The sequence below is a fragment of the Herbaspirillum sp. WKF16 genome, from assembly GCF_028993615.1.
Classification (GTDB): domain Bacteria; phylum Pseudomonadota; class Gammaproteobacteria; order Burkholderiales; family Burkholderiaceae_D; genus Herbaspirillum.
This window is the reverse complement of record NZ_CP118632.1, coordinates 4478195-4593537: the sequence shown is the minus strand read 5'-3', so window position 1 is coordinate 4593537 and position 115343 is coordinate 4478195. Positions and strand designations below refer to the sequence as shown.

92 protein-coding genes (2 of these 92 running past the window's edge) are annotated in these 115343 nt (G+C 63.5%); 48 read left to right on the top strand and 44 right to left on the bottom strand.

The window, feature by feature from the left end; genetic code table 11:
- Positions 1–127 carry the 3' end of a bifunctional diguanylate cyclase/phosphodiesterase gene (locus tag Herbaro_RS20710; RefSeq protein WP_275011487.1) on the top strand. It extends 2630 nt beyond the left edge of the window, so the window shows 127 of its 2757 coding nt (coding positions 2631–2757); the start codon falls outside the window, past its left edge; its stop codon occupies positions 125–127.
- On the opposite strand, the gene Herbaro_RS20705 is transcribed toward Herbaro_RS20710, so the two are convergent.
- Positions 91–1620: an aminotransferase-like domain-containing protein gene (locus Herbaro_RS20705; RefSeq protein ID WP_275011486.1), complete on the bottom strand. Its 1530-nt coding sequence runs from the start codon at positions 1618–1620 to the stop codon at positions 91–93. The genes Herbaro_RS20710 and Herbaro_RS20705 overlap by 37 nt on opposite strands.
- Positions 1621–2049: 429 nt before the next feature.
- On the opposite strand from Herbaro_RS20705, the gene Herbaro_RS20700 reads away from it, so the two are divergent.
- From Herbaro_RS20700 to Herbaro_RS20670, 7 genes are all read left to right on the top strand, one after another.
- The gene (locus Herbaro_RS20700) at positions 2050–3135 is read left to right on the top strand and encodes a sensor histidine kinase (protein ID WP_275011485.1); all 1086 of its coding nucleotides are present in this window, start codon (positions 2050–2052) and stop codon (positions 3133–3135) included.
- Entirely contained in the window at positions 3132–3776 is a 645-nt protein-coding gene (locus Herbaro_RS20695; RefSeq protein WP_275011484.1) for a response regulator transcription factor, read from the top strand. The genes Herbaro_RS20700 and Herbaro_RS20695 overlap by 4 nt, the downstream gene beginning before the upstream one ends.
- 227 nt (positions 3777–4003) lie before the next feature.
- On the top strand, positions 4004–4375 hold the full coding sequence (locus tag Herbaro_RS20690) for a response regulator transcription factor (RefSeq protein ID WP_275011483.1): 372 nt from the start codon (positions 4004–4006) through the stop codon (positions 4373–4375).
- A gap of 21 nt (positions 4376–4396) precedes the next feature.
- The gene (locus tag Herbaro_RS20685; protein WP_275011482.1) at positions 4397–6094 is read left to right on the top strand and encodes a putative bifunctional diguanylate cyclase/phosphodiesterase; all 1698 of its coding nucleotides are present in this window, start codon (positions 4397–4399) and stop codon (positions 6092–6094) included.
- A 95-nt stretch (positions 6095–6189) separates the two neighbouring features.
- Positions 6190–6996 (top strand): helix-turn-helix transcriptional regulator, encoded by an 807-nt coding sequence (locus Herbaro_RS20680; RefSeq protein WP_275011481.1) that lies wholly within the window; start codon positions 6190–6192, stop codon positions 6994–6996.
- A gap of 93 nt (positions 6997–7089) precedes the next feature.
- Entirely contained in the window at positions 7090–8481 is a 1392-nt protein-coding gene (locus Herbaro_RS20675) for an NAD-dependent succinate-semialdehyde dehydrogenase (RefSeq protein ID WP_275011480.1), read from the top strand.
- Positions 8482–8510: 29 nt separating this feature from the next.
- A complete protein-coding gene (locus tag Herbaro_RS20670; protein WP_275011479.1) occupies positions 8511–8882 on the top strand; it encodes a VOC family protein in 372 nt (123 codons plus the stop codon).
- A gap of 77 nt (positions 8883–8959) precedes the next feature.
- Here the strand turns inward: Herbaro_RS20670 and Herbaro_RS20665 are convergent, their stop codons facing one another.
- From Herbaro_RS20665 to Herbaro_RS20645, 5 genes are all read right to left on the bottom strand, one after another.
- Positions 8960–9589 (bottom strand): cysteine hydrolase family protein, encoded by a 630-nt coding sequence (locus Herbaro_RS20665; protein WP_275011478.1) that lies wholly within the window; start codon positions 9587–9589, stop codon positions 8960–8962.
- Positions 9590–9693: 104 nt separating this feature from the next.
- Positions 9694–10350: an HAD family hydrolase gene (locus Herbaro_RS20660; protein ID WP_275011477.1), complete on the bottom strand. Its 657-nt coding sequence runs from the start codon at positions 10348–10350 to the stop codon at positions 9694–9696.
- 91 nt (positions 10351–10441) lie between these two features.
- Positions 10442–11077, bottom strand: a complete 636-nt coding sequence (gene maiA / locus Herbaro_RS20655; protein ID WP_275011476.1) for a maleylacetoacetate isomerase — start codon at positions 11075–11077, stop codon at positions 10442–10444.
- 11 nt (positions 11078–11088) lie between these two features.
- Positions 11089–11268 (bottom strand): hypothetical protein, encoded by a 180-nt coding sequence (locus tag Herbaro_RS20650; RefSeq protein WP_275011475.1) that lies wholly within the window; start codon positions 11266–11268, stop codon positions 11089–11091.
- Between the two features lie 23 nt (positions 11269–11291).
- The gene (locus tag Herbaro_RS20645) at positions 11292–13064 is read right to left on the bottom strand and encodes a cytochrome c biogenesis protein DipZ (RefSeq protein WP_275011474.1); all 1773 of its coding nucleotides are present in this window, start codon (positions 13062–13064) and stop codon (positions 11292–11294) included.
- Between the two features lie 349 nt (positions 13065–13413).
- Here Herbaro_RS20645 and Herbaro_RS20640 point away from each other — a divergent pair, with 349 nt between their 5' ends.
- The 5 genes from Herbaro_RS20640 (at position 13414) to Herbaro_RS20620 (ending at position 21208) form a co-directional block, all read left to right on the top strand.
- Positions 13414–14154 carry a response regulator gene (locus Herbaro_RS20640; protein ID WP_275011473.1) on the top strand — a complete coding sequence of 247 codons (741 nt, stop codon included), beginning with the start codon at positions 13414–13416 and terminating at the stop codon, positions 14152–14154.
- Positions 14151–15494 (top strand): ATP-binding protein, encoded by a 1344-nt coding sequence (locus Herbaro_RS20635; RefSeq protein WP_275011472.1) that lies wholly within the window; start codon positions 14151–14153, stop codon positions 15492–15494. Before Herbaro_RS20640 ends, Herbaro_RS20635 begins: the two co-directional genes overlap by 4 nt.
- 2806 nt (positions 15495–18300) lie before the next feature.
- A complete protein-coding gene (locus Herbaro_RS20630) occupies positions 18301–19341 on the top strand; it encodes an alpha/beta fold hydrolase (RefSeq protein WP_275011471.1) in 1041 nt (346 codons plus the stop codon).
- Between the two features lie 248 nt (positions 19342–19589).
- The gene (locus Herbaro_RS20625) at positions 19590–20660 is read left to right on the top strand and encodes a hypothetical protein (protein ID WP_275011470.1); all 1071 of its coding nucleotides are present in this window, start codon (positions 19590–19592) and stop codon (positions 20658–20660) included.
- Positions 20661–20893: 233 nt separating this feature from the next.
- On the top strand, positions 20894–21208 hold the full coding sequence (locus Herbaro_RS20620; RefSeq protein ID WP_275011469.1) for a DoxX family protein: 315 nt from the start codon (positions 20894–20896) through the stop codon (positions 21206–21208).
- A 4-nt stretch (positions 21209–21212) separates the two neighbouring features.
- On the opposite strand, the gene Herbaro_RS20615 is transcribed toward Herbaro_RS20620, so the two are convergent.
- The 3 genes from Herbaro_RS20615 to Herbaro_RS20605 form a co-directional block, all read right to left on the bottom strand.
- Entirely contained in the window at positions 21213–22091 is an 879-nt protein-coding gene (locus tag Herbaro_RS20615; RefSeq protein WP_275011468.1) for a TonB family protein, read from the bottom strand.
- Between the two features lie 43 nt (positions 22092–22134).
- The gene (locus tag Herbaro_RS20610) at positions 22135–24021 is read right to left on the bottom strand and encodes an AI-2E family transporter (protein WP_275011467.1); all 1887 of its coding nucleotides are present in this window, start codon (positions 24019–24021) and stop codon (positions 22135–22137) included.
- A gap of 88 nt (positions 24022–24109) precedes the next feature.
- Positions 24110–24502, bottom strand: coding sequence for a MarR family winged helix-turn-helix transcriptional regulator (locus Herbaro_RS20605; protein ID WP_275011466.1), 393 nt, complete (start codon positions 24500–24502; stop codon positions 24110–24112).
- 109 nt (positions 24503–24611) lie between these two features.
- On the opposite strand from Herbaro_RS20605, the gene Herbaro_RS20600 reads away from it, so the two are divergent.
- Entirely contained in the window at positions 24612–25349 is a 738-nt protein-coding gene (locus Herbaro_RS20600; RefSeq protein ID WP_275011465.1) for a siderophore-interacting protein, read from the top strand.
- Positions 25350–25385: 36 nt separating this feature from the next.
- Here Herbaro_RS20600 and Herbaro_RS20595 read toward each other — a convergent pair whose 3' ends face one another.
- From Herbaro_RS20595 to Herbaro_RS20585, 3 genes are all read right to left on the bottom strand, one after another.
- Positions 25386–25937, bottom strand: coding sequence for a DUF2271 domain-containing protein (locus tag Herbaro_RS20595; protein WP_275011464.1), 552 nt, complete (start codon positions 25935–25937; stop codon positions 25386–25388).
- Positions 25938–25951: 14 nt separating this feature from the next.
- Positions 25952–26476: an EF-hand domain-containing protein gene (locus Herbaro_RS20590; protein ID WP_275011463.1), complete on the bottom strand. Its 525-nt coding sequence runs from the start codon at positions 26474–26476 to the stop codon at positions 25952–25954.
- A gap of 79 nt (positions 26477–26555) precedes the next feature.
- Positions 26556–28946, bottom strand: a complete 2391-nt coding sequence (locus Herbaro_RS20585) for a TonB-dependent hemoglobin/transferrin/lactoferrin family receptor (protein WP_275011462.1) — start codon at positions 28944–28946, stop codon at positions 26556–26558.
- A 288-nt stretch (positions 28947–29234) separates the two neighbouring features.
- Here Herbaro_RS20585 and yddG point away from each other — a divergent pair, with 288 nt between their 5' ends.
- On the top strand, positions 29235–30161 hold the full coding sequence (gene yddG / locus Herbaro_RS20580) for an aromatic amino acid DMT transporter YddG (RefSeq protein WP_275011461.1): 927 nt from the start codon (positions 29235–29237) through the stop codon (positions 30159–30161).
- Here yddG and Herbaro_RS20575 read toward each other — a convergent pair.
- Positions 30158–32167, bottom strand: coding sequence for a putative bifunctional diguanylate cyclase/phosphodiesterase (locus Herbaro_RS20575; protein ID WP_275011460.1), 2010 nt, complete (start codon positions 32165–32167; stop codon positions 30158–30160). The two genes, yddG and Herbaro_RS20575, sit on opposite strands and share 4 nt — an antisense overlap.
- 410 nt (positions 32168–32577) lie before the next feature.
- Between Herbaro_RS20575 and Herbaro_RS20570 the strand changes: the two genes are divergently transcribed.
- On the top strand, positions 32578–33075 hold the full coding sequence (locus Herbaro_RS20570; protein WP_275009969.1) for a Csu type fimbrial protein: 498 nt from the start codon (positions 32578–32580) through the stop codon (positions 33073–33075).
- Between the two features lie 179 nt (positions 33076–33254).
- Here the strand turns inward: Herbaro_RS20570 and Herbaro_RS20565 are convergent, their stop codons facing one another.
- Positions 33255–34319, bottom strand: a complete 1065-nt coding sequence (locus Herbaro_RS20565) for an aldose epimerase family protein (protein ID WP_275011459.1) — start codon at positions 34317–34319, stop codon at positions 33255–33257.
- Positions 34320–34368: 49 nt separating this feature from the next.
- A complete protein-coding gene (locus tag Herbaro_RS20560) occupies positions 34369–35634 on the bottom strand; it encodes a XylR family transcriptional regulator (protein ID WP_275011458.1) in 1266 nt (421 codons plus the stop codon).
- A gap of 426 nt (positions 35635–36060) precedes the next feature.
- Between Herbaro_RS20560 and xylF the strand changes: the two genes are divergently transcribed.
- The 6 genes from xylF to Herbaro_RS20530 all read left to right on the top strand — a co-directional run bounded on the left by xylF (position 36061) and on the right by Herbaro_RS20530 (position 43481).
- The gene (xylF, locus tag Herbaro_RS20555; RefSeq protein WP_275011457.1) at positions 36061–37077 is read left to right on the top strand and encodes a D-xylose ABC transporter substrate-binding protein; all 1017 of its coding nucleotides are present in this window, start codon (positions 36061–36063) and stop codon (positions 37075–37077) included.
- A gap of 102 nt (positions 37078–37179) precedes the next feature.
- A complete protein-coding gene (gene xylG / locus Herbaro_RS20550) occupies positions 37180–38745 on the top strand; it encodes a D-xylose ABC transporter ATP-binding protein (RefSeq protein WP_275011456.1) in 1566 nt (521 codons plus the stop codon).
- A 22-nt stretch (positions 38746–38767) separates the two neighbouring features.
- Positions 38768–39907: a sugar ABC transporter permease gene (locus Herbaro_RS20545; protein ID WP_275011455.1), complete on the top strand. Its 1140-nt coding sequence runs from the start codon at positions 38768–38770 to the stop codon at positions 39905–39907.
- Between the two features lie 49 nt (positions 39908–39956).
- Entirely contained in the window at positions 39957–40748 is a 792-nt protein-coding gene (locus Herbaro_RS20540; RefSeq protein ID WP_275011454.1) for a D-xylose 1-dehydrogenase, read from the top strand.
- A 36-nt stretch (positions 40749–40784) separates the two neighbouring features.
- On the top strand, positions 40785–42569 hold the full coding sequence (locus tag Herbaro_RS20535; RefSeq protein ID WP_275011453.1) for an IlvD/Edd family dehydratase: 1785 nt from the start codon (positions 40785–40787) through the stop codon (positions 42567–42569).
- A gap of 30 nt (positions 42570–42599) precedes the next feature.
- Complete coding sequence (locus Herbaro_RS20530; RefSeq protein ID WP_275011452.1) at positions 42600–43481, top strand: L-fucono-1,5-lactonase; 882 nt, start codon at positions 42600–42602, stop codon at positions 43479–43481.
- A gap of 47 nt (positions 43482–43528) precedes the next feature.
- Here the strand turns inward: Herbaro_RS20530 and Herbaro_RS20525 are convergent, their stop codons facing one another.
- Positions 43529–44425 (bottom strand): LysR family transcriptional regulator, encoded by an 897-nt coding sequence (locus Herbaro_RS20525; RefSeq protein ID WP_275011451.1) that lies wholly within the window; start codon positions 44423–44425, stop codon positions 43529–43531.
- Positions 44426–44539: 114 nt separating this feature from the next.
- Here Herbaro_RS20525 and leuC point away from each other — a divergent pair, with 114 nt between their 5' ends.
- The 3 genes from leuC to Herbaro_RS20510 are packed head-to-tail and all read left to right on the top strand — an operon-like array spanning position 44540 to position 47939.
- Positions 44540–45943 (top strand): 3-isopropylmalate dehydratase large subunit, encoded by a 1404-nt coding sequence (gene leuC, locus Herbaro_RS20520; RefSeq protein ID WP_275011450.1) that lies wholly within the window; start codon positions 44540–44542, stop codon positions 45941–45943.
- Positions 45943–46587: a 3-isopropylmalate dehydratase small subunit gene (leuD, locus tag Herbaro_RS20515; RefSeq protein ID WP_275011449.1), complete on the top strand. Its 645-nt coding sequence runs from the start codon at positions 45943–45945 to the stop codon at positions 46585–46587. Before leuC ends, leuD begins: the two co-directional genes overlap by 1 nt.
- Positions 46588–46613: 26 nt before the next feature.
- Entirely contained in the window at positions 46614–47939 is a 1326-nt protein-coding gene (locus Herbaro_RS20510; protein WP_275011448.1) for an MFS transporter, read from the top strand.
- 88 nt (positions 47940–48027) lie between these two features.
- On the opposite strand, the gene Herbaro_RS20505 is transcribed toward Herbaro_RS20510, so the two are convergent.
- From Herbaro_RS20505 to Herbaro_RS20495, 3 genes are all read right to left on the bottom strand, one after another.
- Entirely contained in the window at positions 48028–48216 is a 189-nt protein-coding gene (locus Herbaro_RS20505; protein ID WP_275011447.1) for a DUF1289 domain-containing protein, read from the bottom strand.
- 245 nt (positions 48217–48461) lie between these two features.
- Positions 48462–49508 (bottom strand): response regulator, encoded by a 1047-nt coding sequence (locus tag Herbaro_RS20500; RefSeq protein ID WP_275011446.1) that lies wholly within the window; start codon positions 49506–49508, stop codon positions 48462–48464.
- A complete protein-coding gene (locus Herbaro_RS20495; RefSeq protein ID WP_275011445.1) occupies positions 49505–52450 on the bottom strand; it encodes an MHYT domain-containing protein in 2946 nt (981 codons plus the stop codon). The genes Herbaro_RS20500 and Herbaro_RS20495 overlap by 4 nt, the downstream gene beginning before the upstream one ends.
- A 293-nt stretch (positions 52451–52743) precedes the next feature.
- Between Herbaro_RS20495 and Herbaro_RS20490 the strand changes: the two genes are divergently transcribed.
- Positions 52744–53646, top strand: a complete 903-nt coding sequence (locus Herbaro_RS20490; RefSeq protein WP_275011444.1) for an SGNH/GDSL hydrolase family protein — start codon at positions 52744–52746, stop codon at positions 53644–53646.
- Between the two features lie 41 nt (positions 53647–53687).
- On the opposite strand, the gene Herbaro_RS20485 is transcribed toward Herbaro_RS20490, so the two are convergent.
- The 3 genes from Herbaro_RS20485 to Herbaro_RS20475 form a co-directional block, all read right to left on the bottom strand.
- Entirely contained in the window at positions 53688–54209 is a 522-nt protein-coding gene (locus Herbaro_RS20485) for a helix-turn-helix transcriptional regulator (RefSeq protein ID WP_275011443.1), read from the bottom strand.
- Positions 54210–54316: 107 nt separating this feature from the next.
- Complete coding sequence (locus Herbaro_RS20480; RefSeq protein ID WP_275011442.1) at positions 54317–55087, bottom strand: isochorismatase family protein; 771 nt, start codon at positions 55085–55087, stop codon at positions 54317–54319.
- Positions 55088–55154: 67 nt separating this feature from the next.
- On the bottom strand, positions 55155–55481 hold the full coding sequence (locus Herbaro_RS20475; RefSeq protein ID WP_275011441.1) for a winged helix-turn-helix transcriptional regulator: 327 nt from the start codon (positions 55479–55481) through the stop codon (positions 55155–55157).
- Between the two features lie 398 nt (positions 55482–55879).
- Here Herbaro_RS20475 and Herbaro_RS20470 point away from each other — a divergent pair, with 398 nt between their 5' ends.
- A complete protein-coding gene (locus tag Herbaro_RS20470) occupies positions 55880–56494 on the top strand; it encodes a TetR/AcrR family transcriptional regulator (RefSeq protein ID WP_275011440.1) in 615 nt (204 codons plus the stop codon).
- 609 nt (positions 56495–57103) lie between these two features.
- Positions 57104–57388: a hypothetical protein gene (locus Herbaro_RS20465; protein ID WP_446719286.1), complete on the top strand. Its 285-nt coding sequence runs from the start codon at positions 57104–57106 to the stop codon at positions 57386–57388.
- 102 nt (positions 57389–57490) lie between these two features.
- Here the strand turns inward: Herbaro_RS20465 and Herbaro_RS20460 are convergent, their stop codons facing one another.
- Both Herbaro_RS20460 and Herbaro_RS20455 read right to left on the bottom strand, forming a co-directional pair.
- Positions 57491–59863: a TonB-dependent siderophore receptor gene (locus Herbaro_RS20460; RefSeq protein WP_275011439.1), complete on the bottom strand. Its 2373-nt coding sequence runs from the start codon at positions 59861–59863 to the stop codon at positions 57491–57493.
- 76 nt (positions 59864–59939) lie between these two features.
- The gene (locus Herbaro_RS20455) at positions 59940–61226 is read right to left on the bottom strand and encodes a sigma-70 family RNA polymerase sigma factor (protein WP_275011438.1); all 1287 of its coding nucleotides are present in this window, start codon (positions 61224–61226) and stop codon (positions 59940–59942) included.
- Between the two features lie 348 nt (positions 61227–61574).
- Here Herbaro_RS20455 and Herbaro_RS20450 point away from each other — a divergent pair, with 348 nt between their 5' ends.
- Positions 61575–63680 carry a TonB-dependent siderophore receptor gene (locus tag Herbaro_RS20450; protein ID WP_275011437.1) on the top strand — a complete coding sequence of 702 codons (2106 nt, stop codon included), beginning with the start codon at positions 61575–61577 and terminating at the stop codon, positions 63678–63680.
- 68 nt (positions 63681–63748) lie between these two features.
- Here the strand turns inward: Herbaro_RS20450 and Herbaro_RS20445 are convergent, their stop codons facing one another.
- The 10 genes from Herbaro_RS20445 to Herbaro_RS20400 form a co-directional block, all read right to left on the bottom strand.
- Complete coding sequence (locus Herbaro_RS20445; RefSeq protein ID WP_275011436.1) at positions 63749–64504, bottom strand: COG4705 family protein; 756 nt, start codon at positions 64502–64504, stop codon at positions 63749–63751.
- Between the two features lie 144 nt (positions 64505–64648).
- On the bottom strand, positions 64649–65086 hold the full coding sequence (locus tag Herbaro_RS20440; protein WP_275011435.1) for a DUF4148 domain-containing protein: 438 nt from the start codon (positions 65084–65086) through the stop codon (positions 64649–64651).
- Between the two features lie 105 nt (positions 65087–65191).
- Complete coding sequence (locus tag Herbaro_RS20435; protein ID WP_275011434.1) at positions 65192–66568, bottom strand: sensor histidine kinase; 1377 nt, start codon at positions 66566–66568, stop codon at positions 65192–65194.
- Complete coding sequence (locus Herbaro_RS20430; protein ID WP_275011433.1) at positions 66561–67241, bottom strand: response regulator transcription factor; 681 nt, start codon at positions 67239–67241, stop codon at positions 66561–66563. Before Herbaro_RS20430 ends, Herbaro_RS20435 begins: the two co-directional genes overlap by 8 nt.
- Before the next feature lie 10 nt (positions 67242–67251).
- A complete protein-coding gene (locus Herbaro_RS20425) occupies positions 67252–68679 on the bottom strand; it encodes an efflux transporter outer membrane subunit (protein ID WP_446719285.1) in 1428 nt (475 codons plus the stop codon).
- A 1-nt stretch (position 68680) separates the two neighbouring features.
- A complete protein-coding gene (locus tag Herbaro_RS20420) occupies positions 68681–71842 on the bottom strand; it encodes an efflux RND transporter permease subunit (RefSeq protein WP_275011431.1) in 3162 nt (1053 codons plus the stop codon).
- A 7-nt stretch (positions 71843–71849) separates the two neighbouring features.
- Positions 71850–72893 (bottom strand): efflux RND transporter periplasmic adaptor subunit, encoded by a 1044-nt coding sequence (locus Herbaro_RS20415; protein ID WP_446719341.1) that lies wholly within the window; start codon positions 72891–72893, stop codon positions 71850–71852.
- Positions 72894–73274: 381 nt separating this feature from the next.
- The gene (locus tag Herbaro_RS20410; protein ID WP_275011429.1) at positions 73275–74624 is read right to left on the bottom strand and encodes a sensor histidine kinase; all 1350 of its coding nucleotides are present in this window, start codon (positions 74622–74624) and stop codon (positions 73275–73277) included.
- Positions 74600–75262, bottom strand: a complete 663-nt coding sequence (locus Herbaro_RS20405; protein ID WP_275014065.1) for a response regulator — start codon at positions 75260–75262, stop codon at positions 74600–74602. Before Herbaro_RS20405 ends, Herbaro_RS20410 begins: the two co-directional genes overlap by 25 nt.
- A 34-nt stretch (positions 75263–75296) precedes the next feature.
- Positions 75297–75881 (bottom strand): undecaprenyl-diphosphatase, encoded by a 585-nt coding sequence (locus Herbaro_RS20400; protein WP_275011428.1) that lies wholly within the window; start codon positions 75879–75881, stop codon positions 75297–75299.
- A gap of 180 nt (positions 75882–76061) precedes the next feature.
- On the opposite strand from Herbaro_RS20400, the gene Herbaro_RS20395 reads away from it, so the two are divergent.
- The 6 genes from Herbaro_RS20395 to Herbaro_RS20370 are packed head-to-tail and all read left to right on the top strand — an operon-like array spanning position 76062 to position 82035.
- On the top strand, positions 76062–77537 hold the full coding sequence (locus tag Herbaro_RS20395; RefSeq protein WP_275011427.1) for a pyridoxal phosphate-dependent decarboxylase family protein: 1476 nt from the start codon (positions 76062–76064) through the stop codon (positions 77535–77537).
- 13 nt (positions 77538–77550) lie between these two features.
- Positions 77551–78789 (top strand): ATP-grasp domain-containing protein, encoded by a 1239-nt coding sequence (locus tag Herbaro_RS20390; protein ID WP_275011426.1) that lies wholly within the window; start codon positions 77551–77553, stop codon positions 78787–78789.
- Positions 78737–80149, top strand: a complete 1413-nt coding sequence (locus tag Herbaro_RS20385; protein WP_275011425.1) for a hypothetical protein — start codon at positions 78737–78739, stop codon at positions 80147–80149. The genes Herbaro_RS20390 and Herbaro_RS20385 overlap by 53 nt, the downstream gene beginning before the upstream one ends.
- Complete coding sequence (locus tag Herbaro_RS20380; protein WP_275011424.1) at positions 80146–80772, top strand: ABC transporter ATP-binding protein; 627 nt, start codon at positions 80146–80148, stop codon at positions 80770–80772. Before Herbaro_RS20385 ends, Herbaro_RS20380 begins: the two co-directional genes overlap by 4 nt.
- 5 nt (positions 80773–80777) lie before the next feature.
- A complete protein-coding gene (locus Herbaro_RS20375; RefSeq protein ID WP_275011423.1) occupies positions 80778–81584 on the top strand; it encodes an ABC transporter permease in 807 nt (268 codons plus the stop codon).
- Positions 81585–81597: 13 nt separating this feature from the next.
- Positions 81598–82035: a Fur family transcriptional regulator gene (locus Herbaro_RS20370; protein WP_275011422.1), complete on the top strand. Its 438-nt coding sequence runs from the start codon at positions 81598–81600 to the stop codon at positions 82033–82035.
- A gap of 102 nt (positions 82036–82137) precedes the next feature.
- Here the strand turns inward: Herbaro_RS20370 and Herbaro_RS20365 are convergent, their stop codons facing one another.
- The gene (locus Herbaro_RS20365; protein WP_275011421.1) at positions 82138–83298 is read right to left on the bottom strand and encodes a porin; all 1161 of its coding nucleotides are present in this window, start codon (positions 83296–83298) and stop codon (positions 82138–82140) included.
- 184 nt (positions 83299–83482) lie between these two features.
- Positions 83483–85042, bottom strand: coding sequence for a tetratricopeptide repeat protein (locus Herbaro_RS20360; protein ID WP_275011420.1), 1560 nt, complete (start codon positions 85040–85042; stop codon positions 83483–83485).
- A gap of 716 nt (positions 85043–85758) precedes the next feature.
- On the opposite strand from Herbaro_RS20360, the gene Herbaro_RS20355 reads away from it, so the two are divergent.
- The 4 genes from Herbaro_RS20355 to Herbaro_RS20340 all read left to right on the top strand — a co-directional run bounded on the left by Herbaro_RS20355 (position 85759) and on the right by Herbaro_RS20340 (position 92109).
- On the top strand, positions 85759–86286 hold the full coding sequence (locus Herbaro_RS20355) for a phosphatase PAP2 family protein (RefSeq protein WP_275011419.1): 528 nt from the start codon (positions 85759–85761) through the stop codon (positions 86284–86286).
- Between the two features lie 63 nt (positions 86287–86349).
- On the top strand, positions 86350–87222 hold the full coding sequence (locus tag Herbaro_RS20350; RefSeq protein ID WP_275011418.1) for an FTR1 family iron permease: 873 nt from the start codon (positions 86350–86352) through the stop codon (positions 87220–87222).
- A 293-nt stretch (positions 87223–87515) separates the two neighbouring features.
- Positions 87516–89213 (top strand): ShlB/FhaC/HecB family hemolysin secretion/activation protein, encoded by a 1698-nt coding sequence (locus tag Herbaro_RS20345; RefSeq protein ID WP_275011417.1) that lies wholly within the window; start codon positions 87516–87518, stop codon positions 89211–89213.
- 22 nt (positions 89214–89235) lie between these two features.
- The gene (locus Herbaro_RS20340; RefSeq protein ID WP_275011416.1) at positions 89236–92109 is read left to right on the top strand and encodes a two-partner secretion domain-containing protein; all 2874 of its coding nucleotides are present in this window, start codon (positions 89236–89238) and stop codon (positions 92107–92109) included.
- Positions 92110–92124: 15 nt separating this feature from the next.
- On the opposite strand, the gene Herbaro_RS20335 is transcribed toward Herbaro_RS20340, so the two are convergent.
- On the bottom strand, positions 92125–92751 hold the full coding sequence (locus Herbaro_RS20335; protein ID WP_275011415.1) for a response regulator: 627 nt from the start codon (positions 92749–92751) through the stop codon (positions 92125–92127).
- 174 nt (positions 92752–92925) lie between these two features.
- Between Herbaro_RS20335 and Herbaro_RS20330 the strand changes: the two genes are divergently transcribed.
- Positions 92926–94722: a hybrid sensor histidine kinase/response regulator gene (locus Herbaro_RS20330; RefSeq protein ID WP_275011414.1), complete on the top strand. Its 1797-nt coding sequence runs from the start codon at positions 92926–92928 to the stop codon at positions 94720–94722.
- Here Herbaro_RS20330 and Herbaro_RS20325 read toward each other — a convergent pair.
- Positions 94719–95339: a TetR/AcrR family transcriptional regulator gene (locus tag Herbaro_RS20325; RefSeq protein ID WP_275011413.1), complete on the bottom strand. Its 621-nt coding sequence runs from the start codon at positions 95337–95339 to the stop codon at positions 94719–94721. The genes Herbaro_RS20330 and Herbaro_RS20325 overlap by 4 nt on opposite strands.
- Before the next feature lie 145 nt (positions 95340–95484).
- Here Herbaro_RS20325 and Herbaro_RS20320 point away from each other — a divergent pair, with 145 nt between their 5' ends.
- Positions 95485–95880: a RidA family protein gene (locus tag Herbaro_RS20320; protein ID WP_275011412.1), complete on the top strand. Its 396-nt coding sequence runs from the start codon at positions 95485–95487 to the stop codon at positions 95878–95880.
- A 59-nt stretch (positions 95881–95939) separates the two neighbouring features.
- On the opposite strand, the gene Herbaro_RS20315 is transcribed toward Herbaro_RS20320, so the two are convergent.
- Positions 95940–96932, bottom strand: coding sequence for an SDR family NAD(P)-dependent oxidoreductase (locus Herbaro_RS20315; protein ID WP_275011411.1), 993 nt, complete (start codon positions 96930–96932; stop codon positions 95940–95942).
- Between the two features lie 154 nt (positions 96933–97086).
- Between Herbaro_RS20315 and Herbaro_RS20310 the strand changes: the two genes are divergently transcribed.
- Together Herbaro_RS20310 and Herbaro_RS20305 are read left to right on the top strand one after the other, a co-directional pair.
- Positions 97087–97983, top strand: coding sequence for an AraC family transcriptional regulator (locus tag Herbaro_RS20310; RefSeq protein ID WP_275011410.1), 897 nt, complete (start codon positions 97087–97089; stop codon positions 97981–97983).
- Between the two features lie 120 nt (positions 97984–98103).
- Positions 98104–100341, top strand: coding sequence for a hybrid sensor histidine kinase/response regulator (locus Herbaro_RS20305; protein WP_275011409.1), 2238 nt, complete (start codon positions 98104–98106; stop codon positions 100339–100341).
- A 79-nt stretch (positions 100342–100420) separates the two neighbouring features.
- Here the strand turns inward: Herbaro_RS20305 and Herbaro_RS20300 are convergent, their stop codons facing one another.
- The 4 genes from Herbaro_RS20300 to Herbaro_RS20285 all read right to left on the bottom strand — a co-directional run bounded on the left by Herbaro_RS20300 (position 100421) and on the right by Herbaro_RS20285 (position 108321).
- Positions 100421–101488, bottom strand: a complete 1068-nt coding sequence (locus Herbaro_RS20300) for an AraC family transcriptional regulator (protein ID WP_275011408.1) — start codon at positions 101486–101488, stop codon at positions 100421–100423.
- A gap of 142 nt (positions 101489–101630) precedes the next feature.
- The gene (locus Herbaro_RS20295) at positions 101631–105236 is read right to left on the bottom strand and encodes an autotransporter domain-containing protein (protein WP_275011407.1); all 3606 of its coding nucleotides are present in this window, start codon (positions 105234–105236) and stop codon (positions 101631–101633) included.
- Between the two features lie 298 nt (positions 105237–105534).
- The gene (locus tag Herbaro_RS20290; protein WP_275011406.1) at positions 105535–107118 is read right to left on the bottom strand and encodes an inverse autotransporter beta domain-containing protein; all 1584 of its coding nucleotides are present in this window, start codon (positions 107116–107118) and stop codon (positions 105535–105537) included.
- Between the two features lie 366 nt (positions 107119–107484).
- Entirely contained in the window at positions 107485–108321 is an 837-nt protein-coding gene (locus tag Herbaro_RS20285; protein WP_275011405.1) for an alpha/beta hydrolase, read from the bottom strand.
- Positions 108322–109008: 687 nt separating this feature from the next.
- Here Herbaro_RS20285 and Herbaro_RS20280 point away from each other — a divergent pair.
- Positions 109009–111048 carry an autotransporter family protein gene (locus Herbaro_RS20280; RefSeq protein WP_275011404.1) on the top strand — a complete coding sequence of 680 codons (2040 nt, stop codon included), beginning with the start codon at positions 109009–109011 and terminating at the stop codon, positions 111046–111048.
- Positions 111049–111219: 171 nt separating this feature from the next.
- On the opposite strand, the gene Herbaro_RS20275 is transcribed toward Herbaro_RS20280, so the two are convergent.
- The gene (locus tag Herbaro_RS20275) at positions 111220–112167 is read right to left on the bottom strand and encodes a GlxA family transcriptional regulator (RefSeq protein WP_275011403.1); all 948 of its coding nucleotides are present in this window, start codon (positions 112165–112167) and stop codon (positions 111220–111222) included.
- Between the two features lie 110 nt (positions 112168–112277).
- Here Herbaro_RS20275 and Herbaro_RS20270 point away from each other — a divergent pair, with 110 nt between their 5' ends.
- From Herbaro_RS20270 to Herbaro_RS20255, 4 genes are all read left to right on the top strand, one after another.
- Complete coding sequence (locus tag Herbaro_RS20270; RefSeq protein ID WP_275011402.1) at positions 112278–113078, top strand: SDR family NAD(P)-dependent oxidoreductase; 801 nt, start codon at positions 112278–112280, stop codon at positions 113076–113078.
- A 75-nt stretch (positions 113079–113153) separates the two neighbouring features.
- Positions 113154–113912 (top strand): SDR family oxidoreductase, encoded by a 759-nt coding sequence (locus Herbaro_RS20265; RefSeq protein WP_275011401.1) that lies wholly within the window; start codon positions 113154–113156, stop codon positions 113910–113912.
- A 66-nt stretch (positions 113913–113978) separates the two neighbouring features.
- The gene (locus Herbaro_RS20260) at positions 113979–115217 is read left to right on the top strand and encodes an MFS transporter (protein ID WP_275011400.1); all 1239 of its coding nucleotides are present in this window, start codon (positions 113979–113981) and stop codon (positions 115215–115217) included.
- Between the two features lie 52 nt (positions 115218–115269).
- Positions 115270–115343, top strand: the 5' end (the start) of a protein-coding gene (locus tag Herbaro_RS20255) for an N-acyl homoserine lactonase family protein (protein WP_275011399.1). 781 nt of this gene lie beyond the right edge of the window; the window shows 74 of its 855 coding nt (coding positions 1–74); the start codon lies at positions 115270–115272; its stop codon lies beyond the right edge, outside the window.

Here is a 115343-nt window from a genome sequence, read left to right as displayed (position 1 = left end):
CTACCTGTTCGGCAAGCCGGCGCCGCTGGACGACATCGCCGCGCAGTTCATCCGGTACGGCGAACAGCGCGACCGGCAGGTGCGCCAGCCTCAGCTGGCCTTGGTCAGCCCGCTGGCGGGGATCTGAGCCGGCAGCGGCGCGCCTTTCAGGGGCGCCGCCATTGGAGCGGGCTGTTGCGCGGCGCGCGCGGCCAGTTCATGGGCGATCTCGCCCAGGAGGCGCACCGCCTGTTCGATCTCGCGATCCCAGCTGAAGCTGTAGTTCAGGCGGATGCAGTTGCCGAAAGCATCGTCGGTGCTGAACATGTTGCCCGGCGCCACGCTGATGCCGGCGGCCTGCGCCCGCACGTGCAGGTCCATCGCCTGTACGCCGCGCGGCAGCCGCACCCACAGCAGGTAGCCGCCGGCCGGCTCCGAGCATTGCGTGCCCGGCGGGAAGAAGCGCAGCACCGTGGCGCGCATGATGCGCTCCTGCTGCGACAGCGTCTTGCGCAGGCGGCGCAGGTGGAAATCGTAGCCTTCGTTCTGCAGGTATTCGGCGATGGCGCGCTGCGGGTGCGACGGGGTGGACACGGTGTTGAGGAACTTCAGGCGTTCCACCGCCTGCCGGTAGCGGCCGGGCAGCGTCCAGCCGATGCGGTGCTCAGGCGAGAGGCTCTTGGAGAAGGAGCTGCAATACAGCACCAGGCCGTTGCGGTCGAAGGTCTTGAGCGGGCGCGGGCGCTGTTCGCTGTAGTGCAGCTCGCCGTAGACGTCGTTCTCGATCATGGGCAACTGGTGCGAGGCCATCAGGTCGACCAATGCGCGCTTGCGCTCCTCGGGCATCTCGAAGCCCATCGGATTCTGGAAGTTGGGCATGATGATGGCGCCGGCCACCTGGCCCGCTTCGATGACCGCGTTCAGCGAGGGCAGGTCGATGCCGTTCTTGCCGTCGGTGGCTACCGGCACGGCGCGCATGCCGATGCGTTCGATCGCATGCAGCAGCGCGTAATAGGTGGGCGACTCCACGGCGATGCCGTCGCCCGGGCGCGAGATGGCCTGCAGGCAAAGATTGATGGCCTCGGTCGCGCCTTCGGTGATGACGATCTCGGCGGCGTTCACCGCCAGCCCGGTTTCAAGATGGCGGCGCGCCACCTGGCGGATCAGTTCGGGATTGCCCGGCGGCAGCGAACCCATCAGCTCGTGGCGGTCGCGCCGCTTGTACAGGCCGTGCGCCAGCTGGCTGATGCGCGCCGAGGGGAACAGCGCCGGATCGGGATAGGGTGAACCCAGCGGAATGCGGTCTTCGCTGTTGATCGAGCGCATGTTGGAGAGCACCAGCGCCGCCGGCGCCATGTCGGGGCCGGCCTGCACCGCCTCGGCGGCGTGCGGGTTACCTTGCGGCGCAGGCGCCAGGGGCGCCGCTCCTTGCTGGTGCACGCGCACGAAGTAGCCCGATTGCGGACGGCTTTCGATCAGGCCGCGGCTCTCCAGCAACAGGTAGGCGCGGATCACGGTGGAAATGCTCAGCTGGTATTGCTGGCTGGTGCGCCGCACCGAGGGGATCTTCTCGCCCGCAAGCATGATGCCGTCCTCGATCTGGCTGCGGATCGTATCGGCGAGTTGTTCATAGAGCTTCACTGTGCCTCCCTCGGGCGCGAAATCTGGATGAACGCATCGTAGGACCGGCGCTGCGGGCGCGCCAATCATACGAGAGTATGACGTTGATTTTCCGTATGGAAATCCGGCGGCCCGGGAACGGCGGTCGATGCTCCCGCATCATGGGAGCGGCGTGCGATTCGCCTTCGGCCGGCTTCCCCGCAAGCGGCCGGGCTTACCTATACTTTGGTGTAATACGTGTATCCAACCAATTGTCGGACATTTATACTCGTGTTCGGAAAAAAGGGGAACCGTCCGCAGGAACGGTTTTCCGACAAACACAAGGGGTGACCGGTGCGGCGCGCGAGGGGCGCGCAGGACGTAACCGGTCAAGCACAAGTTACGTACAAGTTCGGCACAAGCCTGGTGCGAAATCCGCCAGGCGGAGCATGGGGCCGGACAGGAGAATGCATGTTCATTTCCGCTCGTTCGCCGTTGGTGCCCATGGTGGGCCTGGCGCTCACCGCCGCGATCTTCGCCGTCGACGCGCTCACGCCGCTGGACGTCGCCATCGCCGTGCTCTATGTCGCAGTGGTGCTGCTGGCGGCGATCGTGTGGCCGCGCCGCGGCGTGATGGCGGTCACCGCGATGTGCATCGCGCTGACCCTGATCGCCTACGGCGCCGCGCACGGTTTCGACCAGAGCGACGCCGCCCTGGCGCGCTGCATGGTAAGCCTGGCAGCGATCGCCATCACCGCCTTCCTGGCGCTCAAGGCGCAGGCCGCCACGCTGGCCCTGCTGCAGCGGGAGGAGGCGCTCAACGTGGCGCGCGGCCAGCTGGCGCACGCCAGCCGCGTCAGCACGCTGGGCGAACTGGCTGCCTCCATCGCGCATGAAGTGAACCAGCCGCTGGCCGCCATCGAGACCCACGGCGAAGCCTGCCTGCGCTGGATGAACCGTCCCGAGCCCGACATGGGCGAAGCGCGCGCCGCCGTGCAAGCCATGCAGCGCGACGCCCGCCGCGCCAGCGAAGTGATCCGCCGCATCCGCGCCATGGCCAGCCAGGCCGGCCCCTCGTTCGCGCCGCAAGACGTCAACGAAGTGGTGGCCGAGAGCTGCGACCTGCTCGGGCGCGAGTTGCAGCGCCACGGCGCCGCGCTCAGGCTGGACCTGCAATCCGGCTTGCCGGCGGTGAAGGCCGACAAGGTGCAGCTGCAGCAGGTGCTGATCAACCTGGTGATGAACGCGGCCCAGGCCATGTCCGGCGCCGGCGCGCGCGAGCGCCGCATCGAGGTGCGCACCGCCGCCGAGACCTGCGAGGACGGCCGCCCGGCGGTGGCCGTGGAGATTACGGATACCGGGCCGGGCTTCCCGCCCGACCACCTGAAGCGCCTGTTCGACGCCTTCTTCACCACCAAGAAGGACGGCATGGGCATGGGCCTGCCGATCTGCCGCTCCATCATCGAGGCGCACGGCGGCGTCATCCGCGCCTGGAACCCCGAGCAGGGCGGCGCGGCCATGGCCTTCCGCATCCCGGTCGCGGGAGCGCCCGCATGAGCGCGGCGCCCGCCACCCTCGATCCGGTCGTCCACATCGTCGACGACGACGACTCCCTGCGCGCCGCGCTCGACAGCCTGCTGCGCTCGGTCGGCCTGCAGGTGCGCGGCTATTCCAGCGCCGCCGCCTTCCTGCAGCGCCCGGCTTCCGACGCGCCCAGCTGCCTGCTGCTGGACGTGCGCCTGCACGGCATCAGCGGGCTGGATTTCCAGGCCGAGCTGGCCAGGTCGGGCGTCACCATGCCGGTGATCCTGATGACCGGCCACGGCGACATCCCCATGAGCGTGCGCGCCATGAAGGCCGGCGCCATCGATTTCCTCACCAAGCCCTTCCGCGACCAGGACCTGCTGGACGCGGTGGCCGCCGCCCACGAGCGCGACCGGCGCCAGATCGGCCAGCGCCAGGCCAGTTCCGGCCTGCAGGCGCGCTACGCCAGCCTGACCCCGCGCGAGACCGAGGTCATGTGGCTGGCCGCCAGCGGCCTGCTCAACAAGCAGATCGCCGGCGAGCTCGGCACCAGCGAAGTCACCGTCAAGATCCACCGCGGCAACGCGATGAAGAAGATGCAGGCCAAGACCTTCGCCGATCTGGTGCGCATGACCCAGGCGCTGGAGCAAGCCGGTTCCAAGCCGCGCGCCTGAGTTGTCGGGCGGCAACAGGGCGGTCTGCATCGCCCCGTCCTGCCGCCCCGATTCTCGCCATTCCTCCCTTATTTCTTCCTTATTTCCCCCCATTTCAGGCGCTTTTCGCGGCGCTATCTTTGCCCTCATACCAACGTATGATTCCCGGCCCGCGCGCCGATTGCTAACCTGCAAGCCAGAATAGTCGACCGGGACCACGCCCGGCCGGCATCGCCAAAGGAAACGCAGTGACAAAGACAAGCAAGATCGCAGTAGTGGATGACGACGGTTCGATGCGGGATGCCCTCTCGGCGCTGGTGCGCTCGATCGGCATCGCGGTGGAGAGCTACGCGTCGGCCGATGAGTTCGTCGCCGCGCAGGGTTTCGACGGCGCCGACTGCATCATCACCGACGTCCAGATGCCGGGCATGAGCGGCATCGAGCTGCTGGAATACCTGCGCCGCCGGCGCCTGGCCACGCCGGTGATCGTGGTCACGGCCTACCCGTCGGCGGCGCTGCAGGGACGCGCCATGGCCGCTGGCAACGCCAGCTTCATGGGCAAGCCCTTCGACGGCAATGAGATGGTCAACCGGATCGAGCAGGTGCTGGCACAGCCCTGACAAGCCATGGGGAAATGCGCGATGGAAAACCTTTTGCAACGGCCCGCGCAGCGCGGCTGGAAACACAGCGTGCGTTCGCGCCTGCCGCAGGACTGGGACGAGCGGGTGCGGCAGATGCTGGTGCGGCACACGCGCTGGCCGATCTACCTGTTGCTCACGGTGGTCATCGCCTGCGGCATCGGCCTGTCCATCTTCATGCAGCAGACGGTGGAAAACATCCGCAGCGCCGCCGAGCCGCTGGTGCATTGGGGCCTGTCGGCGGAGAACATGCGCGACGTCACCGAGCTGCTGCGCGAAGGCGGCATGGTGGACGTCAACATCAACCGCATCGCCCGCCTGGTGCACTGGTTCAACCTGCTGGCGCTGATGACGGCGCTGTTCATGATGTACCACATCTGGGCGCGCTTCCGCTCCGAGGACGCGCTGGCGCACCAGGCCGCGCACGATCCGCTGACCGGGCTGGGCCATCGCCGCTCCCTGGAGCATCGCCTGCAGCGCCTGCGCGGCCGCGGCCACGTCGTGGTGCTGGGCAGCGTCGACCGCTTCGAGCGCGTCATCGGCGCCTACGGCCACGAGTTCGCCGACCAGATGATGATCGACATCGCCGGCCGCCTGCGCACGCTGGCCGCGGCGCACCAGGGGGAAGTGTTCCGCCTGGACGGCGCCAACTTCGTGATCCTGTACCGCCACACCGTGCATTCGCCGGCCTTCGCGCGCGCCCTGATGGCGCTGCAGGCCGAGATGCAACGTCCTTTCAGCGGCCGCACGCATGAAGTGTTCTCCAACCTGAGCCTGGGCGCGGCCGAGTATCCGCGCCACGGCAGCGAACCGGCCGCGCTGTTGCGCAACGCCGACGCCGCGCTGCAATCGGCGCGCGCGCTGGGCGGCAACACGCTGGTGGCGTATTCGGAGGAACTCAACGCCGAGACCGAACGGCGCGTCGACCTCGAGGCGCAACTGATGTACGCGGTGGAGCGCGACGAGCTGGAGCTGCACTTCCAGCCGCAGCAGCGCCTGGCCGACGGCGAGCTGGTCGGCTTCGAGGCGCTGGTGCGCTGGCGCCGCGACGGCGCGCTGGTGTCGCCGGGCGAGTTCATCCCCATCGCCGAGGAGTCGGGGCTGGTGATCGCCATCGGCGAATGGGTGCTGGAGCGCGCCTGCGCCCAGATCATCGCGCTGCGCGAAGTGACCGGACGCGACTTCGTTGTGGCCGTCAACATCTCGGCGCGCCAGTTCCGCCATCCGGAGTTCTACCGCAAGATCGAGGCGCTGCTGCGCCGCACCGGCATCAACCCCGCCAGCCTGGAGCTGGAGATCACCGAAGGCGCCGTGATGGAGCAGACCGAGGCCGCCATCGAGCTGCTGCACAAGCTGCGCGCGCTGGGCGTGAAGCTGTCCATCGACGACTTCGGCACCGGCTACTCCAGCCTGTCCTACCTGAAGCGCTTCCCGATCGACAAGCTCAAGATCGACCAGTCCTTCGTACGCCAGCTCAAGCCCAATTCGCACGACGCCGCCATCGTCCAGGCCGTGATCGGCCTGGGCCACACGATGGGCATCAACGTCATCGCCGAGGGCGTGGAAACCTTCGACCAGCGCGAGTGGCTCAAGCGCCTGGACTGCGACGAGATCCAGGGCTACTACTACAGCCGGCCGCTGGCCGAGCCGCAGCTCTACGGCTTTGTCGTCAGGCAATTCCATGAGGCGGTCGCGGCCTGAAGCGCGCGGGCGCCGCAGGCCGCGGGCGGTTTGACAAGGCCGGGACTTTGGCCGACGATGGCGCGGTTTGCCACCCACCGGCGCCTGCCGCTGCCATGCCAAGAAGACCGACCACCGAAGAACGGCGCGAACTGGGCGCCTTCCTTTCCGGCCAGCGCGCCAAGCTGCGCCCGGCCGATTTCAACCTGCCGCAGGGCCCGCGCCGTACGCCGGGATTGCGACGCGAGGAAGTCGCGCTGCTGGCCGGCGTCAGCGTCAGCTGGTACACCTGGCTGGAGCAGGGCCGCGACATCCAGCCCTCGGCCGACGCCCTGCGCCGCATCGCCGGCGTGTTCCGGCTCAACCAGGTCGAGTCCGACCACCTGTTCGCCCTGTCCTCGCGCGAGGCGGCCACGGTGGCCGCCGGCGGCGAGGTCAGCGAAGGGCTGGACATGCTGGTGCGCGCCATCTCCATGCCGGCCTACATCCGCAACACCCGGCTCGACATCCTGGCCTGGAACGACCCGATCTGCGAGCTCTTCGTCGACTACGGCGCGCTGCAGCCGCACGAGCGCAACACGCTGCGCCTGCTGTTCCTCTACCAGCCCTATCGCACCCTGATCCTGGATTGGGAGCAGATGGCGCGCGGCACCATCTCGATGTTTCGCGCCGCCCGCGCCCAGGCCCGCGACAAGCAACCCTTCGACGACCTGGTGGCCGAGCTGGCGCGGCTCAGTCCCGAGTTCGCCGGCTGGTGGCAGGAAACCCATGTCAAGGGCTTCGACGAAGGCGAGAAGCGCCTGCGCCACCCCGCCGGCGGCCACATCGAATTTCACTACGTGGCCTTGACGCCGGCCGGCAGGCCCGACCTGTCGCTGGTCACCTACATTCCCAGGCCGGCTGCCGGGGACTCGCAGTCATAGGATAACAAGACGCCTTATTGACCCCAGCCGATTTGCCTACAGTGACACCAGTGCAATTCATTTCCACTGTCATTCACCGTCCTGGAGGCAAGCATGTCCACTCTCAATACCGCAGTTTCGCGCAATCCCGCCACCGGCGAATTCATCGCCGAGTACCCTTTCCAAACGCCGGCTGAAGTCGAGCACATGCTGCGCGACAATGCCGCGGCCCAGCGACTGTGGCGCGCCACGCCCATGATCCAGCGCGTGGCCGCCTACCGTCGCCTCTCGGCCACGCTGCGCGAGCGCGCCGGCGAGCTGGCCGCGCTGATCACCGCTGAGATGGGCAAGACCTTGGGCGCGGCCCGCGGCGAGGTCGAGAAGTGCGCCGCCACGCTGGACTGGATCGCCGACAACGGCCCCGCCATCCTGGCCGACGAGCCGGTGGCCATCGAGGGCAGCGCCGACCGCGTGCACGTGTCCTACCTGCCGATCGGCTCCATCCTCGGCGTGATGCCCTGGAACTTCCCGCTGTGGCAGGTGATCCGCGCCTCGGGGCCGATCATGTTGTCGGGCAACGGCTTCATCCTCAAGCACGCGCCCAACGTCATGGGCTCGGCCTTCGCGCTGCAGCGCGCCTATGAGGACGCCGGTTTCCCCAAGGGCCTGTTCGCCAACCTGAACGCCGGCAACGACACCGTGGCCGGCGTCATCGACGATCCGCGCGTGGCCGCCGTGACCCTGACCGGCAGCATGCGCGCCGGCGCCGCCGTGGCCGCGCTGGCCGGCCGCGCGCTCAAGAAGAGCCTGCTGGAACTGGGCGGGGCCGACGCCTTCGTGGTGCTGGCCGACGCCAACATCGAGCTGGCGGTGGCGGCCGCCATCGAGGCGCGCTTCCAGAATGCCGGGCAGGTCTGCCTGGCGGCCAAGCGCTTCATCCTGGAACGCCCCATCGCCGAGGAATTCACCCGCAGGTTCGTCGAGGCCGCGCGCCGCGTGCGGGCCGGCGACCCGCTGGACGCCGCCAGCACCATCGGCCCCATGGCGCGCGCCGACCTGCGCGACGAGCTGCACGGACAGGTGGAGCGCACCGTCGCCGCCGGCGCCACGCTGCTGCTGGGCGGCCACAAGGTGGACGGCCCCGGCAACTACTACGCGCCCACCGTGCTGGCCGATGTTGCGCCCGGCATGGCCGCCTTCGACGAGGAAACCTTCGGCCCGGTTGCCGCCATCACGGTCGCCGACAACGCCGAGCACGCCATCGCGCTGGCCAACGCCAGCGACTACGGCCTGGGCGGCAGCCTGTGGACCTCGGACCTGGCGCGCGCCCAAAGCATCGCGCGCCGGCTCGACACCGGCGGCGTCTTCATCAACGGCTATCCGGCCAGCAACGCGCGCATCCCGGTGGGCGGCGTGAAGAAGAGCGGCTACGGCCGCGAGCTGTCGCACTTCGGCCTGCGCGAATTCACCAATGCCCAGGCGGTGTGGGCCAAGACCGTGGGCTGAGCGCAGCCCACCCACCTTCGGAGAACGACGTGAAGACATTGCATGTGGAAGATCCGGCCCGGGCCGTGCTGGCGAAGTCGGCGGACTTCTATCGCCAGGCGCTGGGCGTGCAGGTGGTGCGGCATGTGGAGCTGGCGCAGGGCCTGTGCGCGATGAGCGACCTGGCCGGGCCCGGCGGGGGCGCCACCCTGGTCGAGGTGATCCGCGGGCGCGGGCGCAACGGCTGCAAGCTGGCCTACGTGGTGCCGGACGTACCGCTGGCCTGCCGCCGGCTGCAGGCCAGCGGCGCCGTCATCTGCCGCGCGCCGCGCGACGGCGGCACGGCCATGGTGTGCTCGCCCGGCGGAATCGCGGCCGAGCTGATCCCGGACAGCACCCGCGTGCTGGCGCTGCCGGCCTGAGCGCGACCGCGCCCGGCCAGGAACGAAAAACGCCCGCAGTTGCGGGCGTTTTTCTGGGGCAAGGCGAGACAGGCGGCTCAGTTCAGCCAGTCCAGCCGCGTCAGCTTGATGCGCTCGCCCAGGCGCGGCGCGTTGACCAGGTGCCAGGCGGTGTACTGCTCGGCATAGGCGGTGTCGGACGCCATCAGGTCCACCGGCACCAGCACGTCGAAGCCGCGAAACGCCGCGCTGGCGGCGGTATGCAGCACCGCGCCGTGGGCCGCCGCGCCGATGCAGATCACGGTCTTGATGCCCTTCTCGCGCAGCATCTTTTCCAGGTCGGTGTTGACGAACTTGTCCGGGCCGGCGGTGACCAGCGGCTCGTCGCCGCGCATCGCCGCTTCCGGCCAGATGTCGGCCGGCTTGCTGGCCGCGCCCAGGGTGTAGATCACCGGCACGCCCTTGGCGCGCGCGAAGGCCAGCACCTTGGCCACGCGCGGCAGCATGGCGATGCAGCGCGGGCGGCTCTCGGCGTTGCAGGTCTGCCTGGCGATGTCCAGCACCAGCAGCGCGGTAGTGGCCGGGTCGACCGTGACCTTGGCCAGCGGCGGCGGCGCGGGCGCCTTTACGGACGACCAGTCGTCGTAGACGCCTTGCGCCGAGGCGGCGCCGGAACAGGCGAGCAGCGCCAGGGCGCCGCCGATGAGCCAACGGGAGATGCGATGCATGGAATTTCCTTTCAGCTGAACGTGTGTGGGGATGGCGATTGTTTATTCTGGTGGAGGTGATGCGGGCACCATCATAAGTCAACGCCGCCGCGCCTGCTGCCGCCTCAGCCGGCGCCGATGCGCTCCCACAGCGCCGGCGCGGTGAAGTCGCGGATCGCCGCGCTGGCGCCGGCGGCCTTGAGCCGCTCTTCATCCAGTCCGCCCAGCATGCCGAAGGTGAACAGCCCGGCCGCGCTGGCGGCCTTCACGCCGGAGGATGAGTCTTCGAAGGCGACCGCCTCCAGCGGGTTCGATCCCAGCAGCTCCAGCGCCGTCAGGTAGGGCAGCGGATCGGGCTTGCCGCGCGCCAGTTCGTCGCCAATCACCAGCGCATCGAAACGTCCCTCCAGGCGCAGCGCCTTGAGCATCAGCTCGGCATTGGCGCGCGGCGCATTGGTGACCACCGCGCTGCGCCCGCCGATGCGCGCGATGTGCGCCAGCAGCGCCTCGATGCCGGGCGTGGGCGGGATCTCGGCGTCGAGCTGGGCGCGGAACAGGCGCTCCTTCTCGTCGGCCAGCGGCAGGTATTCCTCGGGCGGCATGCCGGGGAACAGGTGGTCGAAGATCAGGTTGTTGGGAAAGCCCATGATATGGGTCTTGTAGTAGTCGATATCGATGCTGCGGCCCCAGCGCGCGACGATGGTGTTGAAGGCCTTGTGGTGCAGCGGGTCGGTATCGGTCAGGGTGCCGTCGAGGTCGAACAGGAAGGTGGTGATGGGCATGTGCGCTTGTGCTTGCCTGGTGGATGATCCCGCGATTTTATAAGACAACCGGGGACGACGCGAACGCGCCGTCCCCGGATGAAGGCGCGCCTTACTTGCGCGGCGCCGGGGCGTTGTCGGCGAAGGCCGGGATGGTTTTCAGGCGGGCATGGATCGCCGCCAGCGCCGGCCATTGCGCCAGATCGATGCCCATGCGCTCGGCGTTGACCGCTTGCGGGAACAGCAGGATGTCGCCCAGCGAGGGCTGCTCGCCGCCCACGAAGGGGCCGGCGCGGTGCGACTCCAGCAGGCGGTTGACGGCGTGCAGGCCTTCCACGGTCCAGTGATTGTTCCAGTCGGCGATGCCGGCGGCGCTCATGCCGGGGATCGAGGACAGGCGGCGCGCGATGCGCGGCGGCACCAGCGCGTGGATCTCGGCGGCGATGGCGATGGCCACCGAGCGCGACAGCGCGCGCTGTTCCAGGCCTTGCGGCAGCAGCGGCGGATGGGGCTGCAGCTCGTCCAGGTATTCGATGATGGCGATCGACTGCGTGATCAGCGTGCCGTTATCGGTCACCAGCGCCGGCACCAGGCCTTGCGGGTTCACGCGCAGGTAGTCGTCGCCGCGGTTCTCGGGGTTCTCGCCGAGGATGGCGACGGGCAGCGTTTCCACGCTGATGTTCTTCAGCGCCAGGGCGATGCGCACGCGCGACGTGGCCGAGGAGATTTCATTCAGATACAGTTTCATGGTGTTTCCTTTCAGTGAGTGGGGGTCGGGTCCTGCGGGGTTGAGGGATTGACTGCGTGCGCCGCCGGCGCGGCCTGCGACAGCAGCGCGGTCGGGTTCATGCGTTCGTTGAGCTCGCGCTGGCTGGTGTCCCAGGCGCACGGGCTGGCCGAGATGGCGGCGGCGGTGAGCCAGCCGATCATGGATTTCATGGAGGTCTCCTTTCAGGAAAAAGTCAGCCGAAGGTAAAGGCGTAGGCCATCGCGCCGGGATCGAGGAAGCGCACCTCGAAGGTCCGCGGTCGCACCTCGCCGCGCTGGCGCACCAGCTGGAACAGGCGCGTGCGGTCGACCGCGCCGTTGCCGGCGGCGTCGATGTCGGCGCCGTGCAGCTCGCCCGGCGCCTTGCCGTCCACCGTCACCTGGAAGCGCACCGGGCGGCCGTCCTCGTCCGGACCCAGCACCAGGTGCAGGTCGCGCGCCGAGAAGCGGTAGGCGATGCTGCCGCCGGCGCGCAGCACCGTGATCGCCTCGGGGCCGGCGCGCCAGTTGCCGGCCAGGCTCCATTGGTTCAGGCCCAGCGGCGCGGCGCTGTAGTCGGCGGCCAGGTCGGGCAACAGCCGCTCACGCGAACTGAAGCCGGTGGCCTGGCGATAGCCCAGGTAGGTCTCGTCCGAGCCCAGCTGCGCCAGGTCGGGCGCGGCCTGGACGCCGGGCGCCTGGGGCGTTACCGCGGCCTGGTCGCGCTGCGTGGCGCCGGCCTCCTTCAGCAATTCCTGGATGGCCTTCTCCGAGGTCTCGTAGCGGCCTTCGCCGAAGTGGTGGTAGCGCAGCTTGCCTTGCGCATCGGCCAGGTAGATCGCCGGCCAGTAGTTGTTGTTGAAGGCGCGCCAGATGCGGAAGTTGCTGTCCACCGCGACCGGGAAACCGAGCTTGAATTCGCCCAGCGCCTTCTTCACGTTATCGACCTTCTTCTCGAAGGCGAACTCGGGCGTATGCACGCCGATCACCACCAGGCCCTGGTCCTTGTACTTCTCGGCCCAGGCGCGCACGTAGGGCAGGGTGCGGATGCAGTTGATGCAGGAGTAGGTCCAGAAATCCACCAGGACCACCTTGCCGCGCAACTGCTCGGCCGACAGCGGCGCCGAATTCAGCCATTCGACCGCGCCGTCCAGCGAGGGCAGGGCGCCCTCCACCGGCAACAGGCTGCGGTAGGGGCGCGCCGCCGGCTGGGGCTGCGGCAGGGCGCCGGCCACAGCGCCCGCGCCGGCCATCAGCGTGCGTTCAGGCGCCAGGATGTCGAGCAGGATGTTTTCCAGCTTCTCGGTGGCGCGCAGCGAGCCCAGGGGATTGAGGTCGGCGCCCACCGCGACGCTGGCCACGCCGGCCAGCACCGCCACGCCCAGCATCCGGCGCAGCCATTCGCCGATGCGCAGGCGGCGCTTGGCCGCGGCCATCAGGCGGCCGCCGGCGGCCAGGCCCAGGCCCAGCGCGCTGGCCGCGCCGGCGGCGTAGGCCAGCAGCAGGCCGGCGGTTTGCACGCTGGGTCCTTGCCAGGCCGCGCCCGACAGCACCAGGCCGAGGATGGGGCCGGCGCAGGGCGTCCACAGCAGGCCGGTGGCCGCGCCCAGCAGCAGCGAGCCGGACACCGTCGGGCCGCGCTGGCGGGAGTAGTCGGCCAGTACGTTGCCCAGCGCCACGCCGGGCCGCGCCAGCAGGCCTGCCAGCGTGGGCGAGACCAGTGCCAGGCCGAACAGCGCCAGCACCAGCATGGCGCCGATGCGGCCGATTTCATTGAGGTGCACCGCCCAGCCGGCGCCGACCGCGGCCAGCGTGGCGACGGCGGCGAACACCAGCGCCATGCCGGCCAGCATCGGCAGGCGCGCCTTGAGGAAGGGCTGGTCGGCCCGGGCGAACAGGAAGGGCAGGACCGGCAGGATGCAGGGACTCAGCAGCGTGAGCGCCCCGCCCAGGAACGCGGCGAAGTATGTGGCGAGATGGAGGATCATGATGGTTCCTTGCAAAAGGGTGATGCGCGATGTGTTGCGACCCCTGCATGAAACCGCTCCGGTGTATCCGCCATGTGTAGGCCGGGCCGGGTTTGTGTATCGCCAGGTGTCCGGCGGCGGCGCTTGTACATTGGCGTACAAATCCGGCGACAATGGCGGCGGCGGGGGGCGCATCCATTCTTGCCCCGCCGCGATGTCATCCAGGCAATTTTCCGGCGCGTTTGTCGTCTGCTGTATCGCCGCGCGGGCCGGATACATTGAGGTACAAATCTCCCGTCGCCGCCGCTTGCGCGGCGCCGGGACAGAACGTAAAAGACAGGATTGGGAAAATCCGGAGAAAGGCTGGCAGGTGGAACACATCGATCACATCCTGATCGTCGACGACGACAGGGAAATCCGCGAACTGGTGGCGGACTATCTGAAAAAGAACGGGCTGCGCGTGGACGTCGCCGCCGACGGCCGCCAGATGCGCGCCTTCGTCGCCGCCAACGCGGTGGACCTGATCGTGCTCGACATCATGATGCCCGGCGACGACGGCCTGGTGCTGTGCCGCGAGCTGCGCGCCGGCAAGCACCGCGCCACGCCCATCATCATGCTGACGGCGCGCTCGGAAGAGACCGACCGCGTGATCGGCCTGGAGATGGGCGCCGATGACTACCTCGCCAAGCCCTTCGCCGCGCGCGAGCTGCTGGCGCGCATCAAGTCGGTGCTGCGCCGCACGCGCATGCTGCCGCCCAACCTGCAGGTCAGCGAGGCCGGCAAGATGCTCAGGTTCGGTCCCTGGCGGCTGGACACCAGCGAGCGCCACCTGCTGGCGCCGGACGGCATGGTGGTGACGCTTTCCGGCGCCGAGTACCGCCTGCTGCGCGTGTTCGTCGACCATCCGCAGCGCGTGCTCAACCGCGACCAGCTGCTCAGCCTGACCCAGGGGCGCGAGGCCGAGATCTTCGACCGCTCGATCGACCTGCTGGTGAGCCGCGTGCGCCAGCGCCTGGAAGACGATGCGCGCGAGCCGCGCTACATCAAGACCATCCGCAACGAGGGCTATGTGTTCTCGATGCCGGTGGAAATCGAGGAGGCGCGCTCATGAGCGACGCCGTCGCTGCCGCGCCGCGCCGCCTGCTGCGCGTGCCGCGCACGCTGGGTTCGCGCCTGTTCCTGATCCTCTTGGCCGGGCTGGCGCTGGCGCACGTGCTGTCCTTCGGCGTGCTGTTCCTGGAGCGCTACATGGCCGCGCGCGCAGTCATGCTCGATACGCTGGAGAACGACGTCGCCACCTCGGTGGCCATCCTCGACCGCCTGCCGGCCGCGGAGCGTCCCGAATGGATAGGCCCGCTGCAGCGCGGCACCTACGGCTACGTGATCGGCGAGGGCATGGCCGGCGTGCCCGAACTCTCGCCGCGCGCCGAGGCCATCGCCGGCAAGATCCGCGACGCGCTGGGCGCGCGCTATCCCTTCCGCATGGAGACCGTGCCCGGGCCGCGCGAGCACTTGCAGGCGCATCTTCAACTCTCGGACGGCAGCGCGCTGGCGGTCGACATCAAGCCGGCCATGAAGCCGCTCACGCAGTGGCTGCCCTATGTGCTGGCGGCGCAGCTGCTGGTGCTGGTGCTGTGCAGCTGGTTCGCGGTGCGGCTGGCGCTGCGGCCGCTGGCCGACCTGGCCGACGCCGCCGACCGGCTCGACATGAGCAAGAACGCGCCGCCGCTGCGCGAGGACGGACCGGTGGAGGTAGCGCATGCGGCGACCGCCTTCAACGCCATGCGCGAGCGCATTTCGGATTACCTGCAGGAGCGGGTGCAGATCCTGGCGGCGGTGTCGCATGATCTGCAGACGCCGCTGACGCGCATGAAGCTGCGGGCGGAGATGGCAGAGGAGAGCGTCGAGCGCGACAAGCTGATGAGCGACCTGGCCGAGATCGGCCGGCTGGTGCAGGAGGGCATCGCCTATGCGCGCAGCGCGCACGGCAGCACCGAGGCGCCGGTGCGCATCGACCTGGCGTCCTTCCTGGAGAGCATGGTGTTCGACTACCAGGACACGGGGCGCGACGTGTCCATGCCGGTGGGGGTGTCGGCCTTGGCCCTGGTGACGCGCACCCAGGCCTTGCGGCGAATCCTTACCAACCTGATCGACAACGCCCTGAAGTTCGGCGGCGCGGCCGAGGTGGAGGCGCGCCTGCTGGAGGGCGGCAAGGTGGCGATCTTTGTCCGCGACCGCGGGCCGGGGATTCCGGCCGGGCAGCTGGAGGCGGTGTTCCAGCCATTCTTCCGCCTGGAGTCTTCGCGCAATCGCGGTACGGGAGGGACGGGGTTGGGGCTGGCGATTGCGCAGCAACTGGCGCTGGCCTTGAACGGTTCGCTGGTGTTGCGCAATCGGGGGGATGGGTTGGGCGGCCTGGAGGCGGAGCTGGTGGTGTCTTCGCTGGGGTGATCCGGTCTCGCGTTTCTATGCGCAGGCTTATCGTTCCACTTAATCCGTCGTCCCCGCGAAAGCGGGGATCCAGCGACTTTCGTTGCGCTCCTTGGATTCCGTTCGGGCTGAGTAGCCGCTTTGGCGGCGTATCGAAGTCAGCGTGGATGCCGTCGTTGTTTGGGTAGTCTGGTCTTGCTGCCTGCAGATGTACCGGCTTTAGATTTATCTTTCTCCGGTCGGAAGGGAGCGCCGGGGGCGGCCCGGCAGCCGCTCACTTTTCTTGCTCCGCCAAGAAAAGTAAGCAAAAGAAGGCGGCCCCTAAGTGCCAGCCCCTTCGGGGTACCCGTCGGAGCGTCGCAAAAAGCGGGGTCGTCAGAGTCGCTGCGCTCCGACTGACGCCCTGATCCACTTTTTGCGCCGCTCCGACGGCTGGCCCACAAGGGGAAAGCATATCCGGCTCGCCTGCGGCATCGCGTGGTCTCTTACTCGCCTGCGGCTTTGTCTTGCTTGTTGCTCGTTGGTGGTTCCTTGTGCGACTCACTATCTCATTTAATCCGTCGTCCCCGCGAAGGCGGGGATCCAGCGACTTTCGTTGCGCTCCTTGGACTCCGTTCGGGCTGAGTAGCCGCTTTGGCGGCGTATCGAAGTCGGCGTGGGTGCCGTCGTTGTTGTTTGGGTAGTCAGGTTTTGCTGCATGCAGATGTACCGGCTTGATACTTATCTTTCTCCGGTAGGAAGGGAGCGCCGGGGGCGGCCCGGCAGCCGCTCACTTTCTTTGGCCCGCCAAAGAAAGTAAGCAAAGAAACCGGCCCCTAAGTGCCAGCCCCTTCGGGGTACCCGTCGGAGCGTCGCAAAAAGTGGGGTCGTCAGAGTCGCTGCGCTCCGACTGACGCCCTGATCCACTTTTTGCGCCGCTCCGACGGCTGGCCCACAAGGGGAAAGCATATCCGGCTCGCCTGCGGCATCGCGTGGTCTCCGACTCGCCTGCGGCATCGATTCCTTGGCTTGCTATCTCAATTAATCCGTCGTCCCCGCGAAAGCGGGGATCCAGCGCCGTTCGTTGCGCTCCTTGGATTCCGTTCGGACTGAGTAGCCGCTTTGGCGGCGTATCGAAGTCAGCGTGGATGCCGTCGTTGTTTGGGTAGTCAGGTCTTGCTGCATGCAGATGTACCGGCTTTAGACTTATCTTTCTCCGGTCGGAAGGGAGCGCCGGGGGCGGCCCGGCAGCCGCTCACTTTCTTTGGCCCGCCAAAGAAAGTAAGCAAAGAAACCGGCCCCTAAGTGCCAGCCCCTTCGGGGTACCCGTCGGAGCGTCGCAAAAAGTGGGGTCGTCAGAGTCGCTGCGCTCCGACTGACGCCCTGATCCACTTTTTGCGCCGCTCCGACGGCTGGCCCACAAGGGGAAAGCGTGTCCGGCTCGCCTGCGGCCTCGCGTGGTCTCTTACTCGCCTGCGGCTTTGTCTTGCTTGTTGCTCGTTGGTGGTTCCTTGGGCGACTCACTATCTCATTTAATCCGTCGTCCCCGCGAAAGCGGGGATCCAGCGACTTTCGTTGCGCCTCAGCAGACTCCGTTCGGACTGAGTAGCCGCTTTGGCGGCGTATCGAAGTCGGCGTGGGTGCCGTCGTTGTTGTTTGGGTAGTCAGGTTTTGCTGCATGCAGATGTACCGGCTCAAGACTTATCTTTCTCCGGTCGTGGCGGAGCGCCGGGGGCGGCCCGGCAGCCGCTCACTTTTCTTGCTCCGCCAAGAAAAGTAAGCAAAAGAAGGCGGCCCCTAAGTGCCAGCCCCTTCGGGGTACCCGTCGGAGCGTCGCAAAAAGTGGGGTCGTCAGAGTCGCTGCGCTCCGACTGACGCCCTGATCCACTTTTTGCGCCGCTCCGACGGCTGGCCCACAAGGAGAAAGCGTGTCCGGCTCGCCTGCGGCCTCGCGCTGTTTCTTACTCGCCTGCGGCATCGATTCCCTGGCTCGCTATCTCAATTAATCCGTCGTCCCCGCGAAAGCGGGGATCCAGCGACTTTCGTTGCGCCTCAGCAGACTCCGTTCGGACTGAGTAGCCGCTTTGGCGGCGTATCGAAGTCGGCGTGGGTGCCGTCGTTGTTGTTTGGGTAGTCAGGTTTTGCTGCATGCAGATGTACCGGCTCAAGACTTATCTTTCTCCGGTCGTGGCGGAGCGCCGGGGGCGGCCCGGCAGCCGCTCACTTTTCTTGCTCCGCCAAGAAAAGTAAGCAAAAGAAGGCGGCCCCTAAGTGCCAGCCCCTTCGGGGTACCCGTCGGAGCGTCGCAAAAAGTGGGGTCGTCAGAGTCGCTGCGCTCCGACTGACGCCCTGATCCACTTTTTGCGCCGCTCCGACGGCTGGCCCACAAGGAGAAAGCGTGTCCGGCTCGCCTGCGGCCTCGCGCTGTTTCTTACTCGCCTGCGGCATCGATTCCCTGGCTCGCTATCTCAATTAATCCGTCGTCCCCGCGAAAGCGGGGATCCAGCGACTTTCGTTACGCTCCTTGCATTCCGTTCGGGCTGAGTAGCCGCGCAGCGGCGTATCGAAGCCGGCGTAGATGCAATCCTTGTGTGAGTGGTTCAAGCGCATATGCACTGACTTCGATACGCCGTTTCACGGCTACTCAGTCCGAACGGGCTCTGGCGAGGTGCAACGAACGATGCCTGGATTCCCGCCTGCACCGGAACGACAGCCGGTATTCGTATCCCAATGTATCTGCCCCCGCCGCAGGTACAAAGCCTTGCAAACCAGCCCGTTTGCGTACACAAGCGCGATACATCCCGGGCTCATTCTCCGTCATGCCCCATCCACACAAACGGAGAACAAGATGTCCAACGAAATCAATCTTCAACGCCGTCGCCTGTTCGGCGTCGCCGCCGCCACCGCCGTTGCCGCGCAGTTCGGGCTGTCCGGTAGCGCCCATGCGCAGGCCGCCGGGCCGATTGGCGCGGTTGCCGCCGGCGGGCATACGTCCTTCCGCGAGATCAAGCAGGTCAATGCCGGCCTGCTCAACGTCGGCTACGCTGAGGACGGTCCGGCCGATGGTCCGGTGGTGATCCTGCTGCATGGCTGGCCGTACGATATCTACAGCTTCGTCGATGTCGCGCCGGCGCTGGCCGCCGCCGGCTATCGCGTGCTGGTGCCTTACCTGCGGGGCTACGGCAGCACCCGCTTCCTGTCGGACTCGACCGTGCGCAACGGCCAACAGGCGGTGGTGGCGCTGGACATCATCGCCTTCATGGATGCGCTCAAGATCCGCCGCGCCGTGTTCGGTGCCTTCGACTGGGGTGCGCGCACCGCCTGCATCATCGCCGCGCAATGGCCCGAGCGCGTCAAGGCGCTGGTGTCGGTCAGCGGCTACCTGATGACCAACGTCGATGCCGGCCGCGCGCCGTTGCCGCCGCAGGCCGAGCTCGACTGGTGGTACCAGTTCTACCTCGCCACCGACCGCGGCGTGGCAGGTTACGACAAGTACCGCAAGGACTTCAACCGCCTGATCTGGAAGACCGCTTCGCCCAAGTGGAACTTCGACGAGGCGACCTATGCCCGCAGCGCGGCCTCGTTCGACAATCCCGACCACGTCGCCATCGTGGTCCACAACTACCGCTGGCGCCTGGGCCTGGCGCCGGGCCAGACGCAGTACGATGCGCTGGAACAGCGCCTGGGCGCCTTCCCGGTCATCACGGTGCCGACGGTGACGCTGGAGGGCGATGCCAACGGCGCGCCGCACCTGGATCCGGCGGCTTACCGCAAGCGCTTCTCCGGCCCGTACGCGCACCACACGCTGGCCGGCGGCATCGGCCACAACCTGCCGCAGGAAGCGCCTCGCGAGTTCGCCCAGGCAATCGTCGAGGCCGACCGCATGTAACGCTAGTAACGCAAGCGACGCAAGGATGAGCTCGCCGCAGCGCCGCATTCCCGGGGATGCGGCGCTGCGGCGTTTCTCGTTTCGCACCTCCCGTCTGCCGACTCTCCTACGGCATTTCGCGTTTTCTTCCTATGCCGCGGCCGGCCCCGCCTCGCTACAGTCACGCTGTCTTACCGTCTTAATACGATGCGCCGCATGCTCAACCTTGGCGGCGCCTGTGCCAGCTCAACAAGAAAGCGAGGAGACAAATGGCAATACCATCCATCCATGCCGGCGAAGTCGCCGCCGAGGCAGGTTCTGCCTCAGGCGTTTCGTGGCCGGCGATCTTCGCGGGGGCCTTCGCTGCCGCCGCGCTGTCCTTCATCCTGGTAATGCTCGGCTCCGGCCTGGGTTTTTCCTCCATCTCGCCGTGGTCGGGCGAAGGCCTCTCGGCCAAGGCGATCGGTTACTCGACCGCCGGCTGGCTGGTGTTTACGCAGATCGCCGCCTCGGCCATCGGCGGCTTCCTGGCCGGACGCCTGCGGGTGAAGTGGGCCGGGGTGCATACCCGCGAAGTCTATTTCCGCGATACTGCGCACGGTTTCCTGGCGTGGGCGGTCGCCTCGCTGGCCACGGCCGCGCTGTTGAGCGCCGCGATCGGCACGGTGATCTCAGGCGGCGCGCGCACCGTGGGCGCGGCCGGTTCGGCGCTGGGCATGACCGCAGCTGCGGCCGGCGCCGGCGCTGCGCAAGGCGCCGCGCAGAACCCGGGTGAGGCAGCCAACCTGGCTGACCGCATGTCGGGCTACTTCGTCGACAACCTGTTCCGCGCCAACACCGGCGCTCCAGCCAATACGGGAGCGCCCGCCGCGCCTGCCCCAGGCGCTGAGGTTGCACCTCTGGCCGCTCCGGCTGCCGCGCCAGGTCCGGGCAACGGCGGCGAGATCGCTCCGGCCCAGCGCATGGAAGTGACCCGCATCTTCGCCTACGGCCTGCGTAACGGCAGCCTGTCGGGCGCCGACAAGACCTACGTCGCCCAGGTCGTGGCCCGCCGCACGGGCCTGAGCCAAGCTGAGGCCGAGAAGCGCGTGTCCGACACCTTCGCTTCCTACCAGCGCGCGCTGGACGACGCCGCCGCCAAGGCCAAGGAGGCTGCCGACGCTGCACGCAAGGCAGCGGCCTACGCCTCGATGTGGATGTTCCTCGCCCTGCTGTGCGGCGCCTTCGTCGCCAGCCTGTTCGCCACCATCGGCGGCCGCATGCGTGATTCGGTCGAGCTGTTCGGCGACGGTCCGGTGCGCCGCCGCGAGAACCTCGCCGATGCCAACATCAATTCATAGGAGACCATCATGGGTGCAATATTGCTCTGGCTGCTGGGTATTCCGATTCCCGTCATCCTTCTGCTGATCCTGCTCACCTGAGGCCGGATCGCTCCAAAGAAATGGCCGCCTGCCCGCGGCCATTTTTTTTGCCTCAGCGATGCAGATGCAGCGAAGGATGCGCGGCGAACACGCCGCCGGCCCACGAAATGAAGGCGCGCACCTTGGGCGAGAGGTGTCGCCGCGCCGGATAGATGGCCGAGATCGGCGTGGCCGGGGTGGTCCATTCCGGCCTGCCGCTGCCGGGCCTGGCGGCGCCGCTGGTGATCGCCATCGAGATCGTGCTGCCGCTGTTGTTCATCGCCGGTTGGCGGCTGCGTGAAGTGGGCTTGCTGCTGGGACTGTATACCCTGGCCACCGGCGTGATTGCGCACCAGTTCTGGGTCGCGCCGGACGCGCAGTTCGGCAACCAGTTCAACCACTTCTTCAAGAACGTGGCGATCTGCGGCGGCTTCCTGCTGGCCGCATGGCAGGCGCAGCGCGGCGCAGGGGCCCCGCCTGCCCCTTGATGGCTCAGATGTCCTTGCTGGCGCTCCTGGCCCTGGGCTGGTCGCCCAGCTTGAAGGCGACGCTGACCTCGGCGCTCAGCGCGGCCTCGCCGGCAGCCTCGTAGGGCTTGTAGGCCATGGCGCGCGCGGCCTGGATGGCGGCCGCGTCCAGGCGCGGATAACCGGACGACTTCAGGATGACAACCGACTGCACCTGCCCGCTCGGCGCCACCTGCAGCTTCAGGCGCACGGTGCCTTCCTCGCGCGCGGCGCGGGATTCGGCCGGATAGACGGCGCGCGGGGCGACCGCGATTTCAAGGCGGGGCGGAGCGGGCGGCGTCTCGCCGTTGGCCGCTTCCTCGGTCAGGCGCTTCTGCACCCGCTGCAGTATCACCGGCGCCAGCCTGGCGCCCCACGCGCGGCCGAGGTTCTGCGATTCCGGCACCAGCACCGGCGTGACCTGCACCGTCTTCTGCCCCACCGGGCTGTTGTAGAAAGCGGTTATCTGCCGGATCTCTTCATCGCTGTAGTACTTGTGGTACAGCTGCACCATCATGTCGGTCAGGCCGTCGGGCTGGTCCAGCGCATCGGCGATGGCGCGGCCGGTTTCCTCGTTGACCACGCTGGCGACATGCGGCGGCAGGTTGGAGCGCGAGGCCCGCAGCGTGGCGCCGACCTGGCCGGCGAACTGCCTGGCCATGCGCTTGCCGGCCTCGACGGCGCCGCTGGCGCGCAGCAGCTCCTCGATGTTTTTGCGTTCCTCCGGCGTGACCGGCAGCGTGGCGCGGGGATTGAGCTGGATGGCCGCCGGCGCGGTCTGCGCCGCCAGCGGCAGCGCCGCCGCCATCAACAACAAGGCGGCGAGCCGGCGCGCGGCGGTCATCGGGGAAGCGGACGTCGTCATGGTTTTCCTGTCGGGACGGATGGGCCTGCTGGCCTTGGCGATTCTACGCCCGGCCGTCGGCGTTGCGGCTGGCGGCGACGAAAGCCAGGCCTTCCTCGAAAGATGACAACACCATGTCGACCTGGTCGCTCACGGCGGACTGCTCCATGGTCTCGTTGTCGAAGGGCGGGCGGATGGTCACCAGCAGCGCCTGCGGCAAGCCGCCGCGCAGCTCGCGCACGACGGCCTGCCAGCGCTCGAAATGCTCCTTCAGCGGGAACACCACGAACACCGTCGACACCAGCTCGGACTTGCCGGCGTCGGGGCGTTCGTTGTGCTCATCGAGGGTCACGCCGCGGGCGTCGATGCCGGCCACGCGCAGGGCATGCACCAGCAATTCGCCCAGCAGCTCGTCGCGCTCGTGCCGCAGTCCGGCGCACAGCACCACCGAACGGCTGGGCACGTCCAGCGATCCCTGCCAGCGCCCCAGCCGCGCCAGGCGTTGCTGGCGCAGGTGGGCCCCGATGTTGCTGCTCAATAGCGGCGGCGCCTGCCGCCGGCCGAAGCGGCGCGCCGCGTCCGGCGCCTGGGTGAGGGCCTCGAGCAGGCGCAGGGCAGTGGCGCGCAGCCGCTGCTGCTGGGCCTCCCCGACCTGTTCGCTGCGCAGGTCGAGCGCGGCCAGCCCCAGTCCGGGCAGCAGCACCTGGTCGCAATACTTGGCGAAGCTGTTCTTGGCCAGGTAGGCCCGTCCCTCGCGGATCACTGCATCCGATTCGCCGGCCAGCGCGTGCTGGTAGAAGCGTTCGGCATGGTTCATGTCGGGCGCCTCGCCCAGCAGGATGGAGATCGGCTCCAGCGCCGCGACATGGCGGCCGGCGACCACCAGGCACAGCGTCAGCGGGGTCGACAGCAGCAGCCCGACCGGTCCCCACAGGCTGCCCCAGAACAGCGCCGAGATGATGATGGCCAGCGGCGACAGGCCGGAGCTGTGGCCGTACACGCGCGGCTCGACGATATTGGCCACCACCACCTCCAGCGCCACGAACAGCGCAAGGAAGGACAGCGGCAGCCACCAGCCCGGATCGATGGCGGCGATGAACAGCGCCACCAGCAGGCCCGAGGCCAGCGCGCCCAGGTAGGGGACGAAGCGCAGCACCCCGCACAGCGTGCCCCATAGCACCGCGTGCGGCACCCCGGCCAGCGCCAGCGCGCCGCCCACGGTCAGGCCGAACACCGCGTTGACCACGAACTGCGAGAAGAAGAACCGCGACACGCCCTCGGCGGCGTCGCCCAGCGCCCGCATGGTGCGGCTGATCTCGGCGCGGCCGGCCAGGCGCACCATGCGGTCGCGCAGCGACTCCTGCTCCAGCAGGATGAACACCAGCAGCACCAGCACGATGCCGGCCTGGCCGATCGGCCCCCAGGCCAGCGAGAACAGGCGCGCCAGCGCGGCGCGCACCGACATCTGCGGCGCCGACAGCTGCACCGGCATCGGCGCGGTCGCCACTGCATGGTTCGCATTCTTCGCGCCACGGCCCTTGGGCGTCTCGGCGGCGGGTGGCTGCACCTGCGGCATGACGGCGCTCAATTGTTCTTCCAGCCTGGCGAAGGGGCGCTCGGTCATGGTGCGCACCTGGTCCACCTTGTCCTGGATGGCGGCGCGGTAGCGGGGCAGGTCGCCGGTCACGCTGGCCAGCTGGAACGCCAGCACCACGGCCAGCGCCACCAGCGCGGCGCCCACCAGCAGCACCGAGACGATGGCGGCGGCGGCGCGGTTCAGGCCCAGCCCGGCCAGCTTGCGCACCAGCGGCAGGATGATCAGGCTGAGCACGATGGCCACGGCCAGCGGCTCCAGCACTTCGCGGCCGAAGTAGAGCATGGCCAGGACGCAGGCGGCGCCGACCAGGGTGGCGGGTGTCAGGCGGGCGAGGGCGGGGCTTGGATTGGTCATGCGCGGCGAAATGTGGTTGGCGGCGCGGTCGCAGGGCCGCGCGCGGTGTCGGGGAAGTATAGCAACGGCGCGCCGGCGCGCAGGGGTATCAGCGCTGCCGTTCCAGGTTGCCCTGCATCACCTGCAGCAGCTGCACCAGCTCCTCGCACTGCTCGGGCGACAAGCCCTCCACCGCGCGCTGCAGGATCTGCGCGCCGGACTTGCGCAGCTGGCGCTGCAGGGTCTGGCCCTGCGCGCTCAGCGACAGGTGCACGCTGCGGCGATCCTGGGCGTCTTCCTGCGCGTCCAGGTAGCCGCGCTCGCGCAGGCCGCGCACCAGCCGGGTGAGCTGGGCCTTGTCGCGCCCGGAGTGCAGCACCAGGTCGCTCTGCGTGGCGCCGGGGTGGCGCGCGAAGTAGTCCAGCACGCGGCTTTCCATGTGGGTGATGTCGCGCTCCTCCTCGCGGAACGACTGCGAGCGGCCGGAACGGTAGAGGTGCATCACCGTATGGATGGCGTCAAAAACCCTGTCGGCAGCAGGTGAATGGTTGACTTTATCAACTTGTTTTTTCATAATGGAGACATTATCAACTAATTTGAAGGTCCAGGCCATGCAATCGACGACCCCTGCCCGTACCGTGCAGCGTATCCGCCACGATGTGAAGTTCCGCGACGTCAAGGTCGCGGCCACCCGCCAGACCGGCGCCAACATGCTCAGCGTCACCTTCCGCGGCGAGGCGCTGCGGGACTTCGTCTCGATGTCCTTCGACGACCACGTCAAGTTCGTCTTCCAGGATGCCGCCGGCGAGCAGGTTCGGCGCGACTATACGCCAACCGGGCACGACCCACAACGCGGCGAGCTTACCTTGGAATTCGCGCTGCACGCCGAGGGCGCGGCCACCGACTGGGCGCGCCAGGCCAAGGTCGGCATGGATGCGGTCATCGCCGGTCCGCGCGGCTCCATGGTGGTGCCGACCGACTACGACTGGCATCTGCTGGTGGGCGACCTCTCGGCGCTGCCGGCGATCACCCGCCGGCTGAAGGAGTTCGGCCCCGGCGCGCGCGTGAGCGTCATCGTCGAGATCGCCCACGTGGGCGACGTGCGCCAGTTCGACAGCCAGGCCGAGGTCGATATCAGGTGGGTGCCGTCCGGGGAGGAATTGCTGGCCGCGGTGCGCGCGCTGCAGCTGCCGGTCGGTGAAGGCTACATCTGGGCCGCCGGCGAAGCCGCGACGATGAAGGCGCTGCGCGCGGTGCTGGCCGAAGAGAAGGCGCATCCCAAGGAGGCGATGCGGGTGTCGGCCTACTGGAAGCGCGGCGCGTCCGACTTCCATGAGAAGCTGGACTGAGGCCCTGGATATTCGGCCGCGCTCGGCCGGCGCGGCTCAGGGCTTGGCCGCCACCTTCAGCGCGGCCAGTTCGCCGCCGCTGTCGTCCGGCTGCGCGGCGCCGTTGCTTGCCGCATCGCCGCCCTTCCAGCTGAAGGGGGCGCGCAGCACGGTGCGTCCGCCCTGTTCGCGCGCCACTTCCACCACCACTTGGTAATTGCCCGGCGCCAGTGCCGCCAGCGCTTCCTGTTTCTCGGAGAAGCGCAGCGCATGCACGCCGGCGCTGCGCGTGGGGCCGCTGATGCCGTCGGCGGGCAGCGTCATGGCGCTGCCCGCCTTGCGCCACCAGGTGCGCAGCTCCTTGAGGAAGATCTTGCCCAGCTGGTCGCGCAGGCGGGTGTCGTACCACACCGCCAGCGTGGCGACCACCGCCGGGTCGCCCGGGCGCTCGATCCAGGCCGCCAGGTAAGGGGGATGGTAGGCCGCGCTGGCGATATTGGGCAGCGTGACCTCGAGCTCCAGGGTGGCCGCCGATGCCGTCCCGCCGACCAGCGCCACCGCCAGGCCGAGGCCGGCCGCCAGGCGCTCATGCAAGGATGATGTGTTCATGCGCGGCCCCATCGTCAGTTGCGGCCCGGCGGCGGCGGATCGTTGGCGTCGACCTTGCCGTCCTTGTTGGTGTCGGCCTGGGCCCAGGTCTTTTCCATGATTTCCTGTTCCTCATCCTGCGACAGCACGCCATCGCGGTTGCGGTCCAGCAGCGCAAAGCGCACGTGGGCCTGGCGGATCGAATTGGCATAGGCCTCGTCGGGCTGGCGGCCGGACTTGAAATATTGCTCCTTGAGGCGGCCTTCGAACTCGGCGACGTATTCCTCTTCGGTCAGCACGCCGTCGCCGTTCTTGTCGGCGTTCTTGAAGCGCTGCTTGCGCACGGCGTCATATTCCGCGCGCGTCACCACGCCGTCGCCGTTGAGGTCGTAGCTGCCGATGAAGGCTTCGCGGCCGTGGCCGCCGGCCGGGCGCGCCGGGCCGGAACCCGCTTGCGTGGCCGCGACTTGCGGCGCCTGGGCGCCGCCCGGCTGCGCGGCGCAGGCGCTGAGGAGGATGGCGCCGGCGACGGCGCTGATCACGGAGGGGGTGGCTTTCATGCTGGTTTCTCCTTAATCCGGGACGTGGGGAGCTCAGGCATGGGCGCCCCCGGCGGCGCCCATGGAGGTGTTGCAAGGATCAGAAATCGACCGCGAGGGAGGCGAAGTAGCTGCGGCCGGTGCGGGTCTGCAGCTGGATGTCCTGCGCATCCTTGGCGTTGCTGGGTTCCAGGCTGTAGGTGCTGGCGTAATCCCAGTAGCGCTTGTCGAACAGGTTGTTGATGCCGGCGTTGATGCGCACGTTCTTGCCGATGCGCCAGTAGCCGGTCAGGTCGAACAGGCCGTAGCCGGGAACCGAGAAGTAGCTGACGGTCGAGGCCGGCAGCGCCGCGCCGGCGTTCTGGTAGGCGTTGCGGGTATTGGCCGAGGCTTGCTTGCCCTTGACGAAGGTGCCGGTCAGGTTGGCGCCCCAGCGCTTCTCGGGCGCGTCATAGCCCAGGCCCACTATCAGCTTGGCCGGCTGCACCGTCTCCAGGTCCTGATAGGTGTCGCCCAGGTAGCGGCTCTTGGCCTTGCCCTGGCTGTAGCCCACGGCCCAGGTCGAGTACACGCCCTTCATGGACGGCGCGAACTTGCCGTGGTCGACCCGCGCGGTCAGTTCCAGGCCGTAGATGTAGGCGTCGTCGCGGTTCTCGGCCTGGTAGATGGTGGCCAGGCCGCTCTGCACCGTGGTGAACATCTCAGGGTTGGTCGCGCGGCCGTAGCGGGTGTAGGCGATGAAGTCCTTGTACTTGGTATAGAACAGCGAGCTGTTGAAGGCCACGCCGTCGATCGGTTCGCCCTTCAGGCCGATGTCGAAGGCGTCGCTGGTTTCCTTTTTCAGGTTGGGGTTGCCGATCAGCGCATAGGTGCCGCCGCCGCCGTTCCAGTAGCCGTACATTTCGCTCACGCTGGGCGCGCGGCCGCTGTGCTTCCACTGCGCGTAGGCGCTCAGCTTGGGCACGATGTCGTACACCACGCTCAGGCTCGGGCTGAGGATGGTGTTGCTGGTGCCCGAGCCGTACATGGTCGTGAGCTGGCTGGAGGTGATGCGCGTATTGGCGAACTCGCCGGTGTCGTAGATGCTGCTCTTGACGCGGTCCACGCGCAGCCCGGGAATCAGCGCCAGGCGATGGCCGCCGGCATTGAACACGATCTCGTCCTCGGCGAACAGCCCCAGGCGCGTGGTCTTGGTGTTGGGGTAGGGCTGCGAGGCGAAGGCGGTGCCTGTCAGCGCATGCTGGTTCTTGTTCTCGCTCATGCTGAGGCCGAAGCGCAGGCTGTTGTTGTCGATCTTCTTGTAGCCGGTGCTGCTCAGGCCGATCTGGCGGTTGCTGTTGCGCGAGAAGTTGTTCTCCACCGCGCCGGTGGCCACCGTGGTGGTGCGCGTGCGGTCCTGCATGTCGGTGGTCTGGTAGGACAGCTTGGTCTCCAGGCGATCCAGCAAGGCGTTGGCGGGCGTCCACAGGTGACCGAGCTGGAAGGTGTTGCGGGCGGTCTTGCTGTCTTGCGCCGAGTTGCCGGTGACGGCGGTGCCGGTGGTGTTCCAGGCGTTATAGCGGATGTCGTTGTCGCGGCGATAGAGGTCGGCCGAGACCGTCAGCTTGTTCTCCGCGTCGATGCGCATGCCGCCCTTGAGCAGCGCCGCGTTCGAGTTCCAGTCGGAAGGATAGGCGCTCATCGTGTCGCTGTTGTTCTTTGACGAGTGGCCGTCGCGGCGCGAATACACCATCAGGCCGTCGAAGGCGCCGCTGACGCCGGCGGCGGTGACGGCCTCGCCCCAGGATCGGTCGGCCGAGTTGTAGCCGCCCTTGAGGCCGAAGTAGGTCGGCCGGTTTTCGTTGACGTAGTCGTCGGCCGACTTGGTGCGGAAGCTGACCGCGCCGCCGATGCCGCCGGCCGGGCGCGCCGAGGTGGTGGTGCCGGAATCGACCTGCACCTCGGAGTAGATCTCCGGATCGATGAAGTCGCGCCCCTGGCCGAAGGTGCCGATCGACGCCCGGCCGCTGCCCGACGTGGCGGAGCGGTCGACCGCCTCGGGCATCTCGATGTCGTCCACATCCACGCCGATGCGGTTGCCTTCGACGCCGCGGATGTTGTAGTTGGTGGCGCCCGGGTGGTCGTAGGGGCTGTTGGTGTTGGTGGTGCCCGAGGTCACGCCCGGCACCGAGACCAGCGGCTGGTACTTGAGCACATCGGCGAAGCCGCCGGCGCCCTGCTTCTCCAGGTCGTCCTTGGTGACCTTGACCGAGGCGCCGGGCTTGTGCTGCTCCTCGCGCGCGCCCTGGACTTCGATGTCCGGCAGCTTCTTGCCGCTGGTGCGGGTGGCCCCGCCGCCGACGTCGGCGGCGTTGGCGGTATTTTCCTGCGCGCCCGCATGCGGCGCGGCCAGCGGCAGCAATGCGCTGTTGATCGCCAGGACCAGGGTGAGCGGACGCAGTGACGCGCGGCGGCGCAGGCGCGCGCCGGCGCCCGGATGGTGTTGAGCCATGTTGAGCAAGCCTTGTAGTAAGTGTGGATAGGAGGGCTGGCGCAACACAACGCTGGGAGGCAACGGCGTTCTTTCCCCAAGAACGGGTGCTTTTTTCTTGTTGATGTTTTGGCTGACAAAGCGTCAGGATTCTATATCATAAACAAGAATCATTATCATTTAATTTGTAAATTGGTTTATCCGCCATGTAACTTTATGTAGCGCAACGGCAAGGACGGCGCTGCGCGCATGCTGCGCTTGGCTTATCCTGTAGCCCCTTTTTATGGCCACTGCAAAGTGAAAGCAGCAATGAACAGCAAGCAGGCAACCTTGATCGGACTGAGCGCCGTGGTCTTCTGGAGCGCCATCGTCGGACTGATCCGCAGCGTGAGCGAACACCTCGGCGCCACCGGCGGCGCGGCGGCGATCTACACGGTGGGCTCGGTGTTCCTGCTGTTCTCGGTGGGCTTCCCCAGGCTGCGTGATTTTCCGCGCCGCTACCTGGCGTGGGGCGGGCTGCTGTTCGTCGCCTATGAACTGTGCCTGGCGCTGTCGATCGGCTATGCCGATACCGGCCGGCAGGCGATCGAGGTCGGGATGGTCAACTACCTGTGGCCGACCTTCACGCTGGTGGCCGCGATCGTCTTCGGCGGGCAGCGCGCCAACTGGCTGGCGGCACCGGGCTTCGTGCTGTCCATGCTGGGCATCGCCTGGGTGCTGGGCGGCGACCAGGGGCTGGATGCGGCCGGGATGCTGGCCAATCTGCGCGACAACCCGCTGAGCTACGGCCTGGCCCTCGCCGGCGCCCTCATCTGGGCCGCGTACTGCACCGTGACCACCCTGCTGGCGCAGGGCAAGAACGGCGTCACGCCCTTCTTCATGATGGTGGCGCTGAGCCTGTGGGTGAAGTTCTTCCTGGGTCCGCAGCCGGAGATGTCGTGGAGCGTGCCGGCCGCGGTCTACCTGCTGCTGGCGGCCGCCGCGATGGGCTTCGGCTATGCCGCGTGGAACGTCGGCATCCTGCACGGCAACGTCACGGTGCTGGCCGGCGCCTCCTATTTCATCCCGGTGTTCTCGTCGGCGCTGTCGGCCGCGCTACTGCGCGCGCCGTTGCCGGGCTCGTTCTGGATCGGCGCCTCACTGGTGTGCGCCGGATCCATCCTGTGCTGGCTGGCCACGCGCGCGAAGAAACCCGCAAGCGGGTCCGCGGCGGCCGCGCAAAAGCCGCTGGCCTAGGCGTTCACCGTCTCGCCGCCTATCCATCGCCTGGCCTGTTCGACCGGCATCGGCGGCGAGAAGTAATAACCTTGCATGGCGGGGCAGTTCATGTCCTGCAGCATGCGCAGGTCGTCCATGCTTTCCACGCCCTCGGCCACGACCTGGAAGTTGAAGGAGTCCGACAGCTGCAGCACGGCCTGCACCAGCGCCTGGCTCTCGGCGCTGCCGCACAGGCCGGTGACGAAGCTGCGGTCGATCTTCACCCGCGAGACGTGCATCTGGCGCAGGAAGCCCAGCGAGGAATAGCCCACGCCGAAGTCGTCGATGGCGATGCTCACGCCCAGCTCGGCCAGCGCCGCCAGGGTTTGGCGGGCGGCCTGCAGGTCGACCGCGGTCTCCTCGGTGATCTCGATCTCCAGCATCGCGGCGGGCAGCCTGAATTCGCGCAGCCTGGCGGCCACCAGGTCGTCGATCAGGATGCGCTCCAGCTCGCGCGGCGAGATGTTCATCGCCACCCGCAGCTCGCTGCGGCCGGCCGCATGCAGGAAGCGGATCATCTCCGTCACCTGGCCCACGATGAATTCCAGCAGTTGTTCCGACAAGCCCGCCAGCGCGGCGATCTCGATGATGTCGGGCGGAGCGATCCAGCCGTGCTTGCGGTGCTGCCAGCGCAGCAGCGCCTCGAAGCCGTCGAGCGTGCGGCCGTTGTGGCGGACGATGGGCTGGAACCAGACCTGCAGCTCGCCCGCGCGCAGCGCCGCGGCCAGGTCGCGCTCCACGTCGCGCTTCATCTGCAGGCGCGCGTTGAGCGTGTCGTTGAAGACGCAGAAGCGGTTGCGGCCGCGTCGCTTGGCTTCATACAGCGCGGCGTCGGAACAGACCAGCATTTCATTGATGTCGTCCGCGCCCGAGCGGTGGATGCCGATGCTCAGGCCGATGTGCGGGTTGGCGCGGCGCGAGAAGGGCGGCCGGATCGTATCGATCAGGCGCGCGGCGACCGCTTCGGGCGGCTCGGCCGACGGCGCGCAGGCGTACACCACGACGAACTCGTCGCCGCCCAGTCGCGCCAGCGTGAACTGCTCGTCCAGCGCCGCGGCCAGGCGCTGGGCCACTTCCACCAGCACCTGGTCGCCGGCGTCATGGCCGTAGGCGTCGTTGATGACCTTGAAGCCGTCCAGGTCCAGGAACATCATGCACAGTTCATGTTCGCGCCGGGCGAACAGGTCGCCGGCCCGCGCCATGAAGCCGGCGCGGCTCAGGAGGCCGGTCAAGAGGTCGTGCTGCGCCTGGTACTGCATCCTGGCGGCGAACCCGGTCAGGTTCCGGTGCGCCACTTCCAGCGCCTGGGTCGCCGAAGTGGCTCGGTTCTTCGATGCGCTGGCGTCGGAGACCAGTTTCTCGCTCACGCGCGAGCCCCTGATCAGCGCCGCCAGGTAGAGCAGCACGGCCAGCGACAAGGCGACCCGCGTGGTGTCGCCCTGCCAGGCCAGGCAGACGATGATGGACAGCAACGGCGGGGTGATGAAGCTGATGGGGATGCGCGCATAGGCGAAGCCGTGGGTCACCGCGCCGGCGGTGATGCCGCAGACGCAGGTCAGGTAGAACAGGGTCTGCGGCGTGGTGTAGCCCTCGCACAGGGCCGGCACGCCGGCCCATACCAGTCCCGACAGCAGCGCCAGGATCCAGTGCGCGCGCAGGTTGAGGTCGACCGCCGTGAGCGTCTTGCCGCCCAGCAGTCGCGCGATCACCGGCAGGGCGGCGATGCGTCCGACCGGCGCCTTGCACGCCAGCACGCGCAGCAGGTTCACCAGCCCGGAGCACGCCAGCCAGAGCAGCGCGATGCCCAGCTTGCCGGCGCTCCAGGCAACCACGGTCGAGATGATCCCCAGCACCGCGTTGACCGGGATCGACAGCAGCACGGTCTGGCGTACGGCCGTGAGCTGGTCTGCCCGGATGAGCTGGCGCAGCGAGGCGGGATCTGCGGTGGGGAGGAGCACTTCTTCCGGTGCGGCGCTATTCGACATTTACATCCTGTTCCGGAATCGGACATTCGATTCCCCCGACGTCGGTTCAAGTAGGCGACGACGGGCTTGTTCTTGTTCGCGATTAATCAAAAAGGGAGAAATCTGCGTAATTTCTCCCATGCCGTTCCCAGTCTACCGGAACATTCGCCCCTTTCCTGTTAACCAAGGCGATTCCGGGCGCCAGGGCTGCGCCTTCGTTTCCATCCTGCAATCCCGCCGCCGGCCTGCGCCGACTGTTGTCCACGCCAGGGAAAACCCTGATGGGGAAACGCCTGATGCTTGCGGCCGAGCTTTCAGGAATGCCCCGATGCCGATGAGCCGGGCAAAAAACTAAAGTGTCTCCATACCCGCTGCACACAGAAGTTCTCGCACAGGGCGAGGACAGCGCAGGGATCCCCAGGAGAATCAACATGTTTTTTGCCAAGAAAAATCGCTTCGTCTGCGCATCCATCGCCGCTGTCATGCTGGCTTCCTCGGCCCCGTCGCACGCGGCCACGGCCAGCGCCTCGCTGACGATCAGCGCCTCGGTGGTTGCCGCCTGCACCGTGGTCGGTTCGGCGATCGCCTTCGGCGCCTACACCCAGGCGCTGGTGAACCAGACCGGCAGCATCACGGTGCTGTGCACCAACGGCACCAGCTACAACGTCGGCCTTGACGCCGGCACCGGCAGCGGCTCGACGGTCACCAGCCGCAAGATGAGCGCCACCGGCGGCGGCACGCTGAACTACGCGCTGTACCGCGACTCGGGCCGCACCAACAACTGGGGCTCGACCATCGGCACCGACACGCAGACCGGCACCGGTTCGGGCCTGGTGCAAACACTGACGGTGTACGGCCAGATCGCGGCCGCGCAGACGCCGCTGGCCGGCGCCTACTCGGATACCGTGACCGTTACCCTGACTTACTGATCGCCCAGGCCGCAGAACAATCGCAGCCTCCCGCGCCAAAAAAGAAAGCCCGCTTCGAGCGGGCTTTTGCTTTGGTCGATGCGGCGCCTTCTGCAAATATCCCGGTATGCCGGGGAGGATCATTGCAGCCTGCCCTTACAGGTCTCTGACAAAAGACGAACCGTCCGCCGGCCAGGCCCTCAGTCCCTCACGCTCAACCGGTAGACCGTGCTCTGGCGGTAGACCCGTCCGGGGCGCAGGATCACCGCTTCGCTGTCGGCGGTGTTGATCTGGTTGGGATAGGCCTGCGCCTCCAGGCAGAAACCGTCATGCACCGCATACGGCCGTTCGCCGCGTCCCTGCACGCCTGCCAGGAAGTTGCCGCTGTAGAACTGCAGGCCGGCCTCGGTGGTCGAGACGGTCAGCTGGCGGCCGGAACCGGGGTCGTAGACCGTGGCCACTTCGCGCAGGGGCGCGTCGCCGCGCACCTGGCCGTGGCCGTCATGCTCGGCCTTGCGCAGGCAGTAGCAGTGGTCGAAGCCGCCGGCTACCTTGAGTTGTTCGTCCGGCCATGCGAGTCGCGGGCCGATAGGCGCCGGCTTGCGGAAATCGAACGCGCTGCCGGCGACGTCGGCGATCCGTTCTGGGATGAGCTCGCCATTCACCGGCAGGTAGGCGTCGGCGTCGATGGACAGCACGTGGTCGCGGATGTCGCCGGCGCCGCCGTTGAGGTTGAAGTAGCCGTGCGAGGTCAGGTTCAGCGGCGTCGGCGCATCGGTAGTGGCGGTGTAGTCGATGCGCAGCCGGCCTTCGTCATCCAGCCGGTACAGCACCGAGGCCAGGACGTTGCCGGGGAAACCGGCGCTGCCGTGCGGCGAGGCCAGGGTCATGCGCAATCCTTCTGGATCCGGCTGCACCTGCCATGGGGCCAGGTGAAAGCCGCCTTCGCCCCCGTGCAGGTGGTTGTCGCCTTCGTTGCGGTGCACCTGGTAGCCGACGCCGTCCAGCGTGAAACGGGCGTCGGCGATGCGGTTGCACCAGCGGCCGACGATGCTGCCGAAATAGGCGCGGTTGGCGATGTAGTCGTCGTGGCCCTGGTAGCCGAGCAGGATGTCGGCCTGGCGGCCGTAGCGGTCCGGCGCCCACCAGGACACCAGCGCCGCGCCGCGCTCGCTGACGAGCACGCGCATGCCCGATACGTTGGACAAGGTGTAGAGCTTGATACCGCTGTCGGTAGCGCTGCTGGAGATAGTGAAGTGCGTCATCGTGTTCATCATGGCGACGGCCTGCGCGGCAAGCTCATCGTTCGGTTCGTCAAATGGTGGTTCCCGTGGCGGCGGGCGAGCCCGCCGCGGTCAATTTCCTGCGCGGCCGGGCCGCCTCCTGCTGCGCCGGCCCGGCGCCGGCGGCCAGCTGTTCCTGGTATTCCTTCGGCGTGCAGCCCAGCTCGCGCTTGAACACTGCGTGCATGTACTGCACCGAGGTGAAGCCGCAGGTCACGGCGATGTCGGCCGCATGGCTGTCGGCCGCCTGCAGCAGGCGCTTGGCGGCGTCGAGCTTGAAGCGCAGGATCTCGTCGTGCACGCTGCGATCCAGCTCGCGCCGGAAATACCATTCCAGCGAAGAGCGCGAGATGCCGACATAGTCGGCCACCTGTTCGGTCTTGATGCCCTGGCAGGCGTACTGGCGGATGAAGTGCATCGCCTGCATCACGTGCGGATGGTTGCGCGCCTCGTGGCGGCTGGAGGCCAGCACGTTGATGCCCACCGGCGGCACCAGGATGCGCGTGTCCGGAAAGCGCGCGCCATGCAGCATCTGGTGCAGCAGGTGAGCCGCGGTGCGGCCCATCTCGACCGTGCCCTGGATCACCGAGCTCAGCTCCACCCGCGTCAGCACGCGCGCCAGCGGATCGTTGTCGATGCCGATCAGGGCCACCTGTTCCGGCACGGCGATGCCCGCGCACAGGCAGGCCTGCAACAGCTGGCGGGCGCGCGCGTCGGTCACGGCGATGATGCCGATCGGCTTGGGCAGGCTGCGCAGCCAGGCGATCTGCTGCTCCACGGCGGCGTCCCAGGATTGCGCGCTGGTGCCCACGCCGCGATACACATGGCCATGGATGCCGTCGCGCTGCATCAGCGCCTCGAAGGCCTTTTCGCGTTCCTGCGCCCAGCGGTTGACGTCCGCCTGGGGCAGGCTGAAACAACCGAAGTGCTGCAGGCCGGCCTCGATCAGGTGATCGTAGGCCAGCTTGACCAGCTTGAAATTGTCGGTGGCGACATAGGTGCGGCCGGCTGGATAGTCGGCCTCGTCGGCGTAGGAGCCGCCAATGGCCACCACCGGTTGCTGCACGCGCGAGAGCGCATCGCACACGGCCGGGTCGTCGAAGTCGGCGATGAAGCCGTGCCCCTGCCAGCGCTCGATGTCTTGCAGGCGGCAGCGGAAGTCCTCTTCCAGGTACAGATCCCAGGAGGCGCGCGTGCTGGTCAGATATTCGCCGATGCCGGCGATGATGTCGCGGTCGAATATCTTGTTGCCGTTGAACAGCAACGCAATCCTATGCACTGTTGGCACTTTTGCCACTTTGCCGTCTCCTGATCTTCTTTGTCCATGCCGCCGGCCTTCTTGTACTTTTTTTAACCGGCGGCGGGTCGTCCATTTCGTTTTCAAGGATTGTAGCGATCCGCCGGCCGAATCACGATTTTGTGCAATCGCAACAAAAAGAATCGCTACCCCGATTGGTGAATTTCGTAATTGTAGACAGGAATCGGCGAGCGCTAGTATCGCCATCACATCAATGTCGGCCGCGTTTCCAGCGCGCCGGCGGTGTGCGGCGGCAAGCGGGGACGATGCGTTCCCCGCCAGCTTGCCAAGCGAAAAGAGAAGTCGACTCATCCCCCGGCGCGGTCGCGACAGAAAAAACAGCGGCACAAAGATAATCAGGAACGGCACCAGCCGAGCACGGGAATGCGCCCCCTTAAAAACATAATGAATATCGGAGACTAGGCAATGAACGCGATCCTGAAAAAAAGTGTATTGGCATTGATGGCGGCGACCACGATGTCGCTGGTCGGCACCAGCGCCATGGCCGACGCCAAGAACCCCAAGATCGGCTTCTCGATCGACGACCTGCGCGTCGAGCGCTGGGCGCGCGACCGCGACTTCTTCACCGCGGCCGCCGAGAAGCTGGGCGCCAAGGTGTTCGTGCAATCGGCCGACGCCAGCGAGGCGCGCCAGATCTCCCAGATCGAGAACCTGATCTCGCGCGGCGTGGACGTCATCGTGATCGTCCCCTTCAACGCCACCGTGCTGACCAACACCATCAAGGAAGCCAAGAAGGCCGGCATCAAGGTGCTCTCCTATGACCGCCTGATCCTCAATGCCGACGTCGACGCCTACATCTCCTTCGACAACGAGAAGGTCGGCGAGATGCAGGCCGAAGGCGTGGTCAAGGCCCAGCCCAAGGGCAACTACTACCTGCTGGGCGGCTCGCCCACCGACAACAACGCCAAGATGTTCCGCGCCGGCCAGATGAAGGTGCTGCAGCCGCTCATCGACAAGGGCGACATCAAGGTGGTCGGGCAGCAATGGGTCAAGGAATGGAACCCGACCGAGGCGCTCTCCATCGTCGAGAACGCGCTGACGGCCAACAATAACAAGATCGACGCCATTGTCGCCTCCAACGACGGCACCGCCGGCGGCGCGATCCAGGCGCTGGCCGCGCAGAAGCTGGCCGGCAAGGTGCCGGTGTCGGGCCAGGACGCCGACATCGCCGCCGTCAAGCGCGTCATCGCCGGCACCCAGACCATGACCGTCTACAAGCCCCTGAAGCTGATCGCCAGCGAAGCGGCGGCGCTGTCGGTGCACCTGGCGCGCAACGAGAAGCCGACCTACAACGCGCAGTACGACAACGGCGTCAAGAAGGTCGACACCATCCTGCTCAAGCCGATCCTGCTGACCAAGTCCAACGTCAACATCCTGGTGCAGGACGGCTTCTACACGCAAGCGCAGATCGACGGCAAGTAAGCGCTGCCGCCGCGAGCCATCCGCGACGGGCCGCGCGCCCGTCCGGATGCTCGCGCGCGCAGTCCGGCGCAACGCCCCCCGTCCTTCCCCACGAGAGCAGTCATGTCCGAGTACCTGTTAGAAATGAAAGGCATCGCCAAGCAGTTCGGCGGTGTGCGCGCCCTCGACGGCATCGACCTGAAGATCAGGGCCGGCGAATGCGTCGGCCTGTGCGGCGAGAACGGCGCGGGCAAATCCACCTTGATGAAGATCCTCTCCGGCGTCTATCCGCACGGCACCTGGGACGGCGAGATCCTGTGGGACGGCAAGCCGCTCGTGGCGCAATCGGTGCGCGACACCGAGGCGGCCGGCATCGTCATCATCCACCAGGAGTTGATGCTGGTGCCCGAGCTGTCGGTGGCCGAGAACATCTTCATGGGGCACGAGATCACGCTGCCCGGCGGCCGCATGAACTATCCCGCCATGTATCGCCGCGCCGAGGAACTCATGCGCGAGCTGAACATGCCCGACATCAACGTGGCGCTGCCGGTCATGCAATACGGCGGCGGCCACCAGCAACTGGTGGAGATCGCCAAGGCGCTCAACAAGAAGGCGCGCCTGCTGATCCTGGACGAGCCGTCCTCCTCGTTGACGGCCTCCGAGATCGCAGTCCTGCTCAAGATCATCAAGGACCTCAAGGCGCGCGGCGTGGCCTGCGTCTACATCTCGCACAAGCTCGACGAGGTGGCCGAGGTCTGCGACACCATTTCCGTGATCCGCGACGGCAAGCACATCGCCACCACGCCGATGCAGGCCCTCGACGTCGACCGGATCATCACGCAGATGGTCGGGCGCGAGATCACGGCGATGTATCCCGAGCGCAGCCACGAGATCGGCGAGGTGCTGCTGGAGGCCCGCAACATCACCTGCTTCGACGTCGACAATCCGCGCCGCAAGCGCGTCGACGACGTCTCCTTCTCGGTGCGGCGCGGGGAGATCCTCGGCATTGCCGGCCTGGTAGGCGCCGGGCGCACCGAGCTGGTGTCGGCGATCTTCGGCGCCTATCCCGGCCGCCATGAAGGCGAGGTCTGGATGGCCGGCGCCAAGGTCGATACCGCCACGCCGCTCAAGTCGATCCGCCTTGGGCTGTGCATGGTGCCGGAGGACCGCAAGCATCACGGCATCGTGCCCGATCTCAGCGTCGGCCAGAACATCACGCTCACCGTGCTGGATCGCTTCTCGCGCCGCACCCGCGTCGATGCCGATGCCGAACTGAAGGTCATCCACGACGAGATCGACCGCATGCGCGTCAAGACCGCCAGCCCCTTCCTGTCGATTACCGGCCTGTCCGGCGGCAACCAGCAAAAGGCGGTGCTGGCCAAGATGCTGTTGGCCCAACCCAAGGTGCTGATCCTGGACGAGCCCACGCGCGGCGTCGATGTCGGCGCCAAGGCCGAGATCTACCGGCTCATCTCGGAGCTGGCCCGGCAGGGGCTGGCGATCATCATGGTGTCGTCCGAACTGGCCGAGGTGCTGGGCGTGTCGGACCGCGTGCTGGTCATCGGCGAAGGCAAGCTGCGCGGCGACTTCGTCAACCAGGACCTGACCCAGGAGACGGTGCTGGCCGCCGCGATCAACCAATCCTCGCAGCGCGCGGCGCCGGCCGCATCCGTCACGCCCGCGGCATAACCAAAACAACCTGGAATTGCGCATGACCTCCACCCACATCAAGCAAATCTTCGGCCGCTACAAGATCATGGCGCTGCTGATCGCCATCGCCATCATCTGGGCCTTCTTCAGCTGGCAAACCGAGGGCGGCTTCGTGACGCCGCGCAATCTCTCCAACCTGCTGCGCCAGATGTCGGTGACCGGCATCCTGGCCTGCGGCATGGTGCTGGTGATCATTGCCGGCGAGATCGACCTGTCGGTGGGCTCGCTGCTGGGTCTGCTGGGCGGCGTGGCCGCCATCCTGGACGTCGCCCACCATCTGCCGCTGCCGGTCAACCTGGCGCTGGTGCTGGCCTTCGGGCTGGTGATGGGCTTGCTCAACGGCTACCTGACCGCCTACCTCGGCATCCCCTCCTTCATCGTCGGCCTGGGCGGCATGCTGGCCTTCCGCGGCATCCTGCTGGGCGTGACCGGCGGGCTGACCATCGCGCCGGTTTCCGGCGACCTGGTCTACCTGGGACAAGGCTATCTGCCGCAGCAGCTGGGCGTGGTACTGGGCGTCGTGCTGCTGGCGCTGGCGCTGGTGCTGACGTGGCGCCGCCGCGTCGGCCGCCAGCAGCACGGGCTGCCGGTGCCGGCGCTGTGGCGCGACGCCGGCAAGGTGGCGCTGATCGGCCTGGTGCTGCTGGCCTTCGTGCGCACCCTCAACAGCTACGACGGCATTCCGGTGCCGGTGCTGCTGCTGCTGGCGTTGCTGGGGTTGTTCAGCTACGTCAGCACGCAGACCGTGTTCGGCCGCCGCATCTATTCGGTGGGCAGCAACATGGAAGCGACGCGCCTGTCGGGCGTGAACGTGCAGGCAGTCAAGCTCTGGGTGTTCGGCATCATGGGCGTGATGTGCGCGCTGGCCGGGCTGGTCAACACGGCGCGCCTGGCTGCCGGTTCGCCCTCGGCGGGCAACATGGGCGAGCTCGACGCGATCGCCGCCTGCTTCATCGGCGGCACCTCCATGCGCGGCGGCTCGGGCACCATCTACGGCGCGCTGATCGGCGCGCTGGTGATGGCCAGCCTGGACAACGGCATGTCGATGCTCGACGTCGGCACCTACTGGCAGATGATCGTCAAGGGCAGCATCCTGGTGCTGGCGGTCTGGGTGGACGTGAGCACGCGCTCAACTCGCTGACCCCGCTGATTCCGCTGATCTCTTTTTTTATTCTCCAGGCGCAGCCATCATGAACGCATCAAGCCAACCCACCATCGAACAAGCCGTCTATCCCAGCCTGGCCGGCAAGCGGGTCGTCATCACCGGCGGCGGCACCGGCATCGGCGCCGCGCTGGTGAGCGCCTTCGCGCAGCAGGGCGCGCGGGTGTTCTTCATCGACATCGCGGTGAAGGAATCGCGCGCCCTCGAAGAGTCGCTGAAGGAGTGCGCCGTCGCGCCCACCTTCCTGCACTGCAACCTGCAAGACCTCGACGCGCTGGCGGCCACCTTCGTCCTCATCGAGAAGCTGGCCGGCGCGGTGGACATCCTGGTCAACAACGCCGCCAACGACGATCGTCACCAGGTCGGCGACGTCAGCGCGGCCTATTGGGACGAGCGCATGGCGGTCAACCTGCGCCACCAGTTCTTCTGCGCCCAGGCGGTGGCGCCCGGCATGCGCGAGCAGGGACGCGGCGCGATCCTCAACCTGGGCTCGATCTCATGGCACCTGGCCTTGCCCAACCTGACGCTCTACATGACCGCCAAGGCCGCCATCGAGGGGCTTACGCGCGGACTGGCGCGCGACCTCGGGCGCGACGGCGTGCGGGTCAATTGCATCATCCCAGGCGCGGTGCGCACGCCGCGCCAGACGCGGTTGTGGCACAACCCCGAGGAGGAGGCCAAGATCCTCGCGGCCCAGTGCCTGGAGCAGCGCGTGGAGCCCCATGACGTCGCGGCGCTGGCGCTGTTTTTGGCCTCCGACAGCGCGGCCAGGTGCTCCGGACGCGACTACTACGTCGACGCCGGCTGGTACGGCGCCTGAGCCGCCGCGACAATCTCCCACCTTCCAGGCAAAGAAATGAAGACTCCATCTCCCTCTCCCCGTCGCTTCCGCTCCCAGGACTGGTTCGACAATCCCGACCACATCGACATGACCGCGCTGTACCTGGAGCGCTTCATGAACTACGGCATCACCGCCGAGGAGCTGCGCTCGGGCCGTCCCATCATCGGCATCGCGCAAAGCGGCAGCGACATCAGCCCGTGCAACCGCATCCACCTGGAGCTGGCGCGCCGCGTGCGCGACGGCATCCGCGACGCCGGAGGGATTCCGATGGAGTTCCCGCTGCATCCGGTGTTCGAGAACTGCCGCCGGCCCACGGCGGCGATCGACCGCAATCTTTCCTACATGGCGCTGGTGGAGATCCTGCACGGCTATCCCATCGACGCCGTGGTGCTCACCACCGGCTGCGACAAGACCACGCCGGCGCAGATCATGGCGGCAGCGACCGTGGACATCCCGGCCATCGTGCTCTCCGGCGGCCCCATGCTGGACGGCTGGCTGGACGGCGAACTGGTCGGCTCCGGCGCGGCCATCTGGAAAGGGCGCCGCCAGCTCTCGGCCGGGCAGATCGACAACGAGAAGTTCCTGGACATTGCGGCCGCCTCGGCGCCGTCGGCCGGGCACTGCAACACCATGGGCACGGCCTCCACCATGAACGCCATGGCCGAGGCGCTGGGCATGTCGCTCACCGGCTGCTCGGCGATTCCGGCGCCTTATCGCGAACGCGGCCAGATGGCCTATGAGACCGGCCGGCGCATCGTCGGCATGGCGCATGAAGACCTGCGCCCCTCGGCCATCCTCACGCGCGACGCCTTCCTCGACGCCATCGTGGTCAACGCCGCCATCGGCGGCTCCACCAACGCCCAGCCGCACATCATGGCCATGGCGCGCCACGCCGGCGTGGAATTGCATTCCGAGGACTGGATGAAGTACGGCTACGACGTGCCCCTGCTGCTCAACATGCAGCCGGCCGGCAAGTATCTCGGCGAGCGCTTCCACCGCGCCGGCGGCGTGCCCGCGGTCATGTGGGAGCTGCAGCAGGCCGGCCGGCTGCGCGCCGGCCGCATCACCGCCACCGGCCGCAGCATGGCCGACAACCTGGAAGGCCGCGAGACCGGCGACCGCGAGGTGGTGTTCCCGTTCGCGGCGCCCCTGCGCGAGCGCGCCGGCTTCCTGGTGCTGAAGGGCAACCTGTTCGACTTCGCCATCATGAAGACCAGCGTCATCTCCGACAGCTTCCGCCAGCGCTACCTGAGCACGCCCGGCAGCGAAGGCATCTTCGAGTGCACCGCAGCGGTGTTCGACGGCTCCGACGACTATCACGCGCGCATCAACGATCCGGCCTCGGGCATCGGCGAGGACAGCATCCTGGTGATCCGCGGCGCCGGCCCGGTCGGCTGGCCGGGGTCGGCCGAGGTGGTCAACATGCAGCCGCCGGACGCGCTGATCCGGCGCGGCATCACGACGCTGCCGACCCTGGGCGACGGCCGCCAGTCGGGCACCTCCGACAGCCCCTCCATCCTCAACGCCTCGCCGGAGAGCGCCGTCGGCGGCGGCCTGGCCTATCTGCGCGACGGCGACAGGATACGCATCGACCTCAATGCCGGCCGCTGCGACATGCTGGTCGACGAGGAGGAACTGGCGCGGCGCCGGGCGCAGGGCATTCCCGCCGTGCCGGCCAGCCAGACGCCGTGGCAGGAGCTCTACCGCGCCACCGTCGGCCAGCTGGAGAGCGGCGCCTGCATGGAGCCCGCGCTCAAGTACCGGGGCGTGGCCGACACCATGCCGCGCCACAACCACTGACGGCGGCCGGCAACGCCGGCCGGTCTTCCCATGAATCCCAGAGCCCCGCTAAGGATCGATGCGCACCAGCATTTCTGGCGCTACCGCTCGGAAGACTATCCCTGGATAGGCGCCGGCATGGACCTGCTCGCGCAGGACCGGCTGCCCTACCAGTTCCAGCCGCTGCTGGAAGCGCAGGGCTTGCATGCCTCGATCGCGGTGCAGGCGCGCGCCGGGCGCGAGGAAACCGCGTTCCTGCTGGAGCTGGCGCGGCACGACCGCCGCATCGCCGGCATCATCGGCTGGGAAGACATTTCATCGCCGGCGCTGGCCGACCACGTCGAGCGCTGGGGTCGCAACAAGCTGGTGGGCTTTCGCCACCAGATCCAGGACGAGGCCGACCCGGCCGCCTTCCTGGCGCAGCCGCAATTGAACGACGGCATACGCTGGCTGCAGGAGCGGCGCTATGTCTACGACGTGCTGGTGCATGAGCGCCAGCTGTCTGCGGTGCGCTCGTTCTGCGCCCGCCATGACCGGCACTGGCTGGTGTTGAATCATCTGGGCAAGCCGGCGCTCAGGGAGTTCCGCAAGAACAAGGGCGACTTCGAACACTGGCGCGAAGAACTCAGGGCGCTGGCGGCCATGCCCCACGTCAGCTGCAAGATCTCCGGCCTGCTGACCGAGGCCGACTGGCTGCGCGGCCTGAGCCCGCGCGACTATGACCACGTGCTGCGCTGCCTGGATACGGCGCTGGAACTGTTCGGCGCGCAGCGCCTGATGTTCGGCTCGGACTGGCCGATGTGCCTGCTGGCGGCGTCCTATTCGAAGGTGGTGTCCTTCGCCCGCGAGTGGGCCAGGACGCGTTTGTCGGCGGCGGAGCAGGATGCCCTGTGGGGCGAGGCGTCGGCGCGGATTTACGGGTTGGCGGCGTGACCGGGAGGGCGCGTCGGCGATTGTCTTGCCCGCCCCTCGTAGCCGCGTCAGGCCCTTGGCAGGATTTCGCCCTTGAGGTGATGCAGCAGGCGGATCGACGCCGGCGTCTGCGCGATATGATCGTTCCACAGCACCTTGAAATTGCGCACGCACCACTTGTCGCTGACCTTGATCACGGCGTAGCGCGAGGCGTCGGCGCCGCGCAGCGCGATCTCGGGGATCAGGGCGATGCCCATGCCCTCCGACACCATGTTGCGCATGGCGTCGAAGCTGGTGACCACCACCGAAGGTTGGATCGTCTTCTTGAGCGCGCGCGCCGCCGCGTTGGACATGGAATTGATCGAGGCGCCGCTCTGCATCATGATGTGCTTTTCATCCAGCGTGTCTTCGAAGCGGATGCGCTTCCTGGCGGCGAACCTGTGGTCGCGCGGCGTGATCAGCACCAGCGGGTCGGTCACGTACTGGGCCTCGGACACGCCCGCGACGCCGTCGGTCGGGGCGCAGATGCCGAGGTCGGCCGTCCCCGCCTTCACTGCCAGCGGGATCTCGTCGCTCAGCTTCTCCTCCAGCTCGATGCGCACCCCGGGATATTGCTTCATGAAGGAGTTGAGCTGGGCGGGCAGGTAATAGCACAGGGCCGTCATGTTGACCCAGATGCGCACCGTGCCCTGGATCCCGGTGCGATGCTCGCTGATGTCGCATTCGAGCTGACGCAGCTGGGCCAGCACCGTCTTGGCGTGATGGTAGAGCGACATGCCGGCCGCGGTAGGCTCCACGCCCCGGCTGCGCCGCCGCAGCAGCGGGACGCCGACCGACTGTTCCAGGTCCGATAGCCGGCGGCTGATGGCCGAGGTCACGACATTGCCGGGCTCGGAGGCGGCCGAGATGCTGCCGTGCTCCACGACGAGCGCGAAGAGCTTCAACGTATCGATATCGAAATGCATTTTTTCGCGAGTGAAGTGATTTGTCGGATCGCGAAAGCTGCACTAGCAAATGAGCACAGCCCCGGCCCGGGCATGCTGCTAATCTCCGTGCCATTCGCAAGCAATGGTATGGTCATGCCGCAGAAACATACATTATTCGAGAAGATCTGGTCGCGCCACGCCGCCGTCGACCATGGCGCGTCGACGCTGCTCTACATCGACAAGCACCTGGTCAACGAAGTCACCAGCCCGCAAGCCTTCGACGGCCTGCGCGGCGCGGGCCGCGCGCTCTGGGCGCCGGAGTCGGTCATCGCGACGGCCGATCATAACATTCCGACCGCCAACCGGAAGGCGGGCATGCATGACGAGATCGCGGCCCAGCAGCTGCATGCGCTAGAGAAGAATTGCGCCGAATTCTCGTTGAGCTACTTCCCGCTGGACGATGTGCGCCAGGGCATTCTGCATGTCGTTGCGCCCGAGCTGGGCGACACCTTGCCGGGCACCACCATCGCATGCGGGGACTCGCACACCACCACCCACGGCGCCTTCGCGGCGCTGGCGTTCGGGGTGGGCACCTCCGACATCGAGCAGGTACTGGCCACCCAATCCATCACGCTGGCCAAGCCGCGTTCGATGAGCGTGGAGATCACGGGGAAGTTGCCGCCAGGGGTCTACGCCAAGGACGTGGCCCTGGGCTTCCTGCGCGAATTCGGCACCGATTGCGCCACCGGCCATGTCCTTGAATTCACGGGCGAGGCGGTGGCCGCCATGAGCATGGAAGCCCGGATGACCCTGTGCAACATGGCCACCGAGGCCGGCGCCCGGGCCGGGCTGATCACCGTCGACCAGGTCACCATCGACTACCTGCGCGGCCGTCCGCATGCCCCCACCGGTCATGACTGGGACGCCGCCGTGGAGTATTGGCGCACCTTGCGCAGCGACGCCGGCGCGGTGCACGACAAGGCGCTGCGTTTCGATGTCGGCGCGCTGTCGCCCCAGGTCACCTGGGGCACCACGCCGGCCATGACGGTGGGCATCGACGACGCCGTCCCCTCCCTCGATAGCTATCGCGACAGCGACGCCAGGAAGGCGGCGCAGAGGGCGCTGGAGTACATGGGGATCGAAGCGGGAACGCCGATGCGGGCACTGGCGCTGGACAAGATCTTCATCGGCTCCTGCACCAATGCGAGGATCGAGGACCTGCGCGTGGCCGCGCAGGTGGTGCGCGGCAAGCGCGTGGCGCGCTCGGTCAGGCAGGCGCTGGTGGTGCCGGGATCCGGATCGGTGAAGCGGCAGGCCGAGGCGGAAGGGCTGGACCGGATCTTCATCGACGCCGGATTCGAGTGGCGCGACGCCGGCTGTTCGATGTGCCTGGGCATGAACAACGACGCCCTGGCCCCCGGCGAGCGCTGCGCATCCACCTCCAACCGCAACTTCGAGGGACGGCAGGGCTATGGCGGGCGCAGCCATCTGGTGAGCCCGGCCCTGGCCGCCGCCAGCGCGGTGGCCGGGCATTTCGCCCTGCCGGGAGAGATCTGATGGAGCCCTTCAGCCGCTTGAGCTCGCACCTCGTGCCGATCGACCGGGACAACGTCGACACCGACGCCATCCTGCCCAAGCAATACATGGCCATGATCACCCGCGAGGGATTCGGCGAGTTCCTGTTCGACAGCTGGCGCTATCGGGAGACCGGCGCGCCGGGCCGGGACAACTCCGGGCGAACCCCGCAGGCGGATTTCGCGCTGAACAATCCCGCCTATGCCGGCGCCCGGATCCTGTTGGCGCGCAAGAATTTCGGCTGCGGGTCGAGCCGCGAGCATGCCGTGTGGGCGCTGGCCCAGTACGGCATCAGGGCGCTCATCGCGCCCAGTTTCGCGGACATCTTCTACGGTAACTGCATGAAGAACGGGATCCTGCCCGTACGCCTGCCCGCGCACGCGGTGGATCGCATGTTCGAGACCATCGCCGTGACGGGACGGCTCGAGCTGACGGTGGACCTGCCGTCGCAGCAGGTCATCGAGGCAAGCGGCGCGGCCATCGCGTTCGACATCGACGCCATGCACAAGTCGTCCCTGCTGCAGGGCCTGGACGACATAGGACGGATCCTGGCCGAGAGCAGCGACGCGCTGCAGGCAATGCGCGCGCGCAGGCTGGCCGAGGAACCCTGGCTGCTGAAAAAATAAACCAATAACACTTGAGGAGAGACATCTTGGAAGCAACGAAAGAACTGGCGGCACCCGCGCGGAAATGGAATGCGCGCCTGACATCGAAACACTGGAAGACGCTCAAGGGCGCGTTTCTCGGCTGGATCTTCGACGGCTACGAGGCGCTGGCGCTGGTGGTGGTGCTCTCGCCGCTGCTGAAATCCCTGCTCACGCCCGAACAGGCCGCCTCCAAGCCCTTCTACGCCGGCATGGTGATCGGCATCACACTGCTGGGCTGGGGCGTCGGCGGCCTGGTCGGCGGCGTCCTGGCCGACTATGTCGGCCGCAAGACGGTGATGATGTGGTCGGTCTTTCTGTATGCTTTGTTCACCGGGCTGACCGCATTCTCGGACACCATCGTCACGATGTGCCTGCTGCGCTTCATCACCGGCCTGGCCATGGGCAGCGAGTGGAGCACCGGCATCGCGCTGGTGGCGGAAACCTGGCCGGCCGAAGCCAGGGCCAAGGGCGCGGGCTTCCTGCAATCCGGCTTCGGCTGGGGCACGCTGGCGGCCGCGCTGATCTGGTACCTGCTGCAGCTGTCCATGCCGCTGGGGGATGACACCTGGCGCGTGATGTTCGTGGTGGGCGCGCTGCCCGCGTTCTTCGTGCTGTACATCCGCAAGGACGTCGGCGAATCGGAGGAATGGATCGCCGCCGTCAAGAACCAGGAATGGGCGGCCACCGAAGAGTCCAGCGAGAAGGGCGGCAAGCGCCCGTTCACCCTGAAGCAGGTGTTCACCGAGCGCGAGGCCGTGCGCCGCATCCTGCTGACCTCGCTGCTGTCGGTGGTGAGCATCGCCGGCTGGTGGGCCGTGTCGAGCTGGCTGACCGAATACACCCGCACCATCAGCGCCGCGCAGGGTATCCAGTCGCATTGGGATTCCTATGTCTCCCTGCTGTACACCACCGGCGCCATCATCGCCTACATCGTCTCCGGCTTCATGGCCGATGCCATGGGGCGGCGCTGGTTCCTGTTCGTCACCTTCGCCGGTTCGCTGGCGACGACCTTCCTGATCTACAGCTACGCCTCGACGGTGACCGAGATCCTGGTGTTCTCGCCCATCAACGGCTTCTTCACGCTGGGCTGCGCGTTTTCCTGGCTGGCCATCTATCCCTCCGAGCTGTTCAATACCTCGGTGCGCTCGACGGCGGTGAGCTTCGTGTTCAATTCGGCCCGCCTGGTCGCCTGGTTCTTCCCCATCGCCGCCGGCGCCATGATCAAGACCTTCGGCGGCATCGCGCCGACCGCCCTTGCGTTTGGCTGCGTCTATGCCATCGGCCTGGTGGTGCCCTGGTTCCTGCCCGAGACGGCGGGCAAGGATCAGTGAGGCGCGCCGCACGACAATTCAGGATCGGTCGATCCCGACCATTGAGGGAGCGAAGGAGTTCCGGAAGAGGCAAAGCCCGCACGGCGGGCTAGTGCTTCTTGTCTTTCTTGCGGATCTCTTTCAACCGCGTTGCGGCGCGCTCCACGATGGCCTTCTGCTGCTTGTGCTTCATGCCCTTCCACTCCTTGATCTCGTTCCTGGAGCGGCCGCAGCCTGTGCACACCTCATGCTTCAGGTGGCACAGCGAGACGCAGGGGCTCCTTATTTCCTTACCCACCTTCAATTTCCCGATCTGTTCCCGCAGGCATATTCACTCCTCGTCCATCGCGGACATTGAAGCGAGACTATACAACGCTGCCTTGTATCAGTTCCGCCGACATTCCGTCCGCAGAGCGAACGCGCGCCATGGCGACGTCATTGGGGGAGCGCGAGACGGTCGCCTTTCCCCGTTTCCCGGCGGGCGCCAAGGGGGTTCCTTGGGTCCTGGCGACACCGCTTCGCGCCAGGGGGAGAACCGTGGCGTCAGGCCGCTTCGCGCTCCATCGATGGCGGCAACGCCGCCTTGGCCGCTTGCGCCTCGTCGCTCCATCGCGCCTTGATGTCGAGGACTTCGGGCAGGTTCTCAACGAACAGCGGCATCAGCTCGGGATCGAAGTGCGTGCCGGCGTCCTTGCGCAGCGCCTGTATCGCCTCCTCGACCGGCCATGCCTTCTTGTACGGGCGTACGCTGGTGAGCGCATCGAACACGTCGGCGATGGCGACAATGCGCGCCGAGAGGTCGATCTGCGTGCCCGCCAGGCCGTTCGGATAGCCGCTGCCGTCCCATTTCTCATGATGCTGTAGCGCCATGGTCGAGGCCACCTTCAGCAGCCCGCTTTCATGCTCGCCAATGATTTCCGCGCCGATGGCGGCATGGCTGCGCATCACGCTCCATTCGTCGCCGTCGAGCTTGGCCGGTTTTTGCAGGATGGCGTCGGGGATGCCGATCTTGCCGACGTCGTGCATGGGCGCGGCATGGAGGAGTTCATCCGCGTCCGCCTCGCTGTAGCCGGCCGCGCGCGCCAGCACGCGCGTGTAGTGGCTCATGCGCACGACGTGCAGGCCGGTCTCGTTGTCCTTGTACTCCGCCGCCATGCCCAGGCATTGGACGATCTGCAGGCGCGTCTGGCGCAGCGCGTCGGCCTGCACCAGCGAGAGATGGTTGCGCACGCGGGCATTGACGATCACCGGGCTGAACGGCTTGGTGATGTAGTCGACCGCGCCCAGCTCGAAGCCCAGCTGCTCGTCGGCGATGTCGCTCAACGCGGTGATGAAGATCACCGGCAGCGAAGCGGTGACGGGATGCGCCTTGAGCCGCTTGCAGACGTCGTAACCCGACATGCCGGGCATCATGATGTCCAGCAGCACCAGATCGATCTTCTCGCGCGAGGCCAGCTCCAGGGCCTTGGCGCCGTCCCGCGCAAACAGCAGGCGATAGTGGTCCTGCAGGGTGTGCTTGAGCACTTGCAGGTTGGTCGGCTCGTCGTCGACCAGAAGGATAGTGCTGCGTGTTTCACGGTACGATTTCATGTTCTCTCCTCGCCTTCTTCCAAAGTCTTGCCGAGCTGCCCCAGGAGCTCCCGGGCCCGCTCAAAATCAAATACGTCGATGGCGTTGCGCAGCGCCCGGGAAGCGTCTCCCGGTCCGCCATCCTCCAGCCACGCCAGCAGCTTCTCGAGTCCCGCCTCATCGAGTTCGCTGCGCGCGAAATGCGCGTCAAGCGCCGCGAGCAGGGAGCCGACGTCGGCAACCGGTTCCTGCGGCCGGTCCGCGCGGGGAGCGGCCTCCCGGATCTCATGCTCGATCAGCGCCAGCTCCGCTTGCACCAGCGTCAGTTCGAACCTCAGCGGCGCAAGCCGGGCCGGCAAGTCGGCCTCCCTGCGCTTTGCGGCAGCCTCAAGGTTTGCGCTGAGCCTGCTTACCTTGCCCAGCGCCAGGTTGGCCGAGGCGCCGCGGATGCCGTGCAGGCTGCGCGCGGCAAGCTCCCAATCCAGCGTGGCAGGATCGGCGCCCGGCAGCGGCAGGGGATGGCGTTGCGCCAGTTCGGCCAGGAAGCCCTGGATGGTGCCGGCCATGCGCAGCTTGTTGCCCCACAGCGCAATGCCCTTGTTCCAGTCGATGACGGACTCGGCCGAGGCCGGCGCCGCGTCGGACGGGGCAACGGGCGCCTCTACCCCCAGCACGCGGCGGATCTCGGCGCGCAGGCGCGGCACATCCAGCGGCTTGCTGGCGAAGCCGTCCATGCCGGCCGCCCGCGCGGCGCGCCGGTCGGATTCCATGACGCTGGCCGTCAGCGCGATGATGGGCGTGGCCTCGCGGCTGTTTGCCGCCTCGAAATCGCGGATGCGGCGCGATGCCGTCAGGCCGTCGGTCCTGGGCATGTGCACGTCCATCAGCACCAGGTGGTAGCGGGTGCCGTCGCAGAACTTCGCCACGGCTTCCTCGCCGTCGTGGGCGCACACCACGGCGTGCCCGGCATCCTTGAGCAGGTGGGACAGCAGTTCCAGGTTCTGCGGCACGTCGTCGGCAATCAGCACGCGCATGGCCGGCAGGTTGCCGCCCGAGATCGACGCCGACTGCGGCAGCGGCTTGTTGCCGGCCTCCAGCGGCAGCGACACCATGAAGAGGCTGCCGCGGCCCAAGGCGCTGTCGACGCTGATCCGGCCGCCCATCAGATCGACCAGCTGGCGGGCGATGGTGGTGCCCAGGCCGGTGCCGCCGAAGCGGCGGCTGATGCTGGCGTCAGCCTGCGAGAACGGATCGAAGATGCGCTGCAGCTGCTCGGCGCTCATGCCGATGCCGGTGTCGGCCACGTCCAGCCGCACCATGTCCCGGTCGATGAAGACGGAGAGCCTGACGTGGCCGCTTTGGGTGAATTTGATGGCGTTGCCCAGCAGGTTGGTCAGCACCTGCTGGATGCGCAGCGGATCGCCCTTGAAGTATTCCCCCGCGCCTTCGCGGTAATCGAGGAAGAGTTCCAGGTGCTTGTTCTCGGCGCTCAGGCGCAAGGAAGAGATGATCTGCCCGGTCAGTTCGCGCAGCGAGAAATCGATCTGCTCCAGCGCCACCGCGCCTTTCTCCAGCTTGGTGGTGTCGAGCACATCGTTGAGCAGGCCCAGCAGCGAGCGCGCCGACTGGTGCACGATGGAGAGGTGGTTGCGCTGCTGCGGCAGCAGGTCGTTCTTGAGCAGCAGTTCCGTGAAGCCGATGATGGCGTTCATCGGCGTGCGGATCTCGTGGCTCATGTTGGCCAGGAACGCCGTCTTGGCTTCGGCGGCCTGCTCGGCCTTGTCGGCGGCGTCGCGCAGCGAGGCTTCCATGGCGCGGCGCTCGCTGATGTCGGTGACGAAGCCGACGAACAGCTGCGAGCGCGGCAAGTCGACCCGGCCGACCGCCAGCCGCACCGGAATCAGGCGTCCGCTCCTGTGCATTGCGTTGACTTCGCGGCCCTGGCCGATCACCTTGGGGAGGCCGCTGGAAAGGAAGTCGCTCAGGTACTTGTCATGTTGTGAACGGTCCGGCTCGGGCATCAGCATCTTGATGTTCTTGCCGACCACATCCGCCGCCGGCCAGCCGAACAGGCGTTCGGCGGAGCGGTTCATGTCCTGCACGATGCCCTTGCCGTTGATGGTGATGATGCCGTCCACCGCCGTCTCCACGATGGCGCGGATGCGGGACTCGCTCTCGCGCACCTGGCGGAAGGTCTCGCGATAGCGCACCAGGCCATTGATGGCGGTCACCAGCACGGTGATCGTGATGGTGAACATCGACAGCGCCAGCGAGGCGACGGTGCTGTCGAGGAAGAACGATCCCTCGCGCGGCGCGGCTTCGCCGATGAAGCGGGCCGCCGCCATGCCGGTATAGTGCATTCCCGAAATCGCCAGGCCCATGATGGCGCCGGCCACCACCAGGCGCGTGATCTTGTGCATGCGCAGGCCGCGCAGCTTGAAGCGAACGCCCAGCGAGATGGTGGCCAGCACGACCGCCACCACGATGGACAGCGCAAACAGCAGCGGATCGTAGCGCAGCACCGCGGCCATGCGCATTGCGGCCATGCCGGCATAGTGCATGGCGCCCACCCCGGCGCCCACCAGCGCACCGCCCACCAGCAGCTGGACGTTGTTCACCTTCATGCGCGAGAGCATGGACAGCGCGATCCATGAGGCCGCCAGCGCCGGCAGGAAGGAGAGCGCGGTCATGCCGAAACTGTAGTCGACCGGGGTGCACAGATCGAAGGCCAGCATGCCGATGAAATGCATGGTCCAGATGCCGCCGCCCAGGGCCAGCGCGCCGGTGGCGATGGCCACATGCCGGTGCCAGCGCAGGGTGGTCTGGCGCGCCACCGATGCCGTCTGCAAGGCCATGGTGGAGGAGAAGATCGCCACCAGCAGCGACAACACCACCAGCCCGTAGTGGTAAGTGCCTTGCAGGCGGGCGCCGCCTGCAAGCATATCGACGAAAAATCCGGACATCGTTTCCCCTGGACAGAAAATCATGCAACACCGCAGCGCCGTGGCGGCCCCCCCGGGTCGCCGGCGCAATGAATGCGGCTTGAGTGCTTGTGCCGATTCTGCCGCGACTTTCAGAGCTCGGCCGTCCGCTCAGGAATAGACTGATGTCTGAATGGCAACGTTGTTGTGCGCAGGCCGCGGCCAATGAATCGGCTTCGCCCATGCTTGCCGCACTCGGGAATATCCCGATGGGCCGGCGGCGGCGGCCGCCTTAGCATGCGCAACGGTGATCAGCCCGTTGGACGAGAAACGACATGCAGACGCAATACAAATCGAGTACCGCCGCCATCATGCTTGCCCGGCTCTGGATTGCCATTGGCATGGCCTGCGCCATCGCATCCGCGGCGCAGGCGCGCACCATCGTCTTCGTTGGCAACAGTTACACCTACGGACAGAATTCCTCGGTCCGCTACTACAAGCCAGACAGCGTGACCGACCTCAACGGCCCCGGCGCCACGGGCAAGACCATCGGCGGCGTGCCGGCAATCTTCAAGGCATTCACGGTGCAGGCCGGACTCGATTACTCGGTCTCGCTGGAGACCGTCGGCGGCATCGGCCTGGACTACCACTATGCCGAGAAACGGCATGCGCTCGACAGGCATTGGGACGTGGTGGCGCTGCAGGGCTTCTCCACGCTCGAAGGAAAGCAGCCGGGCAATCCGGAATTGCTGCGGGTTTCCAGCAAGAACCTGGTCGACATGTTCCGGGCCAGAAATCCGCAGGGGGAAGTCTGGATGACGGCCGTCTGGAGCCGCCCCGACAAGGTCTATGTGGAAAACGCGCCCTGGTACGGCACCCCCATCGACAAGATGGGCGCAGATATCTCGGTGGCCTACAACGCCGCCGCAAGGCATGCCAACGCCAGCGGCGTGGTGGAGATCGGCCTTGCGTGGAATCGCGCCATCGCAAGCAAGGTCGCGGGAAGCAACCCCTACCTGGGCATGCCGTCCTCGCAGATCAACCTGTGGTCCTGGGACAATTTCCACCCGAGCGACTATGGCTACTACCTGGAAGCCCTGATGCTGTTCGGGAAGATTACCGGCAAGGACCCCCTGTTGCTGGGCGAGGATGAGACGGTCGCGGAAGACCTCGGCTTCTCCAAGAGCCAGGCCGTCGCCTTGCAGAGGGTGGCGCACGAGCAGCTGTTCTCGAAGTAGGCGATATCAGGAGCGTTGCCCGGGAAGGCGATGGCGGTCGTTCAGCCCAAATCGCCCTTGGATATCCTGCGCCACACGCCGGGAGATACGCCCATGCTCCGGGCAAAGACGCGGTTGAAGTGGCTTTGGTCGTAGAAGTGGCACACGACGGCGACCTCCGTCAGCGAGAGCGTCGAGTTGCGCAGGTACGCCTGCGCCATGGCAAGGCGTTGCGAAAGCATCCATTGGTGCGGCGTCTTGCCGGTAGTCTTCTTGAAGGCCTTCATGAAATAGCTGGTCGACATATTGCATTCGCGCGCGATGTCCGGGATTGAGATTTCGCCGCGCACCTTGGACAGCAACAGTTGCTTGGCGCGCTCCTCATGGACCTTCGACAGCATGCCGGGCAGGGCCGGCGCAACCACGCCTCCTCCCAAGGCCTGCAGCAGGCAGGCGGCCATGACGGCAAAGAGCTGGTCCATGAACAAGGGGCAGGCCGCGTGCTGCAACACGGGGTCATGATGCCCGGCCGCGCACTCGGACGGACTCGGAGCTGTCGTCATGGTGATGGAAGATGTCGTCATAAGCGGGCGCCGGCGGCCACATGCCGGGACGGGCTAAACCCGGGTCGTTCCGGGCCGGGTTGCCGTCGATGCGCGGCCGGCAAGGGAGCCGGCCGCGGTTTCCTGGCTTACTTCACCACGCCGAACGGATCGGGCACGGTGTGGCCGTTGACGTTGTTCCAGAAATTCTGGAGCACGAAGCCGTATTCGGAGAGGTTGTGGGTGAAGGGCTCCAGCATGGCGTTGGCGCTCGGCCGCTTCCAGTCCGCCTGCAGCTCGCAGGCCAGCGCGAAGGTGCTCATCAGCTCGGCGCCGGCATTGGCCATGCGCGACATGGCCGCCTCGGCCTCGTAGCGGCTCCATGCGCCACAGGCATCGACCACCGGGAAGACCTTGTAGCCGTCATTGAGCATCGACAGCGTGGGCAACGCGCAGCATGTGCCGATGGTCACGGCGGCGATGATGATGTGACGCCGGCCGGTCTTCTCGACAATCGATTCCAACGCGGCGCGGAATGTCGGATCCTCGTAGCAATTGATGATGCCCGTGCGGCGATAGATCGGCTGGTCGGAGAAGATCTCCTTGATCTCAGGCAGGTTGTCGCCGTTTTGCCATTGCGCGTTGGACGAGGTGATCAGCGTGGGCATCCCCAATGCCTTCGCCGTGCGGGCCAGCCCCACGACGTTGCTCTTGAGCTCGGCCAGCGAATTGGTGTCGCGCATGCCGGCCATCAGGCCGATCTGGTGATCGACCAGCAGCACGATGCTGTTTTCATGGGTCGGCTTGTCGTAGCCGAAGCGGCCTGCAGCCCGCGCATCGGCGGCATTGACGAGATTGGGCAACGGGCTGTCGGTGATCGAGCTGATGATGTCGGCAGGGCGTTGGGTGGTGTCGGTCATGCGTGGTTCCTCGTGGATGGTAAAGGTTGTCGTACGGAATCCGCAAAGGGGACATGCGCAGCCGCGGCTAGAGACGCGGCCAGCGGTCTGCCAGTTCGTTGAGCGAGTCAAGCGCAAGCTTGAGCTCCCGTCCGCGCGGGGTCAGCTCGTAGTACACCTCCGGCCTCGACTCATTGGTGATCCGGTTGAGCACGCCGTTCTCGACCAGGTCGCGAAGCTGCTCGGTCAATACCTTGACCGAGATACCCCTGACTTCCCTGGCAATGGCCGAGAAATGGATCGGGCCGCGTTGGCCGATGACCATCACCAACGATGGCGCCCAACGGCCACGGAGGATTCTAATGAGAATCTCGGAAGCGCAGGCGTAGCTGGGCGGCATGGAGGTGTCAGTCATTGTCGGATCTCACGGGCACTGAAAGATGCGCGCAACATCCGACCTCGCCGAGGTGGATAACCGCCGCACTGATCGTTCATTTTTTTTCGCGCATATACGCTGTCATCTCGGCATATGGTCGACTTCAAAAGTAACGATTTCCCGATGCGTAAATTCATTATGGTGTCGCTTGTAATCACTGTAAATCCGTTACCAATTGGTAAGTGGGGCGTTTCGCCGACAATCCGGAACGGCAGCCGCATGACGTAATCGCCGGCGCAGCCGGCGTCAGCAATCGTCTTCGCGCGCGCCCTTCTGGCATTTCAACCATCCATTCGAGGGTTTGAATATAAGAGATTAATTCGTTTCTTATTTTCCTTGAACTTGTTAAGGAATGCAAGCCACTCTAAAATGCGCCCATGAGTGCAGATGCCGACAATCCCATTCGCCGTCGAAGGCGCGGCCAGCAGCTGGAAGCCGAATTGCTGGAGACGGCCTGGAATGAGCTGGTCGAAGCAGGGTTTTCCAGCTTGACGATGGAGTCCGTCGCCGTGCGCGCCTGCACCGGGATCGCCGTGCTTTACCGGCGCTGGCCCAACAAGGACGAGCTGGTATGCGACGCGCTGAAACACTACCGGGCGTCCCATCCCGTTGAACTTCCCGACACCGGCAGCCTGCGCGGCGACCTCCTGGCGTTGCTGAGGGTCATGGGGCGCGAGCGCGCCGACTTCTTCATCGTCATGACCAATGCGATCTGCTCAGGACTGCTCGCACGTCACGGGCTCAATCCGACAGAGGTGCGCGATCGGGTCTTCGGCGACCAGCGCCAGCTGCACATCGGGAACATCTACCGCCGGGCCCATGACCGCGGCGAGATAAATCTGAAACGCCTCTCTTCGGCAGTGCTGGCGTTGCCGACCGACCTCGTGCGGCACGACCTCCTGGTCGAGCTGAAACCCTTGGCCGAGTCTCGCATCAAGTCGATCGTCGACGATATCTTCCTTCCCTTGGTCAATCTGAAGAGCGTCCGGTAAGTGGATCCAGTTGCCTGTCGAGTTGCCGCGAAAATTGACCCGCTTTCCCCGGGGATTTACATCCTAAGCTGACCTATGTTTAGACCACAGTCCTGTTCACGGCAGCGAGCGGGAGAACGTGGCGATGGACGTGAACCTACTTGGAATTATTCGGCGCTGGTACATCCGCAATCGCATCCCGATCAGCGAAATCTCCCACCGGCTGGATATCTCTCGATTACGGTTCGCCGCTACATCCGATCTGGAGCGATCGAGCCGTCCAGGAAATCATCCTATGCCCCAGACGAATTCGCGCCGCGGCTGTCAGCCTGGCTCAGCACTGAGGTGGTCAGATCGCGCAAGCAAAGACGAACCTTGACATAGATGTTCCTGGACGGAAGGGGGCTGGGATATGAAGGGTCGTATGACCGCGTGGCAACCTTCGGACGGCAATCGAAGGCGGGGAGATGAAAAGGGGAAATGCTGCGAGCGAATCAACAGCAATGACCTACGGCGCACACGTCGATGGCGCAGTTCACAGTGTCCCGGGTGCGCCGCGAATGCGCGCGGATCTTTCGTCAACGCTGTTCTTGTCCGACCCGGACGAATACGATGGGGGGGGAACTGGTGATGCATCATCAAGACGGCACGCAGAGCTTCAAGCTGAATGCCGGCGACCTGATTGTGTACCCGACGAACTGCATTCACAGCGTCAGCCCTGTGACCCGCGGCTTGCGATGGGCGGCCTCTTTCTGGACCCAGTCAAGCGTGAAATCGCATGAGCAACGCGCCATCTTGCATGAGCTGGATATGGCAATCGTGCAAATCCGCGCCCTGTTGCCCGATGATCATCCTGCCGTGCTTTCCCTCGTAAAGACCTACCATAATCTGTTGCGCACGGCCTCGGGGCTGTGACGATTGAACATCGGTCCCGCGCCGACTCCCGGAAGGAGAATCTGGCCCGAAGCGGTTATCGCATCAGGCTGTTCTCCAGGCAGCGAAGCCTGATCAATGCAGCTACATGTCGACCTGGGCGCTCAAATACATGGTGCGGGGCTTGCCCGTCCAGGCGCCGTTGATGTCGGCGTCACCGGCCGCCCAATAGTGCTTGTCGAGCAGGTTCTGCACCGTCAGGCCAAAGGTAGTCTTGTAGCCGCCGACATTTGTGGCATACCTCAGTCCGGCATCAAAGCGGGTGTAGCCGCCCATCCACACGCTATTCGTTGTCGTCAGGGGGCGCCGGCCAACGTAATAGGCGCCGCCGTTGACATTCAGGCCGGCAATGGCGGGTACGCGGTAATCCAGGAACAGGTTTCCCTGAAGCTTCGGCACGTCGGGAATCTGCCGGCCTGCGACAGCCGGGTCAGCAGGAGCGTCAGCTTGCGTCTTCAGATAAGCCAGGCCGGCAACAAGTGAAAGATCCCTGGTGAGTCGTCCATTGGCGGTAAGTTCAAGGCCGCTATGGCGCTGAACCCCGCCCTGGACGGTGAATTTCGCCGCGTTCACATACTGCAGGGTCTTCTCCAGCCGGAAGAGCGCCGCCGTGAGCATCAGGTCGGGTGTGAGGCCGTACTTTGCGCCGGTCTCATACTGCTTCGTCTTCAGCGGCGGCAGGTTTTCGCCGGCGTTGTTGGTGTCATAGCCCGCCGGTCCCGGTTGCTCGAAACCCTCGGCGTAGCTCAGATAGGTCGACAGATTCGGAAGCACCTTGAATGTAACCGCAGCCGAAGGAGCATTGATGCTGGCCGTCTGGGACGTGTTCTTTCCCGATGCCGGCATGGAATCGTTCTTATAGCTCACGTGGCGCAATCCCACCATGAGGTCCCATCGGTCATTCAGGGAAATCAGGTCGCTGGCGAACACACTGGGCTGGTAGTTCTTCGACACATTGTGGTTGGGGTAGGTCAGGTTCCCGGGCGCTGACGTATACACGGGGTTGTAAATATTGCCCACAGTGTCGGTCAGCACCTTGAACCCTGACTCGATAGCCTGGAAATTGCGAGTGGAGAAGCCGGTCACCAGTTGGTGACTGATGCCAGCCGTATCGAAGTTCCCGGACACGTAGGTATCGGTGGAAAGCACCCGGAAGCTCTGGTTCGGGTTGACGTAGATGTCCCCGCTCAACACGCGGCCGTCGGCCCCGATATTATAGATATCGGGAAAGGCCGCAACCCGGCCGTTGTACGATTGCGCCGCGCGCGTGACAAACTTCCAGTTCCCATTGATGCGGTATTCGACATCGGCGCCGATGTTGAACGTCTTTGTTTCGTATTGAAGCCAAGGCTGGCCCAGCAGCGTGCGTGGATCAATGCCGGAAACGGGCGGTAGCTGCCCGTTCAGGTAGGGGCCGATAGTGGGTTGCGCGGCAATCTTGCGGTTCTGGTAATCGAAATTGGCGCGCACCAGCAGGTCGGAGGTCACGGCCCAGTCGAATGCGCCGCTTGCGAAATCACGATGCGTGTCGCCGTTATGGCTGAAGTTGCCATTGCGCTCACGGGCCACATTGAAGCGATATCCGAAGCGACCGCCGTCCAGTGGTCCACCGGTGTCAAGTGCGAGGTAGGTGCCGCCATTGTCGCGAAGAGATGTCCTGACGGTAGTGAAGCGGTCCTTGGTCGGGCGCTTGATGGCATAGTTGATAGTGCCCCCAGGTGAATTGATGCCATACAAAAAGCCCGACGGCCCTTTCAGAATGTCAATTTGCTCGATGTTTTCCAGGGGGATTTCATAATACGGCGCCACCGACATGCCGTCCCGGCGGACGGTGTTGGTCCAGTCCGAGAAGTAGCCGCGGATGCGCACCATCTCATATGCCCCGGCTTGCGTCGCGTCTTGGACCGACGGGTCGTTCTTGAAGACGTCCATCATCGTGCGCGCTTCCTGCGCTTCCATCAGTTGTGCTGGATAAGACTGGACGGAGAACGGCAGTTCCTCCGGTTTCTTGTAGCCCAGGGCGCCCACATTCACGCCTTCGGCTGCAAAGAGGGAAGGGCGGCCTCCCGCGACGGTGACCTCCGGCAGCGTCCCGGACGTCGCCTTGTCGGAGGCGCTGATGGTGAATCCGCCGGCGCCAGTCGACTGGACATGCAGGCCGCTGTGGTCCAGCAGCCGCTCCAGGGCGTCCTCTACGCTCAGATTGCCTTTGATTGCCGGGGCTTGACGCTGTTGCGTTGCTTCAGGCGAGAAGATGATTGAACGGCCGGACTGCCGAGCCAGGGAACGCAGCGCATCGTCCAGTCGTTGGGCAGGGATGTCCACCGGGACCGCGGGAGATTGCGCCATTGCGAAGGATTGCGTTATAGCCAGGGCGACAAGCAGTACGCCGGCTTTGCGCTTGATTTTCAGGTTGGCGCGCGCCTGTTGGCGTGCTCGTGACGTGCCACGATGCATGAATGACTCCTGTAAAGGTTGGTATTTACAGGTGTTACCGAAACGAGGGGGAAACGTGGGAACCCTGGCGCCGGCATTATTTTGATCTTTCTGATTTGCCGGAGATGACAATGGCATCGGCTGTGCTTCTTACCTGCACCGGGAGCACGGCAGGCAAAGCCTGGATGAGGTCATCGATTTTGGTGATGTCGTATTCCCCGGAAATCTTGAGCGTTCCTACGGCGTGGCCTTCCAGAACAAGTTTCTGCCGGGTGTAGCGTTGCATGTCCTCAATCGCATCCTTCAGCGAAGTCGAGTTGAAGCAAAGCTTGCCGCGAGTCCACGCGGCGTCGGTCTCCGCATTATGCGGTTGGGGCTCCCCAAGCAGCCCGTCCGCTGAGCGGATGGCCTGGTTCGTGTGAATGAGCTTCGCCTCGCCATTCTCGGCGCGCACTTCGACCGCACCCTGCTGGACGCTGACCACCGCGCCATTTGGCAGGTTTCGGACGTCGAACACAGTCCCGATGTCGGTCACCAACGTCCTGTTGGCCTGAACGGTGAAGGACCGGAAGGTGTGGGCGACACTGAAGGATGCTTCGCCCCTGGCCAGCTTGAAGCGCCGGGAAAACAAGTGCGATTCGACATGCAGCTCGCTATCCGCATTGACGATGATGCGACTGCCGTCAGCGAGCTCCAGCGTCGATATCTCGCCAATCGCCGTGACAACCTGCCGGGAATCGTAAGCGGGGTCGAACATCCAGGCGCTGCCGCAGCTGACAAGAAACATCGCTGTAAAAGCCGCGATTTTCCGAACCAAGCGGCGCTTTCCAACCCCACGGGCGATTGCCTCCGGTCCGGGAAACTTCCCGGCCAGTGTCGCAACATAGGCAGTGTCGACCTGATCGTCATTCCATAGCGGACGAATTGTGGACATGGCCCGCTCCATGTGCTTGACCACCATCTTTCGCGAAATGCCCAGCATCGTCGCAACTTCTTCCTGCTGCATGCCTTGCAGCTTGTGCAGCAGAAAGACCTCCCGGCAGCGGGGCGGGAGGGCGCCCACGATGCGTTCCAGGGAGTCGACGAGCTGCTTTCCGCGCAGGTGCAACTCACCATCCGGGGAACTCCCTGCAATCTCCGGCAATACCTCGACAGTTTCCTGCCACTGGCTGCGAGCTGTCGACGCGCGCTGCAAATCAATCGCCTTGCACGTGGAAATATGCTTCAGAAGCACCAGGGGAGTGCCTGCCTCCTCACTGGGCGAGGTTCGCATCACTTGTACGTAGACCTCGTGGACAACCTCGTGGGCAAAATTCTTATCGCCGAAACGCCGGCGCACATGCTCTACCAGCTCATCGTAATGACGGAGCAGGACATCTGACATTGCGAGGTTGTGGGCATCCTGTCGCATGGGCGGAAGTGACAGCAGGGAGAATCTCGTGAGTATAAATGATAACCATTATTAAACAGGAGTATTTAATCCCCATTGCATTGATTGCCCGGGCGACGAGCTGAAGATCGGAGATCGCGCGCCGCCTGCCGGCGGCGCAGATCATCCCGGAGACGGGGCGCCATCGCTGCCGTCTGTCAAAGCGCCAATAGCCGCTTCAAAACTTAGCTGAGACTTAGGCGCTCACGATATGCAACAGATGAAATACTTTATTGATAGTAATTCGCATTTATTAACAATTATCATTTATATTTCAGCTCTTGAAAATCTCGCTCATGTTATATGCAACTTCGACAACACAGCATCATCCGCCATCTGCTGGCCGTAGGAATTATCTCGGTCAACCCGGTGGCCTATGCCCAAGGCACATCGGCTGATCTGGAATCCAGCGCGCTTCCGGAAATCAGCGTCGTCTCGACGGGCGATGCAAGATCCTATAAAGCCAGCAGCACCAGCGGCGCGACCCGTACTGAAACTCCCCTGATGGAGGTGCCGCAATCGGTACGCGTCATGACCAGCCGGCAAATCGAAGATGTCGGCGCCCTGCGACTGGCCGACACGGTGGAGTACGTAAGCGGCATCACGAAGCTCAATGACTTCGGCGGGACCTGGGATAACTTCGGTATTCGCGGCTTCAGCAGTACCGACATGGGTTTTCTCATCAACGGCTTTCCCGGCTCACGCGGATACAATCCGCGCCGCGATACGGCCACTGTTGAGCGCATCGAGTTCCTGAAGGGCCCCGCATCTGCCATCTATGGCAGTAGCGAGCCGGGCGGCACCATCAACATCGTCACCAAGAAACCGCAATTTACGCAGAAGAACACGGCTGAGCTGAGCGCCGGAAGCGGCGGACTCAGGCGTGCGACCTTGGATAGCACCGGTCCACTGGGCCGAGGCCTGGCCTACCGTCTTAATGCCGTGACGGAAGAGGGCGACACTCGCAACAGCATGCTCGGCAACCGCCGCCAGCTGGTCGCCCCGGCGCTGACATGGGTAATCAACAACGATACCGTCTTGAACTATGAGGCCGAATTCCTGAGATCAAGCACCCCGCTGGATCGCGGTCTTGTCAACGTTCGCGGCATCCTGGGCGGCTTGCCTCGCGACCGGGTCCTCAATGAGCCGTCCGACGGCAATATGCAGTTGAACAGCGATACTCATCAGCTTACGCTGGACCATAATCTTTCTGAAGACTGGCGGGCGAAGATCGGCGCCAGCTATAAGGAAAGCAGCTTTGACGGTTACTACACCGAGGCCGACTCCCTGGCCGCCGACAATCGCACGCTCAATCGCCGTCGTACCTGGCGCCAGCTTCCGTCGCGCGATGCCTCGATCCAGGCAGAGTTGGAGGGGAAGTTCAAGACCGGCAGCATCGGTCATGACATGCTGCTCGGCGTCGAAGCTTCGCAGCTGTGGATGAACACCGAAATCTTGCGTTCCGCCACGAACATGCCGTTGGATATCTATAACCCGGTATACGGATTGTCCTTGCCCCCGGTGACAAACCGCACTTCCAGTTCGGATGAGCGGCAGCGCGTGAAAGCCCTTTTCGTACAAGACCAACTGAGCCTGTCCTCGCAGTGGAAGGTGCTGGGCGGAGTGCGCTGGGACCAGTACAACCAGAGCGTTCAGACCCGCGCTCCCTCGGTGAGCAGCACTTCCCAGCAGCAAAGCGCTGTATCTCCGCGCGCAGGCGTGACTTATCTTCCCAACGACTGGAGTTCGTATTACATCACCGCAGGCAAGTCCTTCCGCGGCAACAGCGGTGTGGATATCAATGGCCGGGCGTTCGATCCGCAGCATTCGACGGCATATGAGGCCGGCGTGAAGCTGCAGTCGACGGACGAGAAACTGGGCGCCAACTTTGCCGTCTATGACATCACCAAGACAAACGTGCTGACCGCCAGCGACGTATCTGGTTTCTCGGTCGCCGCGGGCGAAGTCAAGAGCACCGGCTTCGAAGCAGACGTGTTTGGCCAGCTGACGACAAACTGGCGCGTCTCGGGCAATTTCTCCTGGGACAATGCGCGCGTGACCAAGGACAAGACTCTGGCGGCCGGAACCAGGTTGACCAACATTCCGGCTTATAGCGCCGGTCTCCTCGCGATCCGCGAAGATGCCCTCCAGAACGGCAGCCGCTACGGTATCGGGGCTGGCGTCAACTATGTGGGGAACCGCTCTGGCAATACTGCGGATACCTACACGTTGCCGGCGTATTCGACGGTCAAGTTGCTGAGCTATTGGCAGCTCAGCAAGAACATCAGGTTATCGGTCGATGTGCATAACCTGTTCAACCGCAACTATTACACAGGTTCCTGGGGCAACCTGTATGTCATTCCCGGTACCGAGCGAACGGTCGTCGCGCGTATGAAAATCGACATGTAATCATCCTCATCCGATTCTGCGGCGCGATGAATGCCTGATGCTTTGCCGGCATCGGGCATTCTTTCGTCCTAGTGCGAACTCCTTGCGGCCTTCTGGCGGAAAGAGAGGATGCAGATCAGCATAAATCCCAACAGCGCAGCCGATGCCATATATCGGCTGAGCTCCAGGCCGCCTTGTGCGTGCGGCTTGTCCAGGAAGTCGCCGACGGCGGCGCCAAGAGGCCGGGTCAAGATAAATGCGGCCCAGAACAAGATGGTGTCGGACACCTCACTGGCATAGTGCGCAACGGCGATGACCATCAGCAGAGCGCCAAAGATAAGCGCGGCGCCGGTGTATCCGAGTCCGGCGGTGTCGGCGGTCCAGTCGCCCAGCGCGGTTCCGAGGGTCTGGGAGAACATGATGGTGAGCCAATAGAAGGTTTCCGCCTTGACAGTGCTGATGCTGCCTACGGAGACGGTGCCAAGGGTCCGGTGCCAGATGAAGAGCGATGCGATCAGCAGGAACAGCAACAGGGCGGAGCCGCCCGCATATCCGATGCCCAGAGAGCGATCGGCGAAGTCGGCAAGCGTGGTGCCGACCGTGGTGGTTGCCACAATCGTTGTCCAGTAGAGCAGCGGGTGGAACGACTTTGCCCGGACCTGGGCCAATACGGCCATCAGGAAAATGACCGCGAAGATGGCGGTGCTCACGAGGTAGCCGAGATTCATGGACATCGAAACGGCATCGCCGCCGGTCTCACCAAGTGTAGTGGCGGCAATCTTGATGAGCCAGAAAATCGCGGTGACTTCAGGGACTTTCGCAAGGTCGTGTTTGCTTTGCATCATGGTTACTCCTTGATTCGCATCGGGTGAAATAAGGAATCACCGACCATACAAACGCTGACTTAGGTCATTCTTAGGGAGGAAATGACCGGCCCAGAAAAAAACCCGCGCAAGCGCGGGAAAGGAGTCCTCCTATGAAGCAAGGAGTCAGTAGGTATGGTCGCCGGAGACTTGCGCGGCATGCTCAGCGGTTGCCACCTCGGCTTCGACCTGGGCGCGGGTCTTGTGCGACTCGGCTTGCTTGATGATCGGGTAGTTGTCGCCGTTGGCGATGAGGCCCTCACGCTGGGCCGCCACCAGCTCGGCACGGACCTGGGCGCGGGTTTTGTGCGTGGTCGTCGCCGGCAGGATAGGGTAGTTGTCGCCGTTGGCAATGGCCCCGGCCTTTTGGGCGGCAACCAGCTCGGCCTTGACCTCAGCGCGCGTCTTGGTGCTCTTGAAGGGAATGATGGGGTACTGGTTCAGCGCGTGCATATTGTCCCAGTCACGTTCGGCATCGGCAGCGCTTTGCGTCTGTGCGATCGCGCCGACCGAGGCGCAGGCGAGGATGGTGGTGGCGATGATTTTGGTGATGACGGATTTCATAGTGTTTCCTTTCCAGAGAAATTCCCAACCTGGGATGTTCGTCAGCCCATTTGGCTGTTGGGAACACTATGCGCCCTGGAGCATTAACGGCCTGTTGCCTGCACGTTAAACATCTTTAATCATGCTGGGTTTCAAGAACAGGAGCGCGCGCAAGCCCGGATCGCCATTGCTGAGCTCAAGGCGGCCGTAATGCAGTTTCGCGATCGCGGCCACCACGCTCAATCCAAGTCCCATCCCCGGCGTGGCGCGACTGGCGTCGCAGCGATAGAAGCGCTCCTGCACCTTGGATAGTTCGTCGCTGGGTATCCCGGGCCCGTTGTCACTTACCTCAACGAGCAGCATCCCGTCCTGGCTGCGCCTGCAGGTAACCGACACGAGGCCTCCGTCAGACGAATACTTCAGCGCGTTGTCAATCAGGTTGCCGATGGCCTGCGTCAAGAGAAGAGGGTCGCCTTTCAGAGGAAGATGCTGCATTCTTTCAACCCTCAGGAAACGCTGTTTTGATTCGGCAAGGGGAAGGTAGAAATCGGCCACATCGTCAACGATGGTGGCGATGTCAATCGGCCGGAAGCCGGAGCGGCGTGCGCCGGTATCAATTTCCGCCAGGCGCAGCAATGCGTTGAAGATGGCTATCACACGATCGACGTCGGCGATGGCGCACTCGATGTCAGCGAACGTACGCTCGCTGTCCGGTCTGGTCAGCAGCAGTTCCTCCAGGCGTGACCGTAGCTCGGCTAGGGGCGTCCGAAGATCGTGGGCAATGGCGTTCGAGACATTCCGGACGCTGTCCATCAATTGCTCGATCTGGGCCAGCATCTTATTTTCCGTTTCGACCACGACGGCCAGCTCATCTTCTCCGCCACTGTGTGGAAGTCGATGCGAGAAGTCGCCTTGCATAATTGCCGAAGCGGCGATGTTGATGTCCTTCACCTTGGACAGCAGACTCCTTCTCACGAGCAGGCCGCCAGCCGCGCCCAAAAGGATGATGACGGCCGCGGCGCTTCCCAGACCGTAGATGAACAGATTTTCGAGAAGCCGATATCTGTCGATGTCCTGAGCAACCAGGAGGTGATAGCGGTTGTCGAGAATGACGTGCCGGGCAAGTGTCCGGGTTGTCCGGCCATCGATATCAAGGGAATAGCGGCCTTCGCCCGGGACAGTGTTGATGCTTTGCGGCCACCGGGGGAGATTGCCGGCCTGTCGGGCCAGCGCGGCATCGGCAAGCAAGATGATGTCTTCAGAACCGCTGGCGTTCGTACCTACTTGCGTCCCGATGGCAAGCCTGAGGGCGTCGATGCCTTGTTCCTTGAACACCCGCTGCAGTCGCAAGGTATCGGCGTGAAGTATCCGCGACCGGTCTTCTTCCACATATTCCCGCCACGCATAGCCCAAGGGAGTAGCGAAGCAGAGAAGCACCAACAAGCTGAAAATGACATAGCACACCGATACGGTACGGGCGGAAAATCTGAAAAAGCTAATCATCTTTTGCCAACATGTAGCCGGAGTTCCGGATGGTGCGCAGCAGCGGAGTCTTTGCGTCCACGTCAATCTTCTGGCGCAACTTGCTGATGTGAACATCAACGACGTTGGTCTGTGGATCGAAGTCGTAATTCCAGACGTTCTGCAGCAGCATCGTTCGTGTCACCACCTGATTGGCGTGACGCATCAGATACTCAAGAAGGCGGAATTCCCGGGGTTGCATCGCAATAGCCTTTCCCGCGCGACTGACCTTGTGGGTCAACAGGTCCATATGGAGGTCGGCGACGGACAATGATGTTTCGGCCGCTGTCTCGCGCGTGCGCCTGGCCAATGCATCCAGGCGAGCGAGGAGTTCGCCGAAAGAGAAAGGTTTGACCAGGTAATCGTCGCCGCCGGCGTGCAAGCCGCGGATGCGGTCATCGACTCCGGACATGGCGCTCAGGATGAGGATTGGAACCTTGTTTCCGGTTTTCCGAAGGGCTTCGATGATGCCCAGACCATCGATGCCGCCCGGCAGCATGCGATCCATGATGATGGCGTCATAGGGTTCGCTCGCGGCCAGGAACATGCCGTCTCGGCCGTTATCCGCATGGTCTGCGGTGTGCCCTGACTCCTCGAGGCCCTTTTTCAGGAAATGGGCAACCCGGTCGCTATCCTCCACGATGAGCAATTTCATCTCCTGCGTCCTATTCTTTGAGATCCCGCTGGCGCCATCCGCCGCCGAGGGTGCGATAGAGGTCGACCAGGTTGGTCAAGCGGTTCAGGCGGGCGGAAATCAGGGATTGGCGCGCGTTGTACAGGTCGGTGTGGGCTGCCAGGACGTTCAGATAACTGTCGGCGCCGTTGTCGTACATCATCTGCGCCAGTTCCAGCCTGCGTTGTTGCGCATCGGCATAGCGTTGTTGTGCCGCCAGTTGGTCGTCGTAGGTGCCGCGCGCCGCGAGGCCGTCAGCCACCTCCTTGAAGGCAGTCTGGATGGCCTTCTCGTACTGGGCCGCTGCGATGCCCTTCTGCACCTCCGCCGCATCGAGGTTGGCTTGATTGGCCCCACCCGAGAAGATGGGCAGGCTGATCGATGGGGAGAACGTCCACGCACCAGACCCTGGGGCGAAGAGGCCGCCGAGCGTCGGGCTCATCGAGCCAGTCGAACCTGTCAGCGATATGGCAGGGAAGAAAGCCGCGCGCGCAGCCCCAATATTCGCGTTTTCGGAGCGCAGAACGGATTCGGCCTGCAGGATATCCGGGCGATGTTGCAGCAGGTCGGAGGGCAGTCCTGCTGGCACATCGGACAGCAGATGTTGCCGATCCAGCGTCAGTCCGGCAGGCAAATCCGCGGGCATGCTTTGGCCGATCAGCAGCACCATGGCGTTCTGCGCTTGTGCCTTGGCGCGCACCTGCGCCGAATAACTGATCTGCGCCTGCTCCAAGGTCGTCTGGGAAAGCCGCAGGTCGAGCTCGGAGAGCGTGCCCGTGTCGTACTGCAACTTCATGATGTCATAGCTCTGACGCGCTGTGTCGAACGTGTCCTTGGTGATCTGGAGCTGTTCGTCATAGGCCAGAAGTGTCAGATACTGATCTGCCACCTGCGAGATCAGAGCGATCTTCGCGGCTTGTTGCGCGTAACCGCTGGCGAAGTATTGCTGTAAGGCCGCGTCAGAGAGGCTGCGAATGCGGCCAAAGAAATCGAGTTCCCATGAAACGCCCAGATTTGCGGAGTAGTCGCGGGTATAAGTCGTCTTTCCGCTGCTCGAGACGCTGCCCGGCTTGCGCGAGGCCGCCAGGTCGGCGCCCGCATCCAGTTGCGGCGCCAGTGCGGAATGCTGTACCTGGTACTGGGCACGCACCTTGTCGACGTTCAGGGCGGCAACGCGCAAGTCACGGTTGTTCTTGAGCGCGATCTCCACCAGGCGCCGCAAGCGTGGATCTCTCAGGAAATCCTGCCAGTCCAGGTCGCCGGCCGCCGCGGTCGCCGTTGGCGCCTGGGCACCATAGGCAGGACCGGTCGGATAGCTTGCCGCGACGGGGGCATCGGGCCGGTTGTACGTCGGCTGCAGCGAGCATCCGGCAGCCAGAGCGGCCAGCGTCAGGCAGATTGCATTAGTCATCACTTTCATTTCAGTGGCCCTCCGGCTGCCGTGTTGTGTCTTCCCTGTGCGCGCTGGGGCCATCCTTTTTCTTTCGGCTGCCAAGCTTGTTCACCACCACCACGAAGAACATCGGGATGAGGAAGGTCGCCAGGAACGTCGAGGTCAATGTGCCGCCGATGACGCCGGTGCCGATGGCTTTCTGGCTGGCAGAGCCGGCGCCGTGGGCCACCACCAGCGGAAGAACGCCGAGGACGAATGCCATCGAGGTCATGACAATCGGACGCAGCCGCATCTTGGCCGCCTCGACGGCAGCCTGCAGCGCAGTTAGGCCTTGGTGCTGCAGCTCCCGGGCGAACTCGACAATAAGAATGGCGTTCTTCGCCGAGAGGCCAATCACGGTCAGCAGGCCCACCTGGAAGTAGATGTCATTGGAGAGGCGCGTCGCCGAGGTCGCGGCGAGGGCGCCCAGAACACCAACCGGGACCACCATAATCACCGACATCGGGATAATCCAGCTCTCATACAGAGCCGCCAGGCTTAGGAAGACCACCAGGATGGACAGGCCATACAGCAAGGGCGCTTGCGAACTGGATTGCTGTTGTTGCAGCGATGTTCCAGTCCATTCGAAGCCGATGCCTGAAGGAAGCTTTGCCGCCAGCTTTTCCATGGCCGCCATTGCTTGGCCGGTACTTTGTCCAGGCGAAGACTGGCCTTGGATTTCCATCGCCTCAACACCGTTATAGCGTTGCAGATTGGGCGGGCCATAGGTCCATTGGTAGGACCCGAAAGCCGAGAAGGGAACCATGGCGCCGGTGTTGCTGCGTACGTAGATTTTCATGATGTCGTCCGGATTCATGCGGAACCTGGCATCGGCTTGCACGTAGACCTTCTTGATCCGGTTGTCGGTATCGAGGAAGTTGTTCACATACTTCGAGCCCCACATCGTGGAGAAGGTCTGGTCAACATCGGACGCGGAGACCCCAAGTGCAGCTGCCCTCTCACGATCGATGTTGATTTTGAAGGTTGGATTGTCGGGCTGCCCGACGAATCGAACCTGCGACAGGGCGGGGTCGCTCTGAGCCATCGTCAGGAGCTGGTCGCGTGCCCGGGAGAGCGCCGCGTGGCCAAGGCCGCCGCGATCCTCGAGTTCGAAGTCGAAGCCTGCGGCGCTGCCCAGGCCGCGGATGGGCGGCGGGCTGCGGGCGAAGATGTCGGCAACCCTGGAGTCGGCATACCGCTTGCCGATGCGCGAGGAAAGCGCTTGGGCGGTAAGCTTCGGGTCAGTACGTTCAGACCAGTCCTTCAGATGCACAAAGATCTGGCCGATGTTCTGGCCGCGGATGCCGTTGGCGTTGCCGTTCACCGTCAAGGTGGCATCGACCATCGCGCCTTCGTCCTTGAGCAGATACGCCGCGACTTCATCCATGATGGCGCCGGTAGTTTCTTGCGTGGTGCCGGGTGCTGTTTTCACCTGGACAAAGATGAAGCCTTGGTCTTCCGACGGCAGGAATGACGTGGGCAGACGGCCGAACATCACGACAACTACAGCGATGAGGGCCGCATAAAGAACCAACCAGCGGCCCGAACGGGCGATGATGTGGCGCACACCCGATAAATAGCGGTCCCGGCCGAGGTCGAAGGTGCGATTGAACCAGCCGAAGAAACCCTTCTTTTCGGCATGATTCTGATCAGGACGTTTCAGGAGAGTGGAGCACAACGCCGGCGTCAACGTCAGCGCGACGAAGACCGACAGCAGCATCGATGCCACGATGGTCAGCGAGAATTGGCGATAGATGCCGCCGACAGTGCCGCTCGAGAACGCAACCGGGACGAACACTGCGCACAGGACCAGGGCGACGCCGATAAGAGCGCTACTGATTTGGCCCATCGCCTTGCGGGTGGCTTCGAGCGGCGACAGATTTTCCTCGTGCATCACTCGCTCGACGTTCTCGACCACCACGATGGCGTCATCCACAAGCAGGCCGATGGCCAGCACCAGGCCGAACATGGACAGTGTGTTGATGGTGAAGCCGAGCGCGGCCATCACGCCGAACGTGCCCAGCAGCACCACCGGCACGGTGATGGACGGAATGAGCGTGGCGCGGATGTTTTGCAGGAACAGGTACATCACGAGGAAGACCAGCACGATGCCTTCCAGCAGCGTCTTGACCACTTCCTGGATGGAGACCTGGATGAATGGCGTGACGTCGTTCGGATACACCACCTTCAGGCCGTGCGGGAAGTACGGTTCCAGCTGGGCCATACGGGCCTTGATAGCCTTGGCCGTGGTCAATGCATTGCCGCCAGGCGCCAGCTGAATGCCCATGCCGGATGCCGGCTGGCCGTTGTACTTGTTGTCGATGTTGAAGTTTTCGGCGCCCAGTGCGATACGGGCAATGTCAGACAAGCGGACTTGCGCCCCATTCGGCATCACCTTCAAGAGGATATTGCCGAAGTCTTCTTTGGTGCGCAGCAGAGTCGATTCGGTAATGGTCGCGTTGAGCTGTTGGCCCTTGATTGCAGGAGCGCCGCCGAGCTGACCGCCGGAGATCTGGACGTTCTGGGCTTGCAGGGCGGTGGTGATATTGGAAGGCACCAGCGCGTAGCTGTTCAGTTTTGCGGGATCCAGCCAGATGCGCATGGCGTACTGGGAGCCGAAGACATCCATATTGCCGACACCGTTGATGCGGCTGATCGAGTCCTGGACGTTGGACACCACATAGTTCGCGATGTCGAATTTGTTCATGCTGCCGTCGGTCGAGACGAAGCCGATAACCATCAGGAAGGAGTTGGTCGACTTGGTGACCTTCACGCCAGACTGTTGAACTTGCGTCGGCAGCAGGGGAGTGGCCAGCTGCAGCTTGTTCTGAACCTGAACCTGCGCGACGTCCGGATTCGTGCCGGCGGCGAAAGTCAGGGTAGTGGTCGACTGGCCTGTGTCATCGCTGGCCGAAGACATGTACAGGAGGTTGTCGATGCCGGTCATCTGCTGCTCAATGACTTGAACAACCGTATTTTGAATTGTCGTGGCAGACGCGCCGGGGTAGCTGGTGCTCACCTGCACCGTGGGCGGCGCAATGGGTGGGAACTGCTCGATGGGCAAGGAGGTAATGGCCATCGCTCCACCCAGCATGATGAGGATGGACAGGACAATGGCGAAGATCGGGCGGTCTATAAAGAATTTTGCCATTTCGTCCTCACTTCACCGATGGCGAATTGGGGGCGTTCATCTCAGTTGCGGCGACCTGCATCCCCGGCTGCACCTTTTGCCAGCCGGAGACGATGACACGGTCGCCATCCTTCAGGCCGCCAGTAACGACCCAATTGGGGCCTTCCGTGGCGCCGGTCTGGATGAGTTTCGCGATGGTCTTGCCGGCGCCGTCTACCGTCATGACCGTGGCTTCGCCTTGGGCGTTGTGGGTGACGGCTGATACCGGAACGAGGAACGCATTGTCGTTCACGCCTTGCTGGATGCTGGCATGCACGAACATGCCGGGAAGAAGCACGCCCTTGGGGTTGGCGAACGTGGCGCGTACAGTTACCGAGCCGGTTGTTTGATCCACGGTGATGCCGTTGTACTGGAGCTTGCCGGGCTGCTCGTAGGTGGTGCCGTCCTCCAGCGTCAGGGAGACCTTGACCGCGCTGGTATCGTTGGGACGAATCTTGCCGGAGGCGATATCGCGGCGCAGCTGGAGGCCGGCAGTGCTCGATTCGTTCAGGTCAACGTAAATCGGATCGATTTGCTGGATGGTCGTAAGCAGCGTAGCCGCGCTGCCTTGCACATAGGCGCCTTGGGTCACCAGCGAGCCGCTGCTGCGGCCGGAAATAGGCGCCGTCACCGCGGTGTATCCCAGATTGATTCGAGCGTTCGCCACGGCAGCCTTTGCCGCGGCAACGTCGGCCTCCGCCTGGCCTTGGGCCGCGACGGCGTTATCGTAGGCCTGTTTGCTGATAGCTTTTCCGCCCGCCAGGATCTTATAGCGCTCCGCCTGAAGATTCATGGCAATCAGGTTGGATTCGGCCTTTTGCTGGGAGGCCTCGGCGCTCTTGAGAGCGACGCGATACGGCGCAGGGTCGATCTGGTAAAGCGACTGGCCGACGCGTACGTCGGCGCCCTCCTGAAACCCGCGTCTCAGCACGATACCGTCAACCCGCGCGCGTACCTGGGCGACCAGGTACGCTGAAGTGCGGCCGGGAAGCTCGATATTGACCGGAACGGAAGTGCGATGCATGGTCGCCACCGTGACGGGCTGGACGGTTGTCGCGGGAGCGGCCGCCTGATTCTTTCCACATCCGGCTAAGACGGCGAGGGCAACTGTCGTTGCCAGCGCTGCGCAGGTTCGGTAATGCTTGGCTGGACTCATAAGTGCTTTCACAAGATGCGCTACCGCTTTAGCGGGGTCGCAGAGTTGACGGATAGGCGGAGCGCACTTTGCATGAGAGGCGATTAAGCCGGTATTTGCGTTTCATTAAGAAACGTTCATGCAGGCGCCGCCGCGGCACCTGAGGCGTGTCGCGGCATGTGAGCACTTTAGAGGGAGTGACTTAGACGTTACTTAGGACGGGCGCGATGACCTTGATCAATTGGTCATCGCGTGGCGTTGGTGGGTGGAGATTGCCGATCAGTGAGGAAATCTGACGGTGGCGCACAGTCCGCAACGGGCGCCGCTATCGTCAATGCAGTTGCTGAAATTGATGGTGGCCCCGTTTCGCTCCACGATGGCTTTGACAATGGCCAGGCCGAGGCCGGAACCTGACTCTCCGCTGCCAAGGATTCGATAGAACGGGTCGAAAATGCGTTCCATTTCCTCCTCCGGGATGCCGGGGCCCGAATCTTCGACGGTGACGATGAGAAAATAATTCTCTCGCCGGGCCCGGAGAATGAGCCGCCCGCCGGCAGGCGTGTACCTGATGGCATTGTCGGCCAGGTTTTTTATCAGCATGAGAGCATCGAAGAGTTGCCCGGAAAATACGGCAGACCGCTCCGTGTCGACTTCAACGTCCAGGTTCTTGGCCTCGGCCGAAGGGATGAGATCCTCCAAAACCTGCTTGAAGACATCCTCCATCGAAATAGTCGTATCCGGATGGGCAACCGATTCCTGGCTGCGAGCCATCACCAGGAGCTGCTCCAGCAGGGACCGCATCCGTTGAAGTCCTCCGCGCAATTCCATCATGCGCTCCTGGGCGACAGGCGACAGTTCAATCTTGCGGATGTTGTCGGCCTGCAGCGAAAGTGCCGTCAGGGGCGAGCGCAGTTCGTGGGCAGCATCTGCCACGAACCGCTTCTGCATGTCTACGGACCGTTTCACCCGAAGGAGAAGCGCATTAATCGAGGCCGTAAACGGGCGAATCTCGCTAGGCACGTGACGGTCGTCCAGGGGGCTCAGGTCGGAATCCCTCCTCCGGTCCAGATCCTGGGAGAGCGTCTTTACCGGTTTGAGCATCGTGCGAACCAACACATTGATCAGCAGAAGCAACAGCGGCATCAGGAGCGCGAGCGGGTAGACCGTGCGCCAGGCGCTGCTGTTGGCAATTTCGTCGCGGACATCTGTACGCTGGCTGACCACCAGGCGTGCGCCATCTGGCAGATGGCGCAGGAAGACACGCCACATGTAGCGGTTGCCAGGAACAGTCTGCACAATCTCCGGCAGCGACGAGGGCAAGCTGACGTCTTCGTCCAGGAGCCGGACCTGATTCACATCCGGCGCCAGGACCTGGACGATCACCTGCGACTCCGGGTCTTCGCTTTGCTCGATACTCTGGGTGATGAGGAGCCCGGTATGCGGTTCCTGCTGTTGCATCAGGCCGGCAATCTGGCGCAGCTGGTCATCCTGGAACTCGTTGGCTTCGTGGAAAGTGCCGCGAAACGAGAAATAGCCGCCGCCAACCGAGGTGGCAATGATGACCACCGAAAGCCAGAATGAAAGCTGGGCTTGCAGCGAACCGGTTATTGTTCTTTTGAGACCATCCATCCCAGGCCCCTGACGTTCTTGATGATTTGGTTGCCGAATTTCTTTCGGATAGAGTGGATCAGGTACTCGACTGCGTTACTCTCCACTTCCTCGTTCCAGCCGTAGATCCTGTCCTCCAGGTCCTGCCGCGAAAGAATGGCGCCTGGCCGAAGCATCAATGACTGCATCAAGCTGAATTCGCGCGCGGAAAGACGCTGCGACGCGCCCTCGAAAGTTATCTCGCGAGTGGTCGGGTCGAGCTGGATGGCGCCATTCGTCAGAACAGGGCTGCCGCTTCCGCCATGTCGGCGAATGACGGCCCGCATGCGCGCCAGCAACTCATCCATCTCGAATGGCTTCATGACGTAGTCGTCGGCGCCGGCGTCCAATCCGCGGATTCTGTCTTCGAGGGCATCGCGCGCAGTGATGATAAGGACAGGAGTGCCGATCTTGTTGTCGCGCAGGTGGCGCAGCACATGAAAGCCGTCCAGCCTGGGCAGGCCAAGGTCCAGCAGAATCACGTCATATTGTTGGGTATTGACCGAAAGTTGAGCGGCGCCACCGTCGCTGACGCAATCAACGGCATAGGCGGCGTCGCGCAATGCCTGCTCGGTCGCAGCGGAAATCATGCGGTCATCTTCAACCAAGAGCACTCTCACATCAGACCTTCCACAAAGATGGTTATCGGCGACGTCAGCCGCGAGCATAACGCCTAAGAAGTGCGCGCTGGAGCTGAACGCCAGCCACGGTTGCCTTGGTGACCATTGGGCGGCCGTACGCGCTCACGACATGAGCGGAGCCAAGCGCAACAATAAACGCTGCCAGCATATCAGCGGGAAAGTGTACTCCGACAAAGACGCGAGCCCAGGCCGGCGCAAGACCGGTTGCCGTCAATAGTAGACCAATCCGCTTGGTGGGAGCGGAATGCGCCAGTCCTAGAGCGATGCCCCACCAAAGCGTCAAATGGTCGCTGGGCAGGGAGGCGTCCGCCGCGTGGTTGATGAGCAGATGCCCCATTCCCAACATGAATGGCCGGGGATGCGGCCACAGCCAACCAAGGAGGCCACCAACGCACAAGGCAATCGCGGCGGAAAGGGCGGCGCCCACAGCGGCCTTCTTCAGCTTGAAATCACCCCGTAGCCACAGATAGACCAACATCGGCGGAAGCGCCCATACGAGCCATTCGGCCGTAAATACCGCCAGGTGCTCTCTCCAGCTGCTTGTGTAAATGGCGCTGCTGTTGAGCAGCAGAAAGATTCGGAAATTCAGCAATTCCATGCTCGCGTCCACCTCTGTAAGAGTCGCCAGCATAGTTCCCGAGACTTAGGCCTGGCTGAGGAGGCGGCGCCAATAAACCGCCAGATTCCGACCATTGCGCCTAAGTCATGGCTAAGTCGGCCTCGATACGATCAGGGTCATCTGAATTGACGCCCATTTTCGAGGGATGCTGGAATTTGCATGGATATCGCGAATAATGATTGGGAAAGCCTTCTCGACCCCAAGGATTGGGGGGCGTTGCGCGAGCAAGGGCATTCCATGCTCGACGATATGTTCAGCTACCTCCAGCGGGTTTCCGCGGGAAGCGGGCCGGTCTGGCAACCTATCCCGGCCGACGTCCGGCATTCCATCCACGAGCCGCTACCGGTTTCACCCTGTACGCTGGACCAGGCCTATGGCCTGTTCAGGGACAACGTGCTTCCCTTTTCGGTGGGTAACGCCCATCCAGGCTTCATGGGGTGGGTCCATGGCGCCGGTACGCCGGTGGGCATGCTCGCGGAGATGTTGGCAGCGGGTTTGAACTCCAATTTGGGTGGGCGTGACCATATGCCGGTCGAAGTCGAGCGGCAGGTTGTGCGGTGGATGAGCCAACTTTTTGCGTTTCCGAGCGAAGCCAGCGGACTGTTCGTCACCGGATCGTCCATGGCGAACCTGATCGGCGTGCTCATTGCGCGCACCCGCGCCTGCGGGGGCAGCGTGCGGACGCAGGGCGTGTCGCAACAGCCTGGCAAGGAGCTGGTGGCCTATGCGTCGAAGGGCGCCCATGGATGTATTGCTCGCGCCATGGACATGGCCGGCCTGGGCAGCGCCAATCTCCGGTTGATAGAGCAGGGAGGGGATGGCGCGGTCGACGTTCAAGCCATGCGTCAGGCCATCCAGCTTGACCTCAAAGCGGATCGCCGCGCATTCCTGATTGTGGGAACCGCAGGTTCCGTCGATTCCGGGGCGATTGATAACCTCCGCGACCTGGCCGACCTGGCTGCCGAGAACAACCTTCATTACCACGTGGACGGCGCATTTGGCGCCCTCTGTGTCCTGGCCCCAGACCTTGCGCACAAGGTCGATGGGATCGAGCGCGCAGACTCCATTGCCATGGATTTCCATAAGTGGATGCATGTCCCGTACGACGCCGGATTCGTGCTGGTGCGCAGTGCAGACAGTCAGCTGGCTGCCTTCGCCGATGCGAACCAGAGCTATCTGGCGCGGGAGCCGGGCGGCATGTCCGATGGCTCGCCGTGGCCTTGCGATTTGGGGCCGGATCTCTCTCGCGGTTTCCGGGCTCTGAAAACCTGGATGACGCTGAAGGTCTATGGGACGCAACGCCTGGGCCAGGCCATCTCGGAGAGTTGCGAACGCGCGCGCTACCTTACGCAGCTCATTAGGAGTTGCGATGAATTGGAGCTGATGGCGCCGGTGAGCCTGAACATCGTCTGTTTCCGTTATCGCTCCGCCGAGGCGATAAGCGAACGCGTCAACTCATGCCTCTTGCTGGCACTTCAACGTTCCGGCATCGCTGCGCCGTCGTCCACTCGCATCTCGGGAAGGTACGCCATACGCGCGGCTCTCTTTAACCATAGAACAAGTCGGATGCAGCTGGAATCGCTCATTGACTTCGTTGTCATTCAGGGCCGCAGTCTTAACAAGGGCCGCGCCTGAAAAGGAACGTATCATGCCTCTGTCAATACCGGTTCCGGAGCTTGTCCCGGACTCTCCGTTCCAGCTTGGCTTGGAGAGCTTGCTTCACGCGGCATTTCTCGAGATGGACCTCAATCCCCTTGGCGCCAGGCTGATTGCACACCTGAACGAGAAGCCGAACGACGCCATTCGGTACATGGATCTGTCTTTCATCCTCCAGATTGGAGGCAACGAAACGATGGCCGCCAGCATCCAGCGGGAGGCGTTGCGCCTCGAACGCCATTTCCGGCTGCCCACCGCCGCCGGCGAGCCGGCGATAAAGCTTCTGGCCATCATGGCGCCGGGAAATTTCATGGCGAATACGCCATTGGAATTCCTGGTCTCCCATGCCGACATTGCCCTTGAGGCCTATTACCTCGTCCCCGGCGAGCCTATTCCTTCCGAACTTCCTGAACACGACGTCATCTTCGTGGCGATCGGCGAATCTGCCGCCACGGGCGACTTGCTGGCCGAGCTGTGCGTTGTGATCGACGGCTGGCAGTCGCCCTTGCTGAACCATCCTCTGCATTCGCTGTGCCTGGCGCGCGATTCTGTATCGTTGCTCTTGAATGAGGTTGCGTCAATTCACATGCCATTGACTGCGCGTGTCTCCAGGCTTGAACTGGATGCCCTCGCAGATGGCGCGGAGGAAACGGCCTATCTGGCCGACGGCGCATGGCCGTTGATTGTGCGGCCGGTGGACTCTCACGCCGGCAAGGGACTTGAGAAGGTCAATGATCGGATGGAGCTCCGTACTTACCGGGCACGGTTCGAGGACGTGCCGGAGTTCTACATCTCCAGCTTTGTCGATTATCGAAGTGCTGATGGCCTGTTCCGGAAATACCGGATAGTTTTCGTTGAGGGGGCGCCTTTCTTGTGCCATATGGCTATTTCCAATCATTGGATGGTTCATTACCTCAATGCGGACATGACACAGAATCCTGAGCGCCGCGCAGAAGAAGCGCGCGCGATGGCGGACTTCGATGAAAGCTTTGCTGTTCGGCATAGGGAGGCATTTTCCGCACTTCACGATGCCTTTCCTCTTGATTACTTCGGCATCGATTGCGGCGAGACTCTTGCTGGGGAGTTGCTGATATTTGAATTGGATACCGGAATGATCGTCCATGCCATGGATCCTCCGGATATGTTCCCGTACAAGCACGTAGCGATGCGCAAGGTATTTGACGCATTTCAACGCATGGTTCATAACGCAGCAGGTCGACGCGATGCATAGTCTGCCGACAGTTGCGCAATTGCTGGTCCAGGGCGGCGATGACCGGATTTCGCTGGAAAAGGACACCGGCATAAATAGATATGGCGTGAGCCCTCATCCGCGCGATCGCCTAATTGAATTTTCTTCGTCGACTGCAAGTCATGTGTCTCCCGAGGCCTGGTTTGCGATCGATGAATTCAGGCAGCGCATCAACAGGGAGTTGGTTGATGGCAACGCAGCCAACCTGTGGCGGCTTGAGGAGCAGAGAATCAGGAAAAAATTCATCGACATCTGGGCGGTGGACGGCGCTGACATGAATTGGTATCTGCACCGTTCGGGAACGGATGCCCATGCAATGGCGGCGGAGCTGGCCCATCGCAGGTTCGGCCGGCCGTTTCGAATTGTCATGGGTGAGTTCGTGGAGACCGGCAGCAAGATCATGTCCGCGCTTTTAACGGGCAGCCGCGACCAGGGGGCGAATACGGCGGAAATCAGGGAAGTCCCGATACGAAATATGGATGGCTCCCCCAGGACGACCAAGGCAATTGATCAGGATTTTTACCGAGAGGCGATCGAGGCAATTGCGGAAGATGTTCCGGTCCTCCTTATTCGGGTTGACGAGTCAAAATCTGGAAGCGTGTATCCCAGCCTCGACCTGGTCAGGCTTCTGGCCGCCAAGTCACCCGGGCATGTGGCAGTTCTGGTGGATTGTTCCCAGTTGAGATGTGGCGAGACGCGTCTTAACGAATACCTTCGTTCCCACTTCATGGTGGCGCTGACCGGCTCGAAGTTCTTTGGCGCGCCGGCGTTCTGCGGCGCGTTGCTGGCCGACGGACAGTGGCGCCGCGTCTGGCCGGGGGAGGTGGTCGATCTGGACGACAACGGCAACCCAAATTTCGGGCTGCTTGCCCGCTGGGAGGCAGCCTTATTTACCATGGGGCGTTACCAGCGGATTTCCGAACAGGTGCGTAACGAGGTGGCCGTGCATTTTCAGGCGGCGGTACTGCGAGCGGTGTCGGAAACAGATGCCGTGGAGCTATTGGATTGCATTCGAGATACCTCAAAAGGGCCGCGCAGTTTATTCTCCTTGCGAGGAATTGAGCGCACTACGAAGAGGAACCTGAGCGCCGATGAGGTCGACCGTGTTTACCGCAACCTGTTGAATCGCCGAAGTATCAACGGGAATATTTATGCCTTGGGCCAGCCGGTCCCATGTGGAGGGCGAGGATGTCAACGAACCCAATTCTTGCGGCTGAGCCTCTCCGCGCAAATGCTGATCAACGTATGCCGGATGCCGGACGACGAAGGAGTCCTTTGGTTGCAACAAGAGGTTCTGTCCGCCATCCGAGCGCTCGACGAGGAAATTAGCGTGCTGCCATGACCATCTCTGCTTCGAACGACGGGATCTTGGTTCCATGTCCGCGGCTCCAGGCGATTGATGTCTGTTCTGCCGTGGTAGCGCCCACCTGCTTCAGCGTGGCTGCGGGACAGTGTGCGGTAGTTGCCGGCCGGTCTGGCGCCGGCAAGACAAGATTGTTACGCCTTCTCGCCGATCTGGATCCGGGCGCGGGAGAGGTCTTTCTTGATGGGAAGGCGCGCAGCGCGCACTCGGCGCCAGAATGGAGGAAGAAGGTTCTCTACCAGAGCGCGGATGCGGCATGGTGGAGGCCCAGCGTCATCGAGCACTTGGCCATGGAGGAACGCGATGCCGCACAAGTGCTTGCGGAGCACCTTCACCTGGGGAAGGATCGCCTGACGGCAGCCGTTTCGGAGCTGTCCACTGGCGAACGCCAACGAGCGGCGCTGATTCGCTCGCTGTTGAAGAGACCGGCAGTTCTCTTGCTGGACGAACCGTGCAGCGCCTTGGACGCGGAAAATGTACTCCGGGTGGAGGCGCTTTTACTTTCGTACATACGCGGCGGCATGTCGGTTCTGCTTGTCACGCACTCCAAAGAACAGGCTGAGCGATTGGCCGACGCCACAATAGAAGTCAAGCGGAGGTGATCGAAATGTCTGTTCTGTCACTTTCGGCGATGGATCTGGCCTTGGCCTCCATTCTGATCGTCGTCAACGGCATTGCATCCCTTGCGCTCGGGTTGCAGGTGCACAGATCCCTGGCGGTGGCTGCCGTCAGAATGATGGTTCAGTTATTGCTGGTCGGCGTGATCCTGCGTTGGATATTGGGCAATCAGTCGCCAATGGTGACTGCCATTGCGGTACTGGTCATGATCGCCGCCGCTGCCCGTGAGGTGTCCAGCCGCCCACGTACGCCATTTCAGGGGCGCTTCGGGATCGGCATCAGCGCCGTTGTCGTTGGCGCCTCTTCGCTGCTGACGGTGGCGCTTGCATTGTCTACGGCGATACGGCCGCAGCCATGGTATGACCCCAGATACGCCATCCCGTTGATGGGTATCGTACTGGGGAGCGTCTTGAACTCAGCCAGTATATCGCTGGACTCGTTTCTCTCGGCAGCGAGTTCTGCCGCAGCGGAAATCGAAACCCGCCTCGCCCTGGGAGCCACCAGGAACGAGGCCGTCAGGCCACAGTTGATTGCGGCAATTCGCAGCGGCATGCTGCCCGTCATCAACCAAATGTCGGCGGCTGGCCTCATCACGCTTCCCGGAATCATGACCGGGCAGGTGCTGGCCGGCATGGATGCGCTGGAGGCTGCGAAATACCAGGTGCTATTGATGTTTATCTTGGCCGGCGCCAGTGGCCTGGCTGCTTATGGTTGCGCATCCCTCGCTTCGATTCGACTCACCGATTCCCGTCACCGGTTGAGGCTGGATAGGTTGCGCTCCGGTTCCGAAAAATAATTCCGATTCCTCTATGAATAAAGCCTTGACGCTCCTGAAGTCGAAAGGGTTGCGCGCCACCGTGGCGCGGCTCCAGTTATTGTCGATCTTGGAAGAGACAGGACGCGCACGTATGACCGCCGAGAATATCTTCATGAGGGTTTCCAGTGAAGGCGGCTCCTTGAGCCTCGCATCCGTGTACCGTGTTCTAAAAGAGCTGAGCATCAGCGGCTTGGTCGACAGGGGCTGGTACAAGGAGGGGCAGGAAATTCGTCTCCTGTTCTCGCTCGGCCGTGTCGGCAGCGAGCGGGCCAGGCCGGAAATTGTATGCGTGATGTGCAATCGCTCAATGGACATTCAGCTTCCCGACCTGCGGCCGGAGCTGAACCGCTTGGCCGAGGAGATGAGCCTGCAGCCGGATGATCGGCCCATCGTGATTCAGGTCACCTGTCCGAACTGCGCCGGAAAATGAGCGGAAAAAGACCCGCATGAAACAAACTCATGCGGGTCGGAAAGCCTGCCCGTTTCCGGGCAGTCATAGCCTCAAGACATCGCCGGGATGTCGGGAAAACTCTTAGAACTTGTGGCGGATACCAACTGCCACGGCGGTCTGGCTGCCATCGGCGCCGCCGATGGTGTTGTTGCCGACAGCGTCGCCGAAAACACCGGTGTTCGCCATGTCGGAGGCACGGATGTTCGCGACGATAGCGTACAGGTCTGTGCGCTTGGACATGTAATAGTCGGTGCCCAGGCTGAACTGGGTCAGTTTGCCTTTGGCGGACGAGTTGAAGTCTGCACGGGTATGCGTCACTGCGCCCATCAACTTCAGGCTGGGGGTCAGCGAATACGCGGTGCCGATTTCGTAGATGTCAGCCTTATTTGCCGCGGACAGGGTCTTCGAGCCCAGGGCGGTGGGCGAAGCGGTATTCAGGTCTTGCTTCACGCGCGAGTAGTTGCCGTACACGCGGGCCGGGCCGAACTGATAGCTCGCTGCCAGGGTCAGGACCTTGAATGCGGTGTTGCCAGCCTGGGTCGGATCGCCCAGGCCGCTGGTGCCAACCAGCAGGTTGGTGTCGGCAGGGGTCGAGCCTTGCTTGGACTGGTAATAGTTGATGCCCAGACCCAGAGGACCGTTGTCGTACTTGCCGCCGATGTTGAAGGCCTGACCCGCCGAGGTCTGGCCAGCTTGTTCGCCGAAGCCGTACATCAGGTTACCCGTGAAGCCGGCAATACTGTTGGTAGTGTAGGTCACCGAATTGTTGGAGCGGCTGCCTTCCAGGCGATCCAGGTTATGACCGACGGCGCCGGTGACGCCGAAGAAGTCGCCAACCGAGGTATAGGACGAGATGACGTCAGCGTAGTCGGTATTGCGGCCCAGCAGGACGGAGCCGAAGTTGCCGGACAGGCCGACCAGCGATTTGCGGCGGAACAGGGTATTGGTGGTCTTGGAATCATCCAGGGCGCCGGTATCGTTCTTGAAGCCGCTTTCCAGGACGAACAGTGCGTTCATGCCGCCGCCCAGGTCTTCAGTGCCCTTGAAGCCGAGGCGGGAGCTTTGCAAAACGCCGGAGTTGACGCCGAACTTGCTGCCGGTGCCGGTACCGGCGGCATTCACCGCCTTGGTGGTGTAGACAACGCCGCTGTCGACGATGCCGTAGATGGTGACGGAGCTTTGGGCTTGAGCGGCGCCGGCGAATGCGCCGAGAACTGCCAGTGCGAGCAGAGATTTTTTCATGTGGCTTCCTTCTACAAAGTGGTCGTAATAATCCGGACTCGTTGTCGGATTGCTGAACATTAAGGCTTCTTTTTTGCGGTGACTTCTACTTGGTGAAAATGAATAACTATTTCGGTGCCGGCGAAACGATTCGATTGCAAATGTTGTTTTATTTGGGCCGTTTTTTTCTCCATCTCTAAATAATTCAGCGATCAGAAGAAGGAAAGAGGGTCTTCAATTTGTACTGTCTCTGCCGGTACTTTCCCTCGGGGCCGTTCAGTCCCAAATCTGCGTCCCCGAAAATTCGGGTGGCTGACTTCAGGATTTCCCTTTGTTCATCGCTTTCAATCAACACCAGCCGGCGGCGGCTCTTGGCGTGGTGCTCGCTGATATCCACTTCAAGGCAATGGCCGTGACTGCCTTTCCTGAAATCGAGGAGAAGCGCCTCGGGGCGCGACAAACCGAACGCCGCAGCGATTTCAAGTCTGGCGTGCAGGAACGGATTACCTTTGCGGATTCTGGTCGTGACCTGGTCGAGAATTCGCTCCGCCCATTGGCCCTTAACGGGGTGCCTGGCAAATTCCTTCAAGGAATCACGGGACTGGAGGTCCCCTTGCTCTGCGGCTTTGACCCACCAATACAGGGCGCGCACGTCGTTGAGAGGCGACTCGCGTCGATATCTCCAGCAGCTCTGGGCATATTCGATCTGAGCCGATATCAGGCCCATTTCCGCGGCGCGCTCCAGATACCTGCGCGAGGTCAGCAGGTTGCGTTGAGAGAATTCTGATTTTGCATATATGCGGGAAAGGGCCTGCCACGCTTCAGGAAGCCCGTCATGCGCCGCAAAAAGCAGCCATGGAATAGCTTTCGTGTAGTGGGCGGCGCCGTGCTTCGGAAAGCTCCGCTCGCCGTTCCGGTCGATGCGGGCGTGACGCAGGCCAAGTTCGAATCTTGCATGGCGTGATCCGGCGAGCGCTGCAAGTTCAAGGAGCCGCTGCGCCCTGGAACTCGGCGCCTTCGTCTGGTTTTGAAGCAACTGCGCAAGATTTGCCAGGAGCTCAATCTCGTGTTGTCCCAGTTCCACCTGGGCCGGTGCGAGTGGCTCCTTGATGTGTTGAGCCCAGGCTATCTGGTGGCGCAGGAGCAGCTTTTCCGCCAACGGGGCCGCGACGATCCCGTACTCTTTATGGCAGGCATTGCGCCACGCCTGTCCCGCCAGCGCGTATTGCGCCGCCTCCACTCCAGCTTGTGCGGCTTGAAGGGTGAGCTCATTGCCGACACGCACGGCTTCAGTCGCCTCCGTGCCCGTAGTGCTTCGATCATTGCTTGCGGGGACGTTTTGATGAAGGTATTGGGCGAGCATCCATTGCGCCTCGTGGTCGTTGGCGTCTGCCAATGACTTGAGTACCACCAATGCCTTCTTCCTGGCCGCGGCGCCGCATTGCCTGACGTTCTCGAAGACGAGGCGGGCGAAGACGATGCCGGCATTCAGGATGCCGGCATCGAAGGCCTTCTCGTACCAGGGCGCAGCTTCGTAGGGCCTCGGCATTGTTGCGACGGTATCGTAGGGGACATGCTGCCCAATCATCAGGACGGCCTCCTCGAGGTCTTGTCTCGCCGCCCGCTCCAGCCAATAGAATGCGGTTCCGGTGCTCTGTGGGAGCCCGCTCATGCCATAGAAATAGCGTGCCCCGAGAGCGAGTTGGGCAACTGCCGTTCCGGTTCGCGCCGCCCTGATGATAGGGAGGGCGTCACGCGTTGCCATGCGAACCTCCAACGCCTTCTTGCGAGAGGGACCTGGATTTATCAAATACGTCAGGGCGTAAATATCCCTGCGCCCCGGGATTGTCGGGATGCTGGCGATTCATGTTTTTTCTCCGTCGCGATGTCGAGGGCGGATAGGGCGAGCCGCTGTCGCTTCCTGAGCCAGGAATGGCTGGCCGCCGAGATATGATCGGTCGCACCGGATGACGGCCTGGGTGCGAACGGCTACAACGGAACAAATGGTAGGGCGCGGGAAGTCGATAGGGAGCGCTTCCGATAATTAAATAAACTTAATGCAGCGGCGTCGGGATCCGGGCATTCGAGTGAGATATCGATGATTGTCGTAGCGGTACGGATCTTGGCCTTTCGCTATCGGGTACGCGCAAGAGGCGGCGGCGTAAGACATGAAATTCCGTTAATGAAGAACGGAAATTCCGTCTTCTCCAGTCGATCTTCCTCTATCTCTTCTTCAGTGAACGAGGCTTTGGCGCAACGTCGATTTGATCCCTAAGCCTGCACTAAGTATTGAATTGCAAACTCATCGAAGACCACATCCTTCATGAGCCAATGCCAAGAATCGATCAGATCGCAAGGAATCCGTACGGCGGTATCTCTCGCGCAACGCGGGCACTGACCGCAGCGGGGGGCGCCGTCCTGTTCTCTGCTCTTGCTTATGTAGTGTCCCAGCGCAAGACACTGCCGATGGAGATACGCGTCATGGAGAAATTCCATGCGCATGCCTGCCCATTGCTCGATCAGGTGATGGTTGCCATCACTCACATGGGATCCGCGCTGGTGCTGGCGCCGCTGGAGATAGTTTTTCTGTGCTGGCTGCTCGGCCGGAGAAGGACGGCGATTGCGATATTCCTTGCAGCGGCCGTAGGGGGCGGCGCGGCGCTGAACTCGGTGTTCAAAGGGGTCTTCTTGCGATCCCGGCCCGAGCTATGGGGCACGCTGGTATCTGAGCACTCTTACAGCTTCCCTAGTGGGCACGCGATGCATACCATGGCCCTGTTTGTCGCGCTGGCATTTGCCTTTCGCAATGAGGCCAGAGGCCGGTGGCATTTTCCATTCGGCCTCGGCCTCGTCTTCGTTTTCTTGGTGGGATTTTCGCGCGTCTACCTTGGCGTTCATTATCCATCGGATGTGCTTGCAGGCTGGATGGCGGCAATAGCATGGGTCGCTTTGTGCTCCCTGCTGCTGCGGGAGGAACACCAGGCGATATTTTCCCGGGATATTCCCTAAGTTTCTCCTAAGTCTTGCCTCCTAACGTCCACGCTTTGGCAAGATTCATCCACAAGGAGAAGCATGGGGCAGACTTCATTCATCGTCTGGCGCGAGAGCGTAGAGGCGCTACTTATCGTCGGCATCCTGTTTTCCTGGATGAAGAATGGGGGAGAGCGTACCCGCTACGCGGTTCCCTACCTTTGGGGCGGAGTCGCACTCGGTATTCTGGCGGCTGTCTTGGCCGGATACATGCTCGTGGCATTCAACGATGCCCTGGACGGGAACGCGCAGACCTACTTCCAGATTGTGATCGTCCTCACTGCCGCCGCTCTTATCGTCCGTATGGCCTTCTGGATGCGCAAGAACGGGCGCACCATGAAGGCCGACTTGTTGGCGTCGCTCGACCACCAATCGACGAGGAAGACCGGCTGGGGAGTGTTGTTCCTTGCCGCCTTGGCGATAACGAGAGAGGGGAGCGAGTGCGCGGTCTTTCTCTACGGCGTGGGCGTCGGCCACGCTGGCAGCTCAAGTACGTTCATCAGTGCGGTGGTCATTGGCCTTGCGTGCGCAATTGCGACGTTCATGGCGCTGCAGCTTGGTGGGAAATTGATTTCATGGCGTCGGTTCTTCCAGGTATCTGAACTCATCCTCTTCTTCCTGGCAGCCGGCCTGCTTCTTACCGGGCTTGAGAAATGCATCGATCTTGTGCTCGAGAACACCGACTTCATGTCGGGACTGCCGCTCGTGGATGTGCTGACCACGAGGGCATGGGATACGAGGTGGCTATTGGATGACGGCACGGTCGTCGGCGGGATGGTATCCACCATGACCGGCTATCGCTCTCAGCCGGTGTACATGAGCATCGCCATCTACTGTACATATTGGGCGGCAATTGCCGTGGCGATCAGGCGAGGCAGGCAAGCGCCTGCCGCCCAAATGCGCAGCCGCGGATGATGCTGCGCCAGCCAGGCGCGCCTGGCGTACTGCAATCGTTGAATTGCATCCAATACCGGCCTGCCCTCTCGGGAAATTTTCGGCCAAAGCCGGCTCAGGTTTGAAGCGTCCTTCGGTCTTCTGCGCTTTTCGATGGATTGCGGCGCCAATGACCAGCGCATCTACTACATTTGCAGTATTCACATGCGTGGCCCGCGTTGATACGCTGGCGGCTTGCGCCATAAGAAATAGGGCTGCGAGGCTCTGGTCTGATCGCGCCGACCAGCAGCTTGACGATACTGCCGATGCCCGAGATGAGCACCCCCGACAAATACCGCCGCCCCGTCCGCCCTGACGCAGCCTTCCCGCTGGCGGGCTTGTTGATTGCCTCCTTTTCCTTCTCAGCCGCGCCGGCCTCGGCGCAGGCCCTGCCCGATGCCGGTCGCCTGCTGGACAATGTCCAGGCTCCCATGCAGCTACCCAGGAGCAATGTCGAAGCACTTCCGGCGCCCGCGCCGCGCGCGCCGTTGCAGCTCCCGGCCGATGTCAGGATCCATGTCGAGGCCATTCACATTGCCGGCGCCCAGGCATTCCCCGCGGGCGAGTTGCAAGGCCTGGTGAGCGACCTGATCGGCGGCCAGCACAGCCTGGCCGAACTGGAGCAGGGCGTCGAGCGCATCACCCAACACTACCGGCAAGCGGGCTACCTGTTGGCCCGGGCCTATCTGCCGGCGCAGGAAATCAGGAACGGCATGGTCCACATCCAGGTGCTGGAAGGGCGGCTGGGCAAGCTGTCGCTGGACAACCAATCCAGCTTCAGTGACGACCGGATACGCGAACAAGTGGCCGGGATAATGCCCGACCGGGCCTTGCGCAGCGATGCCGTGGAGCGCAGCCTGCTGCTGCTGAGCGACATCCCCGGCCTGGCCGTGCGTTCGACCCTGTCGCCAGGCGCCTCGCTGGGCAGCACCGATCTGGATATCCAGGTGAGGAATGGCAAGCCCCATGACGCCAGCGTGAGCCTGGACAACCTGGGCAATCGTTACACCGGCCAGGCGCGCGCCAACGGCAGCGTCACATTGAACAATCCCCTGGGCCTGGGCGATGCGTTGCAATTGAACGCCTTGAGTTCCGGCAGCGGCCTGGTCTACGGGCGCGTGAGCTATCAATTGCCGCTCAATCGCCAGGGCACCCAGGTCGGCGCGGCCTATGCCCGGATGCGCTACCGGCTCGGTGAAGAATTCAGCAACCTCGATGCCCATGGCACGGCCCGCATCGCCAGCCTCTACCTGCTCCATCCGCTGCTGCGAAGCCGCCAGGCCAATCTCAACCTGCAGATCAATGTCGATCACAAGGCGCTCGACGACAACATCGACATGACCGCCACCGCCACCAGCAAGACGCTCGATAACCTGACCGTGGGCCTGTCCGGTTATCGCAGCGACGACCTGATCGGCGGAGGCATCAGCCAGGGGAGCCTGAGCGTCACGGCGGGCAAGCTCAAGCTCGATGCCGAAAGCGCGGCGCTGGACGCCCTCGGTCACAACACGCAGGGCCATTTCTTCAAGAGCAACATGCAGCTCGGCCGGCTGCAGCGCTTGAACCGGGATTGGAGCCTGTCGGCGCAATTGAGCGCGCAGTACGCCGCAGGCAATCTCACCTCCACGGAGAAGATGTCGCTGGGCGGCGCCTATGGCGTACGCGCCTATCCACAGGGTGAAGCACCCGCCGACGACGCCTGGCTGCTTAACCTGGAGCTGCGTGTCGACGTCACGCCGCAATGGCAGGCGCTACTGTTTTACGACGCCGCACAAGGCCGTCTCAATCACACGCCCGTGGCCGGCGATGGAAACAATCGCCGCTCGCTCTCCGGCCTGGGCACAGGCATCCGTTGGGCAGGCCTGCAAGGCTGGAGCCTGCAGGCCAGCGTCGCCTGGCGCACCGACGAGGCGCCGAGTTCCGACAAGGACAAACTGCCTCGAGCCTGGCTGCAATTGGCCCGGCGCTTCTGAAGAACCCGCAAGAGGAAATCCCATGTGCCATTGCCGCCGCCCCCGCCATGCCCGCCCGCAAAACGAGCCGCAACCCCTGCCCAAGCCAACGCGTCGCGCATGGCCGATACTGGCCGCCCACCTGCTGGCCATGGCGGCCGGGGGCGCCTGGGCCGCTCCGGCCGATGGCGTGGTGACCAGCGGCAGCGGCGCCATCAGCAGCAGCGGCAATGTCACCAACATCACCCAAGGCAGCGGCAAGCTGGCCATCAATTGGAGCAGCTTCAATATCGCCGGCAATGAGACGGTCAATTTCATCCAGCCCGGGCGCGATGCCATTGCCTTGAATCGCATCATCGGCAACGGCGCCACCGAGATCTACGGCAAGCTCAACGCCAATGGCCAGGTGTTCCTGCTCAACCCCAATGGCGTACTGTTCGGCGCCAGCGCCAGCGTCAATGTCGGCGGCCTGCTGGCCAGCACCCTGAATCTCAGCGATGCCGATTTCAATGCCGGCAACTATCGTTTCACGGGTATCGCCGGCAGCGCCGCCGGCATCGTCAACCAGGGAAAGATCACCGCCGGAGACGGCGGCTACATTGCCCTGCTGGGCAGCCAGGTCAGCAACCAGGGTACCCTGGCCGCCAGGCTGGGCAACGTGACGCTGGCGGCCGGCAGCGACATGACGCTCGACTTCGCCGGTGACGGCCTGCTAAGCGTCAGGATCGACCAGGGCAGTTTGCAGGCGCTGGTGCAGAACAAGCAGCTGATCCAGGCCGATGGCGGCACTGTCTTGATGAACGCCAGGACGGCCGACACGCTGATCAAGGCGGTCGTCAACAACGATGGCATGATCCAGGCCAACGCTGTCGATACGCAGGGTGGCCGCGTCATGCTGGTTAGCAACGACGGGCAATTGCAGGTGAATGGCGGCATCAGCGCGCAGGGCGGCCAGGTAGTGGCCGATGCCGGCAACGGCGACACCGTGCTGCAAGGCCGTATCGATGTGTCGAATGCGACCGGCCAGGGCGGCCAGGTCAGCCTGCTGGGCGAGCGCGTCGGCCTGTTCGGCGCGGCGCAGGTCGACGCCAGCGGACGTGACGGCGGCGGCACGGTCCTGATCGGGGGCGACTTCCAGGGCCGCAATGCCTCCGTGCGCAACGCCAGCCAGACCCTGGTGTCGGCCGATGCGCAGATCGACGCCAACGCGACCGGCCAGGGCAACGGCGGACGCGTCATCGTCTGGTCCGACGGCGTCACCGTGGCGCAAGGCAAGATCAATGCGAAAGGCGGCGCCGCAGGCGGCGACGGCGGCTTCGTCGAGGTCTCCGGCAAGCAGACGCTCAATTTCAGCGCCCAGGTCGATACGCGCGTACCCCTCGGCACAATGGGGACGCTGCTGCTTGATCCGACCGATCTCCAGGTAATCGACTGCCAGACCAGTTGTGGATTCACCATACCGGTCATCGGTTTCGGCGACCTGCCTACCGGCTCATCCACAATACTTGGCGCCACGATAAGCAATGCCACCAGCAATGTCAGCCTGCAGGCGACCAACAGCATTAACTTTTACGATCCAGTGAGCATTGCCGCGGCCGGCAAATCGCTGACGGCCGAGGCTGGCAACAGCATCAACGTCTACAACGTCATTTATGCTCCCGGCGCCGTCACGCTGAAAGCCCCGTCCATCTACATATCGTCCAACGTCGATGCGGGCAGCAGCGTCCATTTGCTGGCCGATGACCTGACCATTAGCGGGGGAGCCGGCTCCCTCGTCAACGCCCCGAAGGTCAACATTGAGCCTTACAGCGCCGGATTCGGCATATCCGTCGGCGGCGCAGGTTCGGGCAGCGCGATGACGCTGTCAACAGGAAGCCTGGCTGCGATAGACGGAAACGCCACCCTGACACTGACAGCCAGCAACATCGATCTCAATACCACACTCAATCGCAGCGGCGACACCATCATGGTGGCCGGCAGGAGCTTCAACAGCACGGTCTCCAACATGTCGATCGGCGGCCGCTACCTGGTCTATACCGCCAACCCCGTCACCAGCAACCGCAACGGCGCCGGCGCCTACAGCAAGCATTACGACGTGAGCTATAACGGCGTCACGCCGGGCTATGCCGGCAGCGGCAACTGGTTCTTCTATAGCGTTGCGCCGACCTTGCAAGTCACGCCCACCGGCGGCACCATCGTCTACGGCAATGCCTTGCCCTCGGGCTATGCCATCAACACCGGTGGCTTGATCGACGGCGACACATTGCTCAGCGCCGGCATCTCAGGCACGGCTTCGTTCAGCGTTGCGAGCGGCAATACGTCGGGCTCGGGCCATGTCAATGTGGGCAGCTATGCCTTGGACTACACCGGCAACCTGGCCTCCAGCCTGGGCTACCAGCTGGTCTCCAACGCCGGCAACGTGACGGTCACCCCGGCGACCCTGACGGCCAGCGGCGCCATCGCGCAGAACAAGCCTTTTGACGGCAACACCGGCGCCACCGTCAGCGGCGGCGTGCTCAATGGCATGCTGGCGGGCGACGCGGTGTCGTTGAGCCAGAGCGGCAATTTCGGCAGCGCATCCATCGGCGCCGGCAAGACTGTCAATCTGGCGTTCAGCCTCACCGGCGCCGACCGCGGCAACTATGTACTGAGCAACCCGACCGGCATCGCGCTGGCCGACATCAGCGACAACACGCAAGCCATGGCCTGGTACCTGGCGGCGATCAGGGGCGCAGATCGTCCATCGCCTGCGCCGGCATTCGCGACGCAACGCAGTCTGGACATCGTTCGTCAAGAGCCGCCAGCCGCCGCTGTCGCCGCGCAAACCGAACAGTCGCGCAGCGATGGCAATGGCGATGTGGCGGGCAAGGATGATGCAGGCAACAGTACGCTGGCCATCATCAATGGCGGCGTATGAGCAAGGGGAATCCCATCAGTGCGGCAACAGCTTGCGCCGCATGGCGTAGGCGGTGACGTCGGCGACGTTGTGCAAGGAGAGTTTGGCCATCAGGTTCTGGCGGTGCTTGCGCACCGTCAGCACGCTCAGGTTGAGCGCCGCGGCGATGTCGTTGCTGGAATTGCCGCCGGCGATCAGGGCAAGGATTTCCTGCTCGCGCGCGGTGATCGATTGCACCTGTTCCGGCTGCGGCGCCGGCGCACTGGAAAAATGCACCAGGCTCTTGCTGAGGTAGACGATTCCCGACAGCACCAGTGAAATGGCGTAGAGCAGTTCTTCGACGTTTTCGTGCTTGAGCACATAGCCGTCGGCGCCGGCCTCGAAGGCGGCGTTGACGGAGGCGGCGCTGGGATTGCCGGTGAGGATCAGCACCCGGGTGCCGGCATGACGCGCCTTGATGCTGCGCGTCACCTCGATGCCGTGGCATCCGGGCAGGTCGAGGTCGAGCAGCAGCAAATCCGCGGCGTGCGTGCGCACCAGTTGCTCCACCTCGTTGCCGTCGCCGGTGTCGGCCGCCACGCGCAGGTTGGAGCGGGTGGCGATCAGCAGCTTGAGGCCGTCGCGGATGATCGCGTGGTCTTCAGCCAGCACGATCGATTTCATCGATTCAGTTCTCTCGGATTATTGTTCATCGCCATCCCCCTTGATCGCGCGGGCGCCCCGGCGCCCGGGCCGCATCGTGCGGCCGGCCATTGATGGGGCGATATTACAGTAAACTCGCCCAATTGCCGTCCGACAAGGGTTCCTGCCGGCACTTTATTTCCCCGCGGAATACTTATGACAAACCTGCTTCCGACCAGGGATCCCGCGCTCTACCGGGAACTGGTCAACACCTTGTACCGGCAGTCTCCGCCGATCTTCCTGGGCAACATTGCCGTTGCCGGGCTGACCGTGTTTCTGCTGTGGAACGAGGTGGCGCATCCCCTGTTATTGGGCTGGGCGGGGGCGATCTACCTGCTCACCGCGCTGCGCATCCTCATCGTCCGGAAAGACGGGCGGGCCGGCCCCCATCACCCCGACGCCACCGCGCGGCGCTGCTGGCATTACGTCTTCTGGGCGGCGGTATCGGGGTGCCTGTGGGGCGCGATGGGGCCGCTGTTCTTTGCACCGGACAATGCCATCGTCACGGTCTACACCTGCATCGTGCTGGCCGGGATGACCGGCGGTTCGGTCGCCTCGCTGTCGGCATTCTGGCCGGCATACTACGTCTACGCCCTGCCCACGGTGCTGCCGTTCGCGCTGCGCTCGTTCGCCCACGGCACGCCGCTGTTCTCGGTGCTGGGTGTGCTGTCGCTGTTCCTGCTGGGCGTGAACCTGGCCTACAGCCGGGTGATGCAGCGCACGCTGGCGGACGCCATCACCCTGCGCTTCGAGAACACGGCGCTGATCCGCCAGCTGACCGAAGAAAAAGAACGCGCCGAGCTGGCCAATCGCAGCAAGTCGCAATTCCTGGCGGCAGCCAGTCACGACCTGCGCCAGCCCACCCACGCGCTGGGCCTGTACATCGCCACGCTGCGCGTGGCGGCGCAAGCCCCGAAGATCGAGCGCGACGCCATCGAGATGCTCGCCGGCCGGCTGCAATCGGCGCTCACGGGGATGTCGCAACTGCTCAACGTGTTGCTGGACATTTCGCGCCTGGACGCCGGCGTGATCCAGGTGGAACGGCGCCGCCTTCGCCTGCAGGAGAGCTTCGACGCTCTGGGCAACCAGTACGTCCAGGCTGCCGCAGCCAAGGGCCTGCAGCTCAAGGTGCGGCGCACCGATGCCTGGCCCGATACCGATCCGGTGCTGCTGCAAAATATCTTGTCGAATCTCCTGTCCAACGCGGTGCGCTACACGCGCCACGGCAAGATCCTGCTGGCCTGCCGCCGCCGGCATGGCGCCTTGGAAATCCTCGTGGCCGATACCGGCATCGGCATCGCCGCGGACCAGTTCGACAATATCTTCCGGGAGTTCTATCAGGTCGGCAACATCGCGCGCGACCGCGAACAGGGCCTGGGATTGGGGCTGGCCATCGTCAAGAGGACCGCCGAGTTGATCGGCGCGGAGGTAGGCCTGCGTTCGGTGCGGGGCAAAGGGTCCTGCTTCACGGTGCGCCTGCCGCATCGCGACGCGCCGGCCGCCGGGCAAACTCCATCGGCCCGGGCCAGGCCGTTACGCCGGCGCGATGAGCGATACACCGTGCTGGTGGTCGATGATGACAAGCAGGTGCTCGATGGCATGGAGGTGCTGCTGGCCAGCTGGGGATATGCGGTCATCGCCGCACGCTCGCTGGAGCAGGCCCTGGATGAATTGGAGCACGCTGCCGTCCAGCTTATCGTGACGGATTTCCGGCTGGCCATGGAAGTGACCGGCGTCGACGTCGTGCACGCCGTGCGCAAGGCCATGGGATCGGACGTGCCGGCCATCATCGTCACCGGCGACACCTCGTTGCAGGGCATCAACGAAGCCAGCGCCAGCGGCTTCAAGGTGCTGCACAAGCCGCTCGATCCCTCAATGCTGCAAGCCGCGATGGTCGCGGCCCTTGATATCTCGTTACCGCCAAAGACGGACGACGAAGCTGCGCGCCGCTAGGATGTTGCCGGCCGCAGCAAGCCATTGGCCAGGTATCTGAACGCCTCAACGGCTTTCCTGGACACGGCCTTGGGCTGGTCCGATGAAGCAATCCACATGGCTGCGTTCAATGCAGCGCCATTGAGCAGGCGAGCGGTGGCTTCCGCATCTACATGATGGATCACGCCGGCGTCGATCAGCTCGCGCAGGCCAGCTATCGTCTTTCCCAGGCAAACGTTCTGACTGGGCCACTGCGAGGGATCCCCCAGCACGGCGGGACCGTCGCGCAGCATGATGCGCTGGACCTCGGGTTCCTGGGCCATCTCGATATAAGAGATGGCCTCTGCCATGAGCCGCTTCCAGGGGTCCTTTTCCTTGGCGTTGAGCGCGTGCGCCCTGGTTGCCATCTCCGTATCGATTTGATCGATGACAGCCTGCAGCAATCCCTTCTTGTCCCCGAAGTTGTGATACAGCGCCCCGCGGGTGAGGCCCACGCCGGCGGTCAGTTCATCCATGGACGCGTTCGCGTATCCGTATTGGGCGAAAGATGCACGGGCCGCCTGGATCAGCTTGGCCCGGGTTTCTTCCACCATTTCCGAACGGCTCTTCACCACGCTGGTTTCTCCCGATAAAAACATACGTGGCGTATTTTAGTTGACATACGATCCGTATGTTTGATTAAATTGACATACGTTGCGTATGCAAGTCGATCCTGCAACGCATGCCTGGAGCAGCCGGCGCCGGCTGCCCGTCTATTTCAATCAACATCCCTGGAGCACAGCCATGAACAAACGCGAGGCCATCTTTCCCGCCGGTCGGCAGGCCCTGTATGAGATCAACCAATATTCCGCCGCGATCCGTTCGGGCGACCTTCTGTTCGTGTCAGGACAGGTGGGAAGCCGGGAGGACGGTAGTGCGGAGCCGGATTTCGGACGTCAGGTGCAACTGGCCTTCGACAACCTGAAGGCGGTACTGGCAGAAGCAGGTTGCAGCCTAGACGACGTCATCGACGTGACCAGTTTCCATACTGATCCGCAGGCGCAATTCGATATCCTTAACGCCATCCGCCTGAAGGAATTTGGAGAACCTCCCTATCCCAACTGGACTGCGGTAGGGGTGAATTGGCTGGCAGGTTTCGATTTTGAAATCAAGGTGATCGCACGCATTCCGAGCGCCTGATCCCGCGGCGCCCAGGAGGAGGGCAATCCTCCTCCTGCCAGCTTGGCGGACGTCCGACGTCAGCGTCGCAACCGGTGGTCTTCGCCCGTCCATTGCGAGCACTTGGTCCATAGCTGTTCCGCACGTAGCGGATCGATGGCATAGGGACGCACGCCGGCGCTGAAAGCGCTGACGACGGCGTCATCGGACAGCATCGCGCCGATCCCGCAGTCTTCGCAGTAACGTCCTCCAATTGTCTCCGCATCGGCGACGATCCCCGCCCACAGCGTCGTGGCGGCGCCCTGCGCGGGGGTCTTCACCTCAAAGGGAGCATTGCCCAGCGCCAGGTGCTGTTCATTCATCGACGCAAAGGCCGCCTCGAAAACCTCAGGCGCTATATTGCGCGTCAGCTCCGTCAGGATGACGCCGGGGTGGACGCTTGCGGCACGCACGCCGCGATGACGGTGACGCGCATCGAAGACCGCGGCGAGCAAGGCATCGCCCGTCTTGGAACGGCCGTAGGCAACCCATGGATCGTAGGGGGTGTGCACGAAGTTGGGGTCGTCGAGATCGACATCTGCGAACCGGTGTCCGTTGGATGAGAGCATGATCAGCCTGGATCCGGCCGTCATCAAAGGGGCCAGCCGGTTGATCAATACAAAGTGCCCGAGGACGTTGGTGCCGAATTGGAGCTCGAATCCATCCTTGGTATGGCCGAACGGCGGCCCCATGATGCCGGCGTTGGCAATCACCAGGTCGAAGGGTTTCCCCGCCGCGGCCATCGCATCGCTCACTTCGCGCACCGATGTCAGATCGGCAAGATCCATCCGGATAATCTCGAGGTGTCCACCGGAAGTTTGCGCCGCGTCGCGAACGGCCTGCGTCGCGCCGCGCGCCTTGCCGAGATCGCGCACGGTGCCGATCACCTCCGCCCCGTGGGCCACCAGAGCGCGCGCGGTTTCGATTCCCAACCCTGCCGAGACGCCCGTAATGAATACCCGTTTGCCGCGCAGGTCGATGCCTGCCAATACCTCGTCCGTTGTGGACTTTGCGTTGAAATGTGCGTTGGTCAAGACGTTCTCCTGTTGAGTTCAGATGCGTGCGTTGCTGCACGTGCATTGCCAAGATACGCTTGGCAGGAGGGACGGTTTCGCCAAAACTGCGCAATTTCTTGCCTGATCCGCTCATTTTATTGAGAATGTCGATTTGTGCTGTCACACTGGATGCATGAAAGATCTCCTCGAGCAGATGAGTCGGCGCGTGCTGCGCCATGCGAACCCCAAGAGCCTGGACACCGGGATTCCAAGGCTCGCCATCGGCGCTTTTCGGCAACCGGAGCCGACCATGACGGCCATCGGTGCGGGCGTGTGCCTGATTTTGCAAGGCGCCAAGCAGATGATGGTCAACAGGAAAATGCTGCGCTATAGCGCGGGCGCCTGCTTCGCCTCCCTGATCGAGTTACCGACGACTTGTTGCGTGTTCGAAATGGATGGCGACAAGCCTTACGTCGGCACGGGCCTGACGCTGGACCACGACCTCTTCACGTCATTGATCGCCGACATGCCCGCCGCTCCCCAGAAAGGGGAGCTCCCGGCATTCAACATCGGGACGGTGTCGCGCGAGGTGCTTGAAGCCTGGGATCATTTGCTGGCGCTCCTCGATGCGCCCGACGATATTCCCATCCTCGCCGCATCGCGTGAGCGCGAGCTGATATACCGGCTGCTGCAGAGTCCGCATGGGCCGCTGCTGCGGCAAATCGCCCGCGAGGAGGGACGGCTGACGCAAATCAGGAGAGCCATCGACTGGATGCGCAATCACTACGATGAATCGTTCCCGATCAAGACTGTGGCCGACATTGCCGGCATGAGCGTTCCTTCATTCAATCGCCATTTCCGCGCGACCACGTCGATGAGTCCCTTGCAATACCATAAGACGCTGCGGCTGCAAGCCGCCCGGCGCCTGCTCGCCTCGGACGTGGACGCAACACGCACCGCCTATGCCGTGGGATACGAAAGCACGTCGCAATTCAGCCGCGAGTACTCCCGGCTGTTCGGGCATCCGCCGAAACGAGACGCTTCCCGCTTGCGTGGAGACCTGGTGGATGTATCGCGCATCGTCGTCTAGGGGGCCGTCCTTGCAGGCGGTGATCCGGCACGGGCCACACCCGGCGGTGCGCGCCTTCGGCTGCCGGACGGATCCATATTCGCGCATCGGGACGCCATAACACGGATAAACTGTCGCGCTATGTCCGAATCCAATGTCCGCTCCATGAAACTGCGTGCCCGTCTGGCGTTGATGGCCTTGCTTGCGCTGGTGCCCCTGCTGATATTCTCGGCGCTCGCCGCAAAGCGGCTGAGCGATGGCACGCGAGACAGCGCCATCAGGGCCATGCGGGAGACAGCCAGCGCCACCGCGCTGATCATCGACCGCGAACTGCAAGGCGCGGTGTCGGCGCTGCTTGCGCTATCCAGGTCGCCCTTGCTTGTCGATGAGAAATTCGAGCAGTTCTATGACCAGGCGAAGTCGGCCGCATTCGGCGAAATCGGGTGGGTGATCCTCTATTCCCCGGACGGTTCGCAGGTGCTCAACACCCGCATGCCCTATGGCGCGCCCTTGTTGATCCGGCCCTCGCCGGATGAACTCATGCCCATCATCGCCGCCAGGGGCGTCCACATATCCGGGATGGTGTGGTCGCGCGCGCTGAAGAAGCACATCATTTTTATCGACGTCCCCGTGACGACCCGCAGCGGAAAGAGCTACGTTCTGTCGCAAGCGGTCTACTCCGATCATTTCTCGCTGGCCTTCAAGGAGAGAAACATTCCCGCGAGCTGGGTCGTGGGCGTGTTCGACAAGGATGGATTGACGATAGGCCGCAGCGCGAAGGCCGATGAATTCGTCGGCAAGCCGGCAAACAGGGAGACGGTCGAGGCCATACGCTCGCAGTCGGACAATATCCGCAGGCACACGGTGCGGGGAAATCTCGACGTCTATGACGTCCTCACCCGCTCCGCGCTGTCGGGGTGGACTGTCGCCGTTGGCGTGCCGGTGGAGGAGATCGATGGCCAGGTGCGGGAGGCCGGCTACCTCGCCGCGGGAGGGCTGCTGCTGGCGGTCATCGCGGCCTTGACCGGCGCCGGAGTGGTAGGGCGCCAGCTGGCCGGTTCGATAGAAGCGGCTGCCGCCGCATCCAGCATGCTGGGAAAAGGCACGGAGTTGCCCGCAATGAAGCGATCGGGCACGCCCGAGGTCGACAAGCTGCAAGACGCCATCGCCAGTGCGGCGGCGAAATTGAAAGCGGCGGAAGCGCGCAATGCCGAGCTGCTCGACTCGGAGAGGGTGGCGCGACATGCTGCGGAAGTGGAAAACAAACGCAAGGACGAATTTCTCGCCATGCTGGGGCATGAGCTCAGGAATCCGCTCTCGGCAATCAGCGTTGCGGTTTCCTTGCTAAGGCTTAGGGTCGGCGACGATCCCGCATTGCGGCGGCCCACCGATATCATCCACCGGCAAAGCGATCACCTGCGGTCGCTGCTCAACGATCTTCTCGATCTCAGCCGGGTGATTTACGGCAAGGTCCGGCTTGATATGCAAGCGCTCGATCTGGGAGAACTCGTCGCAGCCTCGGTCAGGTCGATGATGGAAACATCGAAACTGACAAGGCACGCGTTCTCGTTCGATACCGAACCTGTCATGGTGCGCGCCGACCGCACCCGGATGGAGCAAGTGTTCAGCAACCTTGTCGACAACGCCGTCAAATATACCGACGAGGGTGGCTTGATCGACGTTTCGGTCCGCGCTGAGGACGGCATGGCCGTTCTCAGGGTGGCCGATTCGGGCGCAGGGATCGGCCCTGAACTTTTGCCATACGTGTTCGACGTGTTCGTCCAGGGCGACAACACCTTGGCCCGCACCGAAGGCGGCATGGGCATAGGCTTGAGCCTGGTGCAGAAACTGGCGGCCCTGCATGGCGGAACGGTGGCCGTGCGCTCCGCGGGGAGCGGCAAGGGGAGCACGTTTGAGGTGCGCCTCCCCCTCCTGGACAGCGGTATGCCGGCCGACGGCGGCATGGCGCAGGCGCCCGGCTCGTCGCTGAAGGGGATGAAGGTCTTGCTGGTGGAAGATCAGGATGACCTTCGGGAGATAACGCATGCCCTTCTCGCGGAGCTTGGCTTGGAGGTCTGGTCGTCTTCCAGCGGCAAGGAGGCGCTCGCCATGGCCGCGCAGCGCCAGCCGCATGCGGCGGTGATAGATATCGGCCTGCCGGACATGAGCGGCTATGAACTGGCCGTAGCGCTACGCAAAGCCATGCAGCCGGCTTCCATACACCTTGTCGCCCTGACAGGGTATGGCCTTGCGGCCGACAAGGAGCAAGCCGCCGCCGCAGGTTTCGGCCTGCACCTGACCAAACCGTTGTCCCTTGACGAATTGCAGCGCCATTTGGCCGATATAAACAACAGCGACCAGATTCCGGGCTGGCACTAGCCAACGGCGGCGGCATCCGCCTGGAAGAGCTCGGGCATTCTCGGGCAATTGTCGGGGCATGCCATGCATAAGCCGCCACTCACAGCAGCCAATGCTCGCCAGCGGCGCGGAAGTCCAGGGGGGATACGTCGTAGCTGCGCTTGAAGGCGCGCGAGAAATCGGAGGCGCTGCCAAATCCCAGGCCGTAGGCAATCTCCGCCACCGGCATTTGCCGCAGCTCGATCAACTCCCTGGCGGCGGCCCACAGGCGGCAGTTGCGGATGTACGCGGCAAGCCCGCCTTCCGGCTCGAACATGCGGTAGAGGGTGGGCCGCGGCACTTGCGGGAAAGCCCGCTGAACCGTCATCGCACTCAGCTCCTTTTTGTGCAGGTTGGCCATGATGTGGCGCTTTACGCAAGCCATGAGCGCTTGCCTGGCCACCGCGCGAGCGCCATCGTCAAGCCGCACCTGCTTGGCGAAGGCGGTCAGGATGAGATCCAGGCAAAGGCCGATGGCCTCCTGCGCGCTGCGTTGGTCCAGGAACGGAAGGCGCTGCGTCAGGTGCCGTACCTGCGCCTGGATCAACTGCCCCAGCGGCGATGCATAGGACAGGATCCTGCCGTGAATGGATTCGGGATCGGCAATGACTGCGGCGACCCTCTCGCGTGGCGTGAAAAACGCCAGCACGCGCGCCCGGGTAGGGCGGTGCATGCGCATGGTCTGGCCCATGTCCAGCGCCAGTACGCCCGGCACGAACTGCGCGGCCGCGCCATGGCGGCTGGAGGCGGTCACCGTTTCCATGACGCCCTCCACGGCGATATGGAACACGAAGTCGCGTACGTTGTCCCTGGAAATCCTGGCGCCGGTCCTGGCCTGGTGCAAAGGGTCGGTACGGACATCAAGGTAGATCATGTCCTTGAGGACATAGCTGTCAATTTCGCCGTAGAAGCCAGACAGCGTCTGGGCGCGCGAGACCGGCGTATCGAGGATGCGGCCGACATAGTCGGACCACGCGCGCGCCTGGAGCGCGCGGGATTCGTCGTTGACCGAGAAATGTTGATGTTGCACCAACGCGATTCCCGTTTCGGCCAAACTTGTCGGAAGCGCATAGCGGGTGCGCGCCCCTTGGATCAGACGGTCGACGTGTCTTGTATAGAGTTTTGTCATCCTGTCCGGCCCCAAACGAACGTCCCTAGTTACATGCCCCGCGGCGAATTTAGAGGTAAATCACCAATAGCGCAAGTCGGTCGAGGCATGCGGCGGGAGGTCACTTCGCCAGCGGAGGGGGGCGCTCCAGGCTGATTGTTGCTCAAAAGCGCCAGCGCGCCCGGGCGCTCGCGGTCTGGTTGGTGAAGCTGCTGCGCGCTTCCAGGTCGTAGCGCAGGCTCAGGTCCATACCGCCGCTGGTGGTGTACGTCAGCGCCGTCCCCAAGCGGCCGATCCACGGGCTTTGCTTGAGGCCGTAGGTCACGAAGGACGCGCCGGGTGCGCCCGCATAAGCGGACGTGATCGAGGCTTGCTTGTTGACTGTGTCGTAGCCCCGGCCGGCATTGAACGCGAGGTTGGTGTAGCGGTTCAGTTGCATATTCAGCCTGGCGTCGGTCGACAGCACAAACTGCGACACGCTGCGCCCATCCACATTCAGGTTGAGCACGCCCGCGCCCGATTCCGCATAGCCGGCATCGCGCACCCAGGTGTAGTCGGCGCGCACGCCCGGCGTGAAGCTGGTCGTCTCCGACAGCGCATAGCTGCGCGCGATGCCTGCGCCGACGTGCAGGCTGGTGCTGTCGTAGGCGCTGTCGGCCACGCTGGAGGCGAAGACGATGCTGCGCTTGCCCCGGTTGAAGTTGCGGCCGATATCCCCCTGGAAGTTCAGCTCGGTGTTCTGGTCCAGGGCGTAGCTGCCGTAGCCGATCAACTGGTAGACGTCGACCTTGCCAGACTGCGGCGCTTCCGCTGCATCGCTCGCGACGTTGCTGCGTGCATAAGCGAACGCCACGCCGGCACGCAGTTCTTCCGAGACATCCCGGTCAACACCGGCCACCACGCCGTAGATACTGGCATTGAAGCCAGGCACGCCATTGCGCTCGCCTTGGTTGGCCCAGGATCCGAAGGGCTTGAACCAGATGTTGCGGTCGCCCAGGAATTCTTCGCCCGAGGACAGGCCGCGGTTGCCGCCGATACGGGCCTGCACCACGCCATTGATGCCGCTGAAGGCCGCGTTGGTCGCCGCTTGCCCGCCCCCCACCAGCAGGGGCAGGGTCTGGCTCACGGCATTGGACAGCCGCCGTTCCTGGCCGGTGGTAAAGCCCTGGAACAGCGTGCCGATGGCGCCGCTCGGGTTGGCGCCGATGATCTGGTCGAGCGCTCTTGCCGCGCCGGCAGCGGGGAGATTGCCTTGGGTGTTGATGATCCCGAAGATGTTGCCGCCCAAACCGCTGTTGCGGGCAGGAGCCGCTGCCACGATCAGATCGACCTGGTTGCCGACATAGTTCGGCGTATAGGCAAATAGCAGACTGTTGGTGGAAGTCGATGCGAACGTGCCCGAGATCGCCGTCGCCGAAATGATCTGCGTCAGCGTGCCGGCCGACATGCCTGTCGCGCTGGCCGCATCCACGAACAAGGCGCCGCCCAGGTTGGCCGTCCCGTTGACCACCAGCTTGCCGTAGCTGCTCATGCTGGTCACGCCAATTCGCAAGGTGCCGCTGCCGCTGTTGGTGTACGCCCCGACATTTGCCGTCTTGCCGGCATCGACGGCCACTGTGCCCGCGTTGGTCACTGTGCCGCTGACGGTGGCATTGTCCGCGCGGGCGGTCGCTCCGTTCTGCACTGCCAGGGTGCCGGTCAGGCTCATGTTGTCGGCAAGTACCAGAGTGCCGCCTTGCGCCGTCCAGTCACTGGCGCCGTTGCCGGTCAGGGTCCAGGTGCCCGTATTTTCCTTGATGTAAGTGGTGAATCCCCGGTATTTGGAGGCCGCGCCAATATCGCTGAGCGCAAAACTTCCCGCACCGCTTGCGCCCCCTAGCGACAGAGTATCGCCGCCATTGCTTGCACCGCTCGTGCTGACCACGTTGCCACCGAACTGGCTGCCTACCAATAGAACCAACTTATTATTGCCGCCCGAAAGGTCTACTGCATTTGCGCCGCTGCCCCCGTTGATAATGCCACTGTTATAAATGATAGAGCTGCCGGATGAAACCACTGCTGCTGCTGCATTACCGGGGCTGCTGGCGCTGCCGTGGATGCTAGGGCCACCGATGCCACCGATGCCACCGCTGATGGTCCCTGAGTTAGTCAAGGTAAAGCCGCTTCCGGATACGCCGCTGCTCCCGTCGCCGCCGTTGCCGCCGCCGGCAGTACTGCTACCGCCGAGGGCGCCGTTGCCGCCGTTGCCGCCGTTCCCGCCACTGATGGATCCCGAGTTAGTCAGGGTAAAACCGTTTCCGGATATGCCGATGCCGCCGTTGCCGCCGATGCCGCCGCCGCTGATTCCGCTACCACCGACGCCGCCGTTGCCGCCACTGATGGCTCCCGAGTTAGTCAGGGTAAAACCGCTTCCGGATACCCCGATACCGCCGCCACCGCCGCCACCACTGCCGACGTCGCCGTAGTAGCCACTGCCGCCGTTACCGCCGTTGACGACTCCGAAGTTGGTCAGCGTAAAGCCATTTCCGGATACGCCAATACCACCGCTGCCGCCGCTGCCACCGTAGCCGCCGAGGCCGTAGTCACTGTTGCCGCCACTGCCGCCGCTAATCGTTCTGGAGTTGGTCAGGGTAAAGTTAGTTCCGGATACGCCAATACCGCCATCGCCACCTCGACCGCTGGTGCCGCCACTGTTGCTCAAGCCACCGCTGCCGCCGTTGCCGCCGTTGATGATTCCGGAATTGTTCAGGATAAAGCCACTTCCGAATACACCGATACCGCCGCTGCCGCCGTTGGCGCCGTTGGCGCCGCCGACTGCGCCATTGCCGACGCCGCCATTGCCGCCGCTGATGACTCCAGAGTTAGTCAGAGTAAAGGCGCTTCCGGATACGCCGATACCGCCATTGCCGCCAACGCCGCCACTGCTGGGGCTGCCTCCTCGAGTGCCACCGCTGCCGCCAGTACCGCCGCTGATGGTTCCGGAGTTAGTCAGCGTAAAGCCATTTCCGAAGACGCCGACGCCGCCGGCGCCGCCGCTGCCACCAGTACCCTGGCCAAGACCTTGCGTTCCGGCGTCGCCGCCGCTGCCGCCGGTGCCGCCAGTGATGGTTCCGGAGTTAGTCAGGGCAAAGTCATTTCCGGAGACGCCGATACCGCCGGCGCCGCCGCTGCCCCCATTGCCGTTATGAGTAGAGTTGTCGCCACCCCTGCCACCCCTGCCGCCGGTACCTCCATTAATAGTCCCGGCGTTGCCCAGGGTAAAGCCATTCCCGGAAACGCCAATACCACCTGCGCCGCCGCTGCCGCCATCGACACCGCTTGGGCCCGCAGCGCCGCTCCCGCCTTGGAGTCCTTGGATGCGGACGGTATTTCCAAGCGAGACATTCGCCGCCACGCCACTGATGTTCAACGTGACGCCATCAATCTGCACTGTGGTGCCAGCGTTGGCAATTATCGAGACTGCTGTGCTAATTGTAGGCAACGTACCAGTCACGGTAATGCTGGTCACGCCGGTTGCGATGGTAGTCGTATCGCCGCTGTTGGCCCGGTTGATTGCCCAGCTCAGCGTATCTTGCGCACCGGTACCGTCATCGGTATTGCTCGCGACGGTATAGGTCGCCGCCATCGTCGGCGTAGCCAGCAGCGTTGCCGCCAATGCCAACGCGACAGTGGCCGCGCGGTGCCCCTTGCCGCACGACGTGGCATTTTCCTGCGCGACGACAAACGCTCCTTGCTGGCGGTTCCACACCAGGCTATAGATCCTGTTCATGCTATTGATTTCCCCGGAAAACACATTCCCATCTGGTTGTTATGCCTTGCTGCTCCCCTCGTGGAGCACGCAACCTGTTTTTCGCGGAAAGGGTAATGGATGTTTTTCTTCTGACTTGACTGCCTGTCTCATTTTTTTGAATTTTATTTAGTGGCCAGAATGGCAACCACCCCGATTGAGGCGCGATCCCTATCCGCCGTCGCTGGCAGTATTGAGTGAGAACCTAAAACGCTTCCAAAAGAAAAATCCCGCAACGGTGCGGGATTTTTGTCATGTGCAGCTTTGCGCCCTGGTCTTGCTACGGACAACTGCTGCCATCAGTGAAAAATACGCTTCCCCGGAGACTTCCGCCGCTGCACACGCCGCTGATCAGCACATTCCCTACCGACCCCGCAGTGAATTCGTTGGTAAACGCCGAAGAGTTGATGCTGACATTGGATGTCCCCCCCGAAACGGTCAATGTATTTCCGTTGACAGTCGCCGTTCCCTGCCCGGCTTGTATTGCAGTCAGAGTGCCCGCGCCTGCACTCCCATTTACCGTGATGATATTGCCGGAGAGGATGGTCCTCCCTGGCGTGCCGGTGTTGACGCCGATGGCGTCATTGGCGCCGTTCTGCGTTACTGTGATCCTGTTGTCAGTAATTGTGGCGGCAACGGAGGCGTTGGAAACGCCGGTTCCAACGATGCTTCCATCCATCGTGTTGCTGATGTTCAGGTTGGATAAGCTACCGTGGTTGCCGACCGCGACCGCCGATCCGCTGGCATTGGTTGCGGCGATCACCGCGTTCGTATTGACGGTGGCAGTGCGTCCCGAGGCGGTAGTAACCTTAAGGCTTCCGGTAAGGGTCTGGTTGGCCGCCATGGCAACTTGCGATGTGGTGTTGAACGTACCGGATAACAGCACCAAGGAACCGCTGCTGGCGACCGCCGCCGGCAGATTTGCGCCGGATGTGGTCGCGCTGTCGATTACGCTAAAGCGCCGGCCGTCCGCGGTCGCGGACGCGGCCTCCGTCTGGTGTACGACATGACGCTGGGTGACCACATCGACATCCCGGACAATGGCCGCCGTCATGCGACGCGCCTGGGCCGATAAACGGTTGCTCGAACGATGCCCGCTCCCCAAGGGTATGCGCAATCGCACACTGAGAAATTGCTGGTTGCCGCGCGCGCCATCACGCTGCGCCTCCGCCCCCAGCAGCAGGGCCGATCCTTGGCCAAACCACGCGAGATCTTCAAACGCAAACTCCATCCGGGCACGAGGCCCTGTCACCGTCACGCCTCCATCGTTGAAATAGTAGCCGCCCAGATAGATGCGCAATTGACGCGTCGCCTCGGAATCAAAGATCGGCAATCGCCAACCGGATTCAAGGTCGAAACCGCGCAACGCGCGCTCCTGGTTAGTGGCGGTATCCACGACGACCGCCGCGCCGCTGACCCGCGCTGAACTGACGCTGCCCACATCACGGCTGCGGGTACCGACCGGAAGATACGCGTTGGCGCGCCACTCGATATCAGGACCGATTGCCTCACCCCCAAGAGTCGCCTGGTTGTAATAGAGGCCGGTATCGGCTGAGCGGCGGCGGTCGAAGTAGCCATAGGCGCCAAGGTTCCAACCGCTATCAAGCATGTGGCGCACCCCCAACCCAAAATTCCCTTCGCGCCCTCCCGAGTCATCGCCACGCGTGCGGATGTTGGCAAAGAACAAGGTGCGCGCCGTCTGCGCGACGGGGAAAAACATGTCCGCTTCCGCGAGACTGCGCTTGTTGCCGGGCTTGGCCTCCAGATCAAGGCGCGCGCCCCACAAGTCCTGATCGGCCGCCGCGTACGGGCTCACAAGCAGCCCATACAGCAACAGATAACGTGGAGACAGAAATGAAATCATGATGGTGACTGTTTGAGCTGGAGAGGGTTGCCAAGAGAAACCGTCACAAGTCACCGACCAACGAAAGCAGGGCGTGTTACTGGTTCCGGCAACAGCGCTGTCGGACAATCAACGGAGCCGATGAATGGCATGCAGCCTGCGCTGGGATCTTGCGGGAATGACCTGCGCATTCTCTGTGCACGCCATGTTGCGGGAGGGAGGGGGCGGTGTAAATACTGCAAATGCAGTACGCGGCTCTATCGAGCGCCGCTGCGGCAATGCCTTGTTATGAATGGCGTGTGATTGGAAATTGGCCAGCTCCTGGCCGATTACGGACATTGACACAACGTAGTTCGCGAATGCCTTGAAAGCATCGCGCTAAATCGCCTACTCACTGTCGCTGTTAATAGCGCCGCAGTATTGTGGCAGTTTGAGCAGCTCCGGCCAGACGGCTGCCCAGTTACCTTCGTGTGACAGTCCTGGCAGCACTTTCACATGGGCGCAGGCTCCTGCACGTTGGACAAACGCACTGGCAAACTGCGTGGGAACGACGGTATCGGCGCTTCCACTGAAATGAAATTGCGGGATGTCGGCCACACGGTTTGCGACATCGATGGCATTGAGCGAATCCGGCATCGGCGAAACTTTGTGCCAACGATTCAATGCCACCTGATCCAGGTTGCCTGCCACGGTGCGCAGGGTCGACACATCATGACGACGCGCGGCGACCAACACTGCGATAGCGCCGCCGCCGGAATATCCCACCAGATTCACGCGTTGACCGGGCAAGCGATCAAGGTAATGACCAACTGCGTCATTCATGGCGGCGACGATCTTAGGGGCGAATCGTTTGCTGGTCCAGTAGGCCGGGTCGCAAGCAGGGTTGTCCGCCATCGGCGTGAACTGGCAGGGGCGTGCCAGGTAGACCACATTGGCACTGTTGTCCGCCGCCGCCAACGTCAATCCCAAGGCCTTGCGCGGAGTCGGATCCGTTGAGGGTTCGTAGCGGCTGCGCCAGGCCAGGCCGTCACCCTCGATATAAAGATTCAAGGGTAGATCGGTGCGCGTGATGCGCACATAGGCGGTAAGCAAAAAAGGGCCAGCCTTGGTCCGTTCCAGTTGCAAGCCCGCCGGTTGTGCCAATGTGTCGGCATGAACTGAAGGATCACCAGCGCAGCCAGTCAAGATTGCCAACAAGATTGTGCCGAGAGCAAACCACGCCATGGGAAATATATTCCCGATGGCATGACGACGTTGTGCGGATGATTGTTTTAGGGAAGGCAATGGGAGGTTTGGTGGCGAACGCAAACCGCTATTCTCCATTCGTGTCGATCAGCGGTCAAACACACGCGCAATTGCCTCTTTCGTGGCTGCCTATGCGGGCAGCCCGGGACCAGGCTTTGTGACGACCGGATTGGATCACGGTCCGTGGCTGTTCAAAGTCGGCCCGGGCTCACAAGTTTCAGTGCCGAGTCACTGTTTACTGTGAGATTTTCTTGCTCTCCCGTAGCGGCGTCATGTCTACGTCTGAATATTTTGCATATAGGGCGTAGCCGCTACCGAATAGTGGCAGGCAGTAGAGCGGAGCATTTTCGCTTCCACATTTTTTGCGGTGATACATACGTCGGTATAGATGCCAAGGGCGCTGCGTGAAGCTATTGTCCTAAAAAATTGGAGGCCGCAGCGATTTCAGCAGATAAGACCAAGGCCGTGTGCAAAAAAATCCGCATGGAAACATTGTCGATCTGAAATTCCGTGTGCTCCGCCACGCATCAACGGAAATGTCGTAAAGAGACCTTCAGAGCCGCAAAACGCTGCCGATATCCCGAAAGGGCAAGAAATGCCGTTTATGCATTTCATTAAATAAACAAGAAATCACTTAGTCATTAAGAAAAAAAAAGGGAAACTCCAATGGCTCGCCGCAACAAAGCTGTTTCAGTCGTCACAAACAAGAAGTTTTTTCTCGTCGCCAGTTTTTGCCTGGCGCAGCCCGTATGGGCCCAATCGATCATTACTACCGGTAGCGTTGTTCGTTTTTCTTCAGGTGGGCGCATCGTCATTGCACCGGGCAATCAGGGGGCGTCTTTGGTCATTCCCGATAATTTGCTGGTTGCAGATTCCGGGTTGACCGGCACCATGACGATTCAAGATGGCGCCGTCGTGAGTGTTGCCAATGCAACTGGGGTATCAAACACCCCAGGCTCAAGCGGCACCCTCAATATCAACAACGGCGGTGTGCTGTTGACCGGTACTTTAGGAAGCGCCAGTAGCGTCACGACGAATGTTAATTTTGATGGCGGTATTTTACGCGCGAACAGCAATCAGGCTTCTTTTATAAGTGGCTTTTTAGCCAACACGATTCACATCAACAGCGGCGGAGCTTATTTTGATACGCAAGGCTTCACTGTTAGCTTCAATAACTCCACAGGGATCATCAACGGCTCCGGAACCCTCACCAAGCAAGGTAGCGGCACGCTCAACATCACTGGCAGCAATACGTGGACCGGTGGCACCGGCGTCTCTGCCGGTACCCTGGGCTTCACCACCTACAACCAGATCAGCGGCCAGACCTTGACCATCGGTGCCAGCAGCAGCGCCAACTACGGCAAGCTGAATGTCACCGGCGTGGCGACTTTCAATGCGGGCGCCAACCTCGCCGTCGATGTTGCCAGCGTCAACACGCTGGCCAAGGATCAGACACTGAGCGGCGTCATCAGCGCAGGCACCCTGAACGCGACCACCTTCAACGTCACCGACAACTCCGCGCTGCTTAATTTCACCGCAGTGCGCAACGGCAACACTGTCGATCTGAATGTCTCCAGCGCCAGCACCATCTTCGACGCCGCGAACAACCAAGGGATGAGGCCCGCTTACGCAGCGGCCCGCATCCTCGATACATGGAGCAGCACCGGCGATACCGGAACCGTCATCAGTGCCTTCAACCGTCTGCCCGATCAATCGGGTATCGCCCGTGCCGTCAACCAGACGCTACCTCAAAATGGCAGCGCTCAGGCAACGATGGGCGCACTGTCTTCCATCAATCGCATCATCGCCGGCCGCTTCGCCAACACCGGTTCAGGCATCTCCTCCGGTGAAGAGAGCATTAACAGGCAGGTCTGGATCAAGCCTTTCGGCTCCTACGCCAGCCAGGACGATGCCAATAACGTCTCCGGATTCAAGGCCAACACCTATGGCCTTGCTGCCGGCATTGAAACTGATATCGGCAGCGAAGGCGACACCCGCGTGGGGTTGTCGTACGCCTACGCAAGCACCCGGGTCAACGGCAACACGGCCCTGACCGGCACCGACAGCAACACCAAGATCGACAGCAACCTCATCGCTGTTTATGCCAGCAAACCGCTCAAGGAAAACCTTGCCTTGAATCTCCAGATGGACCTCGGCTGGAACGACAACCGCAGCGCCCGCAATATCAACTTCGGCGGCATCAATCGCACCGCCAACGGCAGCTACGGCGCCCTCAGTTTCCATACCGGCGCCAGCCTGTCGCAAGCCATCTCCATCGATCCGGCTAACACATTCTTCCCGTCAATCCGGGCTGACTACACGCGCCTCAAAGGACGCTCCTACACTGAAACCGGTGCAGATGCCCTCAACCTCAGTGTGGATGGCAAGACTACCGAAGCCTTTGTCATCGGGGTGGACGGACGCGTAGTCCACGCCATCGACGCGCACTCGCAAGTCGACGCTACCGTCGGCGCTGGTTACGACACGATCAATAACAAAGGCGATCTCGTGGCTAGCTATGCCGGCACGCCGGGACAAAGCTTTGTGGCGACCGGATTGGATCATGGTCCGTGGCTGTTCAAAGCCGGCCTGGGTTATACCTACAAGTTCAAGCAGGGCACAGACATTTCAGTGCGCTACGATGCGGAAGGACGCTCCGGATTCATGAATCAGGCAGCGTCGATCAAGGCGGCATGGCAGTTCTGAGTTTCGCAAGCAGCAGGTGTAAGTTACTCCAAGAAAAAAGCCCGTTTCAGCGGGTTTTTTTCTTTTGCATGGATGTCTGCTTCTGGCCGACAGCGGACTTGATTTTTGTGAGCAATTTAGTGCGCTGACTTCGCTTATTAAACATGGGGATTAGAAAACCGATTTCACAATTTATGCTCCTGCGCGCACATCGCGCCTCATAGATTGCGGAGGCACGCCGAAACCACGAATGAACACTTCACGCATGTGACGCCGATCGCGGAAACCAGTTTCACGGGCAATTATTTCAAGAGGATGCCTGCTCTTCTCGATCATCAGACGCGCCGCCTCCAAGCGCAGTCCTTCAATTGCCTTGGCAGGAGATAATCCGGTTTCTGCGGTAAACACGCGGCTAAACTGACGCGGGCTCAGGTTAACTTCCTCGGCCAACTCCTCGACGGTAAGGGCACGCGCCAAGTTCTTCCTTGCATAGTTAAGCGCGTTCTGGATGCGATCTGACTTGGGTGCCAGAGTCAGCATTTCGGAGTGCTGGGTCTGTCCGCCAGAACGATGCTGATGCATCACCAGGTTACGTGCAACGCCCCGCGCCACATCTTCGCCCAGATCCTTCTCAACCATCGCCAGCGCCAGGTCCAGTCCTGCGGTCATGCCTGCAGACGTCCAGAACGCGCCGTCAACAATATAGATGCGATCGTCTTCGACCTGAATATCCGGAAATCTCGTTTGCATGTCGCGTGCAAAGTACCAATGCGTCGTCGCGCGGCGGCGTTCCAGCAAGCCCGCTTCAGCCAGCACAAATGCACCTGTACAGATCGCCGCAATACGGCGTGCATCCCTCCCAACGCGCTTCAAAAATGCTCGTTCCTCAGGACTTGAGGGCGACTCAAGGGGATTGCCGACACCACAAACCATCCAAGTATCAATCTGTTCAGCCTCACTTGCCTTACGAGTGGCGATTGCTACCCCAAGCGAGGATCGCTGATCGCCGCCCTCAGCTGAAAAGTTCTGCACGACATAGAAGTCTTCACCGGCGACCTTATTGGCGTACTCGAAAACGGTCTGTGTCGCCAATCCCATTACTTGAAATCCATCGGTTAGCAAATAGCCAATTCTATGCATGTCCGTTTCCTATCAGAGGTTGTCCGAAAACATAACCATATCCGTCATTTAGGAAACGTTCAAGATACCTATCATTCATTCCATCGAACAACACAACCAAGGAGTGAATGATGACTAAAGCTAAACGGGGCACCGCCCTTATCACTGGCGCCTCTTCCGGCATTGGCGCCGTCTATGCCGACCGCCTGGCTCGTAAGGGATATGACTTGATCCTGGTCGCTCGCAATCGCGAAAAGCTCAACGCGCTGGCTGACCGCATCACCACGCAGACTCGCCAGACCGTCGAGGTACTGGAAGCCGACCTGAACGATCCCCGCTCGATCGCCGATGTCGAGCAAAAGCTGCGTAGCGACGCCAGCATCACGATGCTGGTCAATAACGCTGGCGTGGGCACACATAGCTCGCTGATGGACAGCAAGATCGAGAACATGGTCGACATGATCACCCTCAACGTCACTGCCCCAACGCGTCTGACCTATGCCGTCGCGCCTGGATTCGTTGCGCGAGGACACGGCGAAATCATCAATATCGCGTCCATCGTCAGCATCGCTCCGGAGTTGCTCAACGGAGTCTATGGCGGAAGCAAGGCCTTCATGTTGGCCTTCAGCCAGTCCCTGCATCATGAGCTGGCAAGCAAGGGCATTCGCGTCCAGGCTGTCCTGCCCGGCGCTACGGCAACGGATTTCTGGGCCAACGGCGGCTTGCCGGTCGAGAACCTTGACGCGGCCATCGTCATGTCCGCAGAAAAAATGGTAGATGCCGCGCTTGTTGGTTTCGAGCGAGGCGAGCTGGTCACCATCCCTTCCTTGCATGCAGTGGACCAATGGGAGGCGTATGAAGCCGCTCGCCAGGCGATGCTGCCGCAGCTGTCCAGCAATACGCCGGCGCCACGCTACACAACCACTCACTGATTTACTTGTAACCCCATGAAAGGCGGCATGTGTGCTGTCTGCTGTATCTCAAATAACCAATCAATAGGAACTGACATGAAACTGACCGAAAACACTATCTTCATCACTGGCGGCACTTCTGGTATCGGCCGTGCGCTGGCAGAGGCTTTCCATCAACTGGGCAACAAGGTCATCATCGGCGGCCGCCGCAAAAACCTGCTCGATGAGGTCACTACCGCCAATCCTGGCATGGAGTCCATCGAATTCGACGTCTCCGACCTGGCCAGCATCGAGGCTGCCGCGGCCACCATCATTGCCAAGTATCCCAGCCTGAACGTGCTGGTGAACAATGCCGGCATCATGCCCTTCGATGACGCCGCAGGCAAAATCGACGACGTCGTCTCCCGCAAAATCCTGGACACCAACCTGCTGGGACCGATCCGTCTGAGCTCCGCTCTTGTCGAGCATCTCAAGTCCCAACCCCGCGCCACCATCATCCATAACACGTCGGTACTGGCTTACGTTCCCCTGGCGGTGACTGCGGTCTACTCGGCGTCCAAGGCGGGCCTGCATTCCTACGCCATGTCACAGCGGTTCATGCTGCGTGATACCAGCGTGCGTGTCCAGGAAATCGCCCCTCCATGGGTCGACACCGACCTGGTCAAGAAGAGTGGCGATCCGCGCGCCATGCCGCTGGATGCCTTCATCAAGGAAACGATGGCCAAACTGGCAGGCGACGATGAAGAGGTCATCGTTGATGTCATCAAGCCCATGCGCGCCAATCCGGGGCCTGGTGAACACGCTCTGGTCAATGGCTTCAACGAAGCACTGATTGCCGATCCGATTCCGATGTGATGTGTGATGCGGCCGGCGCTGGACACTCCCCTGGTCCAGAAGCGCCGGCCCGCCAAAGGAAAAACAATGAATAGCGCCACAACCGCCACCCACGCCGCGCAGAATTCGAATCAGTCACAAACACAACCACCACGTGGATCCCTCGTGACTGCAGTATTTTTTGCCTTGGGTACGTTCGCCATTGGCACCGAGGGATTCATGATTGCGCCTCTTCTGCCTAAGATGGCTACCGACTTCAATATGAGCGTCTCAGCGGTCGCCAGCCTGGTGATCGTGTTCACGTTGATGCTCTCCCTCAGTTCGCCTGTCAGCACTGTAATGAGCGGAAGCTTCAATAAGCGAAACACCCTCATTGCAGCGATGGGCATCTTCACGGCTGCCAACCTCGTCGCAGCCCTCTCCACCGGTTTCGCCAGTCTGCTGGTCTCTCGCATCATGATGGCGGTTGCGGCCGGGCTTTATGTGCCCAATGCCAATGCATTGGCAGGCGCCGTCGTGGGACCCGAGCGACGCGGCCGTGCGTTGGCGATCGTCAGCGGCGGCATGACGATCGCCATCGCGCTGGGCTTGCCACTGGGTTCGCTGGTCGGGCACGCATTTGGCTGGCGTTCGACCTTCCTGGCAGTGGCAGTGATGGGCGCCATCGCCGTCATCGGCATATGGACTGGCGTCGACCGTAGCGCGGGTGCGCATCTGCGCGTCGCAAGCTTGGGTGAACGCATGTCGGTGATTGCTCAGGCCAAGGTACGGCGTTTGCTCGGTATCACCTTGTTCTGGTCGGTAGGCGCCTATGCTGCGTATCCGTATATCGCTCCCTACCTCTCGCAGGTCCTGGCGTTCGGCGAAGGCGGGATCGGTGCCACGGTCTCGCTGTGGGGCGCATTCGCCGCCATCGGCGTTATCACTGGTGGTGCCTTGAACGACCGATTTGGCTCTGGCCAAGTGGTGAAGGTTTCTCTGTTGATGTTGATGCTGGCGTTCTGGAGCCTGGCAGCAGCAGCGTTTCTTGCACCGGCGCACGCGCTGATCCCCGCGCTGGTAGCCGTGGCGATCTGGGGTTTTTCTGTATGGGCATTCTTCCCGGCACAAATGGCCCGCCTGATTGCCGCCGGAGATCCCAGCCAGGCACCCGTGGCATTGTCGCTGAATACCTCGACCATGTATCTCGGCTTCTCGATGGGGAGCGCCGCTGGCGCCGGCATCCTGAGCACAGGTCACATCTGGGGGATTGGCTTGTTCGCAGGTCTGACAGCATTGCTTGCCTTGATCCTTGATCGAAGAAAGCCACTTAAACACCCCGACTAATCAATAACCGCCGCCCATCGGGCGGCGCTTCTTTCATCTATTAATTCATACTATGAAATTCAAAAACATTTTGAACAGCCTGTTATTTGGCGCTGCCATGTTGAGCAACAACATGCCAGCTACAGC

Excerpts from the sequence above, each read along its gene's own strand:
- Herbaro_RS20700 (WP_275011485.1), top strand. The coding sequence starts at position 2,050 with ATGTTCATTTCCGCTCGTTCGCCGTTGGTGCCCATGGTGGGCCTGGCG.
- Herbaro_RS20695 (WP_275011484.1), top strand. The coding sequence starts at position 3,132 with ATGAGCGCGGCGCCCGCCACCCTCGATCCGGTCGTCCACATCGTCGAC.
- Herbaro_RS20685 (WP_275011482.1), top strand. The coding sequence starts at position 4,397 with ATGGAAAACCTTTTGCAACGGCCCGCGCAGCGCGGCTGGAAACACAGC.
- Herbaro_RS20680 (WP_275011481.1), top strand. The coding sequence starts at position 6,190 with ATGCCAAGAAGACCGACCACCGAAGAACGGCGCGAACTGGGCGCCTTC.
- Herbaro_RS20675 (WP_275011480.1), top strand. The coding sequence starts at position 7,090 with ATGTCCACTCTCAATACCGCAGTTTCGCGCAATCCCGCCACCGGCGAA.
- Herbaro_RS20665 (WP_275011478.1), bottom strand. The coding sequence starts at position 9,589 with ATGCATCGCATCTCCCGTTGGCTCATCGGCGGCGCCCTGGCGCTGCTC.
- Herbaro_RS20660 (WP_275011477.1), bottom strand. The coding sequence starts at position 10,350 with ATGCCCATCACCACCTTCCTGTTCGACCTCGACGGCACCCTGACCGAT.
- maiA (WP_275011476.1), bottom strand. The coding sequence starts at position 11,077 with ATGAAACTGTATCTGAATGAAATCTCCTCGGCCACGTCGCGCGTGCGC.
- Herbaro_RS20650 (WP_275011475.1), bottom strand. The coding sequence starts at position 11,268 with ATGAAATCCATGATCGGCTGGCTCACCGCCGCCGCCATCTCGGCCAGC.
- Herbaro_RS20645 (WP_275011474.1), bottom strand. The coding sequence starts at position 13,064 with ATGATCCTCCATCTCGCCACATACTTCGCCGCGTTCCTGGGCGGGGCG.
- Herbaro_RS20635 (WP_275011472.1), top strand. The coding sequence starts at position 14,151 with ATGAGCGACGCCGTCGCTGCCGCGCCGCGCCGCCTGCTGCGCGTGCCG.
- Herbaro_RS20630 (WP_275011471.1), top strand. The coding sequence starts at position 18,301 with ATGTCCAACGAAATCAATCTTCAACGCCGTCGCCTGTTCGGCGTCGCC.
- Herbaro_RS20625 (WP_275011470.1), top strand. The coding sequence starts at position 19,590 with ATGGCAATACCATCCATCCATGCCGGCGAAGTCGCCGCCGAGGCAGGT.
- Herbaro_RS20620 (WP_275011469.1), top strand. The coding sequence starts at position 20,894 with ATGGCCGAGATCGGCGTGGCCGGGGTGGTCCATTCCGGCCTGCCGCTG.
- Herbaro_RS20615 (WP_275011468.1), bottom strand. The coding sequence starts at position 22,091 with ATGACGACGTCCGCTTCCCCGATGACCGCCGCGCGCCGGCTCGCCGCC.
- Herbaro_RS20610 (WP_275011467.1), bottom strand. The coding sequence starts at position 24,021 with ATGACCAATCCAAGCCCCGCCCTCGCCCGCCTGACACCCGCCACCCTG.
- Herbaro_RS20605 (WP_275011466.1), bottom strand. The coding sequence starts at position 24,502 with ATGCACCTCTACCGTTCCGGCCGCTCGCAGTCGTTCCGCGAGGAGGAG.
- Herbaro_RS20600 (WP_275011465.1), top strand. The coding sequence starts at position 24,612 with ATGCAATCGACGACCCCTGCCCGTACCGTGCAGCGTATCCGCCACGAT.
- Herbaro_RS20595 (WP_275011464.1), bottom strand. The coding sequence starts at position 25,937 with ATGAACACATCATCCTTGCATGAGCGCCTGGCGGCCGGCCTCGGCCTG.
- Herbaro_RS20590 (WP_275011463.1), bottom strand. The coding sequence starts at position 26,476 with ATGAAAGCCACCCCCTCCGTGATCAGCGCCGTCGCCGGCGCCATCCTC.
- Herbaro_RS20585 (WP_275011462.1), bottom strand. The coding sequence starts at position 28,946 with ATGGCTCAACACCATCCGGGCGCCGGCGCGCGCCTGCGCCGCCGCGCG.
- yddG (WP_275011461.1), top strand. The coding sequence starts at position 29,235 with ATGAACAGCAAGCAGGCAACCTTGATCGGACTGAGCGCCGTGGTCTTC.
- Herbaro_RS20575 (WP_275011460.1), bottom strand. The coding sequence starts at position 32,167 with ATGTCGAATAGCGCCGCACCGGAAGAAGTGCTCCTCCCCACCGCAGAT.
- Herbaro_RS20570 (WP_275009969.1), top strand. The coding sequence starts at position 32,578 with ATGTTTTTTGCCAAGAAAAATCGCTTCGTCTGCGCATCCATCGCCGCT.
- Herbaro_RS20565 (WP_275011459.1), bottom strand. The coding sequence starts at position 34,319 with ATGACGCACTTCACTATCTCCAGCAGCGCTACCGACAGCGGTATCAAG.
- xylF (WP_275011457.1), top strand. The coding sequence starts at position 36,061 with ATGAACGCGATCCTGAAAAAAAGTGTATTGGCATTGATGGCGGCGACC.
- xylG (WP_275011456.1), top strand. The coding sequence starts at position 37,180 with ATGTCCGAGTACCTGTTAGAAATGAAAGGCATCGCCAAGCAGTTCGGC.
- Herbaro_RS20545 (WP_275011455.1), top strand. The coding sequence starts at position 38,768 with ATGACCTCCACCCACATCAAGCAAATCTTCGGCCGCTACAAGATCATG.
- Herbaro_RS20540 (WP_275011454.1), top strand. The coding sequence starts at position 39,957 with ATGAACGCATCAAGCCAACCCACCATCGAACAAGCCGTCTATCCCAGC.
- Herbaro_RS20535 (WP_275011453.1), top strand. The coding sequence starts at position 40,785 with ATGAAGACTCCATCTCCCTCTCCCCGTCGCTTCCGCTCCCAGGACTGG.
- Herbaro_RS20530 (WP_275011452.1), top strand. The coding sequence starts at position 42,600 with ATGAATCCCAGAGCCCCGCTAAGGATCGATGCGCACCAGCATTTCTGG.
- Herbaro_RS20525 (WP_275011451.1), bottom strand. The coding sequence starts at position 44,425 with ATGCATTTCGATATCGATACGTTGAAGCTCTTCGCGCTCGTCGTGGAG.
- leuC (WP_275011450.1), top strand. The coding sequence starts at position 44,540 with ATGCCGCAGAAACATACATTATTCGAGAAGATCTGGTCGCGCCACGCC.
- leuD (WP_275011449.1), top strand. The coding sequence starts at position 45,943 with ATGGAGCCCTTCAGCCGCTTGAGCTCGCACCTCGTGCCGATCGACCGG.
- Herbaro_RS20500 (WP_275011446.1), bottom strand. The coding sequence starts at position 49,508 with ATGAAATCGTACCGTGAAACACGCAGCACTATCCTTCTGGTCGACGAC.
- Herbaro_RS20495 (WP_275011445.1), bottom strand. The coding sequence starts at position 52,450 with ATGTCCGGATTTTTCGTCGATATGCTTGCAGGCGGCGCCCGCCTGCAA.
- Herbaro_RS20490 (WP_275011444.1), top strand. The coding sequence starts at position 52,744 with ATGCAGACGCAATACAAATCGAGTACCGCCGCCATCATGCTTGCCCGG.
- Herbaro_RS20485 (WP_275011443.1), bottom strand. The coding sequence starts at position 54,209 with ATGACGACATCTTCCATCACCATGACGACAGCTCCGAGTCCGTCCGAG.
- Herbaro_RS20480 (WP_275011442.1), bottom strand. The coding sequence starts at position 55,087 with ATGACCGACACCACCCAACGCCCTGCCGACATCATCAGCTCGATCACC.
- Herbaro_RS20475 (WP_275011441.1), bottom strand. The coding sequence starts at position 55,481 with ATGACTGACACCTCCATGCCGCCCAGCTACGCCTGCGCTTCCGAGATT.
- Herbaro_RS20470 (WP_275011440.1), top strand. The coding sequence starts at position 55,880 with ATGAGTGCAGATGCCGACAATCCCATTCGCCGTCGAAGGCGCGGCCAG.
- Herbaro_RS20465 (WP_446719286.1), top strand. The coding sequence starts at position 57,104 with ATGCATCATCAAGACGGCACGCAGAGCTTCAAGCTGAATGCCGGCGAC.
- Herbaro_RS20460 (WP_275011439.1), bottom strand. The coding sequence starts at position 59,863 with ATGCATCGTGGCACGTCACGAGCACGCCAACAGGCGCGCGCCAACCTG.
- Herbaro_RS20455 (WP_275011438.1), bottom strand. The coding sequence starts at position 61,226 with ATGTCAGATGTCCTGCTCCGTCATTACGATGAGCTGGTAGAGCATGTG.
- Herbaro_RS20450 (WP_275011437.1), top strand. The coding sequence starts at position 61,575 with ATGCAACTTCGACAACACAGCATCATCCGCCATCTGCTGGCCGTAGGA.
- Herbaro_RS20445 (WP_275011436.1), bottom strand. The coding sequence starts at position 64,504 with ATGATGCAAAGCAAACACGACCTTGCGAAAGTCCCTGAAGTCACCGCG.
- Herbaro_RS20440 (WP_275011435.1), bottom strand. The coding sequence starts at position 65,086 with ATGAAATCCGTCATCACCAAAATCATCGCCACCACCATCCTCGCCTGC.
- Herbaro_RS20435 (WP_275011434.1), bottom strand. The coding sequence starts at position 66,568 with ATGATTAGCTTTTTCAGATTTTCCGCCCGTACCGTATCGGTGTGCTAT.
- Herbaro_RS20430 (WP_275011433.1), bottom strand. The coding sequence starts at position 67,241 with ATGAAATTGCTCATCGTGGAGGATAGCGACCGGGTTGCCCATTTCCTG.
- Herbaro_RS20425 (WP_446719285.1), bottom strand. The coding sequence starts at position 68,679 with ATGAAAGTGATGACTAATGCAATCTGCCTGACGCTGGCCGCTCTGGCT.
- Herbaro_RS20420 (WP_275011431.1), bottom strand. The coding sequence starts at position 71,842 with ATGGCAAAATTCTTTATAGACCGCCCGATCTTCGCCATTGTCCTGTCC.
- Herbaro_RS20410 (WP_275011429.1), bottom strand. The coding sequence starts at position 74,624 with ATGGATGGTCTCAAAAGAACAATAACCGGTTCGCTGCAAGCCCAGCTT.
- Herbaro_RS20400 (WP_275011428.1), bottom strand. The coding sequence starts at position 75,881 with ATGGAATTGCTGAATTTCCGAATCTTTCTGCTGCTCAACAGCAGCGCC.
- Herbaro_RS20395 (WP_275011427.1), top strand. The coding sequence starts at position 76,062 with ATGGATATCGCGAATAATGATTGGGAAAGCCTTCTCGACCCCAAGGAT.
- Herbaro_RS20390 (WP_275011426.1), top strand. The coding sequence starts at position 77,551 with ATGCCTCTGTCAATACCGGTTCCGGAGCTTGTCCCGGACTCTCCGTTC.
- Herbaro_RS20380 (WP_275011424.1), top strand. The coding sequence starts at position 80,146 with ATGACCATCTCTGCTTCGAACGACGGGATCTTGGTTCCATGTCCGCGG.
- Herbaro_RS20375 (WP_275011423.1), top strand. The coding sequence starts at position 80,778 with ATGTCTGTTCTGTCACTTTCGGCGATGGATCTGGCCTTGGCCTCCATT.
- Herbaro_RS20370 (WP_275011422.1), top strand. The coding sequence starts at position 81,598 with ATGAATAAAGCCTTGACGCTCCTGAAGTCGAAAGGGTTGCGCGCCACC.
- Herbaro_RS20365 (WP_275011421.1), bottom strand. The coding sequence starts at position 83,298 with ATGAAAAAATCTCTGCTCGCACTGGCAGTTCTCGGCGCATTCGCCGGC.
- Herbaro_RS20360 (WP_275011420.1), bottom strand. The coding sequence starts at position 85,042 with ATGGCAACGCGTGACGCCCTCCCTATCATCAGGGCGGCGCGAACCGGA.
- Herbaro_RS20355 (WP_275011419.1), top strand. The coding sequence starts at position 85,759 with ATGGAGAAATTCCATGCGCATGCCTGCCCATTGCTCGATCAGGTGATG.
- Herbaro_RS20350 (WP_275011418.1), top strand. The coding sequence starts at position 86,350 with ATGGGGCAGACTTCATTCATCGTCTGGCGCGAGAGCGTAGAGGCGCTA.
- Herbaro_RS20345 (WP_275011417.1), top strand. The coding sequence starts at position 87,516 with ATGAGCACCCCCGACAAATACCGCCGCCCCGTCCGCCCTGACGCAGCC.
- Herbaro_RS20340 (WP_275011416.1), top strand. The coding sequence starts at position 89,236 with ATGTGCCATTGCCGCCGCCCCCGCCATGCCCGCCCGCAAAACGAGCCG.
- Herbaro_RS20335 (WP_275011415.1), bottom strand. The coding sequence starts at position 92,751 with ATGAAATCGATCGTGCTGGCTGAAGACCACGCGATCATCCGCGACGGC.
- Herbaro_RS20330 (WP_275011414.1), top strand. The coding sequence starts at position 92,926 with ATGACAAACCTGCTTCCGACCAGGGATCCCGCGCTCTACCGGGAACTG.
- Herbaro_RS20325 (WP_275011413.1), bottom strand. The coding sequence starts at position 95,339 with ATGTTTTTATCGGGAGAAACCAGCGTGGTGAAGAGCCGTTCGGAAATG.
- Herbaro_RS20320 (WP_275011412.1), top strand. The coding sequence starts at position 95,485 with ATGAACAAACGCGAGGCCATCTTTCCCGCCGGTCGGCAGGCCCTGTAT.
- Herbaro_RS20310 (WP_275011410.1), top strand. The coding sequence starts at position 97,087 with ATGAAAGATCTCCTCGAGCAGATGAGTCGGCGCGTGCTGCGCCATGCG.
- Herbaro_RS20305 (WP_275011409.1), top strand. The coding sequence starts at position 98,104 with ATGTCCGAATCCAATGTCCGCTCCATGAAACTGCGTGCCCGTCTGGCG.
- Herbaro_RS20300 (WP_275011408.1), bottom strand. The coding sequence starts at position 101,488 with ATGACAAAACTCTATACAAGACACGTCGACCGTCTGATCCAAGGGGCG.
- Herbaro_RS20295 (WP_275011407.1), bottom strand. The coding sequence starts at position 105,236 with ATGAACAGGATCTATAGCCTGGTGTGGAACCGCCAGCAAGGAGCGTTT.
- Herbaro_RS20290 (WP_275011406.1), bottom strand. The coding sequence starts at position 107,118 with ATGATTTCATTTCTGTCTCCACGTTATCTGTTGCTGTATGGGCTGCTT.
- Herbaro_RS20285 (WP_275011405.1), bottom strand. The coding sequence starts at position 108,321 with ATGGCGTGGTTTGCTCTCGGCACAATCTTGTTGGCAATCTTGACTGGC.
- Herbaro_RS20280 (WP_275011404.1), top strand. The coding sequence starts at position 109,009 with ATGGCTCGCCGCAACAAAGCTGTTTCAGTCGTCACAAACAAGAAGTTT.
- Herbaro_RS20275 (WP_275011403.1), bottom strand. The coding sequence starts at position 112,167 with ATGCATAGAATTGGCTATTTGCTAACCGATGGATTTCAAGTAATGGGA.
- Herbaro_RS20270 (WP_275011402.1), top strand. The coding sequence starts at position 112,278 with ATGACTAAAGCTAAACGGGGCACCGCCCTTATCACTGGCGCCTCTTCC.
- Herbaro_RS20265 (WP_275011401.1), top strand. The coding sequence starts at position 113,154 with ATGAAACTGACCGAAAACACTATCTTCATCACTGGCGGCACTTCTGGT.
- Herbaro_RS20260 (WP_275011400.1), top strand. The coding sequence starts at position 113,979 with ATGAATAGCGCCACAACCGCCACCCACGCCGCGCAGAATTCGAATCAG.